Origin of the sequence: Streptomyces sp. NPDC091272 (assembly GCF_044757485.1) — a bacterium.
Lineage (GTDB): Bacteria > Actinomycetota > Actinomycetes > Streptomycetales > Streptomycetaceae > Streptomyces.
This window is the reverse complement of the sequence record NZ_JBIVVC010000001.1, coordinates 200,350-315,692: the sequence shown is the minus strand read 5'-3', so window position 1 is coordinate 315,692 and position 115,343 is coordinate 200,350. Positions and strand designations below refer to the sequence as shown.

The following is a 115,343-nucleotide window of genomic DNA, read 5'->3' as shown; positions in this document are numbered from 1 at the left end:
CCGGGCACCCTCGGCGAGCTTGCCGGGGTTGGCGACCAGTGCACCGGGGCGGCGGGCGTAGCCGGCGTATCCGCCGGCCTCAACGACGACCGGCACGGTGGCACCGACGGCGGCGAGCGACCCGGCGACCGCGAGCAGCAGCGGACCGCTCCCGGCGACGACGATCCGCCGACCGGGCAGCACGAGCCCGGCCTTCAGCATGGCCTGCGCGCCTCCCGCGCCGACCACGCCGGGCAAGGTCCAGCCAGAGAAGGGAAGTTGGCGTTCGTACGATCCGGTTGCGAGGAGGAGCCGGGCGGCGTGCACGGTACCGCGACTGCCGGCTCCGTCGGGCCCTCGGACCACCTGCACCGCCCACCCGCCCTGCGCCGGGGTGACGGCCCACACGTGGTGTTCGGCGAGGTGGCTCACCCGGCCGGAGGCGAGGTGGGCCTCCAACTGGGCGGCCCACCTGGCGTATGCGGACCAGGAGTGGTGCAGGGCCTGGGGCCGCCGGGCCCGGAGCCCGGGTGCGGGATGCCGGTAGAACTGCCCGCCGGTGCTGGCGGCCGAATCCACCAGGGCCACACGCAGGCCGAGACCGGCAGCGGTGACGGCGGCGGCGAGACCGGCGGGTCCGGCGCCGACGACGGCGAGATCGTACGGGCGGGGCGGGGGCGTGCCGTCGGGCTGCTCAGACGGTGAGGTCGGCACGTCCGTGTCCCTCCTGGGTGGTGACCCGGTCGCCCGGCCGGGCGGGTACGAGGCAAGCACGTTGGTTGGGAACGGAGTTGACCGTCGCGAGACAGTCAAAACAGGAACCGATCCCGCAGAACGCCCCTCGGGGACGTCCCTCCCGGCGGGTGGTCCGCCAGGAGAGGATCCCGCCGGCCCAAAGGACTGCGGCAATGGTCTGCCCCGGCAGAGCCGTGACGGGCCGACCGTCGAAGGTGATCTCGAAAGGGGGCTCAGGGGTGGCTCGGGCAAGTGAGAACGGGGTACGGGCAGGGCGCACGCGTGCTGTCCTTTCTTGGGGTGGGTGGGGAGGGGTGGGGCGGAAGGGGCCGGCGTGCCTGGCGGGCGGGAGGGCCTGGCGGGTGGGGCCCGCGGGCCTGGCCGTCGGGAGGACGGGCGGGCTGCCCGGCGGGCGGAAGAGGCTCGCGCGCCCGGTAGGCGGGGGGGGACGGCGTGCCCGGCCGCCGAGCGGAAGGAGCTGGCTTCCCGGCAGGCAGGCGGGGTCGACATGCCCCGTAGGTAGGCCTGACCGACGTACCCAGCCGCCGGGCGGGGCCGACTGCTACCGCGCCAGGGGCCTCCCGACCCCGGCAGCCGGTCCGGCATCGGTGGGCGGTGCTCACCCCGCACCCCTGAGCCCCCGAGCACCCCCGCCGCCCCCGCCGCCCCCGCCGCCCCCGCGTCATGTGGCACTCCCCGCGGCCCCTGCCCCCGCGTCATGCGGCACTCCCCGCGGCCCCTGCCCCCGCGCCATCTGGCACTCCCCGCGTCCTCCGGGCCCCCCGCGTCCTCCGGGCCCGCCGCGTCCTCCGGGCCCGCCCGACTGAGTCGCTGTCTGGTCCCCCGACCCAAAGTGGGCGTTGCTTGTGCCGGAGGCGTCGCACGACCGAACCGCTCCGGACGGAACGCGTGCCACCCGGCCGGACCCGACCGCGTCCCCAGGAGCGCCGCCGTGACCAGTGCTCCCGTTCCCGGTGCCAGCCCCACCCCCGCGCCCTCGTGCCCGCACGCGTGCACCAGGCCAGGCACCCGGGGGTCAGCACCGATCGCCGGCAGGTGGTCCGGCAGGTAGGGGCGGAACCCGTGGTAGGCCCGTATCACCCGCACCCCTCGAAGCACCGGGAACAACTCACCTGCCTGGGCAGCCAGCCGGCTCAGCGCCTCGGTCGACAGCGACCGGTCGAACCCGACCCGCTCGCGGCTCGCCCCGATCAGTACCGGCCCCGCAGCCGTTCCCTCCACCACGGCGGACGTCTGGAGCGCCGCCGACCCGCTCGCCACGTCGGCCACGTAGTCCGCCGCGTACACCTTGTGCCGTACGACGCGTGGCAACGGCTCGGTGACCAGCACGAATCCGCGCCGCGGCAGCACCGGCAGCTCGGTCCCGGCAAGCGCCGCGAGCTGCCCGCCCCAGGTGCCGGCGGCGTTGACCACGGCGGCCGCCAGGATCTCGCCGCGGCGCGTGCGCACTCCCCGTACCGAACCGCTCGGCGAGAGCAGCACACCGGTGACCTCCTCGCCCAGGCGCAGCTCCGCCCCCGAGGCCTTCAGGAGGTGTGCAGCGGCGAGGGCAGGTTGGACCTGCGCGTCCTGCGGGTAGTGGACGCCGCCCGCCAGACCCGGCGCCAGGTGCGGTTCCGCATCGGTGAGGCCGGAGCCGGGCACCACCTCGCAGTGGACGCCGGCGTCCGCCTGCGCGGCTGCGAAGGCGCGGAGCGCGGCGAAACCCGTCTCCCCTGCCGCCACCACGAGACCGCCCTTCGCCTCGTACTCGATCTCCCGCGGGAACTCCTCGGCGAGCTCACGCCAGAGCGTCGTGGACAGCAGCGCCAGTTCCAGCTCCGGCCCCGGCTCCTTGTCGGAGACGAGCAGATTGCCCTCCCCTGCCCCGGTCGTACCGCCTGCGACGGGACCGCGGTCGACGACGGCGACGGAGAGTCCGGACCGGGCGGCGTAGAAGGCGCAGGCGGCGCCGACCACCCCGGCCCCGACGACGACAACATCAACAGGACGTCTCGTGAACACGCCAGTAATATGTCACACAACACCGGTGCCAGCAATGGAGGTTGGAGCCGTTGCTCCCCAACTACCCGTCAGAGAACGGCAATTCCGTCCAGCTCCACGAGTGCCTGTTCGTCCCACAGACGGACCGCACCGATCACCGCCATCGCGGGATACTCGCGACCCGCCAGCCTCCGCCAGATCCGCCCGATCTCGGGGGCGTTCTCGCGGTAGTCGGCGACATCCGTGGCGTACACGGTGACCCGGACGAGGTCGCCGGGGCCGCCTCCGGCATCGGCGAGCGCAGCCAGCAGGTTGGTGAGCGCCGTCTCGAACTGCTCGACCAGCGTCCCGCCCACCACCGTGCCGGCGCTGTCGAGCGCGGTCTGCCCGGCCAGGAACACCAACCGGGAGCCGGACGCCGCGACGCTCACGGCGTGCGAGAAGCCGGTGGGAGGCGAGAGCGCGGCGGGATTGTGCCGCCGGAGACGGCCGGCGCGCGGAGCGGGACCGTCCCGGCGAGGGGCCCGCGAGGCGGCGTCGTCCCCTTGCGGGCCCAGCACGGTGGGCTCGTCCTCCTGCGGGCTCATGCGTACAGCTCCTTCGCGATGATCGTGCGCTGGACCTCGGTCGCGCCCTCGTAGATGCGGGGCGCGCGGACCTCGCGGTAGAGGTGTTCGAGGAGGTGACCGCGGCGGAGCGCTCGGGCGCCGTGCAGCTGGACCGCGGAGTCCACGACGAACTGGGCCGTCTCGGTGGCGAAGAGCTTGGCCATGGCGGAACTCTTCGGCACGTCCGGTTCGTTCCTGTCGTACGCGGACGCCGCCGCGTACACGAGCAGCCGGGCCGCCTCCGTGCGGGTGGCCATCTCGGCGACCAGGTGGGACACGGACTGGAGGTCTTTCAGCGGGCCGCCGAAGGCCGTGCGTCCCGCGGTGTGCGCGAGGGTCGCGTCGAGCGCGGCCTGCGCCATGCCGACCGCGAACGCGCCCACGCTCGGCCGGAAGAGGTTGAGGGTGTCCATGGCGACCCGAAATCCCCTGTCGGGTACGCCGATGACGTCCGCCCGGCCGACCCGTACGCCGTCGAGGACCAGCGTCCCGATGGGGTGCGGGGACAGCATGTCGAGCGCGGTCCCGGAGAGCCCGGCCCGGTCGGCGGGCACGAGGAAGGCGGTGATGCCGCGGGCGCCGGCGCCCGGGGTGGTACGGGCGAAGACGGTGTAGAAGTCGGCGTACGGGGCGTTGGAGATCCAGCACTTCTCACCGCTGAGCCGCCAGTCCCCCACGGCGGCGCCGTCGCTTCCGCCTGCGCCGCTCTCGCGAGCACTTCCGCTCCCGTACCGACGTTCCGGTTCGGCCGCGAGGGTGAGTGCCGCCGCGTCCGAGCCCGCTCCCGGCTCGCTCAGGGCGAAGCCCGCGACGGTCCGCCCCGCGCGTACGCCCGGCATCCAGCGGGCGCGCTGTTCGTCGGTGCCCGCGCGGGCGACCGGCGCCGCGCCGAGCCCTTGGAGCGCGAGGGCGGTCTCCGCCTCGGTGCAGCCCCGGGCCAGCGACTCGCGCATCAGGCACAGGTCGAGTGCTCCGGAGGTGAACAGCCGCTCCAGCAGGCCGAGTTCACCCAGGGCCTCGACGAGCGGACGGTTGAGGTGTCCGGCCTCGCCCTGCTCCGCCAGGGGACGCAACTTCTCCCGCGCCAGCGTGCGCAGCGTGTCGCACCACGTCTGTTGTTCCGGCTCCAGCGCGAATCCGGGCATCCGCGGCCCCTCTCAGCTCGCTCACCACGCGTGTTATCGCGGGGCATTGACTGTCGTCACCATCACGATACGCTCGGGAACACCAACGCACCGCAGGATCACCCACCCGTCAGATCGCCAGTCGCACCCCGGACTGCTCGCTGCAAGGGGGCCAATCCCATGGCCATGGAACTGCACCCCTCGGCCCACGCCGACACCTTCCCGCGTGACCATCTGCCGCCCCCCGAACAGTGGCCCGAGCTCCTCTTCGAGCTGCCGGAACTCCAGTACCCGGACCGCCTCAACTGCGGTGCGGAGCTGGTGGACCGCCCTCTTGAGGACTTCCGTTCCGACCGCCCCGCCCTGCGCGTCCCGTCCGGCGAGATCTGGTCGTACGGCGATCTGCGTGAGCACACCGACCAGATCGCGTGCGTCCTGACCGACGACCTGGGCGTCGTCCCCGGCAACCGGGTCCTGTTGCGCGGTCCGACCACCCCCTGGACGGTCGCGTGCTGGCTCGCCGTACTGAAGGCGGGCGCGGTCGTGGTGACCGTACTGGCACAGCAACGGGCCTCGGAGCTGGCCACGATCTGTGAGATCGCGCAGGTGAGCCACGCGCTGTGTGACGTGCGGGCGATGGACGAGCTGGTGAAGGCCGGGGTGCCGGGCCTTCGGATCACCGCGTTCGGCGGGGACGCGCCGGACGACCTGGTGCGGCAGGCGGCGATCAAACCGACGCGGTACGAGGCGGTGGACACCGCGTCGGACGATGTCGCGCTGATCGCGTTCACGTCAGGGACGACAGGCCGGCCCAAGGGCTGCATGCACTTCCACCGGGACGTGCTGGCCGTCGCCGACACCTTCTCGCGCCATGTGCTCAGGCCGGAGCCGGACGACGTGTTCACCGGCAGCCCGCCGCTCGGCTTCACCTTCGGGCTCGGCGGGCTGGTGATCTTTCCGCTGCGGGCCGGTGCCTCGACGCTGCTGCTGGAGCAGTCGGGCCCCGGACAGCTGCTGCCCGCGCTCGCCGAGCACCAGGTGTCGGTGCTGTTCACGGCGCCGACCGCCTACCGGCTGATGCTGGAGGAGCTTGCGTCGCCCGCTGCCGCCTCGGCCTCCACCGGCTACGACCTGAGCGCCCTGCGCCGCTGCGTGTCGGCGGGTGAGAACCTCCCGGCCGCCACCTGGCAGGCCTGGTACGACCGCACCGGGGTACGCATCATCAACGGCATCGGTGCGACCGAGCTGCTGCACATCTTCATCTCGGCTGCGGACGACGAGATCCGTCCGGGGTCCACCGGCCGCCCGGTGCCCGGCTGGCAGGCGCGCGTGCTGGCCGCGGACGGTTCCACGGCGCCGGACGGGGAGCCGGGGCTGCTGGCCGTCCGGGGCCCGGTGGGCTGCCGGTACCTGGCGGACGAGCGTCAGCGGGAGTACGTGCGGGACGGCTGGAACCTGACCGGCGACACCTATGTGCGCGACGCCCAGGGCTACTTCCACTACGTGGCGCGGGCCGACGACATGATCGTCTCGGCCGGGTACAACATCGCGGGGCCCGAGGTGGAGGACACCCTGCTGCGCCACCCCGACGTCACGGAGGCCGCGGTGGTCGGCCTCGCCGACGATCTGCGCGGGCAGGTCGTCACCGCCTACGTGGTGGTACGGGACACCGTGGCGCGCAGCGAGGCCACCGCGGCGCGCCTGCAGGACTTCGTGAAGGCGGAGCTCACGCCGTACAAGTGCCCTCGCGCAGTCGTCTTCCTGGAGGCACTGCCGCGCACGCCCACGGGAAAACTCCAGCGGTTCCGTCTGCGCAGCCCCGGGAACGTACAGTGATCACGTGGCTGACCTGCACACTCCCCGTTCTCTGATCATCACGCTGTACGGCGCGTACGGGCGCCGCGGTGCGTCCTGGCCGGGCGGCCCCAAGAACGGAGTCGGCGGTGGCGACCGGCCGATCCCCGTGTCGGCGCTCGTCCGGCTGCTCGCGGCCGTCGGCGTCGACGCGCCGTCCGTGCGCTCGGCGGTGTCGCGCCTCAAGCGGCGCGGGCTGCTGGTGTCCGCGCGCACGGCGGACGGCGCGGCCGGGTACGCGCTGTCCGACGACGCCCGCCAGCTCCTGGACGACGGCGACCGCCGTATCTACGGGCGTGCGCAACCGCGTCTGTCGGACGGCTGGGTGCTGGCCGTGTTCTCCGTGCCGGAGGCCGAGCGGGCCAAGCGGCACCTGTTGCGCTCACGGCTGTCCCGGCTCGGCTTCGGGACGGCGGCGCCCGGTGTGTGGATCGCGCCGGGTGGCCTGTACGAAGAGACCCGGCACACCCTGGACCGGCTCCAACTGGCTCCCTACGTCGATCTCTTCAGGGGCGACCACCTGGGGTTCGCGGCGACGGCCGAAGCGGTGGCGCGCTGGTGGGACCTGCCGGGGATCGCCGCGCAGCACGAGGACTTCCTGGCCAGGCACGAGCCGGTGCTGCGGGAGTGGGAGACACGGCCGGCGGCCGACGGTACGGCCGGCGAGCGGGCGTACCGGGACTATCTGCTGGCACTGGACTCCTGGCGCCGGCTGCCGTACGCGGACCCGGGGCTGCCCGTCGAGCTGCTGCCCGACGACTGGCCCGGCGGCCGCTCGGCGGAGGTCTTCGCGCAGTTGCACGCGCGCCTGCGGGACGCCGGCTCCGCGTTCGTACGGCCCGACGCCCTTGTGCGGCCGTAGGCACCGGGCTCCTCAGCGTGAACTGCCCAGGCGCAGGCGGGGTTTGGGGCCGTCGGTGCGGCCGGTAGGCGGCTTGCGGCTGCCGGCGGCGTACGGCAGCGGCCAGGGGGCGCCGGGGCCCGAATAGCTCTGTTCCGCGGCGGCGTGCAGTGTCCAGTGCGGGTCGTAGAGGTGCGGTCTGGCCAGGGCGCAGAGGTCGGCCCGCCCCGCCAGCAGAAGGGAGTTGACGTCGTCCCAGGAGGAGATCGCGCCGACGGTGATGACGGGGACGCCGAGGGCGTTACGGATCCGGTCGGCGTAGGGGGTCTGGTAGGAGCGGCCGTATTCGGGGGCCTCGTCGGGGACGACCTGGCCTGTGGAGACGTCGATGGCGTCGGCGCCGTGCGCGACGAAGGCACGGGCGATCTCGACGGCCTCCTCCTCGGAGGTGCCGCCCGGCGCCCAGTCGGTGGCGGAGATGCGGACGGTCATGGGTTTGTCGTCGGGCCAGATGCCCCGGACCGCGTCGAAGACTTCGAGGGGAAAGCGCAGGCGGCGGGCGAGGGTTCCGCCGTAGGAGTCGGTCCGGCGGTTGGTGAGGGGGGAGAGGAAGCCGGAGAGCAGATAGCCGTGGGCGCAGTGGAGTTCGAGGAGGTCGAAGCCGCAGCGGGCGGCGCGCCAGGCGGAGGCGGCGAACTGCTCGCGGACGTCGGTCAGCCCTGTCCGGTCGAGCTCGGCCGGGACCTGGTTGACGCCGGGCCGGTAGGGCAGCGGGGAGGCGGCGGCGAGGGGCCAGTTGCCGGCGTCGAGCGGCTGGTCGATGCCGTCCCACATCAGCCTGGTGGAACCCTTGCGGCCGGAGTGGCCGAGCTGCACCCCGATCGCGGTGCCCGGGGACTGCCGGTGCACGAAGTCGGTGATCCGCCGCCAGGCGGTGGCCTGTTCCGGGCTGTAGAGGCCGGTGCAGCCGGGCGTGATGCGGCCCTCGGGGCTGACACACACCATCTCGGTCATGACGAGTCCGGCGCCGCCCAGGGCGCGGGCGCCGAGGTGCACGAGGTGGAGGTCGGCGGGGAGGCCGTCCCGCGCGGAGTACATGTCCATCGGGGAGACGACGACGCGGTTGCGCAGTTCGAGGCCGCGCAGCCGGAAGGGGGTGAACATCGGGGGCGTGTCGGGGGGACAGCCGAAGTCGCGCTCGACGGACTCGGTGAAGACGCTGTCGCGCAGCCTCAGGTTGTCGTGGGTGACACGGCGGCTGCGGGTGAGGAGGTTGAAGGCGAACTGGTGCGGCGGCTGGTCGAGGTAGCCGGCCAGGTCCTCGAACCAGCGCAGGCTGGCGGCGGCGGCACGCTGGGTGGACTCGACGACCGGTCGGCGTTCGCGCTCGTACGCGTCGAGTGCGGATCGCAGGTCGGGCTGCTCCTCGATGCTGGCGGCGAGTGCGAGGGCGTCCTCGACGGCGAGCTTGGTGCCGGAGCCGATGGAGAAGTGCGCGGTGTGCGCGGCGTCCCCCAGCAGCACGGTGTTGCCGTGCGACCAACGGGCGTTGACGACGGTGCGAAAGGCCGTCCAGGAGGAGTTGTTGCCCTTGAGGGGGCGGCCTCCGAGGGCGTGGGTGAAGATCTTCGCGCAGCGTTCGACGGACTGCGCCTCGTCGCAGCTGTCGAAGCCGGCGGCCCGCCAGACCTCTTCGCGCATCTCGACGATGACGGTCGACGCGTCCTGGGCGTAGGGGTAGCCGTGGAGTTGCATGACGCCGTGCTCGGTCTCGGCGATCTCGAAGCGGAAGGAGTCGAAGGCGAAGTCAGCCGCCAGCCAGATGTAGCGGCAGCGGTGGGAGGTGACGCGGGGGGCGAAGACGTCCGCGTGGGCCTGCCGGGTGAGGCTGTGCACTCCGTCGGCGGCGATCACCAGGTCGTACGCGGCGGAGAGTTCGGCGGCGGGCGGGGCTTCGGTGCGGACCCGGAGGCCGACGCCCAGCGCGTGGCATCGGGCGTGCAGGATCTCCAGGAGCCTGCGGCGGCCGAGGGCGGCGAAGCCGTGGCCGCCGGAGGTGAGCCGGCTTCCCCGGTGCACGACGTCGATGTCGTCCCAGCGGACGAATTCGGCGGTCAGCGCCCGGTAGACCTCGGGATCGGCGTGCTCGATGCCGCCGAGGGTCTCGTCGGACAGGACGACGCCGAATCCGAAGGTGTCCTCGGGAGCGCCGCGCTCCCAGACGGTGACCTCGCGGTCCGGGCCGAGCCGCTTGAGCAGGGCAGCGGCATACAGCCCGCCGGGACCCCCGCCGACGACGGCGACACGTAGGGGCGTGGGCGGCACGTGGGGCTCGGGGGCCGCAGAAGGTACGGGTGGCGTGGGGGCCGCGGAAGGTATGGGGGGCTCGGGGGCCGCGGAAGGTATTGGGGGCTCGGGGGCCGTGGGCGGTATGGGGGGCGTGGCGGGCATGGTCACCGCCCCTGCCAGTTCGGTGGCCGTTTCTCGGTGAAGGCGGCGTGGAACTCCGCGTAGTCGTCGCCGTTCATCAGCAGTGCCTGGGTGGCTGCGTCCAGCTCCACGGCGGCGGCCAGCGGCATGTCGAGTTCGGCGGTCAGCAGCGCCTTCGTCTGGGCGTGGGCGAGGGCGGGGCCATCGGCCAGCCGGCGGGCGAGGGCGGCGGCCCGGCTGTCGGCCTCGCCCTCCTCGGTCAGCTCGCTGATCAGACCGATCCGTTCGGCCTCCGGGGCCCGGACCGCATCTCCCAGCATCAGCAGCCGGGTGGCGTGCCCGAGGCCGACGACCCGCGGCAGCAGGTACGCCGCCCCCATGTCGCCGCCGGACAGCCCGACCCGGGTGAAGAGGAAGGCGAACCGGGCGCTCGGGTCCGCGACCCGGAAGTCCGCCGCGAGCGCGAGTACGGCGCCCGCCCCCGCCGCCACCCCGTGCACCGCGGCGATCACCGGGAAGGGGCACTCGCGCAGTGCCCGTACCACCTGCCCGGTCATCCGGTTGAAGTCGAGCAGCTGCGCGGTGTCCATGCCCAGGGTGGCGCCGATGATGTCGTCGACGTCCCCGCCCGAACAGAACCCGCGCCCCTCACCGGCCAGCACCAGGGCGCGCACGGACCGCTCCCTGGCCAGCTCGGCCAGAAGATCACGCAGGTCTGCGTAGGCACCGAAGGTGAGCGCGTTGAGCTTCTCGGGCCGGGCGAGGGTGACGGTCGCGACCCCGTCGTCCAGGGTCAGCCGCAGGTGGTGCCACTTCTCGGTGCGCGGTGCGGAGCTGAGGAACGGGCTCATGGGACGCGGCCTCCCGATGCCGATGCCAGTCCCCCGAAGCTATCACCGGTCTGTGACTCCCGTCACGAGTACGCGATAGAGCGTCACGAAGACGCGACAGACCAGCACGAGCACGCGACAGACCGTCCCGAGCACGCGACAGCGCGCTCGGCCGCCCGGGGCCCGCCCGTCCGCACCGGGCCGTGTCCGGTGGCCGACAGACCGTAGGTCCCCGCGAAGTGTGGCGCAGGTCCCTCCGGAATCCGGCGAGGGACCCTCGTGCCGCGGCGTTTCGCTTCGTACCGTTGAAAGCAGGAACTCCGTCCCTCGATCGGACCCGCTTTGTCTCCTGAAGGACCCACCTCCTGGCGCATCGAACTGCCGCACTCACCGGCCGCGGTGCCGCTGGCGCGCGCACTGATCCGTACGGCACTGGCCGACCTGGACGCCCCGGCGGCTGACAGCGACACCGCCGAGCTGCTGACCGCGGAGCTGGTCGCGAACGCCGTGGAGCACACCGGCGGCTCCGCCCCCATAGAGCTGGTGGTGGAGCTGCTGCCGACCGGCTGCCAGGTCGAGGTGCACGACAGCGACCCGGGGCCGCCCGGCGACCTGGACTCCTCGGCGGCCGACCGGCACCCCGACCCCTGGCAGGAACACGGCCGCGGCCTGCTGCTGATCCGCACGCTCAGTTCGGACTGCGGGCACCGGCGGACCGACTCGGGCAAGGCGGTCTGGTTCAGGCTCCCGGCGTCGCGCTGACCTCGCGGTCGCCCAGCCGGGAGTGGCGGCGCCCGTAGAGCGCGTACACCACCGCCCCGACGGCGAGGAAGACGGCGAACTGGACCCAGGTCCGCCAGCCGGTCCCGTAGATCAGGTACAGGCAGAAGAGCACGCCCAGGGCCGGGAGCACGGGGAACAGCGGCACCCGGAAGGAGCGCTGGAGGTCCGGGTTGCGGCGGCGCAGTGCGATCACCGCGACGTTGACCACGGCCATCACGGCGAGAGTGCCGATGGTCGTCAGATTCATGACGACGTCGAGCGGGACGACGGCGGCCGGGACGGCGAACACGCAGGCGACGATCCAGGTGTTGGCAACCGGCGTCGACGTCTTGGGTGACACCCGCTCGAAGACGCGCGGGACGAGTCCGTCGCGGGACATCGACATCAGGATGCGGGTCTGGCCGTACATCACCGCGAGGACGACGGACGCGATGGCGACGACAGCCCCGAAGGCGATGATGCCGCCGCCGAGCGTGGAGTCCGTGACCTGGTTGACGATCAGGGAGAGCGCGGCGGGCTTGGCGGCGACGTCGTCGGCGGACATCGCGCCGATGGCGGCGATCGCGACCAGACAGTAGAGCAGGGTGACCACTCCGATGCAGATCATGATCGCGATGGGGATGTTCCTGCGCGGGTTCTTCACCTCTTCACCGGCCGTGGTGATCGCGTCGAAGCCGATGTACGAGAAGAAGGCGACCGACGCGCCGGACGTGACGCCCATCAGGCCGTGCGAGGCGAACGGCGACAGGTTGCCGGACTCGAAGGCGGTGAAGGCGATCGCGCAGAACAGGACCAGCACGGCGATCTTCACCACGGCCATCACCGCGGTGGCACGTGCGCTCTCCCGGATGCCCCGCACCAGCAGCAGCGCGGCCAGCATCGTCACGACCACGGCCGGGATGTTGACGATGCCCCCGTCGCCCGGCGGGTTGGAGAGCGCGGCGGGCAGCTGCCAGCCGATCAGGCTGTTCAGCAGCTCGTTGAGGTACTGCCCCCAGCCGACGGCCACCGCGGAGACCGAGATGCCGTACTCCAGCAGCAGGCACCAGCCCACCAGGAAGGCGACGCGCTCGCCGAGGGTGGCGTACGCGAAGGAGTACGAGCTGCCGGAGACCGGGATCGCACCGCCCAGCTCGGCGAAGGAGAACGCGGTGAAGACGCAGGTGATCGCGGCGAGCACGAACGAGACGACGACCGCGGGGCCCGCCTCGGCGACACTGTCGGACAGCCCCACGAAGATGCCGGTGCCCACGATGGCGCCGACCCCGAAACACACCAGCTGAAAGAGCCCCATGGTGCGCTTCAGGCCATGGCCCTCCAGGTCAGCGCCGGATTCGGCGACGAGCAGGTCGGGGGACTTGATGCGTTGCATGCGGGGTGGTTCTCATTCCTGATGCCTGTGTACACAGAGAGAATGGGGTCCGGGCAGTAGAGCCCGAACCCCATCAAGCACCGCGATGGTAACCAACGCATCGCATATTCACCCAATCGGGCGCATTGCTATTCCCCGCCCGCCTGTTCTCCGCCCGCCGGAGTGGCCAGCGTCGCCACCAGAACCGCCTTGATCGTGTGCAGCCGGTTCTCCGCCTCGTCGAAGACGATCGAGTGCGCGGACTCGAAGACCTCGTCGGTGACCTCCAGGGAAGTCAGCCCGTACTGCTCGTGGATCTCCTGGCCGATCTTGGTGCCGAGGTCGTGGAAGGCCGGCAGGCAGTGCATGAACTTCACGTCCGGGTTGCCGGTGGCTCGCAGTACGTCCATCGTCACGGCGTACGGACCCAGTGCCTTGATGCGCTCGGCCCACACCTCCTTGGGCTCCCCCATCGACACCCAGACGTCGGTGGCGACGAAATCGGCGCCGCGCACGCCCTCCTCGACCTCCTCGGTGAGCGAGATCCTCGCACCGCTCCCCTCGGCGAGCGCGCGCGCCTGCGCGACGACCTCCGCCGCCGGCCAGTAGGCGCGCGGAGCGACGATCCGCACGTCCATCCCGAGCAGCGCGCCGGTCACCAGGTAGGAGTTGCCCATGTTGAGGCGGGCGTCGCCGAGATAGGCGAAGGCGATCCGCTCCAGGGGCTTGTCGCTGTGCTCGGTCATGGTGAGCACGTCGGCGAGCATCTGGGTGGGGTGCCAGTCGTCGGTCAGCCCGTTGAAGACCGGCACCCCCGCCTGCGCCGCGAGCTCCTCGACCGTGGCCTGTGCGTCGCCCCGGTACTCGATCCCGTCGAACATCCGGCCGAGCACCCGCGCGGTGTCCTTCGGCGACTCCTTGTGCCCGATCTGCGAGCCGGTCGGGTCGAGGTAGGTGGTCGATGCACCTTGGTCGGCCGCCGCCACCTCGAACGCGCAGCGCGTCCGGGTCGACGTCTTCTCGAAGATCAGCGCGATGTTCCTGCCGCGCAGCCACTGCACCTCGGAACCGGCCTTCTTCGCGGCCTTGAGCTCCGCGGCGAGCTCGACCAGGCCGCGGAACTCGGCTGCGGAGAAGTCGCTCTCCTTGAGGAAGTGACGGCCCTTCAGGGAGTGACGGCCTTCGAGAAATGACGCCATGGGACGCTCCGGATGCGACTAGGTCACTGCGCGAACAGTGAAACTGTATGCGTAAGAGCGCATCACTATACGGCCTCGCGTTCGATCGGACAGCTCATGCACCGAGGCCCGCCCCGCCCCCGGCCCAGCTCGCTGCCCCTGATCTCGATCACCTCGATGCCCTCCTTGCGCAGATGGGTGTTGGTCGTCACATTTCTCTCGTACGCCACGACCACCCCGGGCTCGACCGCGAGAACGTTGCAGCCGTCGTCCCACTGCTCCCGCTGCGCCGCATGGACGTCCTGGGTGGCGGTCAGCACCCGGACGGAGTCGAGGCCGAGCGCGGCGGCGATCGCACGGTGCATGTGCTCGGGCGGGTGGTCGGTGACCTTGAGCTCGTTGCCGCCCACACCGGGTTCGATCGTGTACGAGCGGAGCATCCCGAGTCCCGCGTACTGGGTGAAGGTGTCGCCGTCGACCATCGTCATCACGGTGTCGAGGTGCATGAAGGCCCGCCGCTTCGGCATGTCGAGGGCGACGATGGTCCGCGCCGACCCCGCCGCGAACATGCCCCTGGCCAGCATTTCCACGGCCTGCGGGGTGGTGCGCTCGCTCATCCCGATCAGCACCGCCCCGTTGCCGATGACCAGGACGTCGCCGCCCTCGATGGTGGAGGGGTAGTCGCTCTGCCCCTGCGACCAGGTGTGGAACCCGCCCGCCTCCGGCCCCGTGAACAGCGGGTGGTGCTTGTAGATCGCCTCGAAGTGCACGGTCTCACGCTGTCTGGCCGGCCAGCGCATCGCGTTGATGGACACCCCGTCGTAGATCCACGCCGAGGTGTCCCGGGTGAAGAGGTGGTTGGGCAGCGGCCCGAGCAGGAAGTCGTCCAGGTCCATGGCGTGGAAGCGGACCGAGGTCGGCTCGGGGTGCCGCTCCAGGTACTCCCGCTTGGTCATGCCGCCCACCAGCGCCTCGCACAGCTCTGCCGCGGACAGCTCGTCGAAGGCGGCCCGCAGGTGGTCGGTGGCGAGCGGCCCGTACTCCTTCTCGTCGAAGACCCGGTCCAGCACGAGGCGTCTGGCGTCGAGGAGCTCCAGCGCCTCGGTCAGCAGGTCGCCGAAGAGGTGCACCTCCACGCCCCGGTCGCGCAGCACGTCCGCGAACCCGTCGTGCTCCTGGCGCGCCCTGCGCACCCACAGCACGTCGTCGAAGAGCAGCGCGTCCTTGTTGCTGGGCGTGAGCCGTTTCAGCTCCAGGTCGGGGCGGTGGAGGATGACGCGGCGCAGCCGCCCGGTCTCGGAGTCGACATGGAATCCCATGGCCCCCATCCTGGCCGAGACCGGCGGCCCACGCCCTGCTGATGACCGGGAGAGCGGCTTCAGAGGGCCACCGCGACCACCACGGCCAGCAGCAGGAGGAACAGCGCCACGAGGACGCCTGCCAGGAGGAGGACGTACCGGATGCGGCGTTCGTAGCCCTCCTCGTGGGGGGTGGGGGGCGGGTCGGTGCTCGGGGCGGCGGAGGGCGCGGCGGATGCGGCAGAGGCGTGCGTGGCGGGCGCGGGAGCCGGCCGTGCTGCTCCGTCCGGGCCTGGGCCTGGCCTTTCGGGTACGGAGGGCCGCGCCGCCGACGCGTGCGGAACGCCCTCCCGGGGTGGTCGGTCAGGACCCGAGGACCGGCGGCCACGGGGCTCTCGGCCCCTGGTCAACAGCGCCCGCCAGACCTCCTCGCGCAGGCCGGGCAGTTCGCCCTCCTCCAGGATCTGCCGCACCGCGGCCCTGGCGGCGGGGTCGGGGCCGGTACGCAGCTCGGGCAGCAGCGCCGTCAGCCGCGCGCTCGTCCCGTCCTGTGCCGCGAGCGGCCGGACCGCCCAGCGGTAGAGGGCGGCGGCGTTGGCGGCCCGCGTTTCCTCTCCCGGGAAGGTGCCGGCCCGGCCGTGCCAGCGCGGCAGGAACAGTTCCGCGTCCAGCACGGCCTCGCAGAGCCGACGGCGGGTGGACTCCTTCCAGTGCGGCCAGCGCCCGGCGGCCTCCGTCACCAGGAGCGTCGTCGCCGGGTAGCTGAGCTCCTCGCCCAGCGCGTCGACCAGGTCGGTGTCCGCGGCATCGGGCAGGTCGGCGGCCACCTGCTCGCGCGCCGAGTCGGGGGAGCGTTCGTCGAGCGAACCGAGCTTGGCGAGCAGGTCGCCGTAGGTCAGGGGCGACTTGCGGCGCCAGACCGGCCGGGCCCGCCGGACCCCGGAGGGGCCGGGCCAGTGGGCCCCTGTGCCGGGCGCGGCGGTGTCGGGGCCGGACGGGGGCTCGGACGGCCGGGCGGATTGCCGCGAGGGCTCGGGCGGCCGGGCGGGCGGGGGCGGAACCGCCGAGGGCGGGGCGGCCGAGGGCGGGGCGGCCGACGGCGGTGCGGAGGCTGTGGGCGCGGGAGCCGGGGGTGCGGAGCCGGTGGGTACGGGAGCCGTCGGCCCGGGGCCCGTTGGCGCGGGACCCCGCGGTGCAGGGGGCGTGGCCGCGGGAGCCGGCGGTGTGGAAGCCAGCTGCGTGGCCCGCTCGGGGGCGGCGGGCGGCGGGGCCGTCGGAAACGCGGCGGCCGGGCGGGCGGGGCGGTCCCGGCGCAGTTTGCGTTCCCGTTCGAGGTGGAGTTCGTGGTCCAGGCCGGCGGTCGGCGGGCGGTTCTGGCCGCGGGACTGTTGCCGTTCGCGCTCCCGGGCGCGCTCGCGTGCCCGGTCCTGTTCCTGCTGGAGTTGTTCCTGCTGGAGTTCTTGTTCCCGTTGGAGTGCCCGCTCCTGCCTGCGCCGGTCGTCCCGCTGCCGCTGGAACTCCTCGTGCGCCTGGTTCTGTTGGTGTTCCAGTTCGCCGAGGGCGCGTTCCGCGGTCCGGTGCATGAGCTCGGCGTCCAAGGGCGCCGAGCCGGACGGTTCGACGGCGTGTCCGAGCGCGTCCGCGACCTCGAACATGCGGGACTGCCTGCCGACCCGGGCCAGATAGTGCCGCACCAGGTGGACCGCGAGTTCCTCCGCCCGGTCGCCCCGCCGTTCGTCCGGGTCCACCCGGGTGCGCTGGATGTCCGGCGCCGCCGACCCCGGCCAGCGCCGTACGAAGGCGAACCGGATGAGCGTGGACTCGGCGGTGTCCCGGGTCGCGTAGGTCCAGCGGTCCGGGACGATGCCGCTGAAGATCCCGTACAGGCCCATCATGGTGCGGCAGGCGCTGCGCCCGCCGTCCCGGTCCAGCAGCATCTGCACCCGCCGGGGGTGCCGGATCAGTTCCGCCGTGGCGGCGATCAGGGGGCGGGCCGAGCCGGGTCCGCTGCCGTCGACCTCGTCGACCAGTTCGGCGTAACCCCGCAGCGCGGAGTCGCGCAGCGCCTGCCCGGGGACCAGCGGCAGCTCCCCTTGGACCTCCCCCCAGTCCACGTCGCCGAAGAAGTCGTCCGCCCAGGCCCAGCTGTCGAGACCGATGCAGGTGTCCGGGTCGAGGACCTGCGCGGGGCCGATGAGGGCGTGACAGAGCGTGCCGGGCCGTCCGCCGGGGTCGCGGTGCGGGGTGCGGCGCAGCAGCATGGCATCGCCCTGGCCGTGCTGCTCCAGCCGTACCAGACCTGAGGCGTCCGGGCCGTCGGAGGCCTGGAAGTTGCCCCGCAGCAGCGGGGCCACACTGCTGCGGAAGAGGTCCTGCACCTGGCTGCGCGCGCAGGACCAGGCGACCGGGCCGAAGCCGGTGTTGCCCGACCTGTTGGCCGCGTCCCAGCGGAAGACGATCTGCTCGACCGCGTCCTGGGGCCGCCCGTCGCGCCCTCTGCTCACCGTGCCCCCCATCAGACTCCCACCTCTTCCCGGTCGGCGCCGGGCAGCAGCCCGCACATCGCGAACACGGACAGCAGCGGGGTGAGGACCCGCTGGGGCCGCACCCCGTGCGGGAACGCCGCGTCCCGCTCCTGTCCCCCGGTCGCCGCCACGAAGTGCAGCGTGCACCGCCCGCAGTCGTCGAACGGCTTCAACCAGGCCCGGCTGCCGTGGTGCTGGACGAACGCGTACGCGTCCCTGCTCTCCTCGCGCACCCTGCCCACGTCGAAACGGCCGTCCTGCGGCCGGTTCAGCCAGCGGTCCACGGCCGGGTCGAACCGCACGAGGTCGCTCTTGTTGACCGCGACCGTCGCGGCGGCGTCCACGTAACGGCCGTTCCTGGGAATGCGGTTGAGGACGGTGGTGAACGCCTCGTCGCCCAGGTCGCGCTGGTGGATCCCGACCCGTTCGCGCACCGGGTCCAGCGAGGCCAGGCGAAGCGCCCGCAGCGGATCGAGTACGAAGATGAACGCGCCGACCTCGCCGAGGAAGCGGGTCACCTCGTTGTCCTGCGCCAGGTCCTCGCCGGCGAGGTCGAAGAAGAGGACGGGGCGGGTGGCGCCGTGCCCGGAGACCAGCAGTCCGTCCGCGAAGTCCGCGAACGGCTCCTGGTTGGTGCCGTCGAGCATCTCCCCCTGGTGCAGCCGCTGGACCTTCTCCTGGAGGAACTCCCGGTGCCAGTCGGGGTTCAACGGCAGGCAGGTCAGTCCGTACGGTTCCAGTCCGCCCTGCTCGATCTCGCCGAGCATCGCGGCCAGCAGATGGGTCTTGCCCGCGGCGGAGCTGCCGACCATTGCGACGGTGAGCGGCTCGCCGTGGGTGAGGTAGGGCACGGGCAGGTAGTGGGGCCGGTTGCCGGGGGCGTGCGGGCACTTCTGGAAGGCGTGCCGCAGGGCTTCCGTCCGGTGCATCGGGCGGCGCTCGGCGGCGAGGTCGAGGGGCTTGTACTCCTTCTTGGCGTTACGTGCGAAGAGCCGGCCCTCGTCGTAGAGGACGGGGAGCCGGCAGTGTGGGCAGAGCGGGGGGCGCGGGACGGCGGCCTGCCCGGGGGCGAGGTCCGGTCCCGGCCCGGCTCCCGCTCCGACGTCCGGCGCCGGCTGCGCCGCTGCTTCGGCCCCCGGCGCCGCGGAGGGGCGGCGGGGGGTGCCGGTGGCGAACCAGTCACGCAAGGACCGGCGGCCGGTCCGTGGCCTCTCGTACTCGTAACCGAGGGGCTGATCCCGCCCGTTGACACTGTCGAAGCCGAGATACTGATCCTCCCCGTTGAAGCCGCCGAAGCCGTCAGGACCGCCCGGTCCGTGCGGGCCGTCAGGACCGCCCGGTGCGCGGGGTCCGTTGGGGCCGCCGCTGCCGCCGTTCGCGCCGGACGCGCCGTGGTACGCGGGTTCGGCGACGCCTCTGGCCTGCCTCTTCGCCGCCGTACGGGAGTCGAAGTCGGAGCGGGCGCGCAGCAGCGGGTCGCTGTGCTTGGGGGCGGCGGCGAGTGGGTCTGGGGCGCCGAGCAGCCGCAACAGGCTTGCCGCGGGCGGCCGGTCGGCGGCCAGTGACGCGAAGGCGCCGCTGCTGGTGAGGGCGGCGAGCTGGCGGTAGTCGGCGAGGTCGGCGGGCGGGCCCGCGCCGTTTCCGGGCCGCCCCGAGAGCAGGGTGTACGAGAGCTGGGCGACGGACCACACGTCGTCGCGCTCGTCGGTCTCGCCCTGGCCCGCGCGCTGTTCGGGTGAGGCCCACGGCCCGGCGCCGAAGGCGTCCCGGGGGGCACCCGCGCGCGCCGCGCAGTACGGCTCGGTCAGCTGCACCCTGGCGCCGTCCCAGCGGACGGTGTGCGGGGTCAGCGACCGGTGCACCAGCCCGGCCGCCCCCAACAGCCTTATCGCCAGCACGAGTTGTCCGATGACATTGCGCTGGGCCTGGATGCCGAGCGTCCCCAGGAGACCTGCGAGCGGGCCACCGGCGGGTTGCCGGTAGAGGACGAAGGGCTCCGCGACCTCCAGGTTGAATCCGACCAGCCGGGTGAAGATCTCGCCGTACTCCTCCTCCCCGTAACTGCGCTCGACGGTCATCGCGGCGGCGATCTCGCGCTCCAGCGCGTCGTACGCGGACCGGCTGCCCCTCGCGGAGAGCGGCAGCCGGTGCTGGACCACCTGCCACCCCCGGCCCAGGCTCGCGTCACGGGTCAGCATGCCCGCCCTGCCCTGCGCCCTGCGGTCCGCTCCGAACCCGGCCGCGAAGCGGACGGAGTCCCCCTTGGGCAGGAAGAACTCCAGCTCTTCGACCGGCAGTACCCCTGTCATGCGAATTCGCCCTCCGCTTCCGGTTCCGGTCCGTCGTACGACCGCACCGTGCGGACGCCCCCTGCGCGCAGCGGCACCAGGCCGAGCACTCCCGCCCGCCGCCCGCCGGGCGTCCACACCACGTCGTCGGTGGCCCCCCGCCAGCCGTCCGGGTCCACCGCCTCCGCGCCCCGGCGGGCGGCCTCGGGCGCGAACCGCACCCGGCGTTCCGCCCCCGGGTCCTTGGACAGCATCCGCCGGTGTTCGGCGGCGCACAGCCGTACCGTCCGGTCGGCGAAGCCCTCGGTGCCGAGCGCTTCGGCCGTACGGTCGCCGGGCACGCCGAGCAGCAGCGCGACGGCCGGCCTGCTCCCGGAGGCGCCGGAAGCCCCGGTGGCGCGGACGAAGGAAGGCGGCGCCGCGGCGGCGTCCCGGCACAGGGCCGCGTGCTCCTGGCCGAGCAACTCGTGCACCCTCGGTTCGACCCGAAGTCGCGCAGCGGCTTCCGGGTCGCGCTCGACCGTCGCCCAGCAGGTGCCGAGCAGCTGGGTGATCCCGTCCGCGAGGTCCGACACCAGGGTGGGGACCAGCGCGGCGCCGCCCTCCCCGGTCTCGCGCGACAGCCAGGGAGGTACCACGGCTCCACCCAACGGCCCTTCGGGAATGGAGGGTTGATCGATATCGCCACCGAGGTGGTACGGCACGACAGTCTCGGCCTCCGGAGCCGCGGGCCGGGGCGGCGGGAGGAGGTCGTCGAAGGCGCCGTCGCCGGGCTCGGCCTCCACCGCGTCACTCCAGGTGTCCCAACTCCACGACGAGGCACCTGAGTTCGTGTCCTCGGAAACCCCGGCTCCGAGGTCGGGCGGCCTCGTGGTACCCCCCACGTCAGGGATGCGGACAGCGTGGTCCGCAGTCTCGTACTCGTAGCCGTGGCCGGAACCCCGCGGGGCGGGGGCCGGCACCTCGTACGTCTCCACGTTCACCGCCACCCGCCGCAGCAGCGCGGCAACCGCGCGTGCGCCGTCCGAGCAGTGGTAGCGGGCGTCGGCGAACAGCCAGTCGTGCACCGCGGTCTCGGCGACCAGGTCGTCGATCTCCCGCAAGCACCGCACGGCCTCGTCCACGCGCATCTCCGCCCACCACGCCTCCACCGCCCGCGTCCAGTCACGCACCGAGAGCGAAGCGGACAGGGCCATCGTCAGCACCAGCGCCGCCGGACCCAACCAGCTTGGTACGCCGACGAGTTGCCCCACAAGACCACCTGCCACGCCACCGGCCACCCCGGCGACGACCCGGCCGGCCCAGCCCGTGTCCCCGCCGCCGTCCAGTCGTCCGTCGGGCGAGCGGCTGGGCCTGCGCCTGAGCATCAGCAGGGCGGGCAGCGCCATCGCGACGCCCGCCGACGGGCCGACCAGCCAGCCGAGCGACGGCCACAGACCGGCGACGAAGGCCAGGAGGAAGGCGAGGGAGAAGTCCGTCGGACGCGGGCGCTCGGCGACCACGAAGAGCGCCGGGGTCGCGAGGCGCCGCAGGTGTTCCCCGGGGCAGATCCGCTTGAGCTCGGTCAGCCTGGCGGCGCTGCCCGCGGGCGCGGACAGGTCGCAGAGCGCGCCGAGCCTGGCCGCCACCGAACGCAGCGGGAGCCCTCTGCCGAGCAGCCGCTCGGTGTAGCCGCGCAGCCCCGGGGCGACGCTCTCCCTGGACACCTCGGTGATCTCGGGAAGCTCGATGCCGCGCCGGGCGAGGCGGCTGCGCTGTTCGGGCAGGAGGCGCAGTCCGTCGCCGTCGGTGAAGGCCCCGCCGACGGCCTCTCTGAAGTCGTGCAGCGCGTCGGCGAGTTCGCGCAGCGGGCCCGGAATGTCCGCCTGCTTGCGCGCGGAGGTGAACAGCCCCGCGGCGGGCCACGTCCTTTCGTAGGCCCCGGTGGCATCGCGCAGCGCGTGCTCGCAGCGGCGGTGCTTCGTCTCGGCGTCCCCGCCCTGCACCAGCCAGGCCCGCTCCCTGATGCTCCTGGGCACCCCGCCGCCGAGCAGCGGGGCCAGCTCGGCGGGTACTGCCTCCGGCGATCCGGTGCCCCCGGCCCCGCCCGTACCCTCAAGGTCCTCGTCGGCGTGGCCGGAGTGACCGGCGGGCGAGGCAGCGGCGACGAGCGCGGGAGCGGGGACCTCCTCGCCCGCCAGGGTGTCCAGCGCCTGCCGCCAGGCCCTGCGCCGCGCGGAGTCGGTGAGGTCGTGTTCGAGGATGCGCACGGAGGGTACGGCGACGCCGTCCCTGACCTGACCGAGCGCGTGCAGCACGGCGTCGAAGACCGCGGGCTCGCACAGCACCTCGGCCAGCGGGCGCAGTACGTCGTCCTCACCCGCGGGCTCTGCGGTGCCCACGGCCCCCGCCGGTGTCTGCGCCTGCCCCGCGAGCGCGTCGAGGACCCACAGCACTCCGGCGTCCGGGGGCCGCAGCGACAGCGGCCGGGCCAGCGGCCGGACCGCCGGCGCGGGGGTTCCGGGACCGTCCTGCGCCGCGCCCTCGGCGGCTCCGACGGCGAGACAGAGGATGCGGGCCGCACCGTGCGCGAAGAGCTGTTCGTAGAGCAGCTGGTTGCGATCGAGTTCGGCGGCGGCGTCCACGACGAGGAACCGCCGGCCGGCCTCCGGGGACCTGACGAGCGCGAGCGCGTCACGCACCGTGCGGGCGCCCTCCCCGGGCGGGGCGCCCGGACCGGTCACGGCCCGCAGATCGAGCCGTACCGCGTGGCCCGGCACCCCGAGGTCCACACTCACCACGACTCCCCCTCCGCCCATTCGTCGGCGGCCGCCTTACGGGACTGCCGGCCGTCGGGGCCGTCGGGGCCGTCGCCGTGCCGGGCCGAGCCGTCGGGGGCCTCCCGTCCGTCTGTCGTGTCCCACGTGCCGGAGTCGTCCGGCCACGCGCGTCCGCCGGTCCGGCCGGGGTCGCCCCGCCCGGTCGGCTCGTCGTCCGGCTCGTCGGGCTCCTCCCGGGACCACTGGGCCTCGTCCGGCGTCCACAGCGGGTCGTCGTCCCAGGCCCCGCCTGCCGTCCGGCGCCCCTGCCACGGACGGTCCGGTCCGGGGTCCCGGCCGTTCGCCCGCCCGTCCGGCTCCGTGGCGGACCACTCCTCGGCCGGCGGACGGCCGTTCGCGGGCCGGTCGCGGGCCGGTTCCCACGTGGCCTGGCCCTGCGCGGGCCGCCCCGACGGCACCCGGCCCGTCCCGTAACGCGCGTACAGCGCACGCAGGTTCGGCCGGGTCGGACGCAGTGCGCCGGGGAAGCGGAGGTCGAGCGCCCCCTGGAGGGTTCGCTCCCAGAAGCCGCGCAGGGGCACCATCCACTCCTCGTCCTGCGCCCCGTACTGCCCCGACAACTCCTCCAGATGTGCGATCTGCTGCGGCGCGACCTCCTCGACGAGGGTGCGGAAGAGTTCCGACGGCGGGACGGGGGTGGTGGTCAGGCCGTGCGGCTGGGCGGCCATCAGCTGGTCGCAGAAGTCCTCGATGATCTGGCCCTCGTCCAGCAGCGCCCACTGTTCGTACGCCCGCAGCAGTCCCGACCAGCTGGAGACCGACTCGTCGAACGCCTCCAGCCGCAGCGTCATGGTCGCCGAGTCACCGTCCTGGAGCCGGATCCGGATGGCGTCCGGGGAGGTGAGGGGGCCGCGCACCTCGACCCGGCCGTTCCACATCGCGCACAGAATGCGGTGCAGGATGCGCCGGCGGTCGTCCTCCGTGCTGGCGAGCCAGTCGTCGCGGTAGCCGAGCCGCTGGCGCCATTGCAGGAAGTCGTCGGTCCCGGCCGCGTCCCTGGACTCCGCCCAGAGCCGCAGCACGTGCCGCACCTCCGAGACGTCGGTCAGGCTCATCCCGCTGCGGAACAGCACCACGGTGATGGCCTGGGTGTCGACCGCCCGGCTCTCCGGCGCCGCCCCGAGGTCGCGGGGCAGGTTCAACTCCTGTCGCAGGAAATGGGAGTTGCGCTCGTTGGTCTCGCTCTGCGGATAGACGATCAGGACCTTCAACGGGCCGCTGCCGTCCGGGGTGAAGCCGACCGGCAGCAGGCTCGCGAGCTGGGAGCGGAACTGCTCCAGCCAGCGCGCGTCGACCGAGGCCTCCGCCTCCTCGTCCCCCGCCGCCGCCTGGAGCAGCACGCCGAGCGAGGGCAGCAGCGGTCGGTCGTTGAGCATGCCGGCCTCGCCGAAGAGGCCCTTGACCCGTCGTTCGACGACCTGCTTGACCTCCTTGACCGCGTCCTTCGGGGAGCGGCGTACGGCGTCCAGCGCGAGCTGCCAGTCGGAGGGCTGTACGAGCTTGTCGAGCAGGCCGGCGGCGTCCTGGTTCTCGGGCAGTCCCTCGTTCTGCCGCAGGCGGTCGAAGACGTCGTCGTAGAAGGCGCCCAGGGTGCCCTGCGGCGGCAGCAGATAGGAGACCCCGGTGCGGTCGTCGCGGTAGAGCTCCTTGCGACGGTCCCTGAAGGACTTGCGTTCGTCCTCCTCGTGCGCCTTCAACGCGCGTACCAGGGCGGTGACTTCCTTGAGCGTACGGGCGAGAGGGGCGCGCCAGCGCAGTTCGTGGTCCTTCCAGCCGCGGTGCCACAGCCGGTTGGCCCGCCACTGGTACCAGCGGTCCTGCTCCTCGATGGCCTCCTGGACGTCCGGGTCGCCCCAGCGGGCCGGGACGATGCCGCCCACGCTCCGTCTGATCCGGGGGACCTGAGGGGCGGAGGGGTTGACCCCGGCCGGTTTCTCGGGGTCGTTCTTGCGGTTGTCGAGCATTCCGGCGAAGCCTGCGGCGGCGGCGCGCTGCGGGTGGTCGGCCAGCCCGAGCAGTACCCGTTCCGCCCTGAACGGGCCGACAAGTCCGAGGAGTTCGCGTGCTCCGGTGCCCGGCTTGAAGTCCTCGACCATGCGCGGCACCTCGCGGTCCAGCTCCCGGTCGAGTCTGCTCAGGCCGTCGTCCATGTCGCCGATGCGGTCGCGCAGGGCCTGGCCGATGTCCTTGGTGCCCTTGGGCAGCGGGTCGGGGGCGGGCACCTCGGGGGCCTCCCGGGTCCAGAGCCTGCCGACGCCGGAGCGCTCGAACATGTCACGGACCCGCTCGGTGCCCTGCTCGTCGGGGCGGGCCGCGCGTTCGCCCATGTCCCGCACGGCCTGGGCGAGGAGCCTGCTGGCGACGATCTCCGCGAGGTCGTCCACCGGCACGGTCAGCGAAGCGGCCAGGCTGGTCGACATGCCGCGGTAGCCGATGCCGGAGCGGGACGGCGTGGAGCGCTCCACGCTCTTGTTGACGAAGCTCGCCGCGAACGACTGGTAGTCGCCCTCGCTGCGGCCGTTCGCGGAGTCGTCGCCGAGTTCGGTGCCGATCAGCGACATCACCATGGCGGTGGCGGATCTGCGCAGGTCCTCCGGTCTGATCCCCGACGGCTTGCTGAACAGGAACGCCGTCTGGACGGTCGAGGAGCGCAGCCGTATCAGCCCCTCCCTGGGGTAGCGCACCGCCATCGACCCGCCCTGTTCGACGTCGCCGAAGTCGGACTGCGCACTGGGCACGTTCTGGTCGTCGACCAGCCGCGAGAGGTCCACCAGGGCGCGCGCCGCGTTGAGTTCGGCGTCCCGGCCACCGCCCGCACCCGGCGGGAAGGCCGACGGCATGACGACGAGGGGGTAGATCTTCACCCCCGGCACCTTGGACTTGCGGAACTCGTGCCCGATCAGGTGGATGAAGTCGTAGAAGATTCCCGCCCCGGTGCCGCCCGCCACCGAGAACGCCACGAAGACGTCGCAGCCACGGATCTGCCGTCCGCCCACGTCCCGCAGGTCGCCCGCCGAGTTGCTGATCGCGCTGATGGCCGCGCGCAACTGGCCGAGCACGGGTTCCAGGCCGCCGCGCAGCGTCGCGAAGAGCGCGGACCTGCCGACGGTGGGCAGCTGCCCCGCCCCGTTGTGCAGCGGTGCGACCCGGGGCTCGCGCTCCTTGGGCGGCAGCCAGCCCTGCGTCTCCTCGTGCAGTGCCACCCGCAGCATCCTGGCAACGTCGGGGGAACTGTCGTGGTCGGCGGGCAGCAGGTCATGGACGACCCTGGAGGTACGGGCGTACGCGGCCGCCTCCGCGCCCTTGGCCTGAAGGTGCGGCAGCTGGTCGAGCTCGGACTCGCTGAAGTCCGCGTAGACGAACTGGAGGCAGTCGGGCAGCTGGAAGCGTTTGCGCCGGTCGTCGACGGCGAGCTTGGTCCCGTCGGGGCCGCACAGCTCGCGGCGCAGCCCGCGTTCCAGCTCGGCGCCGATGCGCCCGCCGGTGCCGCCCAGTCCGACGAAGAGCATGGGCTGGTAGATCTTCATGTCGTCTCTCGTCTCCCCTTGGTGCCTGCGCCCCGGCCCCGGGGCCCCCGGAGTTCGGGACCTCGCGGGCCGGGTTCAGAATGTGCCGGGCCCCGAAGTCGCGGGCCCGGAGATCGGCGGACTCAGAAGTTGGCGTCGTACTGACGGGAGCCGGGCCCCGCACCGGTGCCCGGGTCACCGCCCGCACCCCGACCGCCGCCCTGCGCGGTTCCGGGCGCCCCGTCCGAGGCCCCTGCGCCTGCCCCGCCGCCCGGCCTGCCCGGCCTGAAGGGCCTTCGTGGTGGCCTGCCGGAACCGGGGCCGCCGCCCCGGCCGCCGCGTCCGCCGCGTCCTTCGCCCCCGCCGCGACCATCGCGTCCGTCGCGTCCACCGCGCCCGCCGCTCCCGCCGCGCCCCCGGGAGGAGGCACCGGCAGGTGTGCGGCGGTTGTCGTGGACCAGCAGCTCGATGCCCTCGCCTAGCTCGACCGGCTCGCCGGCCGCCAGGGCGCGTTCACCGCCGCGGTAGGGCCTGACCATGATCACGCCGGCGGTGGTGCGCCGTACCCGGTGCGCGTCCCCACCGCCGCTCACCCGCTTGAGCTTGGGCGCGGCCCCGGCCGCGCTCTCCACGGTGAAGCGGAAGTCCCCGCTGCTCTGCCCCGCCCGTACGGTCAGTTCGTCGACGGACCGACCCTGCCGGAGCAGCTCCAGCCGTACGCCGGTCAGATTGCGCCGCCGCCCGGCCTCCCTGACCCGTACCAGCACGAAGGCGGCCACCGCCAGCACGAGCGCGGCGGCGGCGACCACGGCCCACCACCACCGCTCCCACCAGGTGGGCTCGGCCGCGACGAGGGCGTCGAGGAAGGTGGTGTCCAGGGTGCGCCCGCCGTCGTCCGCGTCGCTGAGCACGATGCCGCCCGCGAGTTCCCCGAGGGGGGCGCCCGCGCCGACGGACACGGTGAACGTGTGGTGCGAACTGCCCGGCTCCACCCGCACCTTGGCGGGCGTGACGGTCAGCCGGGAGCCGGCCGGCTGGTCGGCCAGTCCGAGGGCGAGGGTGTGCGCCACGGTGTCGTTGTTCGTCACGTCCAGGGTCCCTCGCAGGGCGCCCCCCGGGTACACGGTGCTGCGTTCGACCGTGATCCCGCCCTCGACCGGCGCGGCGCCCGAGGCGAGGGCGGTGTGCAGCGGCCGGTGGTCGCCGGTCACTCCCGGGGCCGACATCTCCCCGGTCAGCCGGATGTTGCCGACGGCGCCCGCGGGCACGGCGAGCGTGCCGGTGAAGCGGGCGTCCCCGGCTTTCGCGTCGGGCTTGCTCCCGTCGTCCTTGAGCGTGGTGGTCACCGGCGCGAAGCCCTGCCCGGTGACCTTCACGCCGACCCGGATGCCGGCGAGCTGGTCGCGGTCGGTGATGACGACACCGCGCCTGGTCTGCATCCGCATCTCCACGACGGTCTTCTCACCGGCGCGTGGCGACGACGGGTCGAGGGTGAGCGCGGAGCGGAGCTGTCCCTGCCAGATGGCGCGTACCGCGACGTCCTGGCCGCGGTGCCCCTCGGGGGCGTCGACCTTCACCTTCCACCGTCCCGGCAGCGGGTTCTTCACCCGCAGCGCCTCCACCGGTCCGTCCTGGCCGCTGGCCTCGAAGCTCGACCCGTCGGCCGAACCGCTGGTGGGGACCTTCTTCCCGGTGGGGTCGTAGTACGTGACGGTGACCTTGCGGTCGTGCTTGCTGACGGTGATCGAGCCGTCGGTGGCGATCGGCGGGATGACCACCGAGAGCTCGCCCGGCGGCTTGCCGCGGGTGCCCTCGACGACCTGGGCGCACCGCGCGGCGGCGAAGGTCTCCTGGAGTGCCTTGTCGATCTGCTCGGAATTGTCGACGACACGCATCCGGGGCTTGGCGTCGGGGAGGTCGGCGCAGCCGCCCCGGTAGCCTCCGTTCGCCATCGCGGCGAGCGACCCGCGGTCGATGCTGGCCCCGAAACCGAGCGGCCAGATCTGCACCGACTCCCGCCGTGCGCGGCCGAGTTCGTCGGTGAGCTGCTGGGTGGCGTTGTTCTGCCGGGACACCTTGTCGGCGCCGTACGCGGGGCTGTCACCGACGTCGAGCTTGCCGTCGGTGAGCAGGAACACCACTTTGGGGGTGCCCGGTCTGCCGTCCTCGGTGAGCCGGTTCACGGCCTGCCGGACGGCGGCCGGGAAGTCGGTTCCCGGGCCGGTGCCGTTCTTCTCCCGGTTCCCGAGCTGTTGGACGCAGTCGCTGAGCCTCTGCCGGCCCGCCGCGTCGGACACCGTCAGCCGGCACACCTCGCGCACGGCCGACTCGCCGGCCTTCTCGGAGCTGCCGAAGCCGATCACCGCGGCGCGCGACCGCTCGGATATCTCGCCCTGGACGAGCAGCGCGGCGGCCTCCACCTCCCGGGCCAGGTCCTGCGGGGAGAGGCTCTTGGAGAGGTCCACCACGACGGCGAAGTCGATGGGGTCGGGCCCTTCGACGGCCTGCTGCCCCTTCGGCTGTCCCTTCGACTGGCCCTCCGACTGCCCCTCCGACTGGCCCTTCGACTGCTGCTGCGCCGCCCGTGGCGCGGGTGCCTGGGCGTAGACGTGGGCGTGGGCCTGGTTCTGTGCCGGTGCCGGTGCCAGGGCCTGTGCGGGCAGGGCTGCTCCGCAGAGCGCCAGGAGCAGGAGCCCGAGCCCTGCCGCACGCCACGGCGTCCGGCTCCGTCCGCGCACCTGCCCCCACCGGCCCCCTCCGGGCCGCTGCGACCGCTGAGCCTGCCGGTTGCGCTGTATCCGCTGCGTCCGCTGTCTCTGCTGCGCTTGTTGCGACTGCTGATTCATCGTCCCGTCACCACACCTGGCCGATTACGGAAAGCACCACGCCGAGGGTCAGGAAGCAGACCCCCGCGCGCAGCCAGCGGTACTTGGCCGTGAGTACCGCTCCCAGGACGCTCGCCTCGGCGAGCATCCAGCGCACGACGTCCGCGCCGGACGCGGTCAGCCGCTCCCGCAGCACCTCCGGCGCCACTCCGGCGCTCAGATCACGCAGGAAGGTGACGTCCGCGCCGATGCGGGTACGCGGCAGGACCACGCCGATGAGCATCAGCAGCCCCACCAGCCAGAGCACACCACCGGCCACCACCAGCCCGAGCGCCGCCCCCGGGGGGACGACCGCCCCCTCCCCGGCCCACACCACCGCGAGGAACGCCAGCCCGCCGGACAGCAGCACCGCCGCCTTGGCGTCGGCCCGCCCGATGTCCTCCCGTACGGCATCCAGCAGCCGCTCGGCGACGAACCGGGTGTCCGCGACGGGGACGGACGTGGTGGGTACCGCCGGAGACGGCACGGTGGTCGCTGGGGCCGGCGCCGCCGGAGAAGTCACGGTGGTCGCCGGGGCTGTCGCCGTGCCGGTCTCTTCGCTGCTCATTCCTCGTCCCAGTCGTCGAAGCCGTCGCTCGGCCGGCGGGTCCCGCCGCCCTCGCGGTCGGGATCCCGGTCCCGGTCATGGTCGTAGCGGTCACGCTCCCGTCGTTCCCGTTCCTGCCGCTGTTCCGCCGACGAGGAGACCCGGGTGATTTGATGCACCCGCGGATCCTGGTCGCCCTGCTCCTCGTCGTCCGGGTAAGCGGCGTGACCCCCGTTCGAGCGAGCGTCCAACTCCCTCGGCCTGTGCGGATCTTCGAGAGAGTCCGCACTCGCCCCTTCCCTCAACCAGAACGGCTCCCGCCCCCGTTCGGCCGGTTCCCGCCGATTGCCCCGGCCTTCCAGGGCCCGGTCGTCCCGTCGGCCGCCCCGCTGCGACAGGATCGAGTCCGTCACACCGCCGAGCACCCCGTCCGAGTTCTCGCGCAGGTACTCCAGCACCTCGTACATGTGCTCGCCGATGTCGTGCCGTTCCAGGTTTCCGGTGTCCAGCAACTTGTGGAACAGACCGATGAAGTCGGCCTGGCCCTCACGCCTTTCACGGCGGATCGCCTCACGGATCTCCCACTGCTTGTCCGGATTGGCGGCCATCTGGTAGGCGATCTCGGCCACGTCGCCCTGGCGCAGGAACCGCTGGAGCTCGGCTGCCTGCTCCCGTATCGCCTCGCGCTTGCGCACCGCCTTGATCCGTTCCCGTTCGGCCTCGGCCGCATCGGTGTCCATTGTGAGGATGATGTCGTCCGTGGCCTGGACCCGCTTCTTGACCTCGTCGCTGAGGTCGATGAAGACATGCACGCGCGTCGTCAGCCCGAGGTCCCGGCCCAGGTTGATGCGCCCCGCCTCCACCTCGGCCTTGACCGCGTCGTCGGCGCGGTGCGAATCGGTGAGCCGGAAGCGACGCGAGACGTTGCGTAGCCCTGCCAAGAGCTCGTCCCGCACCAACTCGGCCACGTCCCAGACGTTCTGACGTACCACCAGAAGCGGGTCCTCCACCTCCCAGCGCACCCGCGCCTTCGCGTCGAAGAACGCGGAGTCACCGTTGGCGGGCAGCCTCAGGTCGAACTCGGTGACGTGCACGCCGAGCAGCACCTCGAACACGGTGTACGGGGAGGTGAGCCCGAGCCACGGCTTGCGGACGTCCTCGCGGTGGTCGGGCCATATGACGCTGTGGCCGCCGTTCTTGTAGAGCATGACCGCGGCGACCTGCCCGCTCCTGCGCTCGTACGGCGGTGCGTACTCGGCGACCAGCGGACCCTCGGGTTGCTGCCCCCGGCCCTGCCCCCGCACCTGCCCCCCGCCACGCTCCTGCTGCCCGCCCCGGCCCTGCCGCATCCCCTGCTCCTGACCGTCGCCCCGGCCCCGGGCCTGGCCCCGGTCCTGATCCGTCCGCTGCTGCCGACCCCGCTGATCCTCCGGGGCCCGATCCCCTTGCTCGTTTCCCCGGCCCCGCGCATCCTGCCGGTTCCGCTGATCCCGCTCGTTCCGCTTGTTCTGCTCGTCCCGCTGATCGCGTTCGTTCCGCTCCACCCGCTCCACCCGATCCACCCGCTCCACCCGCTCCGCACCGTCAGCCCGCCGGTCCGCGTCCTCGTCCCGCAGCCGGGGCTGCTCCTGCCGGTCCCACCGGCCCGGCTGCTCACCCGACGTCGTCATCCCCCGGCCCCTTCTCCGACCGCGTTCCACATCCGCTGGGCGGCCGGCTTGGCCAGCGGATCGCCGGGATCGCGTACGAGCCGGTCCAGCAGGTGCCGCAGCCGCTCACGGTCGCGGTGGTCGACGGCCAGCAACGGCAGGAACCGGCAGACCAGACGCAGCTGTTCGGCGTCCTTCGCCGCCCTGCGCAACCAGCTGGCCAGGGCTTCCAGTGCGGCGTCGCCCGACCGGGCGGTGACCAGCGTGTGCCGGATCAGGTCCGCCAGTCTGCGCGCCAGCTCCGGCCGGGTCACCAGCAACGCGGCGATCAGCGGTTTGGCCCCGTGCCGCTCCATCTCCTTGTCCTCGTGCAGCCCCCAGAGGTACGTCGCCTTGGTCTGCAACGCCCTGATCACCGCGAGCAGTACGAGGTTGGCGAGCTCGCGGCGGTCCTCCCGCAACCAGCCGCCGAGCCGGGCGACGACCAGGGCGGGTTCGGAACCGGCCAGCAGCCGGGTCACGCTGAAGGACGCGGTGACGAGTTCGTCCAGGTCCACGTCCTCCTGGCGCGCCACCTTGGCCAGCGCGTCGAGCGAGGCCCCGACGGAACCTGCCGCCATGCCGTACCCGTGCGTCAGCAGTGCGGTCGCCCGTTCGCACGCGTCCCCGCTCCTCGCCCACTCCTTGAGCATCGTGCGGGCGGCCGGGCGCACCGAGGGTTCACGGGACGCCTCGGCCAGGGCCGTCGCCGCGGACATCTGGAGGGTCGGGCTCTCCTGGGCCGCCATCGGGTGCAGCAGTTCCCCCGCTCCGTACACCCAGTCCCAGGAACACAGCACCCCGGCCGCGATGGACGCCCGTACCCACAGGTGCGGGCGCGGGTCATCGCACAGCGCGCGCAGCCAACGGGTCAGCGGGCCACGTACGTTGTGGTATCCGTGCCACACCTCCTGGAGCACGGCGGTGGCCAGGCCCCGGCCCTGGAAGCGGACCGCACGCATCGGCACCTTGGCGTCCCCGAGGTCGAACTCACCGTCCTCGACGACGGCCCGCGCAAGAGCCGGACGGTCCACGTCGTGCACCGCGAACAGCCGCCTGCCCACGGCCTGTTCGGGGTCGAGGGTCATTGCCAGCTCCCAGACCAGCTGCTCGCCCGCCTCGGCGGTGAGGCTGTACGAGGAGCCGTTGAACACCGCGACGGCGATCCGGAAGGCGGTGGCGTCGAGCACCGGCAGGGCCGCGGGGAGCGTGCCCGGCCGGTCGGCGTCGGCGAACCAGGCCCGTGCCTGTATTCGTACGAATTCCGCGCACCCGTACGCGAGTTGCTGGGCGGTCAGCCGATTGCTGACGCGGCCCGCGAGCTGCTCGGCGAGCCGGGCGGCCTCCCGCGGCCGTAACTCGTCGAGCCCCAGCGCTTCCTTGGTCTCGGGCCTCTCGAAGAGACGCCCGGCCTCCCCCATCGCCCCCTCGGGCGCATCCTTCAGCAGGACACGCAGGTGCCGCCGGAGGACCTCCCCAGTGGGCGGCGGCAGACAGGGCAGCCCGTACCTGCCACGCAGGAACTGTCCCGCCAGCTCACCGCCCCTGGCCAGCACGACGGCATACGCCTTCTTCTCAGCGAGCAGCCCGCTCAGCCGGTCGAGGTGCAGTCCGGTGGGGCGGCCGGGGCCCCACCCGTACGCCCCGGCCCACCGCTCACCGCCTCTGGACTCCCCGCGCGCCAACTCATCGATAAGGGAGGGGTGTTGCGGAGGTTCGTCCGGCGGGAGTTCGAGCAGGTACCCGTGCCCCTCCGTCAGGTCGGACGCCTTGATCCGGTGCAGCGGGTTGCCGGGGTCCAGCCGGTGCACACGGTTGTCGGGGTCCAGCCGTTGCTCCCGGTTGTCGGTGAGCTCGGAGAGCAGGGCGAGCGCGGTGGCAGTGCGGCCGCTGCCCGGCTCGCCGCAGAGCACCAGGAGGCCGCATCCCCGCAGCAGTTCCTTCATCTGCTGGTATCCGGCAGCCTCGCAGTAGACGTCCGCGAGGCGGTCCAGCTCTGTCTGGGGAACGGGCCCCGCGACCATGGTGCTGCCGACTGCGCCGGACCCGTAGGTGTCCCCGTGGTAGTGCTGGGTGAGGACGGTGCTGCCCTGAACCACCACGCTGTCGCCACCGGTCGCGAAGTGGTTGCCGGGCTGGGCGAAGTTCTGGCGCGCGGCGTGGGCGGGCCCCGAACCTCCGACACCGCCGCCGGACCCGCCGAGCGGCCCCTTGCCCGCCTGCTCGAACGGGCTGCTCTCGGCCTTCTGCCCGTCCCCCTCGGCGCCGCCCTCGCCATCGGCGCCGCCGCCCGCTCCCCCTGCCCGGCCCCCGGCCTGGCCTCTTGCGCCCCGCGCCCCATTGTCGCCGCCGCCCGCCGCGCCGTCACGTCCCGCGGGCCCGCCCCCCTGGCCCGCCCCGGCGTCCCCGCCGCCCGCGGGTTCTGCGGACGCTCCCTCGTCCGGCTCGCTCATGTGCCGCTCCGGGAGGTGTCGTCGGCGGGCCAGGTCTCTTCAAGATCGCGCTCGGGCCGCTGCTCAGGGGCCCGCCCCCGCTGTACGGGGGCCCGAGCGGGCTGTTCCGGTGCACGCGACGGTTGTTCAGCCGCCCGCTCGGGCTGCTCAGGAGCCCGCTCCCGCCTCTCCTCCTTGCGGAAGCCCGTGAAGCCTCCGTGGATCGTGCTGCCGGTCACACTCAGGTTGTCGCCGCCCACGTGGAACTCCTGCGCCGCCGGGCCTGCCCCCGCCCCGCTCACCCGGCGCGACGGTGAGCCGGCCCCCTCCCACGGCCCACCGTCACGCCCGAGCGCCGCGGCCTGTTTCGCCGCGGTCGGCCCCCGGGGCGCGGACACCGCTGCCAACGGCGGTGTCGCCAGCCCCGGGACATGGAACCAGGCGGTCTCGTCGGTCTCCTTCGCACGGACGCGACCGCTCAGATACTGCTGCGGCTCGATGTACCTGCCGCCGTCGAGGACCACGTTCTCGTAGAACCAGTCGGAGACGACGAGCATCAGCCCGGCATCGGGCGCCGCCTCCATGACCCGCTTCGCGGTGTCGCTGTCGCAGAGCCGGCACGCGAGGTCGACGGCCCTGCCCACCAGCCCCCGCCCGTCGTCGAGCACCGGCCCCGCGTGCATGCCCACCCGCATCCGCAACCGCTCCGACCTGCCGTGGTTGTACTCCCGCAGGCTCTCGTAGAGGTTGCTCAGCCAACGCCCTGCCATCAGCGCCGGCGGCATGTCGGGGGGCAGAGCTGCCAGGATCCCGTCCCCCCTGTCCTCCTGGTGGAGCCGGTCGGGCGGAACGCCGACGACCGCGAACGCCTCGCCGAACGCCGCGTACATCGCCGCCCGCATCCGCTTCTTCGTCTCCAGGCCCATCGACCCCGAGCCGCAGGCGTCGCCGAAGACCACGATCCGGTTGACCGCCGCCGGTTCGGTTCCCGGACCGCCCGGACCGCCTGGACCCGCCGCGCCTGTCGTTCCGTACACCGTCGCCTCCTGCGTCCTTGTCCGCCGGGTCCACTCTCGTGCCGTCCGTCACCGCGCGATGTAGCCGTTTACACATCCGGCCGGGCTTCCTCCGCCGGCTCGGCGCCGGGCCCTGCCCCGGAGCCGGGCCGCACCCCCGGGCCGCCGCGTGGGGGCGGTCCGGCCCTGCCCTCCGCCAGCAGCAGGAGCAGACCCATGTCGGTGACGCTGACCCGGCGGTTCCCGGTGTGCACGACGTCCTGTTCGCGCAGCAGCCGCAGCGCCTTGGCGACCGCCTCCCTGGTGGCTCCCACCGCGGACGCCAGATCGTGCTGCGGGAGCGGGAGCTCGACGACCACGGCGCCGTCCTTCCCGGCCCGCCCGGCGCGCTCCGCGAGCTCCACCAGCCGTACGGCCAGCCGGCGCAGGACCGTCTCGGAGGCGAGGGAACGCCGTTCGTTGTCCGCGCTGCGCAGCCGCGCGCTGAACTGCCGCATGATCAGCGCGGTGGCGTGCGGCCGGGCGGAGAGGAAGTGCCGGAACCGCTCCCCGCTGATGGAGGTCGCCTCGACCGGGCCGAGCGCGGTCACCGTCGCACTGCGCGGGCCCTGGTCCACCGCGGCGAGGTCCCCTATCACCTCGCCCGCCCCGCGCAGCGCCAGGATGAGACGGGCGCCGCGCTCGGTGGAGACGGAGACGACGGACCACCCGCTGCGTACGGCGAGCACGAAGGTTCCGGTGTCGCGCTCCTGAAGCATGACCTGCCCCGGGTCGTAACTGCGCGGCGCACCCAGGGAGAGCAGGCTCTCGCGGTCCTGGCGCGGAAGTGCGTCGAGGAAGGGGCGGCCCTGCCCGAACAGACTCATCACCTCGCCCCCGATGGCGCTTCGGACGCGACGTGGTGACGATGCGTCAAGCAGAGAGGAAAGGAAGACTAAGCACCCGCCCCACGCCAGTCAAGAACGATCAACTCCCCTTTTGGAAAGTCGAGTTGATGATCTATCAGGTGCAGAAAGGGACCGGGGCCGCGACCGTCATTCGGTCGCGGCCCCGGTCGGGCGGAGAGGGTTGTCAGAGCCGTGGGTCCACCGGTTCCGACTCCAGGGCGAGCACGGCGAACACGGCCTCGTGCACCCGCCACAGCGGTTCGCCGCCGGCCAGCCGCTCCAGGGCTTCCAGGCCGAGTGCGTACTCGCGCAGCGCCAGGGACCGCTTGTGCCCGAGGAACCGCTTGCGCAGCTTCGTCAGCTGTTCGGGGCGGGTGTACTCGGGTCCGTAGATGATCCGCAGGTACTCGCGGCCCCGCACCTTGACGCCGGGCTGCACGAGGCGGCCCTTGCCGTCCCGCGCCAGCGCCTGGAGCGGCTTGACGACCATGCCCTCACCGCCCCTGCTGGTCATCTCCGTCCACCAGTCGACACCCGCCCGCACCGACGACTCGTCGCCGGTGTCGACGACCAGCCTGCGGGTGGTACGCAGCAGCCCGGACGCGTCGTGCTCCACCAGCCGGTCCAGCCAGGCGAGTTGCCGGTCGTGCGGTTCGGCCGCGAGGACCCGGCCCTGCACGGCGAGCAGCTGGAAGGGAGCGAGCCGCACCCCGTCCAGGCCCTGGGTCGGCCAGCAGTACCGCCGGTAGGCCTCGGTGAACAGAGCCGCGTCCCCGGCCCGTTCGCGCTGGCGGACCAGCAGTTCGCCCGCGCCTTCCACACCGCGTGCCGCAGCCGTCTCCAGGGCGGTGAGCGCAGCCGGGAATGCGGCTCCCGAGGCCGCGCCGACGGCGGCGTACTGCTGCCTCAGCAGTCCGGAGGCCTTGAGTGACCAGGGCATCAGTTCGGCGTCGAGCAGCAGCCAGTCGCTGTCGAACTCGTCCCAGAGCCCGGCCTCGTCCATCGCCGCACGCAGCCTGGCCAGCACCAGCTCGCTCATGCTCTCGTCGTCGAAGAACGGACGTCCGGTACGGGTGTGCACGACCCCGGCCGGGCCCTCGACCCCGAACCGTTCACGCGCCACCCCCGCGTCCCGGCACACCAGCAGCACGGCGCGCGAGCCCATGTGCTTCTCCTGGCACACGACCTTCGCGACGCCGTCCGCCCGGTACTGCGCGAACGCCTCGGCCGGGTGCTCCAGGTATCCCGGCACGGCGGAGGTCGCCGTCGGCGCCATCGTGGGCGGCAGGTACATCAGCAGCCGCGGGTCCACGGCGAACCGGCTCATGACTTCGAGCGCGGCCGCCGCGTTCTCCTCGCGGACCACGACGCGCCCGTGCTCGCCGGTCTCCACCGCCCGCCGTCCGGAGACGTCGGCGAGGTCCAGCGGGCGCCCGTCGGGTCCGCCGGGTGCCTCGGTGAGCAACGGCCTGACCGGCTCGTACCAGACCTGCTCGGCGGGCACGTCGACGAGTTCGCGCTCGGGCCAGCGCAGCGCGGTCATCCTGCCGCCGAACACGGCACCTGTGTCGAGGCAGAGGGTGTTGTTGATCCACGAGGCCTGCGGGACGGGAGTGTGTCCGTACACGACGGCCGCGCTGCCGCGGTACTCCTCGGCCCACGGGTAGCGCACGGGCAGGCCGAACTCGTCGGTCTCGCCGGTGGTGTCGCCGTACAGCGCGTGCGAGCGGACGCGTCCCGAGGTGCGCCCGTGGTACTTCTCGGGCAGTCCCGCGTGGCAGACGACGAGCTTCCCGCCGTCGAGGACGTAGTGGCTGACGAGGCCGTCGATGAAGACCTTCACCTGCTCCCTGAAGCTCTCCTCCTCCTTCGCCAGCTGCTCGACGGTCTCGGCGAGTCCGTGCGTGTGCCGGACGTTCTTGCCGTGCAGCCAGCGTCCGAGCTTGTTCTCGTGGTTTCCCGGCACGCAGAGCGCGTCGCCGGACGCGACCATGCCCATCACCCGGCGCAGCACGCCGGGGCTGTCCGGGCCGCGGTCGACGAGGTCACCGACGAAGACAGCCGTCCGGCCCCCGGGGTGCGCCCCGTCGACGTAACCCAGCTTCACCAGCAGGGTCTCCAGCTCGGAGCTGCAGCCGTGGATGTCGCCGATGATGTCGAAGGGGCCGGTGAGATGGGTGAGGTCGTTGTAGCGCTTCTCCAGAACGACCTCGGCCGTCTCGACCTCCTGGACGCTGCGCAGGACGTGCACCTTGCGGAAGCCCTCGCGCTCCAGCCCGCGCAGCGAGCGGCGCAGTTCGCGCCGGTGCCGCTGGATCACGTGGCGCGGCATCCCCGCCCGGTCGGGGCGTTCGGCGTTGCGTGCCGCGCACACCTCCTCGGGCAGGTCGAGCACGATCGCGATCGGCAGGACGTCGTACTTCCTGGCCAGCTGGACGAGCGTCTTACGGCTCGCGGGCTGGACGCTGGTGGCGTCGACGACGGTCAGCCGGCCGGCTGCCAGGCGCTTGCCCGCGATGTGGTGCAGCACGTCGAAGGCGTCGCGGCTGGCGCTCTGATCGTTCTCGTCGTCGGCGACCAGGCCACGGCAGAAGTCCGAGGAAAGGACCTCGGTGGGCTTGAAGTGGGTGCGTGCGAAGGTGGACTTGCCGGAGCCGGTGGCCCCGATCAGGACCACGAGGGAGAGGTCGGTGACCGGCAGTCTGCGCGGTGCGGTGGTGCCTGCTGCTTCTTCCGTGGTGCTGCTCATGCGGCCTTCGCCTCCTTCTGCGTCTCGTCGCCCGCGTTGTTCGCCGGCTCGGTGTCCGGGTGGTGGGCCGCTTCGTTCCGCCCCTGGTTTCCCGCGGGCGTCCGGTGGGCGGACGGCTCCCTGGTGAAGACCGCCATCTGGGTGGGGGGACCGACCTCCGGGTCCTCCGGCCCCACGGGCGTGAACCCGACGCCGTAACCGTGCCGTTCCGCCACCTGCTCGGCCCAGTCCCGAAACTGAGAGCGGGTCCACTCGAAGCGGTGGTCGCCGTGCCGGACATGGCCGGCCGGCAGGGTTTCCCAGCGCACGTTGTACTCCACGTTCGGGGTCGTCACGAGCACCGTCGCGGGACGCGCGGCGCCGAACACCGCGTACTCCAGCGCGGGCAGCCGGGGCAGGTCCAGGTGCTCGATCACCTCGCTGAGCACCGCGGCGTCGTACCCGCGCAGCCGCTTGTCGGTGTACGTCAGCGAGCCCTGCAGCAGGGTGACGCGCTCGGCCTGCCGCTCGCCCATCCGCTCCAGCCCGAGCCGGCGCGCGGCGACGGTCAGTGCCCGCACGGACACGTCGACACCGACGATCTCGGTGAACCGCACGTCCTTCAGCAGTGCCTGCACCAGCTGCCCCTGTCCGCAGCCCAGGTCGAGCACCCTGCCCGCGCCCGCCGTGCGGAGCGCTGCCAGGATCGCCTCCCTGCGCTGCACGGAGAGCGGCGTCGGCGGCGCCTGCGTCAGCGTCTCCTCGGCCACCGCGTTGTCGATCTCCTCGACCTGGATGTCGTCGGCGTCTGCGAGCCGGGCCAGGCCCTGGGCGGACGCGGCCAGCCGCTCGGTGGCCTGCCGGGTCAGCCCCCAACGCCGGGACAGGTAGCGGCTGGTGATCAGCTTCTGTTCGGGGTGCTGCGGCAGCCAGCCCTCGCCTGCCCGCAGCAGCTTGTCGACCTCGTCGGGCGAGACCCAGTAGTGCTTGGCGTCGTCGAGCACCGGGAGCAGTACGTAGAGGTGCCGCAGGGCGTCGGCAAGCCGCAGCTCCCCTTCCAGCACCAGCTGTACGTAACGCGACTCGCCCCACTCGGGGAACTGCTCGTCCAGCGGTACGGGGACGGCCTCGACCGTGCTCCAACCCAGCGGCGCGAACAGCTTCCGCACCAGTTCCGCGCCTCCGCGAGCGGGCAGCGCGGGCACCTCGACGCGCAGCGGCATCGGCTCGGCAGCACGCTCGGGGCGGGCCTCGCACACCCCGTGCAGGGCGCTCCTGAAGACGGTGCTCAGCGCGACGGCGAGCAGCGAGGAGGCCGCGTACGGGCGGTCGTTGACATAACTGGCCAGGGCGGCGTCGGGTGAACCGCCCCGCCCCTTCCCCTTGCCGCGCCGGACCAGCGCGACCGGATCCACCTCAAGGAGGAGCGCGGCCGTGCAGCGCTCGGCGGTCGCCTCGGGGTAGAGGACGTGCGCCGTGCCGTACGAGGTGGAGAACGCCTGCCGCCGTCCGGGATGCTTGTGCAGCAGAAATCCGAGGTCGGTCGCCGGGCGTTCCTGGGTGCCGGTGGTACTGATCGTCATGAACACACGTCCGAGTATCGTCCGCCCCACCCACCCTGCCCACGGGTTTTCCCACACCCGCCCCGGCCCGGCCCGGCAGGCACACGCGCCCTCAACCCGGCCCGGCGGGCACGCGCGACCCTCACCCCGGCCTCGCACGCACGTGCGGTCCTCAGGCGACCTGGGCCACGTCCCTCGCCAGTGCGGCGATCTGCTCGGGTCCCACCCGGCAGCAGCCGCCGACCAACCGCGCGCCTGCGGTCTGCCATCCTCGCAACCGGTCCGGGTCGAAGGTGGCGCGCCCGGTCCAGCGGCGGGCCTCGGCGTCCCACTCCTCACCGCTGTTCGGGTAGACGACGACCGGCTTGCCGGTGGTCTGCGCCGCGATCTCCGCCGCCCGCCCGGCGTCGCCCGGCTCGCAGCAGTTCACCCCGACCGCGACGACCTGATCGTTGTCAGCGGCGATCGCGAACGCTTCGGCGAGCGGCTGTCCGGCCCTGGTCCGCTCCCCCGCGACGGTGTACGAGAGCCAGACGGGCACCCCGCACCCCTCGACCGCCCGCAGCAGCGCCTCGGCCTCGTCGGTGTCCGGCACCGTCTCCAGTGCGAGCACATCGGGCCCCGCGGCGGCCAGTGCCTGGATCCTCGGCCGGTGGAAGCGCTCCAGCTCCGTCACCGCCAGCCCGTACCTCCCCCGGTACTCGCTGCCGTCGGCGAGCATCGCCCCGTACGGCCCGACCGAGGCCGCCACCCACACCGGCCGCGGCTCGTCGGCGGCGGCCATGCGTGCCAGCTCCACGCTGCGGGCCAGCAGACCGGTCGCCTCCGCGCGCCCGGCGCCCCGTGCGCCGAACCCCTCGTACGTCGCCTGGTAGCTGGAGGTGATCAGCACCTGGGCACCCGCCCGCACGTACGCCGCGTGCGCAGCGCGGATCTGCTCCGGGTCGTCGGCGAGCAGCCGCGCGGACCACAGCGCGTCGGTCAAGTCGCACCCCTGCGCATTCAGTTGGTTGGAGAGCCCGCCGTCGAGGACGAGCGTCCCCTCGGCGAGTGCGGCGGCGAGCGGGCGGGTGGGCTGCACGAGAACTCCTGGGGAGGGGGATCAGTTCAGCTGGGACAGGACCTGCGAGGAGATCAGTTCCAGATGGTCCAGATCGTCCAGGTCCAGCATCTGGAGGTAGATCCGGCTCGATCCGATCGCCTCGAACTGTCCGATCCGGTCCACCACTTCGGCGGGCGAGCCCGCCAGCCCGTTCGCCTTGAGCTCGTCCACCTCCCGTCCGACGGCGGCCGCCCGGCGGGCCACCTCCGCGTCGTCCTTGCCGACGCACGCCACCAGCGCGTTGGAGTAGACGAGGTCTCCCGACTTCCGCCCCGCCTGCTCCGCGGCGGCCCTTACCCTGCCGAACTGCCGCGAGGTGTCCTCCAGCGAGGCGAACGGGATGTTGAACTCGTCCGCGTACTGGGCGGCGAGACGCGGGGTCCGGACCGCCCCGTGCCCTCCGACCAGCACCGGCACCTTGCGCTGGGCCGGCTTGGGCAGCGCGGGTGAGTCCGTCAACTGGTAGTGGGTCCCGTCATAGCTGAACTTCTTGCCGACCTCCGTCTCCCACAGACCCGTGACGATCGCCAGCTGCTCCTCCAGCCTGCCGAACTTCTCCTTGGGGAACGGGATTCCGTACGCCTTGTGCTCCTCCTCGAACCAGCCTGCGCCCAGGCCCAGTTCGACCCGTCCGCCGGACATCTGGTCGACCTGTGCGACCTGAATGGCCAGCACCCCGGGGAACCGGAAGGTGCCCGCCGTCATCAGCGTCCCCAGCCGGATCCGGCTGGTCTCCCTGGCGAGCCCGGCGAGGGTGATCCAGGCGTCGGTCGGGCCCGGCAGCCCGTCGGCGGTCCCCATGCGCAGATAGTGGTCGGACCGGAAGAAGGCGTCAAAGCCCAGGGCCTCGGTGGCCTTCGCGACGGTCAGCAGCTTGTCGTAGCTCGCACCCTGCTGGGGCTCGGTGAAAATTCGAAGATCCATGCCTCCATCCTGCACCGGGGATCCGTCGTCAATCCCGTCGGCCCCATCTGTCCCCCATCTGCCCGGTCGGGTGAAAAGCCGACACCGTGGGGGTCCTCGCACCGCCGTGCCGGTGACCGGCGCCCCAGCCACTCGTTTGGTCGGGCGGAGCCGGACCGCCCGGCCCGCGCGCCGACGCACGCTGCCGGGGCGTCGCCAGCGACACCGCCCTCCCCCGCCGGGAGGGCTCGGGCCGAGGAGGCCGCCATGTCCCAGGAAGCCGTACCTGAACAGAGCGCGTCGTCCGCACCACATCCGGTGCGGCAGTCCGTACCACTTCAGCAGGCCGCCCCCAAGGGCCTGTTGCAGCAGATGGAGGAGCTGATGGCGGCGCTGACCGCCGATCTTTCGCAGCTCGACGCCGACTTGCAGACCACGGGCGACCGCCCGCCGTCCGGCGGCACGGCCGGCTCCGGCAGCAGCACGCACGAGGGCAGCGGCGAGGGCCGGGGTACCGGCTGATCCGAATGCGGCGGTGACGCCCGCCGGCAGGGCGGCCGGGGCCGGTCCTACCGACCGGGGCGGGGTCATGACGAGCCCGCCGAGTCCGCGGCACCTTGCAGTCTGCCGTGCTCCCACACCGTGAGCCGGCGGAGCAGTCCGCGCACCCGGTCGTTCGACTCGTCGGCGGCGTCGATCGCCTCGATCGTCTGCCAGTAGAACCCTTCCTCGTCCGCCGCGCAGGCCACCGCGACGAGCGCGATCCCCACCTCTCCCAGCAGACCCCCGAGCCCCACCAACGCCCCTCGCGGGTCCACCACTTCGCCGAGCTGCGCCGCCCGGGGCCTGAGCTCGGGCGGGCGCGCCGCCGACAGGCCGGGCACGCTCACCCCGCTCGCGCACAGCGACGACCAGTCGATCGTCCCGCAGCCCCTGCCGCCGGCCTCGCAGAGCCCCTGTGCCTCTCCCCGGAGTTCCGGCGGGCCCTTCATGGCCAGCATCCCGCCGATGGCCTGGGTCAGCGCCTGCGCCTGCCAGGCCTCTGTCAGGATGTCCAACGGCTCCTGGCTCTGCGCCAGTGCGTGTCTGCCGACCCGAATGAGTCTCACCGCGTCCATCAGCGACCCCCGTTGCCCGTCCTTCTCTCTCCCTGTTCACTACCCAGAGTGAGTGGAAGGGACCCGGAAAACCAGGGCTATGCGGAAATCTGTGGACACAAATACGGTTGTGGATATTGCCATCACTCCGAAGAGTGACGAACCGCTCCTTCCGAGGCTTCCGGAACCTCTGCCCCCGGTACGGGAAAACGCCGTTCGTTCCGCTCGATCTTGGCGGCCAGCGCCGCCAGCGGATCGACTCCGAGCACCTCGCAGAACTGCAACAGGTAGGCCAGTACGTCCGCGACCTCGTCGGCCACCCGGTGCGCCGAGTCCGGCTCCTCCATCACCCGGGCGGACTGCTCGGGGGTCAGCCACTGGAAGATCTCGACCAGTTCGGACGCCTCCACGCTCAGCGCGGCCGCCAGGTTCTTGGGCGTGTGGTACTGCTCCCAGTCCCGGGCCGCGGCGAACGCAGCCAGCCTGCGCTGAAGCTCCACCACCTGACTCCCCGACGCCTCGTCCCCGGACACCGGGGCCGGCGACACCTGAGCCGGCGACACCTGATTCTCCGCCCCCCGGTCCCCGGACACCTTGCTCCCCGCCACAGCCTGCGTTTCGTCTCTCACGGCTACAGGTCTACCACCGCCGCCCCCGCCGTCTCACGCACGCCCGAGGTGTCCGTGACCGTACCGACCAGCCTGATGTGGCCCCGGCCGCACATCTGCGCGGCGAGCTCGCCGAGTGCCCGCGCCTGGCGCCGGTCGAGCCCCCGGTCGAAGCCGTCGGCCAGTACCGCGAGCGCCTGGTGCGCGTCGGGCACCTCGCCCAGGTACTCCATGTCCAGCACCCGCGGCCCCGTCAGCAGCACCAACGAGAGCGCCAGGTAGCGCAGCTCGCCGTCGCCGAGCCGCCCGAGCGGGGTCACGCCCCGGGCGCCCCGGCCGAGCACCGCCCCCACCGTGCCGTCGGGCAGGTCCTCCGCCGTGAGGTCCTCGACGGGGCCCGCGCACCCCTGCCGCGCCGCCGCGACGAGTGCCGTGTGCCGTCTGGCGCACTCGTCACCGGTGCGCCGCAGGACCGCCGCGAGGTTGTCGCAGCCCCGCCGCAGCAGTCCCTCGCCGACGGCCACCGGGGCGCGCATCCGCTGCGGCTGCGGATCGCAGACGTAGACCGACCGCAGCGCGACGAGCACCTGCTCGGCGGCGGCCAGCACCCGCAGCTCCCCGTCGGTCCTGCCCGCCACCCGTAACGGCAGCAGCGCCGTTCCCAGCCGGTCGTCCGGCAGCGGCGCACGCGTCACTCGCGAGGCGCCCGCCGTGTGCCAGGCCGCCTGGACGGTGCTCCCCCGCGGATCGCGCAGCGCGGTGGACAGCAGGTCCTGGCCCTCGCAGGACAGCCGTTCGCCGACGATTCTGAGGTCCGGCTCGGCCTGCACGGCGAGTTCGAGCCGTACGGGGCCCGCCGGGCCGTCGACCGTGCACCCGATCCGAAAGCCGCGGCGCCCCTGCTCGTCCGGGCCGTTCCCGTCCGGCACGCAGCCGACGGGGTCGGGGAACACCTCGGCGAGCACGTCGCCCACGGCAAGACGCGCCAGCGCTTCGTACCCCCGCAGCGCGGTCGACTTGCCACTGCCGCTCGCCCCGGCGAAGAAGGTCAGCGGGCCGAGCGGGAAGACCGCTCCGCGGTGCGGTCCGAAGGCGGACAGCCGTAGTTCGGTGACCTCGGGGCGGTGCGGGCGTACGGAGGGGGTGGGCGCGGGCTGGCCGGCGAGCGAGGACGCAGTCATGACGCGGACGCTATGCGCCCGCACCCCTGGCGAACCGTTACACCTGTTCTGCCTTCCTACGATCGGGGGACGGCCGCCTCCGCGGCGCCCTCGACCTCCATGCCGACCGGCGCGAGCAGGAACACGTTCCGGTCCACCCGGTGCATGCCGCTGCCGAGGCCGAAGACCACTCCACTGCTGAAGTCCAGGATTCGCTTGGCCACGTCGGACTCCACGCTCGTCAGGTCCAGCAGGACCGGGATCTGCGCGATCAGGTACTCCGCGACCTCTCTGGCGTCCGAGAAGACCTGCACCCGCAGGACGATCATCCGTCGCTGCTCCACCGCCTCGTACTCCTGCGGCATCGTGCGGTGATCGGTCCTGGAGGGCCATTCGTTGCGGCTGCGCAGCGGTACCACCTGGGCGAGCCCTTCCCACTGCTCGTCGGTGACGTCATACCTGCTCACCGGACCACCCCACCCACGTGCTGTATCTGCATCCGGCAATTCTGACGCCCCTCACCCGTACGGCCTACCAGCGACACGGTACGAACGGGGATCGGCCGCACATTCTCCGCCACAGCGGCAGACCCGGCGGCGCCACGGCGCGGCGTCCGGTGCCGCGGACCGCGGCACCGGACGTCGAGTCATGGCTCCTGCTGCCCCACATGGCCCGGGTCATGCACCGACGGCCGCCGGGACAGCGTGTGCGCCAGATGTCATACGCGCTGCCAGAGTGCGGGAACGTTCGGGGGCGTCCAGCCGGCCTGGGCCTGGTGGCCCTGGAGGCACCGGTAGGTGGCGCCCCCGTACGTCACCTGGGCGCCCGTCGCGTAGACGGTGCCCACCGCCCAGGTGCCGCCGGGCTCACCAGGGTCGCCCGGACCGGGACCCGGGTCGTCCGAGGTGGTCTTGAGGGTCAGGCCGTACGCCTGGAGGAGGGGGTTGATCGGCTGGTAGAAGGTCGTGCCGCCGGAGCTGCAGTTGCCGGACCCGCCCGAGGTGACGCCCTGCGCCTGGCTGCCGGAGATGAACGAGCCGCCGGAGTCCCCGGGTTCGGCGCAGACCGAGGTGCGGGTCACCCCGCTGATGGTCCCCTCGGGGTAGGTCACGCTGGTGTTGTGCTGCTGGACGGTGCCGCAGTGCCAGCCGGTGGTGGAGCCCGACCGGCAGACCGAGGCACCGACGGCGGCCTGCGTCGAGCCGGTGACCTGGACGTTTCCGCTGTTGCTCTTGACGTAGGGCGTCGAGGTCCAGTTGGCGTTGGTGGCTACCCACGCGGTGTCGCGACCGGGGAAGGTGGAGGCCTGGAAGGAGCCCTGCGCGACCTGGTTGAAGCCGGTGGTGGTGGTGCCGGGCCGTCCGCAGTGCCCCGCGGTGGCGAAGCCCTGCTGCGTGCCCTTGGTGATCGGGAAGCCGACCGAACAGCGTCCGCTGCCGTTCATGTAGTACGCGTCGCCGCCCCTGATGTCGTACAGCGGTCGCGGCTGGCGCGGCGACTGCTGCGTCCGTACGAGAGCGGGGTCGATGCCGGCCGCTGCGACGAGGGCGTCCGCGGCGGCGGGACGGACGGCCTGGAGGGTCAGCGAGTTCGTCCTGACGTCGACGAAGCGCACGGGCACGCTCTGCTCGGCTGCCGCGGTGGCGGTCCCGTCGAGCTTCGCCAGTGCCGCGTCCAGCTGCCGCAGGGAGTGCCGTACGACGAGGGCGCGTGCCCCCTTCGACTCGATGGAGGCGACGTCGGCGGCGTTCGTGGTGGCCACGGTCAGCGTCGCGGAGTCGGCGCCCTGGACCCAGGCCCCGGCGAAGTTCCCGCCGAGCGCGTTCTGCAGCCGGCCCGCGACGGCGCCCGCCTCCGCCTCGTTGCCCAGTCGCGCCGCTGCCTGCCGGGCGGTGACGCCGAGGTCGCGCTGCATGGCCTTCAGCAGTTCCGGGTCCGTCCGGCTCGCGCCCAGGGTGTCGGCGGCGGAGGGCGCCGCGGCCGGGGCGGGGTCCGCGGCCGCGGTGGCCGGCAGCCCTGCCAGCACGAGCGCGCCGACCGCGGCGAACGCGGCACAGGCGGCCTTGGCATGTCTGTGGAGCATGGCGGTGTCTCCTCGATCTCGGTGGGGGTACCGGTACCGTAGGAGCCGACAACCCCCCGGCGGGAGCTGCCAGTTGCCCCCTCGCTCGGTGTTATGCCCCCAGGGCGGTCGCACCTGTCAGTGGGCTGTCAGGGGTGGACCGGGATCATGACCGGTGCGGTACCGGACGCGCGTGCGCCGGCCAGGGACCTTGGGGGCAGCATGGTGTGGACGCAGTGCGTCGAGGCTCGGCCCTTCGCGGCGGAGCGGGTGGTGTGCTTCCCGCACGCCGGCGGCTCGCCCTACTTCTTCCGGAGCTGGGCCAAGGCGCTCGACAGGTTCGAGGTCCACGCGGTCTGCTACCCGGGCCGCGCGGAGCGCATCGCCGAGCCCCCGGCCACCGAACTCGTGGCCATGGCACGGCTCATCGCCGACGAGCTGCGCCCCTTCGTGGCGGAGCGGCCGACCGCCCTCTTCGGGCACAGCATGGGGGCCGCCGTCGCCTACGAGGTGGCACGGGCGCTGGAGGCGGACGGCGCCGCGGTGGGACACCTCTTCGCCTCAGGGGCCCGCGCACCGCAGCTGATGCGGGCGGACCCCGCGGCCGGGACCACCTGGTCCGACGAGTCCGTGGCCGCGACGCTGGTCGAACTGGGCCAGACCGACGCGGAGCTGCTGCAGAACCCGGCCTTCATGCAACTGGTGATGCCCTACATCGCGGCCGACTTCCGCATGCTCGCGGCGTACGGCGGCGATGTGGACAGACCGCTGAGCTGTCCCGTCACCGCGCTCGTCGGTGCGTCCGACCCCCGGGTGAGCGTCGAGCAGACCGCTGCCTGGCAGCGGTCCACCCGTGGCCCGTTCCGGCTGCGGACGCTTCCCGGGGACCACTTCTACCTGGCCGCCGACCCGCCCTTCGCCCTCATCGACGAGGCCGTGCGCGGGCGGTGACGCGCATCTGTTCGCGGTACATCTCGGCGAGCAGGAAGGCCAGGTCCAGGGATTGCGTGTGGTTGAGGCGAGGGTCGCAGGCCGTCTCGTACCGGTGGTGCAGGTCCTCGGCCAGTACCTCGTTGCCGCCTCCGGTGCACTCGGTGACGTCGTCGCCGGTGAGCTCGACGTGGATGCCGCCCGGGTGGGTGCCCAGCGCCTGGTGGACCTCCACGAAGCCGCGCACCTCGTCGAGCACCGTGTCGAAGCTGCGGGTCTTGTGCCCGCTGGCGGCGGTGGTGGTGTTGCCGTGCATCGGGTCGCTGACCCAGCAGACCAGCGCACCCTCCGCGTTGACCTTCTCCACGAGGGTCGGGAGCAGGTCACGGACGCGGTCGGCGCCGGCGCGCACCACGAAGGTCAGCCGGCCGGCCTCCCGGTCCGGGTCGAGGCGGTCGATGAGCCGCAGCACGGTGTCGGGGTCCGTGCCGGGACCGAGCTTGACCGCGATGGGGTTGTGGACCTTGGAGAAGTACTCGACGTGCGCGCCGTCCAGGTCCCGGGTCCGCTCACCGATCCACAACAGGTGGCCGCTGGTGGCGTAGGCCCGGCCGTTCTCCGGTTCGGTGCGGGTCAGTGCGGCTTCGTAGTCGAGCAGCAGCCCCTCGTGGCCCACGAAGAACTCGGCGGTGCCCAGCTCCCTGGTGTCGACCCCGCACGCCTGCATGAAGTCCAGGCTGCGGCCGATCTCGTCGGCCAGTTCCTCGTAGCGCTCGCCGGCACGCGAGTCGGCGACGAAGCCCCGGTTCCACGCGTGCACCTGGTGCAGGTCGGCGAATCCGCCGGTGGTCAGGGCCCGTACCAGGTTGAGCGTCCGGGCCGACGCCTCGTACATCATGCGCAGCCGCGCGGGGTCGTGCGCCCTGGCCTCGGCGGTGAAAGCCAGGCCGTTGACCGCGTCGCCGCGGTAGGAGGGCAGGGAGAGGCCGTCGCGGCTCTCGACGGGGCTGGAGCGCGGTTTGGCGTACTGCCCGGCCATCCGGCCGATCTTGACCACGGGCAGGGCGGTGGCGTGGGTGAGCACGACGGCCATCTGCAGCAGCGTCTTGAGGCCGCCGCGGATCGTGTCCGCGGTCACCCGGTCGAAGGTCTCGGCGCAGTCCCCGCCCTGGAGCAGGACGGCCTCGCCGCGGGCGACGGCCGCCATCCGGCGGCGTAGCTGGTCGCACTCGGCGGCGAAGACCAGCGGCGGGGCCCCGGCCAGCCAGCCGGTGACGGCGCCCAGCTCGTCGGTGCCCCGCCAGTCCGGCTGCTGCCCGGCGGGAAACGCACGCCAGGAGTCGGCGGCCGTGTTCCCCCGCCGGCCCTCTTCCGTGCCTGCGGGGTCTTCCGGGGCGGCTCCCGGGGTTTCCCGGATACTTACCGGGGTTTTCCCGATGCTTCCCGGGGTTTTCCCGATGCTTCCCGGAATGTCTTCCATGCTTCTTTTCATTACTGCCTTCCGATGGGGAGGCCCATAAAGAACGTGGCACAACTCAATCCGCGGCCGCCGCCCGGGTCAAGTGATTGCACAATGGCCCGCATCGGGTGCGGGAAATTGGTCTGGCCGCCTTCTCCCGTCCGCTGGTTCACTCACCGTCAGTCGAGTCCGACGGGACCAGAGGGAGTTCACCTTGCCGGAAACAACAACGATCGGTGTGCGGGTCACCGAGGCGGTTCTGCCGCAGCACGACCCCCTCGATCTCTACGTACGTCTGCGGGACGTCCTCCCCGAGCAGGACGTGTTCCTCTTCGAGAGCAGGGCGGGGGCCGAGGAGGACCGCCGTTCGGCGGTCGTCGGCTTCGGCAGGCTGGCCGAGATCCGCGTGTTCGACGGCCACATCGAGGTCGACGGGGCGCCGGCCGTCGTCCGGGCGCTCGCCGAGGCGGCCGAGGGCGCGGGACTCACCGCCGACCGTACGGCGGGGGAAGGGGCGCGGCGGCTGCGCTTCGCCGCCCCTGACCAGCTGTGGCAGGCTCTGGCCGCGACCCGGTCGGTGTTCACGGTGGAGAGCTCGGTGCCCACCACGGCCTACGCGTTCGGCTTCCTGACCTCGCTGGCGTACGAATCCGCCTGGCTCATGGAGTCGTTGCCCGCCAGGACGGCGGAGCTCCAGGTTCCGGACATGACGCTCACGCTCTTCCAGGAGACGGTCCGGTACGACCTCGCGGTGGGCAGCGCGCACAGGCTGCGGGCCGAGAGCCCGGCGTTCCCCGACACGGCGGCGGGGGTCGACGTCGTCATGCTGGCGGCGGAGGCGGCCCGTCCGGTGCCCTCGGGGGTACGGCCCGCGGTGCCGCGGGCGCCCGAGCCGGTCTCGGTGCACGACAGCGTGAGCCGCGAGACGTTCCTGGGCTGGGCCGAGCAGTGCCTGGAGCACATCGGCGTCGGCGACATCTACCAGATCCAGATCGGTCACCGCATCGACGTGCGGTCCGCGCTGACGCCTCTGGAGGTCTACCGGCGGCTTCGCCATCGCAATCCCTCCCCCTATATGTTCCTGATGCCGCGCGCGGGCAGCACCCTGATCGGCGCCAGCCCCGAGCTGTTCTTCCGGATCGAGGGCGACGAGATCGTGATGCGCCCCATCGCGGGCACCGCCAGGCGGGGCCCGGACGAGGAGGAGAACCAGCGGCGCATCAAGGAGATGCAGGAGAGCACCAAGGAGCGGGCCGAGCACATCATGCTCGTCGACCTCTGCCGCAACGACATCGGCAGGCTGGCCAGGCCCAGCACCCAGCCGGTGGACAGGCTGATGGCCGTGGAGGGCTTCTCGCACGTCTTCCACCTGGTGTCGACGGTCTCCGGCCGGCTGGAGGAGGGCGTGGACCCCTGGCAGGCGATGCGCGCGACGTTCCCCGCGGGCACCATGACGGGCGCCCCGAAGGTACGCGCCATGGAGATCATCGACGAGCTGGAGGTGGAGCGGCGGGGCAGTTACGCGGGCGCGGTCGGGCTCGTGGACGTCCGCGGCTGGAGTGAACTGGCGCTGTGCATCCGCACCGTGGAGTACGACGGCCAGAAGTACTCCACGCAGAGCTCGGCGGGCATCGTCGCCCAGTCCGAACCGGAGGCCGAATGGCGCGAGACGCTCGCGAAGATGGGGGCGGCCTACTGGGCGCTCACCGGTGAGGAGTTGCAGCCGTGAAGGAAATCCAGGACATGAAGGTCCTGCTGATCGATGCCTACGACAGCTTCGTGCACATCATCGACCAGTACCTGCGCACGCTCGGCGCGCAGACCGAGGTGGTGCGTTCGCTCTCCCGTACCCCCGGCCAACTGGCCGGGTCCGAGCCGGACGCCGTGGTGCTGGGCCCAGGTCCTGGCCATCCGGCCGACTCCGGTCACGTCGAGCTGGTGCACGAGTTCGCCGGCCGGGTGCCGCTGCTCGGTGTCTGCCTGGGCCACCAGGCGATCGCGCTGGCGCACGGCGGGCGGGTCGAGGTGGCGGGTGAACTCATGCACGGGCGGACCAGCACGGTGCGGCACGACGGCGCCGGGGTGTTCCAGGGGCTCGGCAACACCCTGGAGGCGACCCGCTACCACTCGCTGATCGTCGCCGACCCGCTCCCGGACCAGCTGGTCTCCACGGCCTTCGCCACCGACCACGGGTATGTGATGGGCCTTCGGCACCGCACGCTGCCGATCGAGGGCGTGCAGTTCCACCCCGAGAGCATCACGACCAACGGCGGACTGGTGATGCTGGAGAACTTCCTTCGGACGAACGGCTGACCGCCGCCAGCTCGCGGACCGCCTCGGCCACCCCGGAGCGCGGAAGGTGGGCGTGGCCGACGACCAGCGCGGGCGCTGCGCCCCCCGGTCCGGCGTGGAAGGCCGCGGCGCCGCGCACCAGCACGGAGCGGCGCAGCGCCCCTGCCACCAGCGCGGCCTCGTCGGTGTGCCGGGGCAGCCGTACGTAGGCGTGCAGGCCGGCCGCCCGCCCGACGACCTCGGCCCCCGGGAGGTGTCGGCGCACCGCCTCGTCGAGCGTCTCCCTGCGGCTGCGGCACAGCGCGTTCAGCCGGCGCAGATGGCGGTCGAACAGTCCGCTGCGCAGGAACTCCGCGAAGGCCAGCTGGGTGAGTGTCTCGCTACCCAGGTCGTGGCGGGCGCGGGCCCTCAGCAACTGGTCGAGCATCGGCCGCGGCGCGGCGAGCCAGCCGAGCCGCAGGCCGGGGGCGAGCGACTTGCTCGCCGTGCCCGCGTGGACGACACGGTCGGGGGCCAGCCGCTGGAGCGCGAGCGGGCGGGTGGTGCCGCGTTCGTACCAGAGCCCGCCGTCGTAGTCGTCCTCGATCACCCAGCCGTCGTGCTCGCGTGCCCAGCGCACCAGCGCCTCGCGGCGCCGCGCGGAGAGGGTGACACCGGTGGGGTACTGATGGGCGGGGGTGACGAGGACGGCGCGCACCCCGGACGCGGCGAGTGCGTCGACGTCGATGCCCTCGTCGTCCACCGGCAGCGGCACGGTGCGCAGTCCGCTGCCGTGCACGAACTGGCGCTGGCCGGGGTGGCCCGGGTTCTCGATGCCGAGCTCGGTGACGCCCAGTCCGGGCAGGACCGCGCAGAGCAGGCCGAGCGCCTGGGCGAAGCCCGACACCACCATCACCTGGTCGGCAGTGGTGCGCACCCCGCGCAACCGGCCGAGGTAGTGGCCGAGTTCGACACGCAGCGCCGGTGTACCGGCCAGCGGCGGGTAGTCGTGGTCAGCGGTGTCGGCCGCGTACAGCGCCCGCTGGTAGCAGCTGAGCCACTCGCGGCGGGGGAAGGCGGGGAAGTTGCGGCCGCCGGGGCGCAGGTCCCAGCGGACGGCGGGCACCCGGCCCTCGTCCAGCAGGGCCGGCACCACGGCCGGTCCGGCGTCCAGATGGCCCACCACCCGGGTGCCCGCGCCCTGGACCGCTTCCAGATACCCCTCGGCGACCAGCTGTCCGTACGCCTCCACCACCACGCTCCGCGACACGTCGAGGTCGTCGGCGAGCCGCCGGCTGGACGGCAGCCGGGTGCCCGGGTGGAGGATTCCCTCGGATATCTCCCTCTTGAGGTAATGCTGGATCTGCGAGGTGAGCGACGTCTCGGATTCTCTGACGACCTCGACCGCCACATGCAGGGCCACCGGCCCTCCCCCTTTTTCTGATTGGACCGTACGGCTGCCCGGTCAGTGGTCTGGAAAGTGTTCGCGGGAATTCACAGAATCGAAGGCGAAGACTCTTTCTGGCGCCGCTCAAGGAGAATCCCCGTGACTGCCGAGCCGCAGGGCCGTACCTGGCCGGAATTGATGAACGCGGTGCTGAGCCGCGAGGACCTGTCCGCGCGGGACACGGCGTGGGCCATGGACGAGGTGATGGCCGGCGACGTCTCCCCCGCCCGGCTGGCCGGGCTGCTGGTGGGCCTGCGCGCCAAGGGCGAGACCGTCGAGGAGATCGATGGCCTGGTACGGGCGATGCTGCGGCACGCCGTGCCGCTGGAGGTACCGGGGCCGGCGCTGGACATCGTCGGCACCGGCGGCGACGGGTCGAACAGTGTCAACATCTCCACGATGTCGGCGATCGTGGCGGCCGGGGCCGGGGCGCGGGTGGTCAAGCACGGCAACCGCTCCGCCTCCTCGTCCTGCGGGTCGGCGGACGTGCTGGAGGAGTTGGGGGTGGCGCTGGAGCTGCCGCCCGCCGAGATCGCGGCGGTGGCGGAGGAGACCGGCATCACGTTCTGCTTCGCCCCGGTGTTCCATCCGGCCATGCGGCACGCCGCCGCGACGCGCCGGGAGCTCGGCATCCGCACCGTGTTCAACATGCTGGGGCCGCTGGCCAATCCCGCTTCGCCGGCCGCGCAGGCGGTGGGCGTCGCCGACCTGCGGCAGGCTCCGCTGCTGGCCGGGGTGCTGGCCGGGCGCGGGGTGTCGGCGCTGGTGTTCCGGGGTGACGACGGGATGGACGAACTGACGGTCACCACTACCTCCACGGTCTGGTCGGTCACCGGCGGCGAGGTGCGCGAGGAGTCCTTCGACCCGCGCGACATCGGTATCGGGTACGCCGACGCGGGTGCGCTGCGCGGCGGCGACCGGGCTCACAACGCCCGGGTGGCCCGCGAGGTGCTCGCCGGGGCGCGGGGGCCGGTCAGGGATGCGGTGCTGCTGTCGGCCGCCGCAGGTCTCGCGGCGCTGGAGCCCAGCGGCCGGCCGGTCACGGAACGGCTGGCGGCCGGGACGGAGCGGGCCGCCGAGGCCGTCGACTCGGGTGCGGCGGCGGCCGTGCTGGAGCGCTGGGCGACGGTCACCGCGAAGCTGGCGCAGCAGGGCTGACGGGCCGTCGGCCGGCGGACACCAGGGCGGCGACGGCCTGCACCGCACTGCCACCGGTCACCACGGACTCGCCGACCAGGACCGCGTCCGCGCCGTGGGCGGCGTAGTGCGCCGCGTCGGCGGGGCCGCGGACGCCCGACTCGGCGATCGTCACGACGTCCGGCGGGACCGCGGGCGCGAGGCGCTCGAAGGTTCCCCGGTCGACCTCCAGGGTCCGCAGGTCACGGGCGTTGACGCCGATCAGCCGGGCGCCGGCCGCCAGTGCCCGGTCCGTCTCCCCCTCGTCGTGGACCTCCACCAGCGGGGTCAGCCCGATCTCGGCCGCGAGCGCGACGAGTTCGGCAAGGAGCGATTGCTCCAGCGCGGCCACGACCAGCAGGGCCAGGTCGGCGCCGTGCGCCCGCGCCTCCCAGAGCTGGTAGGGCCCGACGGTGAAGTCCTTGCGGAGCACCGGGGCCGCGACCCTGGAGCGGACCGCGTCCAGGTCCGCCAGCGAGCCGCCGAACCTGCGGCCCTCGGTGAGGACACTGATCGCGGTGGCACCGCCGCTCTCGTACTCGGCCGCCAGCGCCGCCGGATCGGCGATCTCCGCCAGCGGCCCCTTGGACGGGCTTGCGCGCTTCACCTCGGCGATCACACACAGGCCGTCCGGACGGCGCAGCAGTGCGGCGCCGTCCACACCGGGCCCGGCATCGGCGGCCCGGTCCTGCAACTCGCCCAACGGCACCCGGCGCTGCCGCTCCGCCAGGTCGGCGCGTACTCCTTCGACGATCGAGTCGAGCACGTTCATCGCTGCGTCCTTCCGCTTCCACGCGCCGGCCGGCCCGGCCGGTCGACGGCCGGGCCACGACCAGGCGCCACGGGTCGGAATTCTAGGGACGCGGGGCGGCCGGGAACCATGTCATTCAGCGTTCGGTAAAACTCGCTGGTGGGCCTCGCGATTCGACCGTCCGGAACCGGCCCACTTCGGCCACGGTGTTTTCTCGTGGCATGCACATGTGTTCACCTGGGTAGCGAGACGTGGATTCCCCCCATGCCCGGCCACTTCAGGAGAACGAGTGTCTGTCGATCCCGCCCGACTCGAATACATCAACGCACACGAGACGGAATATCTCTATGAAGAGATATTTGTCCAGCAGGCCTACCTGCCCGAGGGGATGACGCTCCCGGAGGGGGCGACCGTCATCGACGTCGGGGCCAACATCGGGATGTACTCCCTGTTCGTGCACACGATGTTCCCCACGGCGAAGGTGTACGCCTTCGAGCCGATGCCGCCCGTCCTCGAAAAACTCAGCGCCAACCTGGCCGCCCACGAGGTCTGTGCGGAGGTCTTTCCGTACGCACTGTCCGACGCCGAGGGCGAAGTCGAATTCACCTACTATCCAGGTTATTCCACCATGTCGGCCGACTCCTCCCACGCGGCCTCGGAATTCGACCGGGAATTTGTCAGGAAGCAGGTGCTGGAGAATTCCCGGCAAGAGGTCGGTGACGCCCACGACATGCTGGACGAGTTGCTGGAGTACCAATTCAGGGAGGTGCCCTACCGCTGCCGGACCCGGCGGCTCTCGGACGTGGTCCGCGAGCTGGGGATCACGCACATCGACATGCTCAAGATCGACGTCCAGCGGGCGGAGGCGGATGTGCTGCGCGGGGTGGACGACGACCACTGGCCGCTGATCGACCGCATCGCACTGGAGGTGCACGACGAGGCCGGCACGCCGACGGAGGGACGGCTTGCCCTTCTCGGCGGTCTGTTGCGTGAGCGCGGGTTCACCGTCGGCCCCCACCGTAACGACGGGGTGGCGGATTCCGGCCGGTACTCGGTGTTCGCCTCGCGGCCGGACGCCGGGCACCGGGGTTCTTCGCCAGGGCCGGGCCTGCGTGCTTCCGGGGAGAGGCCCTGAGCTCTCGGAAAGCGCCGCCGGGTACGGTCGGCGCCCGGCAGACCTGCTCGTGGCACCGAGCGGGCCTGCCGGGCGGCGTCGGAGGTCAGGCGGCCCACGTCACGGAGACGACCACCCGGCAGACGTCCGGCGGCCCACGTCATCAAGACGACCACCCGGCGGACGTCCGGCGGCCCACGTCATCAAGACGACCACCCGGCGGACGTCCGGCGGCTCACGTCATCGAGACGACCACCCGGCGCGAGCCGGTGAATGCCTCGCGGCCGTGCAGCACGGACATGTTGTCGACCACGAGGATGTCGCCCGCCAGCCAGGGCTCCACCACCTTGTTGTCCCGTGCGGAGGCGCGCACCTCGGCCAGGTCCTCCTCCGGGATCGCGGTGCCGTCGCCGTAGGTCACCCAGTGCGGCAGGTCCTCGACGCTGTCGATCAGGGAGAGCAGCGTCTCGCCCTCGTCACCCGGGAGGTTCGACGGGTGCCACTGGTCGGCCTGGTTGAACCAGGTGTCCTCCCCCGTACGCGGATTCTTCCTCACCCCCGGGCGGTGCTGGCTCAACCGCAGGCCGCCCTCCGCGGTCCACTCGAACTCGGCCTGCGAGGTCTTCAGGAAGTCCTCGACGACCTCCCGGTCCTGCGTCTCGAAGGTGTCCTGCCAGGACTTGCCGAGGCCGAAGCCGCCGTGCAGATGCTGGTGGTAGACGACGCCGGACTCGAACCGCGCCCTGACCTCGGGCGAGAGGCCGCGCAGCAGCGCCTGCCCGTCGCAGACCGGGGTGGCGCCGCCGGTCTCCGGGGCGACGAGGCAGCAGAAGAACAGCCGGTTGGGCCAACTGTGCGCGTACGACAGCTCGTTGTGCAGGGAGATGTCAAACCTGGCCGGGTACTCGGTGGAGGTGAAGACCCCGTCCGAGACCGTGGAGCGCGGGGTGTTGCCGCCGCGGTAACTGTCGATCAGCGAGTCGCCGAACCGGCTGACGGTGCGGTGGAACTCGTCGGCGTCGGCCGTGCCGAGACCTCGGACCATGACCGCCCCGCACTCGGCGAGCAGACCCTCGACGCGCAGCCTCACCGCGTCCAGGCTGTCGGCGTCCCAGGAGTCCGGCCGGCCCTCGGTGTGCAGGACCGCCAGGGTGGTGCCACCGGTGGTGCGCCTCTCGTCGCGCATGTCAGCGCCTCCCCGTCCCGGCCGCCTGCGCCGTGTCCGCTTGCGATTGCGTGGCTGTTGCGGTTGCGGTTGCGGTTGCCGGTGCCGCGACCGGCGTCCCCGGTTCCGCGGTCAGCTGCACCGGGAGCCCGCTGTAGCCGTGCACGAAGTTGGAGTAGAGCTGCTGCGGGGGGCCCGTCAGCTCCACCTCGGCCACCGTGGCGCGCAACGCCTCGACCATGGCGCCCACATGGACCCTGCCGAGGAAGGCGCCCAGGCAGAAGTGCGGGCCGTGTCCGAACACCACGTGCTTGTTGGGCGTACGGCCCACGTCGAACGCGTACGGGTCGTCGAAGACGTCCTCGTCGAAGTTGGCGGAGGTGTTCCACAGGGTGACCACGTCACCCGCCTTGATCACCTGGTCCCGCAGCGGGACGTCCACCATGGCCCGGCGTCCGAAGTGCATCGCGGGGGTGGTCCACCGCAGCACCTCCTCGGTGGCGCTCTCGACCGTCACCTCCCCTGCCTTGATCCGGCGCCACTGCTCGGGGTGTTCGGCGAGGGCGATGAGGCCGCCGACCGTGGACATCCGGGTGGACTCGTCGCCGCCGAGTATCAGGCTGTAGCAGTTGAAGACGATCTCGTCCTCGGTCAGCGGCTTGCCGTCCACGACGGCGGTGGCCAGGGTGCTGATGACGTCGTCGCCCGGGTTCCTGCGCCGTTCGGACGCCAGGTCCGAGAGGTAGAGCAGGATCTCGTTGCGGGCCATCAGCGATTCCATCTCGCTGTCGTCGGAGCTCTGCCGGGACAGCGTCAGGGAGTTCCACTCCACCAGCTGTTCACGGTCGGCCTCCGGGATGGCCATCAGGTCGCCCATGGTGTTGATCGGGATGTGGTCCGCGACGTCGGTGACGAAGTCCACCCGGCCGCCGGCCGCCAGGGCACGGGCGACCAGCTCCCGGGTGTGCCGGTGGATGCCGTCCACGATCGGGGCGAGCACCCGGGGCGAGAAGGACTTGAGCATCAGGTTGCGGATCTCGCGGTGCCTGGCCCCGTCGGTGACGGCGAGCATCTTGCGCGACGCCGAGTCCTCGCCCTGGAGGAGGGTCGCCAGTACGTTGCCCCGCTCGGAGGTGAACCGCTTGTTGTCGCGGTAGACGGCGACGCTGTCGGCGTACTTGGAGACCACCCAGAAGCCGGGGGTACGGGCGCCCGCCGGGTGCCAGTGGACCGGGCTCTCGTCGCGGAACCTGCGCCACAGGGCGGAGAGGTCGTTCCCGACGAAGGTCCGTGGGTCGGTGAGGTCGATGGCAGCCAGGTCCGCTGGCGCCAACAGTTGCTGCTCGGTCATGAATTGACTTCCTCCAGGTACGGACTCAGACGCCCGCGGTGCGGTAGCGGCGAAGGCTCACGAAGGAGCAGGACACGAACAACACGGTCAGCGTCACGGCCACCACGGCGAGCGGGTGCTCCCCGGGGAGGCTGCCGCCGGTCGTGGCCGGGTTGCCCCACAGGTCACGGCAGGTGGCGATCACGGCGCTCACCGGGTTCCACTCGGCGACCGGCCGGATCAGTGCCGGCATGGACTGCGGGGAGAGGAAGGCGCTGGACAGGAAGGGCAGCACGATGACGATGAAGGGGGTGACCACGCTGATGGTCTCCACGCTGCGCATCGTCAGGGCGAAGAGCACCCCGAGCCACAGCATGACGTAGATGAAGACCGCGATCAGGGCGAACCCGGCGAGCGTGGGCAGCAGTCCGGTGTGCGAGCGCCAGCCGAGGAACAGCCCGGCGGCGGTGGCGATGCCCAGGCCGAGCAGTCCCACCGCGAAGTCCGCGAGGGTGTGTCCGAAGGGCACCGCCGACCTGCTGATCGGCAGTGACCTGAACCGGTCCACCAGCCCGCCCTTGAGGTCCATCGCCATCGAGATCGCCGTCGGGCCGACGCAGGCCAGGCCGACCTGGACCGCGCCGCCCGCGAAGACGTACTCCGCGTAGTCCCCGCCCGCGGGCAGGGTGATGGCGTCCCGGAAGAGGTAGCCGAGCATGAGCATCGACACGAGCGGGTTCAGCACCACGCCGATCACCCGGCCCGGGGAGCGGCGCAGGTGCCGCAGCCGGCGGCCCGCGACGGCGAGCACTTCGGTGAGCGCGGTCCTGGGGCCGCTCGACGCGCCGATGTCGAGCAGGGTCGCCGTCATGACCGGGCCTGCCGGTCCTGCTGGGCGCGGCCGTCCTGCGGGAGCTGGGGGATCTGCGGGGACTTGGCGGCCGAGGGGGCCTGGGGGGCCGAGCGGGCCTGTGCGAGCCGGCCGGTGTGTTCCTCGTGGAGCCGGTCCAGTTCGGCGGCGACCAGCGGACCGATCTCGGAGAGGGGGCCCGGGTTGAGGATGTCGTCGTGGTTGCAGGCGATCCGGTGCACGTCCAGGGTGCCGCTGAACCACGGCTTCCACACCTGCTCCATGTCCGTCCCCTCCCAGGCCGAGTGCTCGGCGAGGAAGAGCTGCATGGTGCCGTCGAAGTCCCCCGGTGTGTAGTGCGGGATGAGCCGCTGATGGTGGGTCATCAGGTCGATCATCCGGGCCATCCGCTCCTCCCCCATCTGCGCCAGCGGACTGTTGTCGCGGCGGAGCGCGTCGATGATGTCGTCCGACACCAGGTCCCGGCCGCCGTACTCGGAGCGGTGGTGTCCGACGCCCTCCAGGAGCCAGGCGAGCATTCCCTGCTCGTCGCGCTCGTCGGGCGTCCCGGTCCTCGGGTAGGAGTCCAGGTTGGCCACCAGACCGACCTCGTCGCCCGCCGCGCGCAGCTGGACGGCGATCTCGTAGGCGAGCAGCCCGCCGAACGACCAGCCGAACAGGTGGTACGGACCCTGCGGCCTGACCTCCTTCATCAGCTGGATGTACTCGGCGGCGGTCTCCTCGATGCTGGTCGGCAACGGGGCGCCGGCCACCACGCTGGGCGCCTGGATCCCGTAGAGCGGGTACTCGGCGCCGAGGTGGCGGGTGAGGGGCATGTACGAGAGGGCGAAGCCGACTCCGCTGTGCAGGCAGAAGACAGGCGGACGGCTGCCGGTCGGCTTGATGCAGAGCATCGTGCCGAAGGGGTCCGCGTAATCCAGCCCGCCGGCCTCGGCGATCGCGTCGGCCATGATCTGCGTGCTGTGGCGCCGCGCGGGGCCGGGCTCCTGACCGTCACCGGCGGTCGCTGCCCCCGAGGCGGTCTCCTGACCATCACCGGCGGCGGCCACCGCTTCCGGTTCGACCGCGACAGGCTCCGGCTCCGGCTCCGGCTCCGGACGCAAGGTCGCAGCCAGCGACCTGACGCTCTGGTGGACGAAGACGTCCGCGATGCTGATCGGCAGGCCGGCCTTGCGCGCCATGCTCACCAGCCGCAGCGACTTCATGCTGTCCATCCCGGCCGGCACCTCGAAGAAGTTCTCCTGTGCCCCGAATCCGTCCGTTCCGAGGATCTCGGCGACGATCGCACACAGCGTCTCCTCGGCGGGATCCGCCTGCGCCGCCTCCTCGGCCTCCGGCGCGGGCGCGCTCGCGGCCACGGCCGGGGGCGTCAGATGCGTGTCGGGGTCGAGCAGAGCGCCTTCGGCGCCCCACTTCCTGCGCAGTCCCGTCCGGTACAGCCGGGACCCGGCCGGCCCGAACGGGTCGGCGACGAAGCGTTCGGCGGTCGCTCCCGGCCGGCCCGCGAATCCGCGGGCCAGGCCGGCTCCGGCGACGTACAGCTCACCGACCACGCCCGGGGGCACCGGGGTGAGCCACTCGTCGAGGACGTACCTCCGGCTGTTCCAGGCCGCCTCGTCGGGCGAGAAGGTCCGCGGGGTGGCCCAGTCCTGGGCCGGCGGCTCGGTGCCGCCGACCCCGCCACCGGTGAGCAGCGGCTCGAACAGTCCTGCCGCCGCGCCGTTCCCCCGCTCCCGTACCCAGGCGAGGTGGTTGACGGCCGCGCGGTGCTCGACGACCGTGCCGCCGGGCCGGCCTGCCACCGCGTCGGTGCGGATCACGTAGGCGGCGTGCTCGGGCCGCAGCGGCGCCGTCCGGTCCGCGTCGGTCAGCGGCTCCGCCGAACCTGCCTGCACCTCGGGTGCGTCGAGCACCACGACGGTGACCCCGGTGTTACGGAGCCTGCTCGCCAGGCCCGCGGTGGTGAGCACGCACAGCGGGTCCGCGTCGGCGAACAGCGCCTTGACCCGGGCGGTCGGTTCGTCGGCCGCGACCGGCAGGTACGCCGCCCCGGACTTGAGTACCGCGAGAGCGGCGACGGTGCGGTCGGCGGCGCGGGGCGCCGCGAGCGCCACGACCCGCTCCGGGCCCGCCCCGAGCTGGACGAGCCTGCGCGCCAGCCGGTTGGAGCGTGCCTCGATCTCCTCGTACGTCACGACGTGCTTTGCGGCGGCGTCCGGCGCCGCGGTGTCCGACGCCCTCTGCCCGGCCGGTGCGCGGAGCAGCTCGGGCAGGGTCGTCGCGGGCAGTTCGTGCGCGGTGTCGTTCCAGTCGCGCAGCACCTGCTCGCGGGCGTCGCCGCTCAGCAGCTCCAGGGCGCTCAGCCGTACGTCGGGGTCGGCGGCGACCGAGCGCAGCACCTGCTGGAACTGCTCCACCATGCGTTCCACGGTGGCCTTGGTGAACAGGTCCGTGCTGAAGGTGAGCAGCCCGCGCAGCCCCTCCTGGCCCGGCCACGGCAGCAGTTCGAGCAGCAGGTCGAGCTTGGCCTGGTCGGAGCCCACGTACTCGGGCGTGACGGTCAGGCCGGTCAGGACGAGCGGCTGCACGCGGTCGCTGCGCACCCCGAGCCCGATCTGGAAGAGCGGGTTGCGGCTCAGCGAACGGGTCGGCTTGAGGGTGTCCACGACCTGGTCGAAGGACACGTCCTGGTGCGCGTAGGCCGCCAGGTCCGTCTCCCGCAGCCGGTCGAGCAGTTCGCGGAAGGTCGGGTCGCCACTCGTGTCGCTGCGCAGCACGAGCGAGTTGATGAACATGCCGACCAGGTCGTTGAGCGCCTCGTCGGCGCGCCCGGCGACCGACACGCCCAGCGGGATGTCGGTGCCGGCGCCCAGCCTGGTCAGCAGGGCCGACAGCGCGGCCTGGAAGACGATGAACTCGGTGGTGCCGGTCGTCCTCGCGATCTCGACGAGTGCTCCGTGCAGGGCGGGGTCGAGGTCGAACATCACCACGTCGCCGTCCGAGCCGCTCACCTCGGGGCGGGCGAAGTCGGTGGCCAGGGGCAGTTCGTCGGGCAGGCCCGCGAGGGCGTCCCGCCAGAAGGACAGCTGCCGGGACGCCACGCTGTCCGGGTCGTCCTCGGAGCCGAGCGTCTCGTGCTGCCAGGCGGCGTAGTCCGCGTACTGCACCGGCAGCGGGGTCCACCGCGGGGCCTGTCCCGCGCTCCTGGCGCGGTAGGCGGCGGCCAGGTCGGCGAGCACCGGCTCCATCGACCAGCCGTCGAAGGCGATGTGGTGCAGGACGAGCAGCAGTACGCACTCGTCGGGGCGGACCGGGTAAAGGAGGGCGCGCAGCGGGGTCTCCGTGGTGAGGTCGAAGCCGCGGTCGGCCTCGGCCCCCAGCGCGGACTCCAGTGCGTCCTGCGCCACCGTCACGACCTTGAGCGTGGGGCCGCCCGACGCGGCGTCGAGCACCCGCAGCGACGGCACGCCGTCGGTCTCCGGTATGACCGTGCGCAGCACCTCGTGGCGGGCGGCCACGTCGTGCAGCGCGGCCTGGAGTGCGCTCGTGTCCAGGCGGCCGGTGAGCCGGAAGGCCATCAGGGTGTTGTACGAGCCGTCACTCACGCCCTGGCGCCTGTTGAGGAACCACTGGCGCTGCTGGCTGAAGGACAGCGGCCGTTCGGTGCCCTGCGGGGCGGGGGTGAGCGGCGGCCTGGCGCCGGCCGCCGCGGCGACGTGCCCGGCGAGGGCCGCGACCGTGCGGGCCTCGAAGAGGGCGCGGATCGGCAGTTCGACGCCGAGTGCGCTGCGGGCCCTGCTGACCAGCCGGGTGGCGAGCAGCGAGTGGCCGCCGATCTCGAAGAAGTCGTCGTCGACGGAGACCTCTTCGAGGCCCAGGACGTCGGCGAACAGGCCGCAGAGAATGCCTTCCGCCGGGGTGCGCGGTGCCCGGCCGCGGGAGACGGCGCCCAGGTCGGGCTCGGGCAGCGCCTTGCGGTCCAGCTTGCCCTGCGCGGTGAGCGGCAGCGCGTCAAGGACGACCACCGCGGAGGGGACCATGTACTCGGGCAGCGACCGGGTGAGCCGTTCGCGCAGCGCGCCGCCGGTGGCCGGGGCAGCGGGGGTCCGGCCGGCGGTGACGACGTACGCCACCAGCCTGCGGTCGCCCGCCCCGTCCTCGCGGACGACCACTGCGGCCTGCTCGACCTCCGGCTGGGTGAGCAGCGCGGAGGAGATCTCGCCGAGCTCGATGCGGATGCCGCGCAGCTGCACCTGGTCGTCGGCGCGGCCCAGGTAGTCGAGTTCGCCGTCCGGCAGCCAGCGCACCAGGTCGCCGGTGCGGTACATCCGGGCTCCCGAGGGGCCGTACGGGTCGGCCAGGAAGCGCTGTGCGGTGAGCGAGGGGCGGGCCAGGTAGCCGCGGGCCAGCCCGCCGCTGACGTACAGCTCGCCGACGACGCCGACCGGTGCGGGCCGCAGGTGGCCGTCCAGGACGTACACCCGGTGTGCGCTGGTGGGCCTGCCGATCGGGGGCCGGCCGCCGCCGGTGAGCGGGCCGCTGACGGTGCAGCCGACGACGGCCTCGGTGGGTCCGTAGCCGTTGTAGAGCTTGACCGATCCCGCCCAGCGGTCGACGACCTCGGCGGGCACGGCCTCGCCGGTCACCACCAGGCGCAGGTCGGCGGGGAGGGTGCTGTCCCGGGGCAGTCCGCCCAGGACGACGGGCGGCAGTGCGACGAGGTTGATGCGCTCCCGGCGGAGGAGGTCGACCAGGGGCTGTCCCGGCGCCCGGCTGTCCTCGTCCGCGATGACCAGGGTGCCGCCGGTGAGCAGGGCGAGCATGATGCCCCACACGGAGGCGTCGAAGCTGAACGAGGCGAACTGCAGCACCCGGGTGTCGGTGTCGAGCTCGAACCGCTCGCCGAGGCTCTCGACCATGGCGAGCAGCCCGGTGTGTGCCACGACGACGCCCTTGGGGCGGCCGGTGGAGCCGGAGGTGTAGATGATGTACGCGGGGTTCTCCGGCCGGAGCGCCGTGGTGCGGTCGGCGTCGGTGAGGTCGCCGTCCGGGAGGGCGGCGAGCCGCTCGGTGGTGTCGGGCGCGTCGAGGAGCAGCAGGCCGGCGTCCGTGGTGGGCAGGCCCGCGGGCCTTGCGGAGGTCGCGGTGTCGGTCAGGAAGACCGCCGGCCTGGCGTCGGCCAGCATGTACGCCATGCGGTCGACCGGGTAGTCGGAGTCGACCGGCAGGTACGCCGCGCCCGCCTTGATCACCGCGAGGGCCGCGACGACCAGTTGGGGGGTACGGGGCAGCATCACGGCGACGGTCTGCTCGGGGCCCACGCCCTGGGCGACGAGGAGGCGGGCCAGCCGGTTGGCGCGGGCGTTCAGTTCGGCGTAGCTCAGCCGGTCGGCGCCGAGGACGACGGCCTCCTTCTCCGGCGTCCGGCCGGCCCACGCCTCGAAGGTCCGTGTGGTGAGCTCGGCGGGGACCGGCTGGGCCGCGCCGGTGCCCGACCAGTCCTGCAGGAGCAGCCGGCGCTCGTCGGCGCCGAGGGTGTCCAGCCTGCCCAGCCGGGTGCCCGGGGACGCCGCGAGCCGTTCGGTGACCCGGACGAACCGCTGGAGGATCGCGTCGACCTGGCCGGCGTCGAAGATGTCCGGCCGGTACTGCGCCTCCAGGCGCATCCGCTCGCCGGGGAAGACGTTGAGCGCCACCGGGTACTCGGCGATCACCCTGGCCTGCCAGTCCAGCATCCGCAGTTGCGGGAGGTGTTCGGCGATGCCGTCGAGGGCGCCGGCCGGGTAGTTGTGGTAGCTGACGACGCTGTCGAAGAGTTCACCGACGCCGGCCCCCTGCTGCACCTCGGCGAGGCCCAGGTGCTGGTGGGGCTCCAGGTCGAGCTGGCGGGCCTGGAGGTCGGCGAGCATCGCGTCGAAGGGCAGCGAGGGCTCCAGGCTCACCCGTACCGGAAGGGTGTGCAGGAAGGCGCCCACCATCCGCTCCACGCCCGGCAGTTCCTCGGGGCGGCCGGAGACGACCGCGCCGAAGGTGACGTCCTGGCGGCCGGTGAGCCGGCCGAGTGCGACCGCCCAGCAGCCCTGGACGACGGTGTTCATCGTCAGGCCGCGGGCGTGCGCCACCGCGGTCACGGCCGCGGTGAGGTCGGCGGGCAGTTCCCCGGACAGGGTGGCGGGCAGCGCCGATGCGCGCTCACGGTCGGCCGGGCCGAGCCGGGTGGCCTCGTCGATCCCGGCGAGTTCCTTCTGCCAGGCCTCGCGGGCGGCGTTCTTGTCCTGGGCGGCCGACCACTCCAGGTAGGCGCGTACGGGCACGACCTGCGGCAGCTGCGAGGCGTCCGCCCCGTTGGCCCACAGGGTGACCAGCTCGCTGGCCAGTACCGCGGACAGCGACCAGCCGTCGACCAGCATGTGGTGCACGGTCCACACCACGCGGTGCCGCTCGGGTCCCGCCCGGTAGACGGTGAAGCGGGTCAGCGGCCCCCGGGTGACGTCGAAGCGGTGCAGCCACTCCTCCTCGGTGCGGCGCCTGAGCTCGGCGTCGAGGTCCTCCTCGGCGACGTCGCCGAGGTCGATCTCCTGCCAGGGCAGTTCCACTGCGGCGGAGATCAGCTGGACGGGGTCGCCCGCGTCGCGCTCGCGGAAGCGGGCGCGCAGCTGCGGGTTGCGGTCGAGGAGCGCGGTCGCCGCGTCGCGCAGCGCCGAGCGGTCCAGCGGGCCGCCGATGTCCATGACCACCTGCAGGGTGTAGGCGTCCATGCCGCTGCGGTCGAACTCGGCCTGGAACAGCAGTCCTTGCTGGAGCGGGGAGAGCGGCAGGATGTCCTCAAGCTCCTCGACCTCGCGCTCGAAGGTCTCGATCTCCTGCTGGTCGACGCGCACCAGCGGGAACTCGGAGGGGGTACGGCCACCGGCCCCGGGCCGGCCGGCGTGCGCGGCGAGCGCGCCGAGGGCGCGGAACCAGCCCTCGGCGAGGTGGCGGACCTCCTCCTCGGAGAGCAGTTCGCCCGCCCAGGTCCACTCGGCCACGAGCACGGGTCCCTCGGGCCGCTCCTGGGTCATCGACACGACCTCCAGGGCGTGCCGCAGCGGGGTCTCGGGCGCCGTGGTGAGACCGGACGCGCCGGCCTCCATCGTCCAGTCGCCGCCCTGGCCGACGGTGAACCGGCCGAGGTAGTTGAAGCCGATCCGCGGGACGGCCCCGCGGGCGAGGACTGCCGCGGTCTGCGGGTTGAGGTGGCGCAGCAGGCCGTGCCCGATGCCGTGGTCGGGCAGGGCGCGCAGGGTCTCCTTGACCCGCTTGAGCGCGGCGCCGCAGGAGGCTCCGCCGTCCCAGACCTCGGCCCAGTCCACCTCACCGATGTCGAGGCCGACGGGGTAGACGCTGGTGAACCAGCCGACGGTACGGGAGAGGTCCTGGTCGTCGAGGAGTTGCTCGCGGCCGTGTCCCTCCAGTTCGACCAGCGCGCGCGAACCCGTTCTGCCGAGCCGGCGGGCACGGTCGGCGAGGGCGAGGGCGAGACCGGTCAGGAGGATCTCGTTGACCTCGGCGTGGAAGACCTCGGGCAGCTGGGCGAGTACGGCCCGGGTGCGCTCCGCGGGGAGTTCGACGCGCAGGGTGCCCGCGCCGGCGTGCACGTCGCGGGCGGGGTCCAGCGGGCGCTGACCCAGATGTACCTCGTCGGCCGCCGACTGCTGTGTCCACAGCGGGAGTTCGGCGACCCGGGCGGCGGTCCTGGCCTGCTCGGAGAGGGTCTTGGTCCAGCGCCGGTAGGAGGTGCCGACCGGGTCGAGCTGTACGTCACGGCCCTCGGACACCGCGTTCCAGGCGTCCCGGAGGTCGGGCAGCAGGATCCGCCAGGACACCCCGTCCACGGCGAGGTGGTGGATGACCAGGAGCAGCCTGCCGGCCCGCCCGTCGCCCTCGTCGAGGAGCACCGCCTGCACCATCAGGCCGTCCTCGGGGCGCAGCCGCGCCCGGGCGGCCTGCACCTGCGCGGCGAGTGCCTCGTCACGGCCCTCGCCGGGCGCCGTCTGCACCCTGCTGACCACGTCGGACGCGCGGACGGCGCCCTGCGGCAGCGTCTGCGGGGACCACAGCCCGGCGACCGGCACCGTGAGCCGCAGGCGCAGTGCGTCGTGCCGGTCCAGGACCGCCTGCACCGCACGCTCCAGGCGTCCGGTGTCCACCCCGGCGGGCACGGAGACGGTGGCGTACTGGGCGAATTCCCTTCCGGCGACCGGCAGTTGTGCGAGGTCCTCGCGGAGCTGGTCGGCTACGGGGATCAGTTCGATGTCGCCCACCCCGTCCTCGTTCACGGTGGCCGCGGCGGGTCCCGTGCGCCGGGCGACCGCGGCGACGGCGGCCGGGGTGCGGTGCTGGAAGACGTCGCGGGAGGAGACGGTCAGCCCGGCGGCGCGGGCCTTGCCGACCACCTGGATGGAGCTGATGCTGTCGCCGCCGAGAGCGAAGAAGCTCTCGTCGACGCCGACCCGGGGCACCCCAAGGACCTCGGCGAAGACCGCGGCGATGATCTCTTCCTCCGGGGAGCGCGGTGCTCCCGCGGGGAGCGCCGCCGCCGTCGCCACGGCCGGGACGGGCAGCGCCTTGCGGTCCACCTTGCCGTGGGCGGTCAGCGGCAGCTCGTCGAGGAACAGCAGCACGGAGGGGACGAGGGCCTCGGGCAGCGTGCGGGCCAGCAGCTCCCGCGCGGCGGCGGGATCCGCCGCCGCGTCCTGGGACACCAGGTAGCCTGCCAGCCGCTGGTGGCCGGCCGGGTCGGTGAAGGCGGTGGCCACGGCGTCCGTGACGCCGGGCAGGGTGCGAAGGGCCGTCTCGACCTCGCCCAGCTCGATGCGCTGACCACGGATCTTTACCTGGTGGTCGCGCCGGCCGGTGAAGACGAGCTGTCCGTCGGGGAGCAGAACCACGTGATCTCCTGTGCGGTACATGCGGGAGCCGTCACCCGTGAAGGGGTTCGGCACGAAGGTGGTGGCCGTACGGCCGGGGTCGCCGAGGTAGCCGCGGCCGACCCCGGCCCCGGCGACGAAGAGTTCGCCCGGCACCCCGCGGGGCACCGGGCGCAGGTCGTCGCCCAGGACGTGCAGCACGGTGTTGCGCAGCGGGCGCCCGATCGGCATGGACGTACCCAGGGCGCCGTCCACGTCGGTGTGCGAGTGCGCGTACGCGTGGGTGACGTCGTCGGAGCACTCGGTCGGGCCGTAGACATTGGCGAGCGGGACCTCGGGGCGGCGCGCGAACCAGCGTTCGCACAGCTCGGCAGGCAGGGCCTCGCCGTTGGAGATCATCCAGCGCAGGCCGGGCAGGGCGGGGGCGCCGCCCTGCGCGTCCCACATGTCCAGGGTCGCGCGCAGCAGCGAGGGGACGACTTCGAGCACGGTCAGCCGCTCGGCCGCGATGATGCCGAACAGTGCTTCCGGGTCGGCCGCCTCCGCACGCGCCACGGCGCGCACCCGGCCGCCGACGATCAGGGTGGCCAGACTCTGCCAGACGGTGACGTCGAAGGTCACCGGAGCGTTGTGCACCAGGGCGTCGTCGCGCCCCAGGGAGAGTTCCTCGGCCTTGGCGAGCAGGTGGTTGACCATGCCGGAGCGCTGCACCATCGCACCCTTGGGCCTGCCCGTGGAGCCGGACGTGTAGATCACGTACGCCAGGTCCAGCGGACCGCCGACGACGGGCGCCAGGTCGTCCGCGGGATCCTGCGCACCGTCCAGCAGGTGTACGGGCAGGGGCGCCCCGGGCGCCGCCTCGGCCGCGGCCTGTCCGGCGAGCGCGTGGTGGGAGGAGTCCGCGAGCACGGCGCTCGCGCCGCTGTCCCGCAGGAGCATCGCCAGCCGCGCGGCGGGGGCGCCGGGGTCCAGCGGCAGGAAGGCGCGGCCGGCGCCGAGCACTCCGAGCTCCGCGGTGACGAAGTCCCGGCCGGGCTCGGACAGTACGGCCACCGGGCCGCTGCCCCGCAGCCGTCGGGAGACGGCGGCTGCCCGCCGGACGAGTTCGCCGTAGCCGACGGTGCCGCCGTCGTCGGTGACGGCGGGGGCGTCGGGCCGCTCGGCCGCGTGCGCCCGTATCCGCTCGACGACGCCGAGGTAGGGCTCTTCGCGGACCGGACCCGTCAGTGCGGCGGCCAGGCCGGCCGCCTCCTCCGGTGCGAGGAGGCCGAGCGTGCTCAGCGGGACGTCGGGGCCCGCGGCGGTGAAACGGTCCAGGAAACCGACGAACCGGGCCAGGTGGGCGGCCACTTCGGCGGTGGTGTAGCGGGCCTCGTTGCCGCTCAGGTCGATGCCGATGCCGGCCCCGCCCTTGTCCGCGACGGTGAATTCGAGGTCGTCGACCAGTCCGGTGGACGGACTGTAGATGGTGGCCTCGCACGGACCGATGCCCAGCTTCTCGACCTGCGGCATCATGTTGATGAACGGGCCGAACGGCCTGCGGTCGTCGCTGGTCAGGCCCATCGCGCGGCGGATCCTGCTCACCCGGTGGCGCTGGTGCTTGAGGCCCTGCGCGAAGGTCCGGTAGGTCTCCGCGAGGAGTTCGGCACGGGTCGTGGTGCCCCGGACGGTCAGCCGCAGCGGCAGGTAGTTGACCACCATGCCGGGAATGTCCTGCATGGTGCCGCCGACCCGGGCGGTGACCGGGAGGGACAGCAGCACGTCCTCGGTGCCGGCCGTCCGCCCGGTGTACGCGCCGAGCGCCGCGACCAGCAGCGTCTGCCAGGTCACCCTGGCCTCCCAGGCGACGGCCCGCAGCCGCTGCGCGAGGTCGTCGGGCAGTACGGTCGCCTCCCGGTGGAACGTCTGGGCGGGGGCCGCGTCGCGGGTGGCCAGGCTGATCGGCTCGGGCCGGTCGGCGAACTGCTGCTCCCAGTAGGCCCGGTCACGCTCGGCCCGCGGCGAGGCGCCGTAGGCCGCCTCCGCGTCGACCAGTTCGCGCAGCGGCGGGAAGCGCCCCTCGTCCAGGGAGGTGCGGGCGAGCAGCGACTCGTAGATGGCGGCGAGGCGCTGCCAGTAGATGACGTAGCTGAAGCCGTCGGAGACCAGGTGGTGGTTGAGGAGGCAGAAGAAGGTGCGGTCCTCGGCGAGGGTGAAGATGCTCAGCCGGAACAGCGGGACGTGCGGGGTGGCGAGGATCGGCAGCGGCTCCCGCAGATCGGCGCGGATCGCCTCCTGGGCCGCCGCCGCGGGGTCCTGCGCGCCGCTGACGTCGCTCACGCTCAGCGGCAGGTCCGTGACGGGCTCGATGAACTGCCGCGGCTCGCCGTCCACCTCGGTGAACCTGGCGCGCAGGCACTCCGACTCCTCCACGAGCCGTTCCAGCGCGGCCCTGAAGAGGCCCTGGTCGAGCGGTCCGCGAATGTCCCAGTAGATCGCGGTGTTGTACGTGGCACCGCCGCCGGAGAGCTTTTCGTCGAACCAAATGTCCTTCTGGCCAGCGGTGAGCGGGAGGCCGGCCGTTAGAACGCGAGTCATAGCAATCCCCTAGCGAAGGTCACCGAATTCACACCTCTCATCGTTGACCGGCGCGCTGACAGCGGGCTGACTCCGGTCTGACGGACCGGGCGTGCACACCGGGCACGAACGCGCGAACGGGAGCACATGCCGAAGCGGCCCCCGTCCCTCCGCCGCGCGGGGGCGCTCCGGCAGGAGGGACGAGGGCCGTTCAGGGGTACGGGTGCTGGGGAGCGGTACGGGAAGTACGGGCGGCGCGGGTGGAGTGGGGCGCGGTCAGCCGCAGCCGCCCGCGTGCCCGTCGTCCGCCGACCTGCCCAGGCCCACGGCGGCCAGCGGCTGCGGCACCGAACCGGCCGACGGCTGCTGGGTGCGCAGGTGTTCCACGAACGCGTCGAGCCGGTCGAGCCCCCAGAACCTGGTGTAGCCGTGCACCAGGAAGGGAACGCCGAAGACGCCGTCCTTGCAGACGTCGAGCAGCATGGCGACCCCCTCGGCGCGCAGTTCGGGCCGTTGCGAGGCCCCGGCGAGCGACTGCGGGTCCAGGCCGAGCCGGGCGCCGATCTCCGCGACGGTCGCGGGGTCGCAGATGTTGCGGCCCTCGCCGAACCGGGCACGGTAGACCGCCGCGATGTAGTCCTGGCCGCGGCCGTGCGCGGCTGCCACCAGGTAGGCCAGGTGCGGGACCTCCCAGACCGGGTCCCGGTCGACGGGCCAGGTCACCTCGATCCCACGGGCCTTGGTGAGCCGGCCGACGTCCTGCAGGACGTATCTGTTCTTCTCCCGGGACATCTCCGAGTACGGGAACCGGCCTCCCGCTTCCGCGAGTTGGCGGGCACTGCTCTCGTCCGGCTCGTAGAAGGGCACCCATTCCAGGCGCTCGACCAGTTCGGGATGGCGCGCGGTCAGTTCCTGGTGGGCCAGCCACGAGTACGGGCTGCGCAGCGAGAAGTAGAAGCGCGGTGTCTTGTTCTTGGGCACGGTGACGGCCCTTTCCGTCTCTCTGGGACTGTTCGGACGCTCAGACGACGAGGCCGCCGTCGACCCCGAAGACCTGTCCTGTGATGTACGAAGCACGGTCGGAGGCGAGGAAGGACACCAGGTCGGCGACCTCCTCGGGGCGGCCGAACCGGCCGAGCGGGATCCGCTCGGTCATCTTCGCGACGTGTTCGCCGGACAGCCCGGAGAGCATGTCGGTCTCGATGAATCCGGGGGCGACGGCGTTGGCACGTATGCCGTAGCGGCCGGACTCCTTGGCGAGCGCCTTGGTGAAGCCGATGATCCCGGCCTTGGTCGCCGAGTAGTTGGTCTGGGTGGCGTTCCCGTACACCCCGGCGACGGACGAGAGGGTGACCACCGAGCCGGCCCTGCGCTTCATCATCGCGAAGACCGCCGCCTTGCAGAGGTGGTAGGTGCCGTCCAGGTTGACCCGGAGCACCGCGTCCCAGTCCGCCTCCGAGAGCATCACCAGCGGGTTGTCGCGGACGATTCCGGCGCAGGAGACCACTGTGTGCAGCGGTCCGAGCGTCTTCTCGCTGTCGCGCACGAAGGTACGTACCGCGTCGTGCGAGGCCACGTCGGTCTGGGCGGTGTACACCCGGGCCCCGGCCGCCGCCGCCTCCTCGGCCACGGCGTCCGCGGCCTCCTTGTTGGACTGGTAGCAGAAGGCCACGTCGTAGCCGTCCCGGGCCAGCCGGCTCACCACGTGGCGGCCGATGCCCCGGGAGCCTCCGGTCACCAGGGCGACGCGTCGGTCGGTTGCGGGCATGTCTGTCTCTCCTCGGTCGTGTGGTGGGTGCCCCGTGCGCACGTGGCGGGGGCCCGGTCGCGCGGTGGGGTCGCCGCGGCCGGGCCGCTCCGTGCGGTCAGTTGCCGCCGAGCACCGCGCAGCCGACCGTGCCGTCGCGTTCGATGCCGGTGATCAGAGCCGCCTCGCCGGGGGCGAGGCCCTTCTCGCCCGCGGTCGCGAGCACCGCCGCCACCTGGAGGCTGCCTGCGGCCGCCGAGGTGTCGCCGAGCAGCGGTCCGAGCCTGACCCGCCGCGGGCCGTCCGGCCCGAGCACGTCGGTGAGGGCGGCCTCCTCCAGTTCCGCGAGCCGGCCCCCGGCGCCCAGCGGGGACACCAGAGTGACGTCCTGGGCGCCCAGCCCCGACGCCTTCAACGCCTCGCCGACGCAGACGGCGAGCGCCTCACGGGCGTCCTCGCGGTCGTGGTAGGCGCGGAAGCGGGTGGCCAGCACGGCGGCCAGTGGCTCGCGTCCGGCTCCCCGTGCGTCCTCGGCGCTCTCCAGCAGGAAGACCGCGCTGCCCTCGCCGAGCGGCGTCGAACGTTCCTCCTCGCCGCGGCCGTGCCACTCCAGCCAGGCGCGCTGCGTGGAGTACTCCTCGGCGGCGCCGCAGAGCACCCGGGTGCAGTGGCCGCCCTTGTGCAGGCGCAGCGCGTAGCTCAGGGCGAGCAGTCCGGTCAGGGCGCCGCCCGCCACGGTGGTGTTCGGGCCCTTGATGCCGTGCCAGATGGCGCTCTGCCCGGCCGCCCTGTTCATCACGGTGTTCGGGAAGCGGGACGGGTCGACGTGGTAGGGCCGCTCGCCCTCCAGGGAGTCCTTGGTGAAGTCCATGATGCTCTGGACGCTGCCCGACCCGGTGCCGAGAACCAGTGCCAACTGCTCGGGGTGGGCGGTGAGTTCGTCGTCACAGTCGGCCAGCAGCCGGCCGACGGTGGTGACGGCGATCGCGGTCACCCGGTCCATCGTCCGGGTGCCCTTCTTGCCCACGTACCGGGCGGCCGTGAAGTCGGGCACCAGGCCGCCGCTCTCGAAGGGGCCCGGGTGCGCCTCGCGGTCCAGCGGGGCGACGGCACTGTCTCCTGCGTTGATCCCCGCGCGGAACGGGGCGCTCCCCACGCCGTAGGGGGAGACCGCCGACCAGGCGGAGAGGACCAGTGGGGACATTACTCAGCCTCCCGGAGCCGGCCGAGTATCAGCACGGCGTTGTTGCCCGCGAACGCGAGCGCGTTGTTCTGGACCACGTTCAGTTCGGCGGGCCGCGCCTCGTTGGGCACACAGTCCAGGCCGCACTCGGGGTCGGTCTCCCGGTGGTTGATCGTGGGCGGGATGAAGCCCTCGGTGATGGCCAGGGCGCAGGCGGCCGAGGCGAGCGCGCTGGCCGCGCCCATGGAGTGCCCGATCATGGACTTGATGGAGACCGTCGGCGGGGGTGAGTCGAAGACCTGCCGGATCGCCCCGGCCTCGGTCACGTCGTTGGCGCGGGTGCCGGTGCCGTGCGCGGAGATGAAGTCGATGTCCTGGGGTTTGACGCCTGCGTTGCGGTGCGCCACCTCGATGCAGCGCGCGAGGCTGCCCTGGTCGGGGGCGACCGGGTGGTGCGCGTCGCAGTTGAGGCCGTAGCCGAAGACCTCGGCGTAGATCCGCGCGCCGCGGGCCCGTGCGGAGTCCAGGCTCTCCATCATCAGGATGCCCGCGCCCTCGCCGGTGAGGATGCCCTTGCGGTCCTTGTCGAAGGGCTGGCAGACCTCGGGGGCGATGGTGCCGAGCCGGTAGAACCCGGCGAAGGTCTTGCGGCACACCGCGTCCGCGCCGCCGCACAGCGCGACCTCGACGTCACCGTCGCGGATCGCGTCGAAGCCGCTGCCGATGGCGTAGTTGCCGGCCGCGCACGCGGTGGGGATGGTGAGTGCCTCGACGTCGACGAGCCCCAGCTCCCTGACGATGCCGGTGGAAAGCCGTCCGGCCTGCGCACGGCGTACGACACCGGGGTCCAGCTTCTCCGCGCCGTCGGCGAGCTGGGCTCCGGCGAGCACGTCGAGGTCGCGGGACTCCGCGTCGGTCGTACCGACGGAGACCAGCGCCCTGCGCTGTCTGAGGTCGTCCTCGGACAGCCCCGCGTCCGTGACGGCCATCCGGGCCGCGGCGACCGCGAACTGGGTCGCCCGGCCGAGCTCCGCCGGCTCCACCCGGTGGATCCAGTCCGCGGGCTCGAAGTCGTCGACCTCGCAGCCGTTGGCGTGGGCGAAGCCGGAGGTGTCGAAGGCCGTGATCGGTTTGACCCCGCTGCGCCCGGCGCGCAGCCCGTCGAGAAAGGCCTGTACGCCGAGACCGATGCTGCTGACCGTCCCCAGACCGGTGATCACCACTCGGCGTGGTTGCTGCTCGTTGTCGTACACCATGCGCTCCAGTCGTCCGGGGCCGAGGCCTAGCCGGCCTGCGCCGACTTGGCGGCGACGGCTTCCGAGACCACGGTGACGACACCGTCGAGGTTGACCATCCGGGCCAGCTCGGCCTGGTCGATGTCGGCCCCGAAGGCCCGCTCCAGCTGCGAGAGGATCTCGATGGCGCCCATCGAGTCGGCCTCGTGGTCCTCCTTGAAGCGACTGGTGTCGGTCATCTCCTCCGGTTCGATCTCCAGGATGTCGCAGATGATCGTCTTGATCTGAGCACGGCTGTCGGTGTCCAGCTGATTCGCGGTTGTCATGCCGACGATGCTGGCGAAGAGCCCTGACAGCGGGCTGATGCGGAACTGACTACGAGCTGACAGGCACCCGCCGGGGCAGCCCGAGCTCGGTGAAGTCCTGCGGATGCGCCGTGATCCAGGGCCAGTACAGGGGTACGGTGCGGGCGTACTCGCAGTAGTACTGGCGCACCGCTTCCACCAGTTTGCGCAGGGTGCCCCCGGCGACCGTGCCGCCGCGCCAGACCAGCAGGAGATCGACGGACTCCGACCAGTCGACCGGTACCAGCCGTACGTCGGGGGTGACCCCCGAGGGGGTGGTGAGCGCGGCCACGCCCATGTCCCGCACCCAGCTCATCGCCTCGCGGTGGCCGTCGACGTGGTGCAGGACGTCGAGCGGCCTGTGGTCGAGCATGGCGAACAGCCGCTTCTCCACGGCCTGGAACCAGTGGTCCTTGGAGTAGTGCACCCAGGACAGTTCGCCGAGGTCGCGGACGCCCACCCGGTCGCGGCCGGCCAGCGGGTGGTCGTGCGCGAGCGCCAGCCAGACCGGCTCCCGCACGATCACCGCCCTGCCCAGGGAGGGTTCGTCGAGCTCGGCGCGCAGGCCGGAGATCAGCGCGGCGGTGAGGTTGCCGCGCTGCAGCGCGTCCACGGCGGCGGCCGGGCCGAGCGTCTCGGTCTGCACCTCGACGGACGGCAGCGAGGCCTGGAGCGCACCGCGCAGCGTCGGCGGGGTCCACTCGGTGTTGCCGAAGCGCAGCGTGGCCGAGGTGGCCGCCGCCGCTTCGGCGATGACCTCGTCCGCGCGCCGCACCAGGTCGGCCAGCATGGGAATCAGCCGCTGCCCCAGCCCGGTCGGGGTCACGCCCGAGTGGGACCGGACGAACAGGGCGCCACCGACCGCTTTCTCAATGCGGCGCAACTGCGCGGTGAGGCTGGGCTGCGGCAGGTTGAGCGCGATCGCGCCCCGGGAAATGCTTCCGGCGGTGTCGATTGCAACCACTGTGCGAGCATGACGTAATTCGATGTCCATTACACCGGCCCCCCGTGATGGAAATCTCTGAAACGTACCGATGAACCTTACCCAGGGCACGCCGAATCCGTCCACCGACTACCTCTTGACGAGGAGTCAGGCGGACGGAGGGACAGGGGGCTCACAGTTTCAGGTAGCGGGGGTCCGATTCCGTTTGGCGGCTTTTCAGTAGGAAACCCGGCCGGCTTGAACGAGGGTCTGGCGGGGCTCGCCGAGCGCCTCGTCCTGCTTCAGGATGGCCTCGTAGACCCGGTGCAGGGCGCGCCCAGGCTCAAGGCCGAGGTCACTGGCGAGACGCCGGCGCGCGCCGTGGAACACCTCCAGGGCCTCGGACTGGCGCCCGTCGCGGTAGAGCGCGAGCATCAGCAGTTCACTGAGCCGCTCCCGCTCCGAATGCTCGTCGGCCAGCTGCCGCAGTTCGGAGACCGACACCCGGTGCGCCTCGGCCGCGAGTCTCGCCGTGGTCAGGTCTTCGTACGCGGTGATCCGCCGCTCTTCGAGGTGGGCGGCGCTGATCCGGCCGCGCAGCCCCTCGCAGGCGTCCGTCAGGGCCGGGCCCCGCCACAGGGCGAGTGCCTGCTCCAGCCTGCCGACGGCCTGCGCCGGGTCCCGGTGGACGAGTGCGGCGCCGGCTTCCGCCAGCTTGAGGAAGCGGTGGGCGTCGACCGTCTCGGGCGGTACGTCGAGGAGGTAACCACTGCCGACGGTACGGATCAGCGCACCTCCTTTGATTCCTGTGATCGATTCCAGATACTTGCGCAGCCTGCTGACATTCGCCTGCAGTGCATTTCGCGCATTCGCCATCTTCTTGTCCGCCCACAGTTCGTCCACAAGAAGGTCGGACGGGACAGTTTCACGTGGAGACAGTGCAAGTAGCGTAAGAACGGTGCTTTCCCGCTTCGAGGCCAGGACGTACTGCCTGTCGCCGAACGAGAGGAAAACTGAACCAAGAATTTGAATTTCCATTGTGTGCATCCCCCGTCATCGTCTGCCGGTGGCTCACATCCTGCCCAGCCCATCCGGACGAGGGAAATACCATCCGGGGCCGGGCGGGCCTGCCGGATGGTATGGCGGACGAAGGAGGGCGCCGAACCGGCGGGGGTTCCGGTCCGGCGCCCGTCTGTGGGCCGGTGGGTCAGCGGAGCTGGGCCACCGGGGCTTCGGGGACGGTCACAGGGGCTTCGGGGGCGCCGCTCTGGGCGCGCCGCATCCGGGTCGAGGGCCACCAACTGGCGTTGCCCAGCAGGATCATGGCCGAGGGAAGAATCATCACGCGGATGATGAAGGCGTCCAGGAGTACCGCGACCGCGAGGCTGAATCCGATCTGCTTCATCTCGGCGAGGTGCAGCAGGATGAAGCTGGAGAACACCGTCACCATGACGACCGCGGCACTGGTGACCACCTTCGCGGAACTCTCGATACCGTCCAGTACCGCCTTGCGGGTGGGTACTCCGCCCAGCGCCGCCTCCCTGATCCGGCTGACCACGAAGACCTGGTAGTCCATCGAGAGGCCGAAGAGGATCACGAAGAGGAACAGCGGTACCCGCGATCCGATCGCGCTGGTGGCGCTTTCGTCGAATCCGAAGAGGGTCGAGGCCAGTCCCCACTGGAAGAAGACGACCAGCAGGCCGAACGCGGCAGCCACGGAAAGCAGGTTGAGCAGCACACCGATCAGTCCGAGCACCACCGAGCCGAAGACCAGGGCGGTCAGCAGGAAGGTGAGCAGCAGCAGGAACCCGACGACCACCGGCAGCTTCGCGTTCTGGTGGTCGAGGTAGTCGGCGTCCTGCGCCGAGGTCCCGTCGACTCCGTACTCGGCGCCGGCGATCTTGCCGACCGTGGCCGGGATGTAGTCCTCCCGCAGGTGTTTCAGGGAGTCCTTGGTCTCGGCGGAGCTCAGCCGGTGCGGCACGCTCAGGTTCAGCACGCTCACCCGGCCGTCCGCCGATGTGCGCAGTTCGGGCTTCTTATTGGAGAAGGCGGGGTCCGCCTGGACCCGCTCGGTCAGCGCCCCGAGGGCGGCGCGCATCTCGTCCTGCTGGTCGGCCCCGACGCGTACGACCACCCAGTGCTCGGCGAGCATGTCGGGGAAGGCCTCGTTCAGCCGGTCGTACGTCTTCATCTCGGGGATCTCGCGGGAGTGGGTGTCCTTGTTCAGGACGCGCAGTTCCATGCCGAGCGCGGGGAGGGCGAGTCCGGCCATCACCAGCACCGACACCACGAGCGTGGCCACCGGGTGGTTGCGGGCGGGGCTCAGCAGGGCGGTCCAGAGCTTGCCGGTCTCCCGGGTGGACCTGCGCCGCTTGGGCGTCTTGCCCTGGGCCGCCGCACGGGCGGCCCGGCGGTCCTGCCGGTGTCCGATCTTGACCAGCAGGGCGGGCAGCACGGTGACGGAGCTGATCATCGCGGCGAACACCACCACGATGGTGCCGACGGCGAGCGAGGAGAAGATGACGTCGGTGGCCAGGAACAGCGTCGCGGTGGAGATGATCACCGCGAGTGCGGAGACCACGATCGCCCGGCCCGAGGTCGCGGCGGCGATGCCCACCACGGCTTCCGGGCTGAGCCGCCCGGCCGCCTTCTCCCGCTCCTCGCGTTCCCGCTTGAGGTAGAAGAGGGTGTAGTCGACGCCGACCGCCATGCCGATCAGCAGGATGACGTTCATTCCCACGCCGGTGTCGGGCAGCAGGTGCGAGGCGGCCATGTAGAGGCCGAAGGCGCCGGCGATCGAGGTGAGGGCGAGCAGCAGCGGCACGCCGATCATGATCAGCGAGCCGAACACGAGGAACAGCGTGATCAGGGTGACCGGGAAGGAGATCAGTTCGGAGGTCGCGAGGTCGGCGCTGCGCTGACTGTCGAGCCCCTTGCTGACGGAGGCGTCACCCGTCTCCTCCACGACCAGGTCGGGATGGGCGGCCTGCACCTGGGCGGTCTGCTCCAGCAGCGGGTCGACGAACTCCTTGACCTCCCGCTTGACGCCCTTCATGGTCACTTCGACCATGAGCATCTTTCCGTTCGCGGCCCGTGCGGGGGCGGCGACGTCCAGCACCTCGGGCAGCTTCTTCATCCGGGCCGTGAGGTCCTGGGCCGCGGTCTCGGCCTGCGCCTCGTCCAGCGGGCCGGACTTCGAGGTGATCATGATCTGCTCGGAGGGCCTCTCCAGGACCTTCGCCTCGGTCGCGATGGCCTCGGCGCGCCCCGACTCACCCACCTGGAAGTCCTGGGCGGTCGCGCTGTTGGTGCCGAGACCGATTCCCACAGCCAGGCACAGGGCGACGAACACGAACCATCCCGCGATGGCCCGGCCGGGGTGTAAGGCGCTCCAGCTCGCCACCCGGACGGTGATCGGCTGCTTCTCCACTGTGCCCAGCTCCTTGTGGTCGTCATGACTTCCCGACGTGTGTAAGAAAAGAATTACAGGTGCAGGCTCGGGCCGTCAACCGTAAGTCGGTACAAGGTGTGGGCGGATTCTGACCTTCCGGGGTGCGGACTGGCTTACGGGCAGGTGCGGACGGGCTTACGAGGGCCGGTGCGGGAGGGCGGCTCGGGAGGGCCGGCGCGCGCACCGGGAGGAGAAACAGCGCGGCTCCCCCCGCCGGGTCGGCGGGAGGAGCCGGATCAGGCCCTGGTGGCACCGGGTCGCGAAGGGCCGCCGCCGGCCGTCAGGCCGAGCCGACCGGGTCGAGGTCCAGGGCGTGGGCGCCGTAGATGTCACGGACCCAGTTGCTCTGGTACACGGAGTCGAGGTAGCGCTCGCCCAGGTCCGGGGAGATCCCCACGGCCGTGGCCGTCCCGTCGGGGCGGTTCGCCGCCAGCCAGCTCAGCGCCCCCGCGACGACGGTGCCGGTGGAGCCGCCGAGCAGGAATCCGCCCGCCGCCAGCCGGTGCAGGGCGCGCACCGACTCCACCTCGGGCACATGCACCACGTCGTCCACGAAGGACGGGTCGAGCAACTGCGAGCGCACACCGGAGCCGAGGCCGGGAATCATCCTGGGCCCCGGCGGGCCGCCGAAGTTGACGGAACCGACGGAGTCGACGGCGACCACGGTGACCGGGCGCCCCGACTCCTTGAAGTACCGCGCGCAGCCCATCAGGGTCCCGGTGGTGCCCGCTCCGACGAACAGCACGTCGAGCTCGGGGAAGTGCTCGGCGATGGAGGGCGCGGTGGTGCGGTGGTGGGCGATCCAGCTGTACGGGTTGGCGTACTGGTTGAGCCACAGGTACCGCTCGTCGGACGCGCACACCTTCCGTACGTAGTCGAGTCGCGCGCCGAGGAACCCCTCCTCGGGGTCCGGCTCGGTGACGATGTGCACCTCCGCGCCCACCGCCTCCATCAGCCGTCGGGTGGCGAGGTTGCAGCGGGTGTCCGTGACGCACAGGAACCGGTAGCCCTTGTTCGCCGCGATCATGCTCAGCGCCACCCCGAGGTTCCCCGACGAGGACTCCACGATGACCGAGTCGGGGGTGAGCACCCCTCTGCGCTCGGCGTCGGCGACCATGGCCGCCGCCGCCTTCAGCTTGACCGAACCCGCGAAGTTGAAGCCTTCGCACTTCAGGTAGAGCGAGCGGCCGAGTACGGACCTGAGGTCCAGATAGAGGTCGTCCAGGAGGAAGTCCTGGGGCGCCGAGATCACGGACACGGGAATCCCCTCGTTTCAGGAACGGGCACGGGGCGTACCGCCTCGTCCGTACCGGTCGACCTCGTGGAAGAAGCCGTCGACGACGTTCAGCTCGCCACGCGCCACCACCTCGTCGTACACGTGCTTGCCGACGGCCAGGTCCAGCACGCCAAGTCCGAACGGCGAGAAGATAACGGGCCGGTCGACGGGGACCTCGACCTTGCCGGTCAGCACGTCATGGAGCGTTCCGTCGATGAAGTCCCGGTTGCCGGTGAGCTGTTCGGTCAGGTGCGGCGAGGTGTCCGCCTTGAGGCAGTGCTCCACGTCGTCGACCACGTTCGCCGAGGCCAGCAGCACCTCGGGCGCCAGGTCGCGCAGCGAGACGTTGAGCACCACCGGGTTGTGGGCGAACCAGGCGGGCTCGCTGACGTGCGGAGCCGGCGCGACGGTCGCGAAGACGATCAGGTCGGACGCGCGGATCAGGTCCTCGGCCCGGTCGTGCAGGGTGATCCGCCCGCTCTCCCCGGAGTCCTCCAGGTACGAGCGGAAGCCGCCCGCGTACTCCGCCGACAGGTCGTGCACGCCCACCTCGTCGAAGGACCAGCCGGAGCCCGCCAGGTAGGAGTGGACATGGCGGGCGATGAGCCCGGTGCCCACGAAGCCGATCCGCCTCGGCCGGCCCCGGCCCTGCGAGAGCCGGTCGGCCGCCAGCGCGGCCGACGCCGCGGTGCGGGCGGCGCTGATGATGGAGCTCTCCAGACAGGCGAGCGGGTACCCCGTCGTGTGGTCGTTGAGGATCAGCACCGCGGAGGCCCGCGGTATGCCCGTGGCGACGTTCTCCGGAAAGCTGGAGATCCACTTCAGTCCGTCGACCCTGCTCGCGCCACCGAGGGAGGCGGGCAACGCGATGATGCGGGAGGAGGGACGGTCCGGAAAGCGGAGGAAGTACGACGGTGGGTTCACCGTGTCGCCCTCGCCGTGCACCCGGTAGGCCGCCTCCACCAGGTCGATGGTGCGCTTCTCCTGACCTGACAGGACGCGGTGCACCTGAATGCCAGGAATCACGGCGAACGGCGGAACCTGTGCGTGCTGCGTCATCCACAACTCCCTTGCGCCGGGCGGGCGGACCGTTGCCGCCCAGTGACCCGACCGACATGCTGCCGACTCCCCCTGACACAGTGCTGACGCATCACGGCGCCAAACATCCCCACCTGCAAGTTTCGTCGGCCGCTTAAGGACCTGGCCGGGGCTTTGCACGGCTTCTAGTCTCGGAAACTCGTGCAGCCACCGAACGGGAGTCAGCATGCTCAACAAAGTTGTGATTGTGGGCGGCGGAACAGCCGGATGGATGACCGCCTCCTACTTCAAGGCCGCATTCGGGGAACGAATAGACATCACCCTGGTGGAGTCCGGTCATATCGGCGCCGTCGGCGTCGGCGAGGCCACGTTCAGCGATATCCGTCACTTCTTCGAGTTTCTCGGACTCAAGGAGAAGGACTGGATGCCGGCCTGCAATGCCACGTACAAGCTCGCCGTCCGGTTCGAGAACTGGCGGGAGAAGGGCCACTACTTCTACCACCCCTTCGAGCAGATGCGCTCGGTCAACGGCTTCCCGCTGACCGACTGGTGGCTGCAGAACGGTCCTTCCGACCGGTTCGACAAGGACTGCTTCGTCATGCCCTCGATCATCGACGCCGGGCTCAGCCCCCGGCACCTCGACGGCAGCCTCATCGACCAGCCCTTCGTCGAGGGCGCGGACGAGATGCAGGGCCTGACGATGTCCGAGCACCAGGGCAAGACGCAGTTCCCGTACGCCTACCAGTTCGAGGCGGCGCTGCTGGCCAAGTACCTGACGCAGTACTCGGTGGAGCGGGGCGTCAAGCACATCACCGACGACGTGCTGGACGTCTCCCTCGACGACCGCGGCTGGATCTCCGGGGTCACCACCAAGGAGCACGGCGAGGTCACCGGTGACCTGTACATCGACTGCACCGGATTCCGCGGGCTGCTGCTGAACAAGGCCCTGGAAGTGCCTTTCATCTCCTACCAGGACACCCTGCCCAACGACAGCGCGGTCGCCCTCCAGGTGCCGATGGACATGGAGCGCCGCGGAATTCTGCCGTGCACCACCGCCACCGCCCAGGACGCCGGATGGATCTGGACGATTCCGCTGATGGGCCGCGTCGGTACGGGTTACGTGTACGCCAAGGACTATCTCTCCCCCGAGGACGCCGAGCGCACCCTGCGTGAATTCGTCGGCCCCGCCGCCGCGGACGTCTCGGCCAATCACATCAAGATGCGCATCGGGCGCAGCGAGAATTCCTGGGCGAACAACTGCGTGGCCATCGGCCTCGCCAGTGGATTCGTGGAGCCGCTGGAATCCACCGGAATTTTCTTCATCCACCACGCGATAGAGCAGCTCGCCAAGAACTTCCCCAACGAGGACTGGAACCCCACCCAGCGCGACCTCTACAACGACTCCATCGCCCATGTGATGGACGGCGTGCGGGAATTCCTGGTGCTGCACTACGTCGCGGCGAAGCGCTCGGACACCCAGTACTGGCGCGACACCAAGACCCGGCAGATCCCGGACTCGCTGGCCGAGCGCCTGGAGCGGTGGAAGACCCAGCTGCCCGACTCCGAGACGGTCTACCCGTACTACCACGGTCTGCCGCCGTACTCGTACATGTGCATCCTGCTCGGGATGGGCGGCATCGACCTCAAGCCGTCGCCGGCCCTCGCGCTCTCCGACCCCGGCGCGGCCCAAAGGGAGTTCGAGGAGATCCGCGAGAAGACGCGTCACCTCAGCGGGACGCTGCCGAAGGCGTACGACTACTTCGCCCAGATGCACTGACCGGGCCGCAGGCCGGGAAAGGTACTTCGCCATGGATGTGCCGCACCTCCTGACCACCGCCGCGCACGTGGCGGGAGCACTGACCGTGGTGCTGCTCACCGCCTGGGCCGGACGCAGGGCCGCCCGGCTGCTGCGCCAGCCGGAGGTCATCGGGGAGATCGTGATCGGGCTGCTGCTCGGGCCCGCGCTGATCGCCCTGCTCGGACCCGACGTGTTCGACCGCGTGCTGCCGGGGCCGGTGTTCGCCACCCTGCGGCTGCTCGCCGAGGCGGGCCTGGTGCTCTTCCTGGTCGGTCTGGCCCACAAACTGCAGCCGGGCGCCGACGGACCGCCGCGCCGCGCCACCTTCTGGGTGGCGGCCGGTTCCCTCGTCCCGCCGTTGCTGACCGGCGCGCTGATGACCGGCATCATCCTGCTCACCGACGACACCGCGGCGCGCGGCGGCGCACCGCTGCCCGCCTTCTTCCTGATGGTGGCGGTGTCGATGTCCATCACCGCGGTGCCGGTGATGGCCAGGATCCTGGCCGACCGCGGGATGAGCGGGTCGGCGGCCGGCCGGCTGGCACTGACCGCGGCGATCACCATCGACGGGGTGGGCTGGCTGCTCCTGACGCTCGCGATCAGTCTGGGCGCCGGCGACCTCGACGGTACCCTGCACTCGCTGCGGGCCCTGCTGGTCGGCGCGGTGTGCGCACTGGCGGTCAGGTTCGCGCTGCGTACCAGGACCGCCCAGCTCGCCTGCGTACGGCTGCCGCGGACCGTCGCGGTGCTGCTCGGTGCGGCGGCGCTCGCCGTGGCGCTGACCGTGGAACACCTCGGCATGACGGCGATACTCGGCGCCGCCATGGTGGGCCTGGCGATACCCGCGGACGAGAAGGCCCCCTGGGCGGGCGCGGTGACCACCCTCTCCAGGGCGGGCGGCGCGCTGGCTCCCGCGTTCTTCGTCGTCGCCGGCATCACCGTGCTCAACGGCGCCTTCGGCCAGGCCTCCTGGACGCTGATCGTCTCGGCGATCGTGCTGGCCTGCCTCGGCAAGGGTGTCGGCGGCTACCTCGGGGCGCGACTGGGCGGTCAGTCACTGGGCACGTCCCGCCGGATCGCCGTACTGATGAACACCCGGGGCCTGACCGAACTCATCGTGCTCCAGGCCGGCTTCAGCGCCGGGATCCTGACGGCGCCCCTGGTACTGGCCCTGGTCGTGATGGCACTGGTGACCACGGCCATGACCGGGCCGCTCCTCGGCCTCCTCGATCGCAGGGGGACCGCCCCCGCGGCCGGCAAGGCCGCCGTAGCGACGGAAGGCAGTGTCCGATGACCGAACCCACCACGAGGACGCCCCAGCCCACCACGGAACCGACCACGCGGGACGCCGGGCCGGCCGACCGGGCCACCACCGCGGTGGCAGCGACCGACCCGGCCACCGCGGTGGTGGCAGCGGCGACCGAACTGACCGAGCGCGCCTTGGAGGTGGCCGCCGAACTGACCGAGCGCGCGTCGGACCTGCCCGCCGACGCGACGCCCAGCAGCTTCCGGACGATGATGAGCGGCTTCCCCACCGGCGTCTGCGTGGTCACCGCTTTCGACGGCACGGGGGCACCGCGCGGCATGACGTGCTCCTCGGTGTGCAGCGTCTCGCTGGAGCCCCCCACGCTGCTGGTCTGCCTGCGCCGTGGCAGCCCCACCCTCGACGCCGTCCTGGAGGCAGGCAGGTTCACGGTGAACCTGCTGCACGAGGGCGCCCAGGACACGGCGGAGCTGTTCGCCTCGGGCAACCCGGACCGGTTCCTGATGACCTCCTGGGAAGGGGAGCCGCGCACGGGCGGCCCCCAACTGGTGAAGGACGCGCACACGGTGGCCGACTGCGACGTCGTACTGACCCAGCGGATGGGCGACCACGTCACCGTCTTCGGCGCGGCCCGCCGGATCTCCACGGGGCAGGCCCAGCCGCCGCTGCTCTACGGTCTGCGCCAGTTCCGCGCCTGGTCCGCGGTCTGAGGGCGGCCCCCACCGCGCCCACCCTCAACTCCCGCGATCCACGGCCCCTTTACCTACAGTGCTGCCGGGTCCGGCCCCACCCCGTGGGGCCGGACCCGTCGCGCGTGTCCCGCCCAAAACGCCACCCACGACTTACGGTTGACAGGTTTTCAGTGCATGTGTAAGTCTCAACTTACACACTCCGACCTGCTGATGAGGATGTCCCATGACGAGCGAGGACCTGCTGGCAGTTCTCGCCGCCGTGGGGCACGCACAGCGCCTGCGCGTCATCGCCGAACTCGCCACGGGACAGCTGTACGTGAGCGAGCTGGCCCGCCGGCTCAAGATCTCCCGGCCCCTGCTCTACATGCACCTGGAACGCCTGGAGCAGGCCGGGATAGTCGTCGGCCACCTGGAACTCTCCGACTCAGGCAAGGCGCTGAAGTATTTCGAACTGGCAGAGTTCCACTTGCACTTGACCATAGAAACCGTCGTTGCGGCTGTCGCGGCAGACACACAAGAGCGCAGTGACGCGAAGGGAACCCCCACATGACCGGCGCCGTCATCACCATCGCCATCATCCTCATCCTCGTCGGTGGCAGCACAGCGGGCGTGATCTCGTACTTCAGGCTGCAGCGCCATCGCGCCGACGCGGTCGCCATGGCCCACTACCGCAAGCTGGCCGAGCAGTCGACCGCCCAACTCGACGTCCTGCAGGACCGGCTGTCCCTGATCGACGGCCGCCTCAAGGAGATCGAGAGCCTGCTGCGGAGCGTCGGATGAACCGGCAGCCCGCGACGGAGCACCGGCCGGGCCGGGTGCTCAGGACGGCTCGACTGCTGCCGCTGCCCGCGAACCCCCGGCGGACGCTGCTCTCCGCCGCCCCCTGGCGGGCGACCGGCTACCTCGCGAGCCACCTGGTGGTGGGATCGCTGCTGTTCGTGGTGACGGCCGCCGCCCTGGTCGCGGCCTTCGCGTTCAGCCAGCTCACCATCACGGTGGCGCTCACCATCGGCTCGGCCTGGGTGGTGCGCTGCTGCGCCCAGGTCGAGCGGGGCCGGGCGGTGCTGGTGGACGAGCCGATTCCCTACGTGTACCGACTGGCCGCGGAACCGGGCCTCTCCGGGCACATCAACGCCCGCTGGACCGACCCGGTGATCTTCCGGGACCTCACCTATCTGCTGCTGGCGTTCCCGTTCCTGCTGTTGGTGGACGTGATCGTGCTGGCGCTCTGGCTGCCCGTCCTCGCGGGTGTGGCGCTGCCGCTGTGGTTCTGGACGGTCGACAACCTCCAGGCGGACGGGAGTTACCACACCGGTGTACGCCTCGGCCCGTCCGACGGCACCCGCATCGGGTGGTGGATCGACTCCTGGCCCGCCGCGCTGATCGCCTCGGCCGTCTTCCTGGCCGTCGCCCTGTACGCCTCCCGCGCGGTGGTGGCAGCCGCCCGGCTGAACCTGACCATCGCCCACGCCCTCCTGCGGCCTCCCCCCGACCCGCTCGCACACGCCAAGCGGGTGCTCGCCGAGCCGGGCCCGCTGAACCTCACTCTCCCGGCCTACGGGCCCACGCATCCGAAGGACTTGACCCATGAACGGGATCGCAGCCCCACCGGCAGCTCAGGAAGTCGTACGGCTTGACGCCGTACGCAAGGTGTACGGCGGACCGAAGAACGAGGTGGCCGCTCTCAACGGGGTGAGCATCGGGCTCGGCCAGGGCACCTTCACCGCGGTGATGGGCCCCTCGGGATCGGGCAAGAGCACCTTTCTGCACTGCGCGGCCGGCCTCGACCGGCCGACGTCGGGGACGGTCATGCTCGACGGCGTCGACCTCTCGCCGCTCAAGGAACGCCAGTTGACCAAGTTGCGCCGCGAGCGGATCGGCTTCATCTTCCAGGCGTTCAACCTGCTGCCCGCCCTGACCGTGCTGGACAACGTCACCCTGCCCCTGCGGCTGGCGGGCACCAGGCCCAAGAAGGCCGCGGTCAACGAGGTGCTCGAACGGGTCGGCCTGGCCGGCAAGCGCACCAGCAGGCCCGGCGAGCTCTCCGGCGGACAGCAGCAACGCGTGGCCATCGCACGGGCGTTGATCACCCAGCCCGCGGTGATATTCGGTGACGAGCCGACCGGCGCACTGGACACCTACACCGCGCGCGAGGTCCTGACCCTGCTGCGCGAGGCCGTGCAGTGGGGCGGCCAGACCATCGTGATGGTCACCCACGACCCGGTGGCCGCGTCACACGCCGACCGGGTGCTCTTCCTCGCCGACGGCCAGCTGGTCAGCGCCCTGGAGCGGCCGACCGCCGACCAGGTCGCCGAGCAGATGACGCACCTCGGCGCCTGGGGCAACCGGACCGCCGCCACCGCACCGCAGGCCGGGCACGGGGTGCACCGGTGATCAGGATCGCGCTGCGCACCCTGCGCTTCCACAAGGGCGGCTTCCTCGCGTCGTTCATCGCGCTGTTCTTCGGCGCCGCGATCGTGATCGGCTCCGGCGGCCTGCTGGAGACCGGCCTGCACAACGCCGCCCCGCCCAAGCGGCTGGCCGGCGCCCCGATCGTGGTCACCGGTGACCAGCTGTACCCCGGTAGCCAGAGCGGCGAGCTGTTCGCCGAGCGCATCCGGCTGGACGCGAAGCTGGCCGGCACCATCGCGGCGGTGCCCGGCGTCGGCGAGACGGTACCCGACGTGTCGTTCCAGGCCGCCCTCACGGACGGCAGCGGCAAGCAGGCCGGCCAGAAGGTGACCGGGCACGGCTGGGCCTCCGCCCGCCTCACCCCGTACAAGCTCACCGAGGGCTCCCCGCCGGCCGGCGCCCGCCAGGCGGTCGTCGGCGCGGGTCTGGCCGAGCAGGCCGGCCTGAGCGTCGGCGACAAGCTCCCGCTGCTGGTGCACGGCGCAGCCGAGAGCTACGAGATCTCCGGTCTGAGCACCGGCCCCGACGGGGCGAGCAGCGTCTTCCTCGCCGACGCGGAGGCCGCCCGGGTCACCGGACGCCCCGGCGCCGTCGACTCCTTCGGCGTCTTCCCCGCCGCGGGCGCCGACCTCGGCGCGGTCCGCGAGAGCCTGGCGAAGGCCGTCGTCGGCAAGCAGGCCACCGTGACCACCGGCGACGACCGCGGCCGGGCGGAGAACCCCGACGTCATCGCCGACGGCGGCGACCTGGTCAGCCTCGCCGCCGCCTTCGGCGGGCTGTCCGCGATGGTCACCGTGTTCGTCGTCTCCAGCACCCTGGGACTGTCCATCCAGCAGCGGCAGCGCGAGATGGCGCTGCTCCGCGCGATCGGCACCACCCCCGGCCAGCTCCGCCGGCTGATCCTCGGCGAGACCGTGTTCGTCGCGGCCATCGCCACCGCGCTGGCCTGCTGGCCGGGGCCCTCGGTCGGCAGCTGGCTGCTCAGCGCGTTCGCCGACGCCGGTGTGGTGCCGGAGGCGATCGAGTACCGGGCAGGCTGGGTACCGCTCGCCGTCGGCGCGGGCACCGCGATGCTCACCGCGGTGGGCGCCGCCTTCATCGCCGCCCGCCGCGCGGCCCGTACCCGCCCCACCGAGGCGCTCTCCGAAGCAGCCCTGCAACACCGCTGGTTCAGCGGTGTCCGGCTGGTCTTCGCACTGCTCTGCCTGGGCGGCGGAACCGCGCTCGCCATGGTCACCGCCAACATGGACGGCCCCGAGGCGGGCAGTACGGCCACTCCGGCGGCGATGCTGTGGACGGCGGGCGTGGGCCTGCTCGGGCCCGGCCTCGCCAAGGGCATCGCGGCCGCGCTGCACGGACCGGTGCGTGCCGTGTCCGGGCTGGCCGGCCGGCTCGCCATGCTGAACACGAAGGTACGCACCCCCCAGTTGGCCGGTGCGGTGATGCCGGTCATGCTCGCCACCGGTCTGGCCATCGCCCTGATCTATCTGCAGACCACCCAGGCCAGCGGTTCGGAACGGGCCTTCGACGAGAGTCTGCGCGCCGACCTGGTCGTCACCTCCGACTCCGGCGGGCTGCCGCTCGACGCGGTGGACACCATCCGTGCGCAGCCCGGGGTGGCCGCGGCGTCCGCCCAGATCCCCAGCCTCGGATACATCGAGCCCAAGGGCGCCCCCGCGGTGCCCCCGCCGGTCGACGAGAACGCGGACGGCGAAGAGGTGGAACGGCCGGAGCCGGTCGCGGTGTCGATGCAGGGCATCACCCCAGAAGGCCTCACCCGCACCACCGCCTTCCGGGCGTCCCAGGGCAGTCTCGACGCCCTCCGGGGCAACACCGTCGCGCTGCCGACCCGCTACACCGACGGACGCAAGATCGGCGACAAGGTGCCGATGCGGCTCGGCGACGGCAGCCGGGTCGTCCTGGAACTGGTCGCCACGGTCGAGGGGAAGCGCGGTTACGAGACCGCGCTGCTGCCGGCCTCGGTACTGGTCGCGCACACGGACACCGGGCTGGTCCCGCAGATCATGGTGAGCGCCGAACCGGGCACCGACCAGGCGAAGCTCGCGGGCACGCTGTCCGCACTCGCCGCCTCCCAGCCGGGGCTGCGGGTGGCCGACCGGGAGGCGCTCACCCTGGTGCGCGCGGACCAGGACGACACCCAGAGCTGGATGGCGTACCTGCTGCTCGGTGTGGTCGTCGGATACGCGACGATCGCGCTGGTCAACACCCAGGTGCTGTCGACGACCGAGCGCCGTCGGGAGTTCATGCTGCAGCGGCTGATCGGCTCCACCCGCCGTCAGGTGATGCAGATGATGACGGTCGAGGCGGTACTGGTCGCGGTGGCCGGTATCGTGCTGGGCGTGCTGGTCGCCCTGCTGACGCTGGTGCCGCTGAGCATGAGCGTGCTGGGGTCGGCGGTGCCCGACGGTTCACCGTGGATCTTCGTCACGGTGGTCGTCGCCGCACTCGGCCTGACCCTGGGCACGACCCTCCTGGCCTCCGCAGCCGTCCTGCGAAGCCGCCCCGGCGACGTGGTGGGCGCCCGGGAGTAACCCCCGCGACGCACCACCCAACTCACCCACGAAGAACCCCCGGCGGGGCCCGCCGGGGGTTCTTCGTGGGAGGGTGGCCTTCGCGAGGTGGGGGAACCGCCCGTAACAACCGCTACGCGGGGGAAGGCGTTCAGCAGCGCCGTCGCAAATGCCGCCGCACCGGGCCGATGTGGCCCGGTGCGGCGGCGATGTGGTCCGGTGCGGCGCCGGCGTGTGGCTGGGGTCAGGCCGACTTGCCGGTGAGCGTGACGAACACGTCGTCGAGCGTCGGTCTGCGCAGTGCGAAGTCGGCGACCTCGATGTTGTCCTCCTGCAGGGCGAGTGCCGCGCTCGCGAGGCCTCCCGTCCCGTCCCCCAGGGCGACGCTGATGAGTCCCTTGTCGAGCTCCACGGACGGCTCGTCGCCCGTGGCCCTGCGCAGCGCGCGCACCGCGGCGGGAACGCTCTCCCGCTGCACCACCGACACCTCCAGGCGCTCCTCGCCGACCTTCCGCTTGAGCGCGTCCGGAGTGCCGTCGGCGATCACGCGGCCGGAGTCGATGACCGTGATCCGGTCCGCGAGGAAGTCCGCCTCCTCCAGGTACTGCGTGGTGAGCAGCACGGTCACCCCGTCGGTGACCAGTTCCCTGACCACCGTCCACAGACCCATCCTGCTCACCGGGTCGAGGCCGGTGGTGGGTTCGTCCAGGAAGAGCACCGAGGGCGTCGCGACCAGGCAGGCCGCCAGGTCCAGGCGCCGTCGCATGCCGCCCGAGTAGGTGTGTGCCGGGCGGTCGCCGGCCGCGGACAGGTCGAACCTCTCCAGCAGCCGCGCCGCACGTTCCCGGGCGGCGCGCCTGCCCAGGTGCAGCAGGGTGCCGATGAGCACGAGGTTCTCGCGGCCGGTGAGCATCTCGTCCACGGCCGCGTACTGGCCGGCGAGTCCGATCCGGCGTCGTACCTCATGTGGTTGGCGCACCACGTCGTACCCGGCCACCTCGGCGCGCCCGCCGTCCGGCTGGAGCAGCGTCGCCAGCATCCGCACCGTCGTCGTCTTGCCGGCGCCGTTCGGGCCGAGCAGGCCGAGCACCGTGCCGGCCGGGACCTCCAGGTCCACCCCGCCAAGTGCTTCGGTCTGCTGGTAACTCTTGCGCAGGCCCTCTGCCTGAATCGCCATTCCCACAGCTGTTCCTCCGGCTCCCGGGCTGTCCGACCGGACCGTCAAGCGACCTGAGCGCCGGTGGCTTCGCGCAGACTGCGCGGCCGCATGTCCGTCCAGTTCTCCTCGACGTAGGCGAGCGCGGCCTCGCGCGGGCCCTCGCCGAGGACGACCGTCCAGCCCTCGGGCTGCTGGGCGAAGGCAGGCCAGAGGGAGTGCTGGCCCTCGTCGTTCACCAGCACGAGGAACGTTCCGTCCTGGTCGTCAAAGGGGTTCGACACGTCACACACTCCGTATCCAAGTCGTTGGGTGCGGGCGCCCCGACGGTCCGCGGTCCGGCGTCGGGGCCCTGGGCCCGCCCCCTCATGATCCTGGCCGGCGCTGACAGGGCGCTGACCGTCTTCTGACAGCCGGGCCAGGGCCTCGTACGGCGCACCGCGCCTCAGCCGGGGCCTCGTACGGCGCACCGTACTCACTCCTCGGCCTGCCGCCGGGTCGCCGCGACGTCGCACTTGCCGTTGGCGTTGACCACGATCTCCCTGACCACCCGCACGGACTGCGGTACCAGTGCCGAAGGAAGCGCCGCTGCAAGGGACTTGCGCACCACCTCCGCGAACTGGGCGCCGTCGGTGCGCGGTCCCGAGGGGCGGACGAACAGCTCCAGGCTGTCCACCGGGCCGCGGGTGATGTCGAAGGCGGCGTCGGCGACACCGGGTACGGCCAGTACGTGGTGGCGCAGCTCGCCGAGTTCGACCCGGTGGCCGTTGACCTTCAACTGGTCGTCGCCGCGGCCGAGGTACAACAGGGCTCCCTCCGGCAGGAGTTCCACCATGTCGCCGGTGCGGTACGCCCGCCCCGGTTCGCCGCCGAGGTCGCGCTCGTCGATGAACTTGGCGCCGAAGCCCTGGTCGCCGAGGTACCCCGCGGCCACCGCACGGCCCGCCACGACCAGTTCGCCGGGGCTGCCGGGCGGCACCGGCCGCAGCTGCTCGTCCACCACGTAGGCCCTGGTGTTCCAGGCGGGCGTGCCGATCGGCACCGTCGGGGTCGCGGGCACACGGGTGTTGTCGAAGCGGTACGCGCAGCAGCCGATGGTGGTCTCGGTGGGGCCGTAGTGGTTGACCAGGCGCACGCCGTCGACGCGCGGGCCCAGCGCGGTGATCAGCGCCGGGTCGAGGCCCTCGCCGCCGAACATGAGCAGCCGGGTCGCCAGGTCGTAGCGCGGCGGCTCGGCCAGCACGTCGAAGAAGCGGGCGTGCGACGGCGTCATCTTGATGAAGGTGTACGGCTCGTCCCGCGCGCCGAAGAGGGCGCCCTGGTCGTGCAGTCCCGCGACGGTGACCACGCGGCGGCCCTGGGAGAGCGGCACCCACAGCGAGGTCATCGCCAGGTCGAAGCCGAGGCTGCCGAAGAGCGGGCTGCCGCTGCCCGCGCCGCCCACGAGCTCCCCGCACCAGGACACGTAGTTGGCCAGCGAACCGTGTGCGACCATGACGCCCTTGGGGGTGCCGGTCGACCCGGAGGTGAAGACCACGTACGCGATGTCCTCGGCGGCCGGCAGCGAACGTTGCGGAGGTGCGGCGGCGTCGGCGAGCGCCCGTACGTCGACGACCGGCACGTCCACGGCGGGCAGCAGGCCCGTGGCCGCCGCACCGTCGTGGACCAGTGCGGCCGGCGCCGATCCGGCGAGCACGGCGGCGGTCCGCTCCCCCGGGTGCGCCGGGTCGATCGGCACGTAGGCCGCGCCGAGAGCCATCACGGCGAGCGCGGCGGCCGTCGTTCCGGCGGTCCGGTCGGCCCACAGGGCGACCCGGTCACCGGGCGCCACGCCTGCCTCCGCGAGGGCCGCGGCGACCACGAGCGCGCGGTGCCACAACTGCCCGTAGGTCACGTAGGATCCGGCGCTCTCCACAGCAACGGCGTCCGGCCGCAGCACGGCGTGCTCCCGCACCATCCGGACCACTGAGTCCGCTTCGACGCGGCGGACCGCACCGGAGATAAAGCTGGTGTGTGCCACTGACGAGGCCTTCCTACTCCTGGTGCCCGGCTGCGGACCGGCCGGCCATCAGTGGCCCGGCCGACGGCTGTTCGGATGCGGATACGGATGCGGATACGGAAGCGGTTGCTCCGGCCGGATGGCCGGCGGCCACCTCGTCGCGCGAGACCATGTCGCCCATCGCGACGATGATCTTGCGTTCGCCCTCGAAGGGGTCCCGGCCGTGCGAGACGAGCATGTTGTCGATGACCACGACGTCTCCCCGCTCCCAGGCGAAACGCTGCGCCAACGAGTCGTAGAGGGAACGCAGTTGAGTGATCGTGGCGCTGTCGATCGGCGAGCCGTCGCCGAACGTCGCGCTGCGCGGATAGGCGCTCTCGTCGTCCCCGAACAGGGAGCTCATCACGTCCCGCACCGAGGGCTCCAGGCAGGCCGTGTGGTGCAGGAAGAGCTGGTTGAAGAAGACCGTCTCCCCGGTGCCGGGGTGCCGGATCACGGCGGGCGCCGTCTGCCGGGTGCGCAGCGTGCCGTCGGGCCGCCACTCGCACTCCACGCCCTGGGCCAGGCAGCGCCGCTCCACCTCGGCCCGGTCGGTGGTGGAGAACATCTGTTCCCAGCCGACGTCGAGCCCCGGGATGAAGTTGCGTACGTAGCGGATGCCGAGCTTCTCGAAGCGGGTGCGGAGCTCGTCGGGCAGTGCGGCCCACACCTTGCGGCCGTCCACGATCGGGGTCGCGCCGCCCTGGGCCGCGGGCTGTACGCAGCAGAAGAACTGCCGGTTCGGCCACTGCGGCATGTGCGAGCTCTCGTGGTGGAAGAGGATCGACTGCTGCGCCGGGTACGGGGTCGACTTGTAGACGCGGTCGGCGTCCTTCTCGTGCGGCAGGTCGCCGTAGTCGCCGTAGAGGGTGCTCACCAGCGAGGCCGCCAGCACCTCGAACGCGTCCGCGTCCTCGACGCCGAAGCCGCGCAGCAGTACGGCCCCGTGCTCCCGCAGCAGCCCGTCGACGGCCGGGCGGTGCTCCGCCGCCCAGGCCACGGCGTCCGGGGCCGGTGCCTCGCACCGGAGCAGTGGTGGGTGGGTGGTGTCGTTCAGGTAGACGCCAGGACCGAACATCCCTGATCATCCCTTCCTCTCGTGGGTCGCAGACACGCCGCTGCCTCGCCCGAGGCCGCTTCGCTACCGACGGAGTGGTGCGCGCCGGGAACGCGGCGGCACCGTGGGACGTAATGGGGCTTCCAGTCGTACATCAACAGGCGTGGCCCGGTGCTCAGCAGGAACGGGCACCACCCTAGGTTCGGCGCAACGCTCGGGCCACGCCCTTAAGCACTCGACGAAAGTCGCAGGCCGGCGCCGGTGCGCGGCCGGTCAGTCGACGCTGCGCAGCAGCCCTTCCACGGCCTCCACCCGGTTCCCCAGCCCGGCCAGCTGGTCGTGCAGGGCCCGCTGGCCCGCCACCGCCTCCTCCGCCAGCCGGCGGTACTCGGCCAGGGCGACGGCGTCGGCGCGGTGGCGCTGCAGCCGGAAGTAGGCGACCGCGCTCACCGTGATGCCTCCCACGACGATCAGGACGATGGCAATGGTGATCACGGCACCGGTCATGTGCTGCTCTCTTTCAGTTCTCTGAGGTCTTCGGGTCCGCCGGCCCCGCGACGGCGCCCGCCTCCCCGGCCTCCGCCGCGGCCTCGTCCGCCAGGACCGCCGCAAGGATCGTATCGACGTTCAGCTGCAGCTCGAACGGGGCCAGCTCGAAGTACTTGAGTGCCTTGCCGTCCTCCGAGAGCTCCAGGTTGCCGACCACGATCCCGGCCTTCTCCAGCCGCTCCAGATGCATGTAGAGGAGCGGCCGGGACACCTTGAGCCGGCGGGCCAGCTCGCTGACGTACATCCGGCCCTCGGAGAGCTCGACGATGACCCGGAGGCGCTGTGCGTGGCCAACGGCGGCGAGGACAGCCAGAAGCTCCTCACTGGTCATGATCCACCTCTGGCATTCGGGCTCCGGCGTTCGGTCTCCGCGTTCAGACCCTGGCGTTCGGGCTGCGGTGTTCGGCCCTGGCGTTCGGATGTACTGAAAACTTCAAGCCGAGTTTAGGCCGAGACCTTGCCCTGGCACGAACGGCTGTCTCAGGCCGCCCCGCGGCGCACCACCACGGCGGTGAGCAGGAGATCCGCACCGGCCGTCCAGCGGCCGGTGTAGGACGCGGGAGCGTCCTGCGCGCCCCTGGCAACCTCGTCGCGCACCTCGGCGGCGAACCGGCCCGCGGCCGGGTCGAAGGTGACGCGGACGTCGGAGAAATCCAGCCAGGTACGGGTGAGGGGGAACCACGCCTTGTAGACCGCTTCCTTGGCGCAGAACAGCAGCCGGTCCCAGCACACCGCAGGGTGCAGGCGGGCGAGTGCCGCGTGCCGCTCCCGCTCCCCGGGGACCGACACGGTCTCCAGCACGCCGTCCCGCAGCGGGCGGTGCGGCTCGGCGTCGATGCCGAGCGAGCGCACCTCGCCGCGCCGGGCCACCGCGGCGGCCCGGTAACCGCGGCAGTGCGTCATGCTGCCCACCACCCCGTCCGGCCAGCGCGGCGCACCGTGGGCGTCGGGAAGCAGGGGCACGGGCGGCAGCCCGAGGCCGCCGAGGGCGGCGCGGGCGCAGTGGCGGACGGTGGTGAACTCGCGGCGGCGCCCCGCACCGGCCGTGGCCACCGCGGCCCGCTCCTCGGGGAAGAGTTCGTCGTCCCCGGTGTCGGTGAAGGAGTCGAGGGCGACGACCGGGCCGGACAGCAACTGTTCGATCACCCGGCCGGATTCTGCCCCAGGTCTCCCGGCTCGCGCTGACATTCCGCTGACACCGCCCGGCCGTCAACTCGGGCCCCCGGTACGGCAAAGCGCGCCCGAACGCGTCCGCGCGCCCGCGTGCGCACCGCGTGCGACGTGCACTTTTAAGCCAGCGCTTGACCTTGGTGCCCCGGGCGCGAATCGGCAGCACAATGGCCACCGAGTAGATCGAGGCGATTTCGCCGACTGCCAATCCATAAGGAGGCCGCATGAACGGCCAGACCGCCGCTCCGTCGTACGGACAGGTACTCAGGCTCGACGAACTGCTGCAGGCCGCCCGGGTCCGGGACGACGACGTGGACCTGGTCCTGTTCCTGGCCACCCACCAGTCCTGCGAGATCTACTTCGCCGTCATCCTGCGCCACCTGGAGGCGACGAGGGCGGCCCTCGACGCGGGCGACGGCCGGCTGGCGGCCGCCCGGATCAAGCCGCTGCCCGTCGTCGTGTCCACGCTGGTACGGCAGTTCGACGCCCTGGCGACGCTGTCGCTGGACGCGTTCAACACCATCAGGACCGACCTCGGGGACGCCAGCGGCTTCCAGTCCGTGCAGTTCCGTGAGATCGAGTACTTCTGCGGGGTGCGCGACACCCGCTTCATGAACACCGCCGGGTTCTCCCCCGCCGACCGGGCCAGGCTGCAGCGACGGCTGGACGAGCGCTCGCTGCAGGAGGCGTACCGCGACTTCGCGGCGGGCTGCGGCGACCGGGAGACCACCGACGCCGTCCGCGCGGCGCTGCTCGACTTCGACGAGGCCTTCGCCCTGTGGCGCGCGCGGCACGCCGTGCTCGCCGAGCGGTTCCTGGGCGGCGCCACGGGCACGGCGGGCTCCGAAGGCGCGTCCTACCTGTGGAACGCGGCCAGGCGCCGCCTGGTGCCCGACGTGTGGGCCGTGGGAATGACAGCCGTCTCATGACGACGGACCACGCCCGGGGCGTGCCGGGCCCCGGGACGTACGAGGAGAGCCCGGCCGGCTGGCGTACGTACGGCCAGGAGGAGCTCGACCGGCAGTACTCGCCCAGCTCCCGGGTGGACGACCTCGGCGTCCACCTCGCCCGGTACGCGACGGACAGCGCACTCGCCCGCTCGGCTCCCGCGGCCCGCACCGCACTGCGCTGCGGGCCGCTCCCCGAGCAGACCTTCGACCTGTTTCCCGCGGCGCGCGCGGGCGCCCCGCTGCTCGTGTTCGTCCACGGCGGCTACTGGCAGGAACAGAGCAGGAACGAGGCGGCGTTCGCCGCCCGGGACTTCGTCGCTGCGGGCATCTCCTTCGCCGCCCTCGGCTACGGTCTGGCGCCCCGCCACAGCATGCGGCAGGTCACCGCCGCCGCGGGCGACTCGCTGCGGTGGATCTGCACCTCCCTCGCCCAGCTGCCAGGTGCGCCGCGGACGGTGCACCTGGCCGGCCACTCAGCGGGCGCGCACCTCGTGGTGTCCGCGCTGCTCGACCCCGAGGGCTGGCGGCGGGCCGGGACGACCGCCTCCGACGCGGTCTCCTCGGCGGTCCTGCTCAGCGGCGTGTACGACCTGGAACCCCTGCGGCACACCTACGTCAACGACCTGCTGGGCATGGACGAGGACGAGGCCCGCGACTGCAGCCCGCAGCTACGGCTGCCGGCCGCGCTCCCGCCGCTGATCGTGGCCCGCGGCGAGAACGAGACGGACGAGTTCGCCCGCCAGCAGGAACGGTTCGTCCGCTCGGCACGACTCGGCGGAACACGTGTCACCCCGCTCGTCGTGGACGGCCGGCACCACTTCGACCTTCCCTTCGACCTCGGTGATCCGGCCACCTCCCTGGGCAACGAGGTTCTCCGCCGGGTTGTCGCACGGTGAACCCCACCCCAAAGGACCGGTGAATTATCCATACCGATCGTGTGACTCCGTGACTGTTCTCTGCTGAGCCGATGGCCCCACACTCGGCGTGATCATCATGCCGAGCCGAGGAAGCGCCATGGGATGTGCGGACATGAACGAGACAGTGCAGCTCTGGTCGTTACGCGAGGACGTGGTCGTCGAGCCGGAGACCGCCGACGGTGAGTGCGTCCTCACCGGCCCCTGGGGCTGGGACCGCATCGAGGGGGCACCTGCCGTCGTCCGCGAGGCGCTGCGCAGGATGGAGCTCGGGCCGGTGCTGCTGAAGAACCTGGAGCCCTGTCCGGACGGTCCCGCGTCCCAGTCCGAGGTACTGCCCCTGCTGCTGCGCACCTTCGAGCAGCTTTCCCACCTGGTGATCCGCACCCTGGGCCCGGTCGGCCTCGGGGGCCCGCTGCTCTCCGTGTGCCCGGTGTCCCGGGAGGCGCAGTTCGCCCCGGTGCGGGTGTCCCGGTGCAGACCGGTGCGGCTTCCGCGGGGGGTGACGTGCACGCTGGAGAGCCAGGGGTTCGCGCTGGAGCGCCCCGGCGGCGCGTTCCGTGTGGTGCTGCACCGTCCGGAGGCGATGTGGGTGGTGGGCACGCTGGTGCGGCCCACCGCACCGGAGGAACTGGCACGGATGCTGCCGTTGCCGGTGGCCCTCGTCGAGAACATCGTGGGCTATCTGGCCTCGGCCGGAATGCTCCTGACGGACGGCCCCGACCCCCGCAGCCCCGGCCCCGATCCCGGCAGCACCGATCCCGGCAGCACCGACCCCGATCCCAGCGGCCCCGGCCCCGAACCGCGGAACGGCTGACTCCCTCAGTGCAGCCAGCCCGCGTCCCGCGCGATCCTGAGCGCGTCCACCCTGTTCCTGGCGTGCAGCTTCGTGACGATGCTGGTCAGGTAGTTCCGCACGGTCCCCTGGGTGATCTTCAACCGCTTGGCTATCTCGCTGGGTTCAAGTCCCTCCGCGGCGTGTTGCAGGACCTCCGTCTCCCGCTCGGTGAGCGGGGTCTCCACGCTGTTCCAGGCGGAGAGCGCGAGTTGGGGGTCTATCACCCGTTGCCCCGCCACCACGCTCCGTACGGCGGAGGCGAGTTCACGCGGCGGGGCGTCCTTGAGCAGATAACCGCTGACCTGCGCCGCCAGGGCGCGTCTGAGCGTCCCCGGTCTGCCGAGGCTGGTGAGGATCAGGGTCCGGCACTCCGGCAGCCGCTTGCGCAGTCGCGCGGCGGCGGTCAGCCCGTCGAGGCCGGGCAGGTCGATGTCGATGATGGCCACGTCCGGCCGGTGCTCCAGGGCTGCCGCCACGATCTCGTCGCCCCGCTCCAGCTCGCTGACGACCTCCAGGTCGTCCTCCAGGCTCAGCAGGGCCACCAGGGCGCCACGCACCATGTTCATGTCTTCGGCCAGCAGGATGCGGGTGGTCACGACGGAATGCTCCTTCTCACGACGGACGGTGGACTCGACGGCGCTCAGGCGGCGGACCCCCGGGGGAAGACCTCGGCCCCGGGGTCGGCGACGCCCCGCACGGGGCACGCCGGGACCTCGGCCACCAGCCGGAAGGTGTCGCCGGGGCCGTGCTCCGCGGTCAGCTTCCCGTGGGCGGACCGCAGCCTCTCCTGCAGGTTGCCCAGCCCGCTGCCGCTGTGCGGGGACACGTCGCGGTACGAGGGGTGCGCGCCGTCGTTGACCACGCACAGCCGTACCTGGCCCGCCTCCTGGACCGCCTCGATGCTGCAGAAGCCCGCCTGTGAGTGACGCAGCAGATTGGTGATCGCCTCCCGGAGCACGGCGGCCAGCACGGTGTCGACCTGTTCGCGGAGCAGCCCGATCCGCGCCTCGACCCGTACTTCGAGGTCGGCGGCCTCCAACAGGGACTGTGCGGAGCCCAGTTCCTGTTCCAGGGACATGCTGCGCAGGCCGCTGGAGACGGCGCGGACGTCCGCGAGCGACTGGCGGGAGACCGTGAGGACCTCACTGATCTCCTCCATCGCACGCCGCGGGTGGGTGGGGATCAGCCGGTGGATCAGCTCGCTCTTGAGCGTGATGGCGGAGAGGCTGTAGCCGAGCAGGTCGTGCAGGTCCCTGGCGAAGCGCAGCCGTTCGTTGGCGACGGCACTGCCCGCCAGTTCGCCCCTGGTGTCGTGCAGCACCCGCACGAGGGTGGCCAGCCGGGACAACCCGTACACCACCAGCCCGGTCAACAGGGTGGACTGGCAGAGGTAGATGGTCTCCACCACGGAGAGGCCGTCCAGCGTGGGCGGGATCAGCATGGACAGTCCCACCACGCCGTAGGCGGGCCAGGCCGCCCTGGCCGGCAGGAGCAGCAGCAGCGAGCCCGCCAGGAACCCGGCCATGGCCCCCCACTGGGCGTGGAAGAGCACGATCGGCAGATAGGTGAGCAGCGCCTGGGCGCCCAGGGTCGCCGCCGTCTGCCACGGCGGCGCCGCGGCGGCGTGTGCGGCGGAGTGCCGCAGTTGCAGGACGAAGATGAGGCCGAGGCACAGCAGCGCGAACAAGAAGACCCAGGTGTCGAAATGCTCCCCCACGAGGTTGAGGACGGTGACGCCGAGGTAGCTGATCAGCGCCAGGGTGAGGATGGTGCGGGCCAGTCGGGGCGCCAGGAGATCCGATACCTCAAGAGTCTTCTGACGGGGTGCTCGCTCTTCGTGAAGTGGCATGGCCGTTCTCTGCGTGACCTTGTCTGTGCTTGTCCCTGCACATCGAACTTCGGCTCGTCGAAACTCTGTACTAGGCGAAGATCGTAGTTGGCCGGTGCCACGAGCGAGTGTCCAACGAGCATTTAGACGAAGAGTGGTATGGGGTTCAACTCATGCCTGGGAGTGGGAAGTTCCAGCCTGCCGAGGGACACCGGCGTGCTGAACAGCCGACCGGGGCCCAATCGCGGCCAGAAGTGCCGCAGTCCGGGAACAATCACCTTCAGTACCGGAAGCCCGAGGTCCGGTCTGCTCTGGTCGAGCACCAGGAGCTCCATACCACGTTCCCTGACCATGTCGGCGATCAGCGTCACGTCGTCCAGCAGGTCGGTGTGGGCCACGTAGGACCAGTCGTGCGGTCCGCGCGGGCGCGCGGCCGGATCGGGCGACAGGTAGGACTGGTTGGCCGTGGTGGCCCGGCGCCACCAGTCGAGCGGCTCCGCCTCGGAGATGCGATATCCGGTGCCCTCGGGGGTCACCTCACTGACCAGCGGCAGCAGCTGGCCCATCTCGGTGAGCGCCCTGCGCAGGGCCAGCCGGGGGTCGAAGTGCGCACCGAAGCCGAAGAGGATGTCCTGCGCCGGGGTGTCGGTGCGCCGCGAGAGCGCCACCACCACGGGGACACCGAAGTCCGAGGTGAGGTCCAGTGCCCAGATCTCCCGGTTCAGTGTCCGGTAGCCCTCGCGCAGTGTGCCGATGTACGGCTCGGCGAAGGCGTCCAGGTCGATGCCCGGCTGCCGGGTGCGGTTGTACCACCACAGGGCCACCGCGTCGCGCTCCACCAGTTCCAGGAAACCCTGGACCAGGGCGTCCTCCGGGCTGCTGCCCGCGGCGTTGCCGTTGGAGTCGGCGAACAGGCCGTCCGGCGACTCCTGTTCGCTGTAGTACAGCATCGAGGTGGGCAGCAGCCGCTGCGTCTGTGCGGTGAGCGACCACACCGGCGTCCAGTCGGTGGGCCGGCGCTCGTCGAACCTCGGCGGTACGTGACTCATCCGCGAGCCGCGCGCGTTCCAGTCCTCGCGCTCCCGGAACTGGCTCTCGTCGTACAGCTGGCAGGAGTTGGGGTGCACTGCCGCGGGCCCCAGACCCAGGTAGGAGTCGCGCACCACGGGTTCGTCGCCGTGCCGGGTCCCGCTGTAGCGCTCGACCGCCTCGCCCAGGGCGCTGGTGCGCGCCTCGTCCTCGGTGAGGCCCTTGCCGCCGCTGAGTGCCCGCAGCCCGGCGCGCAGGCCGGCCAGGGTCGGGCTGCGCATGGCGAGGTTCTCCCCGGACAGGAAGGCGTTGACGAAGCCGGGGCTGCCGGGCGCCCGGCGGATCTCCTTGATGATGCCGGTGACCGGGTCGACGAGGTGCGCGTGCCGCTCCAGCATCTGGGCGGGTGTCAGGGCCCGGTGGCCGTTCAGGTCCTGGGCGGCCTTGGGCCGGGACCGCGGTACGAACGGGGCCCGCACCCGGCGGGCGACGGCCCCGGGGTCCCCGCAGTCGGCGCACTGCGGCAGCCGGCTCACCGGGTGCGCGGTGCTGTCCAGGGCGAACGTGTCCAGCGCGACCACGGCGTTCTGGGCGTCGTTGCGGACGCCTGCCAGCCACTTGGCCGCCTCCAGCACGGCGAGCTGCACGGTGAGGGAGCGGCCCGCCGCGAGGGTGGCGTGCGGGCGGGCGGGAGGTCCCGCGAGGTTGAGCGCGCGGCGCAGCGGCCACTCGGAGAGCCGGTGGCCGCGCAGCCGGGTGGCCAGGCAGTTCCAGCACGGCCCGTCGCCGGGCCGCAGCAGCGGGCCCACCCAGGAAGCCGTGGAACCGACCCGGGCGAGCAGCCAGGGGGTGCCGGACGCGCGGTGTTCCGCGTCGATCTCCCGCAGGCCGGGGGCGAGGTAGTCGTCGCACAGGACGAGCGAGAGGTCGGCGTGCTCGCCGGGGGCGGCGAGGCTGAGGCCGGAGGCCCGGCAGGCCTCGTGCACCTGGTCCGTGCCGACGCCCCCGAGGGCGACGACACGCACCCGGCGCTCGGCGAGCGTGCCCGGAACCTGGCTGCCGTCGAGGCCGGCCAGGTCCCAGTAGGCCTCGGCGGCCGGATCGGGGCAGGGGGTGGCGCGCGTGCCGTCCGTCGCGGCGGGCCGCAGTCGCAGCAGCCCGGCGGTGTCGAGGGCGACCAGCGAGTGCCGCGCCTCCTCCTCGGTGAGTGAGGGCACCGCGTCCCTGACGACGGCGGCCGGGCTCCGGCTGCCGTCCAGGAGCGGTACCAGCACCGCGGCGGGCTCTCCGTGCAGCGCGACGACACCGCGCTGGGAGAGCAGGTACGCCGCTTCGCCGGGGACGACGGTCGCGCGGATGTGCCGCTTGAACCCGAGGCGCTCCCCGGTGTCGTCGGTGACGGTCGCGCGGCCCCCCGCCCCGCTCATCCCTCGTTCCGCAGGGGGCCGGCGAACGCCGTGGTGTCCGGCGTGGCGACCACGCAGATGCTGAGCAGGGCGATGCCGTGGTCCGACTTGTCGAACTCCTCGATCACGAGGGACCGGCCGTCGAAACGGTGTGAGGCGGCCGTCGGGGGGGCAAACGAGTGTGATCCGAGCACGTTCGTCACAGTGATCATTCCTTCGCGAGTGGCCGGGGTTACGGAGTGATTCTGCGCGGCGGGCGCACAGCGGTGACAGTGTCGGACTCACGCCGCAGATGTGAAGTCCTCATGGACCGGCACACAGGTCGGGCACACACTCTCACCGCTCAAGCGCATCCTACGAGGCCTGTGTTGACGCTGAAGTGAAGTTCGAGCGGTTGCCGGCCGAAGTCCGAAGGACGGTCTGCGGGTGTACCGAAGGCCCCCGGCGGCTGCCCCCCTGGCCCCCGGGCGGCCCCCGGCGGCCGGCTCCCTCGTTCAGCTCGCGGCGGACGAGGCACCGAGCCGGCTCCCCGCGCGCACCGCCTCGCGCAGCCGGCCGCCCAGCAGTTCGCGGCCGAGCGGGGTGACCGAGTGCAGCACGCTGTTGCGCACCCGCCGGGAGGTGACGAGCCCGGAGTCCCGCAGCACGGAGGCGTGCTGGCTCGCGGCACTTGGCGACACGTCCAGCAGGGCGGCGAGCTGGCTGGTGGTGCACGCGTCGGTCAGGGCCCGCAGGGCGGCGGCCCTGGTCCGGCCGACGAGACCGGTGAGTGCCCGCCCGCAGTCGGGCTCCACCCGCTCCGCGACACGGAACAGGTCGGCGATCCCGGGCGGCACGGCGAACACCAGCGCGGCCGAGTCGCTCTCCCGGTCGGCCTCGACGACCCGTCCGACCCCGCCCGCCATGAACACCGAGGGGGTGAGCAGCAGCCCCCTGCCGTTGAGCCGGATGTCGAGGGCCGGGCCGTCGTGGATCTCCAGGACCGGCGCGTTCCAGACGATCCGCGGGTGCAGCGTCGTGAGCAGCTGCTCGACACCGCCGGACATCGCGATCCGCCCGTGCGCGTCGCACTCGGTGCTGAGCCGGTCCAGGATGCGGTCGCGGTACGGCACGACACCGATCCGCCACATGTCCATCGCCAGTCGGGTCGCCTCGGACCGGGTCAGCGAGGACCCTGACCCCGAAGTGTCACGCTCTGCACGGGAGTTCAGCAGGAACAGCAGGTCGTCCGCGGACTTCAGCGAGCGCAGCCGGGGGTCCCACTGCTTGTACAGCTGAGGGTCCTCGCGCAGGCGGCGCAGCACGTCGCTGCGCCACCGGGTGTACTCCACGTTGCGCGACCCGGTGAGCGCGCCGATCGCGAAGGCTCCTTCGGCGACCGGCCCGAGCGATCTCCGCAGCCGGATGCGGGCGAGATCGGCCGCGGTGAAAACGATTCTCTGCATGTGTTGCCCCCGTGGGTGAAGTGTGGGGCGGCGGCACGTGCCCCCGGGACCCAGACGTCAATCGGGGCAGACGATGCCACGGCCGAACCCACCCGCACAGTTGCCTGCTACCAGCGCGGACGTGGCCGATTCACGCGCGGAACCATGAATTCCTCACCGCTGCGCCCCACCGGCCGTCAAGCACGCCCCGAGCCCCGTCACCTCCCCCTTCCGGCGCGGCCCGGTGCGATCCACAGGGCGATCCCGGGGGCGGCACCCGCACCCCGTGGGACGGCGCCCCCGAAGTGCCGTGGTAGGACGGCCCGGACGGCATCCGCCGCGGCCCGGACGCGGACGGGCGCCCCGACCCGTCCGCTCCTCCCCCTACAGGACAGGCACCCGCATGACCCTCAACCAGCTGAGAGCCTTCGTCGAGGCGGAACGGCTCGGGTCGTTCACCGCCGCGGCGCTGGCCATGGACATCGCGCAGGCGTCCGCGTCCGAACTGGTGCGCCGGCTGGAGGCCGAGCTGGACTCCGAGCTGTTCGCGCGCGGCAGCCGCACCCTGACCCTCACCTCGGCGGGCCACGAGCTCCTGCCGTACGCCCGGCAGGCGGTGGAGGCCGCCGAGAGCGGGACCCGGGCGGTGCGTTCGCTCGGCTCACTGGGCGGCGGAACCGCCACGTTCGGCGTGCTCCGCAACGCGGACTACTACCTGCTGTCCAATCTGGTGCAGCTGTTCCACGCCAGGTACCCGTCCGTCCGGGTCCGGCTCGTGGGCCAGAACTCCGCGGAGACCGCCGCGGCGGTGGCCGCGGGACGCATCGAGGCAGGCCTGGTCGTCCTGCCGATCGACGACGAAGGACTGTCGGTCACCCCGCTGCTGCGCGACGAGGTGTTCTACGTCAGCGCGAGCGAGGAGCGGACCCGCGCCCCGCTGTCGATCGAGGACTTCGCGCGGGCGCCCCTGGTCCTCTACGACGCTCATTACGGCTGGCAGGACCCCACCAGGCGCCAGCTCGCCGAGCGGGCCCAGCTCGCCGGGGTGAGCATCGACCCACTGATCGAACTGGAGCACGTGGAGGCCGCGTTGGGCCTGGTGGCGGCCGGGGTGGGCGACACGATCGCCAGCCGCGCGGTGGTCGCGGGCGCCGCGTTCCCCGCCGGGCTGCGCACCGTCCCGTTCGCCGATCCGCTCCACGACACGATCGCCCTGGTCAAACGGCGGGGGTACCCGTTGTCCCGGGCCACGCGGGAACTGGCCCGGATCGCGGAGGACACCCTGCGCGAGCTCCGCGACGACCTCGGCCTGTGATCCGCCCGGCGGGTCCGCACGACGATCACCCCTGCACAGGAAAACCCTGTGGTTGAGACAGGAACTGCCCCTCTGGTCCCGTGGCGGCATGACGTCTAGCGTCCGTGCCATGCAGATCACGCACGACGAAGCCCAGTCCCTCCCGCCGTTCCGGTGGCTAAAGAAGCCGGCCGTGGACGGTCCCCCCGCCCAGCGCGACCCCGCAGTGGTCGAGCGGGTCTCGCAGATGCTGAAGGAGATCGAACGCAAGGGCATGGACGCGGTGCGCGGCTACGCCCAGGAGCTGGACGGCTGGTCCGGCCCCCTGGAGATCGAGGCCGCCGAGCTGAAGAAGTCGGGGGATGCGCTGCCCCCGGACGTCCGTACCGCACTGGAGATGGGTTACGAGCGCACCCACAGGTTCGCCGCCGCGCAGCGCGAGCACCTGGTGGACTTCGAGACCGAGGTCGCACCCGGTGTCCTCGGCGGCCAGCGCTACGTACCCGTGTCCCGCGTCGGCGCGTACCTGCCGGCCGGCCGGTTCCCGCTGCTGGCGAGCGCGTTCATGACGGTGAACGTGGCGAAGGCCGCCGGGGTGCCGACCGTCCTGGCGTGCACCCCGCCGTCGGGTGAGCACGGCGCGCACCCCGCGGTGCTGTACGGCGCCTATCTGTCGCGCGCCGACCGGGTGTTCGCGCTCGGCGGTGTCCAGGCGCTCGGCGCGATGGCCTTCGGTCTGCTCGGCGAGGCCCCGGTGGACATGCTGGTAGGAGCGGGCAACGCGTACGTCACCGAGGCGAAGCGGCAGCTGTTCGGCCGGGTCGGCATCGACCTGCTCGCCGGCCCCTCCGAGGTCGCGGTCATCGCCGACGACAGCGCCGACCCGGTGTGGGTCGCGGCGGACCTGCTCGGCCAGGCCGAACACGGCCCCAACTCCCCGGCCGCCCTGATCACCACCTCGGAGAGGCAGGGGCGTGCGGTGCTGGCGGAGATGGAGCGCCAGCTGGCGTCGCTGCCCACCCGGGACATCGCGGGCCCGGCGTGGCGCGACTTCGGCTCCGTCATCCTGGTGGAGGACCGCGCGGGCGCCGTCGCCGTCGCCGACGTGATCGCCCCCGAACACCTGGAGATCCAGACCGAGGACGACGACCACTACCTGGCGAACCTCACCAACTACGGTTCGCTGTTCATCGGTTCCTGGTCGACGGTCGCCTACTCGGACAAGGGCATCGCCGGTACCAACCACGTGCTGCCCACGGGCAAGACCGCGCGCTACAACGCGGGGCTCTCCGTCTCCAGGTTCCTTAAGCCGCTCACGTACCAGCGCGCGTCGAAGGAGGGGACGGCGTCCCTGGCACCCGCCGTCGAGCGCATCTCGGCGTTCGAGGGGCTGGCGGCGCACGGCGCCACGGCGACGCTGCGCATCGACCGGGTGGGCCGGTCGTCCGGCGCGTTCCGCGACGTGCCGGCCGCTCTGCGCGAGCAGCTCTGACACCGGCGCGGGGCGCAGGTCACGGGCGGTGCCGCGCGGTACCCGCCACGGGGGTTCCGCGGGGCGCACGCCACGGGGCTCCGCGCGGTACGCCACGGGGGTTCCGCGCGGCGCACGCCACCTGCGGCAAGGCGGCATGGCGGCAAGGCGGCAAGGCGGTGCATCGACCGTGGAACGCCTGCGCCGCCCGCCATGGCGTTCGCGTGCGGGGCGCCCCGGGCCGCGCCGGGTCAGCGGGCCCGAGCGTGCGTGGCGCGGGGTACGAACTCGGTTGCCAGGACGAGGCGTTCCCCGGCCGGATCCACGTCCTTGGTGATCCGCCGGACCAGCAGCCGGGCGGCCTGCCGCGACAGTTCCTGCAGGTCGTGCCGGACGGTGGTGAGCCGGAAGACCTCCCAGGCCGCCATCGGGAGGTCGTCGAAGCCGATCACGGTGAGGTCGTCGGGGACCTTCACCCCTGCCGCGATGGCCGCGTTCAGAACCCCGATGGCGACGACGTCGTTGCCGCAGAACACCGCGGTCGGCGGTTCGTCCGCCGCCAGCAGGGCGGGCAGGGCCCGGTAGCCGGTCTCGTACTCGAACGCACCGCGCACCACCCGGTCCTCGCGCAGGCCCACGCCCGCGTCGGCGAGAGCCAGCCGGAAGCCCATCTCGCGTTCGCGTCCGGTGGTGGTGTTGGCCGCGCCGAAGACACCGGCGATGCGGCGGTGCCCGAGGGCCACCAGCTCCTGGGCCACAAGCCGTCCGCCGCCCTCGTTGTCCACGACGGAGGCGAAGTCGCCGGCCCGGCCGGTGTCGCGGTTGAGGAAGACGTAGGGCATGCCGCGCCGCTCCAGCTGGGCGGGCAGCCGGGAGTCAGTGGTGGCGGTGGCGAGCACGACGCCGTCCATCGACTGGTCCAGCAGCTTCTCCTCGGCGACCGCCTCGTCGGACCGCTCGGTGATCAGCATCATGCGGTAGCCCAGGCTGCTCAGCTCGTCGTGCAGCGGGGCGATGACGTGCGGGTAGAACGGGTTGGTCAGGTCGGTGACGATGACGCCGACCCGGCGGGTGGCACGCGTCGAGAGGGTACGTCCGGCCTCGCTCGGCACGTAGTTCAGCGCCAGGGCCGCGCGCTTGACCTTCTCGCGCGTGGCCTGGGAGACCCGGAGGTCGTCGCGCAGCGCGCGGGAGACCGTCGGCTGCGAGACACCGGCCAGCCTCGCCACATCGTGACTGGTGATCCCCATCGGCCCTCTCCTCGTCGCCTCCCGGCGCCACCCGGCGGGCACCCCGGCCCAGTATACGTATGCCGCTACCGGGACCGGCGGTCCGTACGCAAGTCGACCCGTCCACCTACCTCGGCCCAACTCACTTGCAGCGAAGTGACCAACCCCCTTGACATCCCCGCACCCGAGGCCTGTCATGGAATACATACGTATTCACAAGCAAGGAGCGATCATGTCCGATGCCGTTGTCACCCCCAGCGAACTGGACCGCCGCACGGTGCGCCGCAGCGACTTCGTCTCCTGCAACCAGGCGTTCATCGACTGCCGCACCCCGGGTTCGGACCGCAAGGAGAACTACGCGATGATCGGGCCCGGCGTCTCGCAGGCGGCCGGCCAGCACGTCAACCTCCGCCTTCCGCACGGCTACAACATCGGCGCCGCCGCCATGCCGCACGGCATCACCAACAACCTGCACCTGCACTACACGGCCGAGGTGTTCATCTGCACCCAGGGCGAGTACCTGCTGCGCTGGGGCGCCGACGGCACCGAGGGCGAACTCACGCTCAGGGCCGGCGACATCGCGTCCGTCCCGACCTGGATCTTCCGCGGCTTCACCAACACGGGCCCCGACGACGGCTGGATGTTCACCGTGCTGGGCATGGACCGCACCGGTGGGATCATCTGGGGCCCCTCGGTCCTGCGCGAGGCGCAGCACCACGGGCTGTACCTCACCGCTGACAACGAACTCGTCGACACCGTCGCCGGAGACACCGTGCCGCCGGAGTCCGAACTTGTCGGCCCGCTGGCCCAGGAGCACATCGACCGGCTTCGGCACTACACCCCGCAGGAGATGAGCCGACGGGTCGCGGCGGCGGACGACCTGGTCTTCTCCGAGCACCCCTTCGTCGACAGCACCCTGCCCGGCGGCGGCGCCCGGCTGAGCTGTGTCATCGGCTACGGCATGACCGAGGACCCGCACCAGGAGCCCCGCGTCTTCAACCCGCACGGGCACAACCTCGCCTGGCTCAGGGCCGACCCCGGGCAGGGCGTCTCGCAGCACCGCCAGCACGAGACCCAGACCCTGATCGTGAAGGACGGCCTGTGGGAGGTCACCCTCAACCGGATCGACCCGGTCACGGTGCGGCTGGGCCCCCGCGACATGCTCTCCGTCCCGCAGGACGCATGGCGCACCGTGCGCAACGTCGGTACGGAGCAGGCCGATCTCCTGGTCGTCAACTCCGGCGACGGACGGGTCCGGCTGGAGTGGGACGACGAGGTCCTCAAGGCCGCGGCGGACGCGGGCCTGGGCATCGACCACAACGGCTACGTCGCCCCGTACGCGCTGCTGCCCCGCTCCGCGCGCCCCTGGTGACGGGCGTGCGGTACGAGGAAGTGGCGGGCGGGCCGTACGGGGACGCAGCGGGCGGGCCGTACGTGGAGGTGGCCGGCGTGCCGTACGAGGAAGTGGCGGATGTGCCCTACGTAGAAACAGCGGGTGTGCCTTACGAGAAGGCCACGGGTCCGCTCCCGACGGCGAGCCACGCACCGAACGGGACGGCGGCCGGACCGTTGCCCTTCGTGGCCGTGCCCGGGATGCTCTGTGACGCGGACCTGTGGCGTGACGTCCGCTTCCCCGAAGGACACGAGGTCCGGCACGTCCCGCTACGCCGCACGGACATCGGGGCGCTCGCCGACGACGTGCTCGCCGCGGTGGCGGGACGGTTCGTGCTCGTCGGGCTCAGCCTGGGCGCCATCGTCTCCTTCGAGGTGCTGCGCCGGGCACCAGGACGTGTCGCCGGGCTGTGTGTGATGGCGACCAACGCGCACGCTCCGCGCCCCGAGCAGTACGCGGCCTGGCGGGCGATGGACGACCGGATCGCGGCCGGCCGGTTCACCGATGTCGTCGAGGAGACACTGCCCGGCATGTTCCCCGGCCGGAACCCGACACCCTGGGCCGCGCGCCGCTACCGGGCCATGGCGCACCGGGTGGGCGCCACCGCCGCCCGGGCGCAGCTCGCCGCGCAGGCGACCCGTACGGACGCGGTCGAGGTACTGCGTACGGTCGGCTGCCCCACCGTGGTGCTGGCCGGGGCGCGGGACGCCTTGTGCCCGCCCGCGTTCCACCACGCGATCGCCGACCCCGTCCCGGGGGCCCGCCTGACGGTGCTGCCCGACGCGGGACACCTGCTGCCGTGGCAGCGGCCGGAGGAGGTCACCGCGGCACTGCACGCCCTGGCCACGCCCACCACCACTACCACCACCCCCTGACCGAGCCTTCCCCCCACATATCTGTCCCCTTCACCCGCAGTGGAAGAGAGCCGTCATGCCCCGACACCTCAAGTCCCCCGTGCCCGCCGCGCAAGTCAGTGCGGCGCGGGTGGATGTCGCCGAACGCGTCCACGACATCCTCGGCGCCATCCGTCTGCGCGGCGACGAGGCGGTCCGCCAGTACTCCGAGAAGTTCGACAACTGGAGTCCCGAGTCGTTCCGCCTGTCCCCCGACGAGATCCGCCGCATCGTCTCCGGTGTGCCGGACACGGTCCTCGACGACATCCGCTTCGTACAGCGGCAGGTCCGTACGTTCGCCCAGGCGCAGCGTGACGCGCTGCTCGACGTCGAGATCGAGACGCTGCCCGGCGTCCGCCTCGGTCACCGGCACGTCCCCGTCTCCGGCGCGGGGGCCTATGTGCCCGGCGGCCGTTACCCGTTGACCGCTTCGGCCCACATGACGATCGTGACCGCCAAGGTGGCGGGCGTGCCCCGGGTCGCCGCCTGCACCCCGCCCATCCGGGGGGAGATCCCCGCGGCGACGGTCGCGGCGATGCACCTCGCGGGCGCCGACGAGATCTACCTGCTGGGCGGCGTCCAGGCCGTCGCCGCGCTGGCGGTGGGAACCGAGACCGTCCGCAGCGTCCCGATGCTCGCGGGCCCCGGCAACGCATACGTGGCGGAGGCCAAGCGGCAGCTGTTCGGCGAGGTCGGGATCGACCTGTTCGCCGGGCCGACCGAGATCCTGGTGATCGCCGACGAGCACGCGGACCCGTTCGTGGTGGCCGTCGACCTGCTGTCGCAGGCGGAGCACGGGCCCGACTCCCCGGCCGTGCTGATCACCACGTCCGAGGAGCTGGGACGCGAGGTCGAGCGGCACGTCGAGCGGCTGCTGCCCGGCATGCCCACCCGGGACTTCGCCGGGCCGGCCTGGCGCGACCACGGTGAGATCGTGGTGGCCGGCTCCCTCGACGAGGCCTTCGAGATCGCCGACTCGTACGCCAGTGAGCACGTCGAGGTGCTGACCGAGAACCCGCGCCAGGCACTGGAGAAGATGCGGGACTACGGCGCGCTGTTCCTGGGCGAGGGCACCTGCGTCTCCTACGGCGACAAGGTCATCGGCACCAACCACGTCCTGCCCACCCGTGGCGCCGCCCGCTACACCGGGGGCCTGTGGGTCGGGAAGTACCTGAAGACGGTGACGTACCAGGAGGTCACGGACACGGCGTCCTCCGCGCTGCTCGGCGAGGTGTGCGGCCGGGCCGCGCGCGTCGAGCTGTTCGAGGGCCACGCCCGCTCGGGCGACGTCCGGGCCGCCAAGTACGGCAAGGGCACCCTGCCGTGGAACGAGGAGGCCGGCGCATGAGCGAGCGCACCGGGCGTTCCGGGGAGCACACCGGGCGTTCCGGGGAGCACACCGGACCTTCCGCGGCGCACACCGGGCCTTCCGGGGGGCCCACCGCGCCACGGGCTGGCGGTCCCGCGGAATTGCCCGCCGACCGCAGTGCCCCGCCCACCGATCGCGTCGCGCCGCCCCTCGACCGCAGCGCACCGCTGGCCGGGCGCACCGCGCTCGTCACCGGGGGCGGCAGTGGCCTCGGCCGGGCTGTCGCCCGGTCCCTGCTGGCCGACGGGGCGCGGGTCGTGATCACGGGCCGCAACGGGACCGCGCTCAAGGAGACCGCCGCGCAGCTCGGCCCGCACGTCTCGTACCGCGTCTGCGACGTCTCCCGCCCGGACGACATCGAGGAACTCGCCCGGAGTCTGGCCGACGAGGAGATCTCGGTCCTGGTCAACAACGCCGGGATCGCGGGCCCGGTGGCACCGCTGACCGAGATCGCCCCGCAGGAGTGGGACGAGGTCTTCGACGTGAACGTGCGGGGTGTGTTCCTGATGTGCCGCGCCTTCCTGCCCGCGATGACCGGCCGGGGCGCGGGTGACGTCGTGAACATCGCCTCGGTGTCGGGCAAGCGCCCGCTGCTGCGGCGTACGCCGTACTGCGCGTCGAAGATGGCGGTCATCGGGCTCACGACGACGCTGGCCGGTGAGGTCGGACCGCTGGGCGTCTCGGTCAACTCCCTCTCGCCCGGGCCCGTTTCCGGCCCCCGCATGGAACGCAACTTCCGACTGGAGGCGGAGCGGACGGGCAGCACCTACGCCGAGGCCGAGGAGGCGTTCGTGGCGCGCGCGGCCCTGGGGCGGATGGTCACCGAGGAGGAGGTAGGCGAGGCGGTCAGCGCGATGCTCCGCATGCGCGGACTGTGCGGGGCGGACATCGACCTCTCCGCCGGGATGGTGGCACGGTGACGGCGCGCAGCACCGCGCGCCGCAGCCTCAAACAGCGCCTGGCGGACGGCGAGCAATTGCGCGGCGCACTGCTGCGGCTTCCCTCCGAGACGCTGGTGGAGATGGCGGGGGTCGCGGGACTCGACTTCGTCGTCGTCGACTGTGAGCACGGGCCGGCCGACACGGCCCTGCTCCAGCAACACCTCACGGCCGCGGCCGCCCGGGGCCTCGACGTCCTGGTCCGCGTGGGCCAGGACGAGCCGGCGCTCGCGCTGCGCTGCCTCGACCTGGGGGCCGCGGGGCTGATCCACCCGCACGTGGACGACGCGGCGGACGCCCGGCGGGCGGTGGCCGCGAGCCACTACCCGCCGCTGGGGGAACGGGGGTTCGCGACCTACAGCAGGGCGGGCCTGTTCGGTACGGTCACGGCGGCCGACCACGTGGCCGCGGCCCGGGAGACCCTCGTCGTGGCCATGGTCGAGACCAGGCGGGCCTGCGCGGGTGCGGACGGGATCGCCGCCACGGAGGGGGTGGACGCGGTCCTGGTGGGCCCGGCCGACCTGGCCGCGGACTGTGGTTTCCCCGAGCCGGGCGTGGTGACCGGGCTGACCGCACGGACGCACCAGGCGACGCGGGCCAACGGACGCGCGGTGATGACGATCGTGCCGCACCTGGAGGCGGCACAGGCCGCCAAGGCACAGGGCGCCCAACTGATCGTCTACAACCTCGCCCAGGTCCTCATGGACACCTTGCGCTCCCTGGCCACACCGACAACCCCCCTGGCCACGGCGAACCCAACACACTCGACCGCGGCCCCACCCTCGGGCACACCGGGAACGACGGACACGACCACTGCTCTGCACGTACCGGTCACGCAGCCGCCCTCGGCAGAGCCGGCAGCACCGGCCACACCGCCTCCCTCGGCACAACCGGCCACACCGCCTCCCTCGGCACAACCGGCCACACCGCCTCCCTCGGCACAACCGGCTGCACCGGCCACACCGAGCGCACCGGACGCGACCGTTCCCCCGGCCTCACCGGACGCACCGCACGCACCGGACGCACCGGACGCACCGGACGCACCGGACGCACCGAGCGCGACCTTTCCCCCGGCCGCACCGCATGCACTGGACGCACCGGACGCGACATTTCCTCCGACCGCGCCGGGCACGTCCCCTCCCCCGGCCGCACAGGGCGCGACGATTCCCCCGGACGCATCGGGCACGCCCCCTGCCCCGGCCTGACAACCCCCGGGGTGGGCCCTCCATCCGACCCGACCATCCTCGGGGCGGGTCCTCCATCCGACCCAACCACCCCCGAGGTGGGCCCTCCATCTGCCCCATCTGCCCTCGGGGATGGGCCCCGACCCGGCCCAGCCACCCTCCCGGGCTGGACTCCCTCCCCGGCTTACTCACCCCGGGGGTGAGCCCGCCCCGGCTTCATCACGCCGAGTTGGGCCCGTCTGGCGCCCTGACGACCCTCGGGAGTCGGCCCCACCCCAGGGCCGCCCCGGGGGGGTGGGCCCTTTCTCCGGCCTAACCAACCACAGGAATGGGAGCCTTCCCGGCCCGACCAAGCAGGGGTGGGCCCTCCTCACGCACCGACCACCCGCAGGACCGGCCCCCTCTCCGGTCAAACCACCCGCAGAAGTGGGCCCCTTCCCGGCCCGACCAAGCAGGGGTGGGCCCTCCTCACGCACCGACCACCCGCAGGACCGGCCCCCTCTCCGGTCAAACCACCCGCAGAAGTGGG

At 72.3% G+C, this 115,343-nt stretch carries 85 protein-coding genes and 1 pseudogene (1 of these 86 running past the window's edge); 27 read left to right on the top strand and 59 right to left on the bottom strand.

The window, feature by feature from the left end; translation table 11 throughout:
• From ACIQM4_RS01175 to ACIQM4_RS01155, 5 genes and pseudogenes are all read right to left on the bottom strand, one after another.
• Positions 1–693 carry the start of an NAD(P)/FAD-dependent oxidoreductase gene (locus ACIQM4_RS01175; RefSeq protein WP_401585999.1) on the bottom strand. It extends 792 nt beyond the left edge of the window, so the window shows 693 of its 1,485 coding nt (coding positions 1–693); the start codon lies at positions 691–693; the stop codon falls past the left edge of the window.
• On the bottom strand, positions 674–994 hold the full coding sequence (locus ACIQM4_RS01170) for a (2Fe-2S)-binding protein (protein WP_401585996.1): 321 nt from the start codon (positions 992–994) through the stop codon (positions 674–676). The genes ACIQM4_RS01175 and ACIQM4_RS01170 overlap by 20 nt, the downstream gene beginning before the upstream one ends.
• A gap of 599 nt (positions 995–1,593) precedes the next feature.
• Positions 1,594–2,739, bottom strand: a pseudogene (locus ACIQM4_RS01165) (NAD(P)/FAD-dependent oxidoreductase); the annotation flags it as partial.
• A 68-nt stretch (positions 2,740–2,807) separates the two neighbouring features.
• Positions 2,808–3,305, bottom strand: coding sequence for a RidA family protein (locus ACIQM4_RS01160; protein ID WP_401584259.1), 498 nt, complete (start codon positions 3,303–3,305; stop codon positions 2,808–2,810).
• Positions 3,302–4,471 (bottom strand): acyl-CoA dehydrogenase family protein, encoded by a 1,170-nt coding sequence (locus ACIQM4_RS01155; RefSeq protein ID WP_401584256.1) that lies wholly within the window; start codon positions 4,469–4,471, stop codon positions 3,302–3,304. Before ACIQM4_RS01155 ends, ACIQM4_RS01160 begins: the two co-directional genes overlap by 4 nt.
• Before the next feature lie 165 nt (positions 4,472–4,636).
• On the opposite strand from ACIQM4_RS01155, the gene ACIQM4_RS01150 reads away from it, so the two are divergent.
• Together ACIQM4_RS01150 and ACIQM4_RS01145 are read left to right on the top strand one after the other, a co-directional pair.
• The gene (locus ACIQM4_RS01150; protein WP_401585993.1) at positions 4,637–6,286 is read left to right on the top strand and encodes an AMP-binding protein; all 1,650 of its coding nucleotides are present in this window, start codon (positions 4,637–4,639) and stop codon (positions 6,284–6,286) included.
• A gap of 4 nt (positions 6,287–6,290) precedes the next feature.
• Positions 6,291–7,166 (top strand): PaaX family transcriptional regulator C-terminal domain-containing protein, encoded by an 876-nt coding sequence (locus tag ACIQM4_RS01145; protein WP_401584254.1) that lies wholly within the window; start codon positions 6,291–6,293, stop codon positions 7,164–7,166.
• 12 nt (positions 7,167–7,178) lie between these two features.
• On the opposite strand, the gene ACIQM4_RS01140 is transcribed toward ACIQM4_RS01145, so the two are convergent.
• Together ACIQM4_RS01140 and ACIQM4_RS01135 are read right to left on the bottom strand one after the other, a co-directional pair.
• Complete coding sequence (locus ACIQM4_RS01140; RefSeq protein WP_401584252.1) at positions 7,179–9,596, bottom strand: bifunctional salicylyl-CoA 5-hydroxylase/oxidoreductase; 2,418 nt, start codon at positions 9,594–9,596, stop codon at positions 7,179–7,181.
• Between the two features lie 2 nt (positions 9,597–9,598).
• Complete coding sequence (locus ACIQM4_RS01135) at positions 9,599–10,426, bottom strand: enoyl-CoA hydratase family protein (RefSeq protein ID WP_401584249.1); 828 nt, start codon at positions 10,424–10,426, stop codon at positions 9,599–9,601.
• A 321-nt stretch (positions 10,427–10,747) separates the two neighbouring features.
• Here ACIQM4_RS01135 and ACIQM4_RS01130 point away from each other — a divergent pair, with 321 nt between their 5' ends.
• Complete coding sequence (locus tag ACIQM4_RS01130) at positions 10,748–11,167, top strand: ATP-binding protein (RefSeq protein ID WP_401584247.1); 420 nt, start codon at positions 10,748–10,750, stop codon at positions 11,165–11,167.
• On the opposite strand, the gene ACIQM4_RS01125 is transcribed toward ACIQM4_RS01130, so the two are convergent.
• From ACIQM4_RS01125 to ACIQM4_RS01045, 17 genes are all read right to left on the bottom strand, one after another.
• Positions 11,145–12,560 carry an amino acid permease gene (locus tag ACIQM4_RS01125; protein ID WP_401584244.1) on the bottom strand — a complete coding sequence of 472 codons (1,416 nt, stop codon included), beginning with the start codon at positions 12,558–12,560 and terminating at the stop codon, positions 11,145–11,147. The genes ACIQM4_RS01130 and ACIQM4_RS01125 overlap by 23 nt on opposite strands.
• A 128-nt stretch (positions 12,561–12,688) precedes the next feature.
• A complete protein-coding gene (gene argF / locus ACIQM4_RS01120; RefSeq protein ID WP_401584243.1) occupies positions 12,689–13,738 on the bottom strand; it encodes an ornithine carbamoyltransferase in 1,050 nt (349 codons plus the stop codon).
• Positions 13,739–13,803: 65 nt separating this feature from the next.
• Entirely contained in the window at positions 13,804–15,036 is a 1,233-nt protein-coding gene (locus ACIQM4_RS01115; protein WP_401584240.1) for an arginine deiminase, read from the bottom strand.
• A 59-nt stretch (positions 15,037–15,095) separates the two neighbouring features.
• Positions 15,096–17,519, bottom strand: coding sequence for a hypothetical protein (locus tag ACIQM4_RS01110; protein WP_401584238.1), 2,424 nt, complete (start codon positions 17,517–17,519; stop codon positions 15,096–15,098).
• Positions 17,520–17,530: 11 nt separating this feature from the next.
• A complete protein-coding gene (locus tag ACIQM4_RS01105) occupies positions 17,531–19,849 on the bottom strand; it encodes a hypothetical protein (RefSeq protein ID WP_401584236.1) in 2,319 nt (772 codons plus the stop codon).
• The gene (locus ACIQM4_RS01100; protein ID WP_401584233.1) at positions 19,846–22,605 is read right to left on the bottom strand and encodes a hypothetical protein; all 2,760 of its coding nucleotides are present in this window, start codon (positions 22,603–22,605) and stop codon (positions 19,846–19,848) included. Before ACIQM4_RS01100 ends, ACIQM4_RS01105 begins: the two co-directional genes overlap by 4 nt.
• Complete coding sequence (locus ACIQM4_RS01095; RefSeq protein ID WP_401584230.1) at positions 22,602–26,174, bottom strand: tubulin-like doman-containing protein; 3,573 nt, start codon at positions 26,172–26,174, stop codon at positions 22,602–22,604. The genes ACIQM4_RS01100 and ACIQM4_RS01095 overlap by 4 nt, the downstream gene beginning before the upstream one ends.
• A gap of 122 nt (positions 26,175–26,296) precedes the next feature.
• Positions 26,297–28,891 carry a VWA domain-containing protein gene (locus ACIQM4_RS01090; protein WP_401584228.1) on the bottom strand — a complete coding sequence of 865 codons (2,595 nt, stop codon included), beginning with the start codon at positions 28,889–28,891 and terminating at the stop codon, positions 26,297–26,299.
• Positions 28,892–29,006: 115 nt separating this feature from the next.
• On the bottom strand, positions 29,007–29,585 hold the full coding sequence (locus tag ACIQM4_RS01085) for a Pycsar system effector family protein (protein WP_401584225.1): 579 nt from the start codon (positions 29,583–29,585) through the stop codon (positions 29,007–29,009).
• Complete coding sequence (locus tag ACIQM4_RS01080) at positions 29,582–31,234, bottom strand: hypothetical protein (protein ID WP_401584222.1); 1,653 nt, start codon at positions 31,232–31,234, stop codon at positions 29,582–29,584. Before ACIQM4_RS01080 ends, ACIQM4_RS01085 begins: the two co-directional genes overlap by 4 nt.
• Positions 31,231–33,705, bottom strand: a complete 2,475-nt coding sequence (locus ACIQM4_RS01075) for a hypothetical protein (RefSeq protein WP_401584220.1) — start codon at positions 33,703–33,705, stop codon at positions 31,231–31,233. Before ACIQM4_RS01075 ends, ACIQM4_RS01080 begins: the two co-directional genes overlap by 4 nt.
• Positions 33,702–34,721 (bottom strand): hypothetical protein, encoded by a 1,020-nt coding sequence (locus tag ACIQM4_RS01070; RefSeq protein ID WP_401584217.1) that lies wholly within the window; start codon positions 34,719–34,721, stop codon positions 33,702–33,704. The genes ACIQM4_RS01075 and ACIQM4_RS01070 overlap by 4 nt, the downstream gene beginning before the upstream one ends.
• Positions 34,722–34,789: 68 nt before the next feature.
• Positions 34,790–35,566, bottom strand: a complete 777-nt coding sequence (locus tag ACIQM4_RS01065) for a Crp/Fnr family transcriptional regulator (protein WP_401584214.1) — start codon at positions 35,564–35,566, stop codon at positions 34,790–34,792.
• Positions 35,567–35,771: 205 nt separating this feature from the next.
• On the bottom strand, positions 35,772–38,336 hold the full coding sequence (locus ACIQM4_RS01060; protein ID WP_401584212.1) for a polynucleotide kinase-phosphatase: 2,565 nt from the start codon (positions 38,334–38,336) through the stop codon (positions 35,772–35,774).
• Complete coding sequence (locus ACIQM4_RS01055; RefSeq protein ID WP_401584209.1) at positions 38,333–39,904, bottom strand: 3' terminal RNA ribose 2'-O-methyltransferase Hen1; 1,572 nt, start codon at positions 39,902–39,904, stop codon at positions 38,333–38,335. Before ACIQM4_RS01055 ends, ACIQM4_RS01060 begins: the two co-directional genes overlap by 4 nt.
• Positions 39,905–40,049: 145 nt before the next feature.
• Positions 40,050–40,958: a homocysteine S-methyltransferase gene (mmuM, locus tag ACIQM4_RS01050; RefSeq protein WP_401584206.1), complete on the bottom strand. Its 909-nt coding sequence runs from the start codon at positions 40,956–40,958 to the stop codon at positions 40,050–40,052.
• A gap of 21 nt (positions 40,959–40,979) precedes the next feature.
• Complete coding sequence (locus tag ACIQM4_RS01045; protein WP_401584204.1) at positions 40,980–41,903, bottom strand: LLM class F420-dependent oxidoreductase; 924 nt, start codon at positions 41,901–41,903, stop codon at positions 40,980–40,982.
• Between the two features lie 246 nt (positions 41,904–42,149).
• Here ACIQM4_RS01045 and ACIQM4_RS01040 point away from each other — a divergent pair, with 246 nt between their 5' ends.
• Positions 42,150–42,404, top strand: a complete 255-nt coding sequence (locus ACIQM4_RS01040; RefSeq protein WP_401584200.1) for a hypothetical protein — start codon at positions 42,150–42,152, stop codon at positions 42,402–42,404.
• 65 nt (positions 42,405–42,469) lie between these two features.
• Here the strand turns inward: ACIQM4_RS01040 and ACIQM4_RS01035 are convergent, their stop codons facing one another.
• The 5 genes from ACIQM4_RS01035 to ACIQM4_RS01015 form a co-directional block, all read right to left on the bottom strand.
• The gene (locus ACIQM4_RS01035) at positions 42,470–43,000 is read right to left on the bottom strand and encodes a DUF6099 family protein (protein WP_401584198.1); all 531 of its coding nucleotides are present in this window, start codon (positions 42,998–43,000) and stop codon (positions 42,470–42,472) included.
• A gap of 122 nt (positions 43,001–43,122) precedes the next feature.
• On the bottom strand, positions 43,123–43,482 hold the full coding sequence (locus tag ACIQM4_RS01030) for a nucleotide pyrophosphohydrolase (RefSeq protein ID WP_401585991.1): 360 nt from the start codon (positions 43,480–43,482) through the stop codon (positions 43,123–43,125).
• A 128-nt stretch (positions 43,483–43,610) separates the two neighbouring features.
• Positions 43,611–44,768: an AAA family ATPase gene (locus tag ACIQM4_RS01025; protein WP_401584195.1), complete on the bottom strand. Its 1,158-nt coding sequence runs from the start codon at positions 44,766–44,768 to the stop codon at positions 43,611–43,613.
• A 56-nt stretch (positions 44,769–44,824) separates the two neighbouring features.
• The gene (locus ACIQM4_RS01020; RefSeq protein WP_401584193.1) at positions 44,825–45,214 is read right to left on the bottom strand and encodes a cell division protein SepF; all 390 of its coding nucleotides are present in this window, start codon (positions 45,212–45,214) and stop codon (positions 44,825–44,827) included.
• A 251-nt stretch (positions 45,215–45,465) separates the two neighbouring features.
• Complete coding sequence (locus ACIQM4_RS01015) at positions 45,466–46,830, bottom strand: carbohydrate-binding protein (protein WP_401584190.1); 1,365 nt, start codon at positions 46,828–46,830, stop codon at positions 45,466–45,468.
• Between the two features lie 147 nt (positions 46,831–46,977).
• Here ACIQM4_RS01015 and ACIQM4_RS01010 point away from each other — a divergent pair, with 147 nt between their 5' ends.
• Entirely contained in the window at positions 46,978–47,760 is a 783-nt protein-coding gene (locus ACIQM4_RS01010) for a thioesterase II family protein (RefSeq protein ID WP_401584187.1), read from the top strand.
• Here ACIQM4_RS01010 and ACIQM4_RS01005 read toward each other — a convergent pair.
• Positions 47,732–49,219 carry a class II 3-deoxy-7-phosphoheptulonate synthase gene (locus ACIQM4_RS01005; protein WP_401584185.1) on the bottom strand — a complete coding sequence of 496 codons (1,488 nt, stop codon included), beginning with the start codon at positions 49,217–49,219 and terminating at the stop codon, positions 47,732–47,734. The genes ACIQM4_RS01010 and ACIQM4_RS01005 overlap by 29 nt on opposite strands.
• A 193-nt stretch (positions 49,220–49,412) precedes the next feature.
• Here ACIQM4_RS01005 and ACIQM4_RS01000 point away from each other — a divergent pair, with 193 nt between their 5' ends.
• Positions 49,413–50,927, top strand: a complete 1,515-nt coding sequence (locus ACIQM4_RS01000; RefSeq protein WP_401584182.1) for an anthranilate synthase component I family protein — start codon at positions 49,413–49,415, stop codon at positions 50,925–50,927.
• Positions 50,928–50,941: 14 nt separating this feature from the next.
• The gene (locus tag ACIQM4_RS00995) at positions 50,942–51,511 is read left to right on the top strand and encodes an anthranilate synthase component II (protein ID WP_401585989.1); all 570 of its coding nucleotides are present in this window, start codon (positions 50,942–50,944) and stop codon (positions 51,509–51,511) included.
• Here the strand turns inward: ACIQM4_RS00995 and ACIQM4_RS00990 are convergent.
• Positions 51,456–52,892 (bottom strand): PLP-dependent aminotransferase family protein, encoded by a 1,437-nt coding sequence (locus ACIQM4_RS00990; RefSeq protein ID WP_401584180.1) that lies wholly within the window; start codon positions 52,890–52,892, stop codon positions 51,456–51,458. The genes ACIQM4_RS00995 and ACIQM4_RS00990 overlap by 56 nt on opposite strands.
• Before the next feature lie 162 nt (positions 52,893–53,054).
• Between ACIQM4_RS00990 and trpD the strand changes: the two genes are divergently transcribed.
• Positions 53,055–54,074, top strand: a complete 1,020-nt coding sequence (gene trpD / locus ACIQM4_RS00985; protein ID WP_401585986.1) for an anthranilate phosphoribosyltransferase — start codon at positions 53,055–53,057, stop codon at positions 54,072–54,074.
• Here trpD and trpC read toward each other — a convergent pair.
• The gene (gene trpC, locus ACIQM4_RS00980) at positions 54,046–54,864 is read right to left on the bottom strand and encodes an indole-3-glycerol phosphate synthase TrpC (RefSeq protein ID WP_401584177.1); all 819 of its coding nucleotides are present in this window, start codon (positions 54,862–54,864) and stop codon (positions 54,046–54,048) included. The genes trpD and trpC overlap by 29 nt on opposite strands.
• A 268-nt stretch (positions 54,865–55,132) precedes the next feature.
• On the opposite strand from trpC, the gene ACIQM4_RS00975 reads away from it, so the two are divergent.
• Entirely contained in the window at positions 55,133–55,978 is an 846-nt protein-coding gene (locus ACIQM4_RS00975; protein WP_401584175.1) for an FkbM family methyltransferase, read from the top strand.
• 214 nt (positions 55,979–56,192) lie between these two features.
• Here the strand turns inward: ACIQM4_RS00975 and ACIQM4_RS00970 are convergent, their stop codons facing one another.
• The 14 genes from ACIQM4_RS00970 to sbnB all read right to left on the bottom strand — a co-directional run bounded on the left by ACIQM4_RS00970 (position 56,193) and on the right by sbnB (position 82,008).
• Positions 56,193–57,143: a TauD/TfdA family dioxygenase gene (locus tag ACIQM4_RS00970; RefSeq protein WP_401584173.1), complete on the bottom strand. Its 951-nt coding sequence runs from the start codon at positions 57,141–57,143 to the stop codon at positions 56,193–56,195.
• A 1-nt stretch (position 57,144) separates the two neighbouring features.
• Positions 57,145–58,473 (bottom strand): cytochrome P450, encoded by a 1,329-nt coding sequence (locus ACIQM4_RS00965; RefSeq protein ID WP_401584171.1) that lies wholly within the window; start codon positions 58,471–58,473, stop codon positions 57,145–57,147.
• Positions 58,474–58,498: 25 nt separating this feature from the next.
• Entirely contained in the window at positions 58,499–59,323 is an 825-nt protein-coding gene (locus ACIQM4_RS00960) for an ABC transporter permease (protein ID WP_401584169.1), read from the bottom strand.
• Positions 59,320–70,809, bottom strand: a complete 11,490-nt coding sequence (locus ACIQM4_RS00955) for an amino acid adenylation domain-containing protein (RefSeq protein WP_401584166.1) — start codon at positions 70,807–70,809, stop codon at positions 59,320–59,322. The genes ACIQM4_RS00960 and ACIQM4_RS00955 overlap by 4 nt, the downstream gene beginning before the upstream one ends.
• A 255-nt stretch (positions 70,810–71,064) precedes the next feature.
• A complete protein-coding gene (locus ACIQM4_RS00950; protein WP_401584164.1) occupies positions 71,065–71,769 on the bottom strand; it encodes a 2-hydroxychromene-2-carboxylate isomerase in 705 nt (234 codons plus the stop codon).
• A gap of 40 nt (positions 71,770–71,809) precedes the next feature.
• Positions 71,810–72,556, bottom strand: coding sequence for a 3-oxoacyl-[acyl-carrier-protein] reductase (fabG, locus tag ACIQM4_RS00945; protein ID WP_401584161.1), 747 nt, complete (start codon positions 72,554–72,556; stop codon positions 71,810–71,812).
• 97 nt (positions 72,557–72,653) lie between these two features.
• Positions 72,654–73,739, bottom strand: a complete 1,086-nt coding sequence (locus ACIQM4_RS00940; RefSeq protein ID WP_401584158.1) for a beta-ketoacyl synthase N-terminal-like domain-containing protein — start codon at positions 73,737–73,739, stop codon at positions 72,654–72,656.
• Positions 73,739–74,974 (bottom strand): beta-ketoacyl-[acyl-carrier-protein] synthase family protein, encoded by a 1,236-nt coding sequence (locus ACIQM4_RS00935; protein WP_401584156.1) that lies wholly within the window; start codon positions 74,972–74,974, stop codon positions 73,739–73,741. The genes ACIQM4_RS00940 and ACIQM4_RS00935 overlap by 1 nt, the downstream gene beginning before the upstream one ends.
• A 26-nt stretch (positions 74,975–75,000) precedes the next feature.
• Positions 75,001–75,279, bottom strand: a complete 279-nt coding sequence (locus ACIQM4_RS00930; protein ID WP_401584154.1) for an acyl carrier protein — start codon at positions 75,277–75,279, stop codon at positions 75,001–75,003.
• Between the two features lie 49 nt (positions 75,280–75,328).
• The gene (locus ACIQM4_RS00925) at positions 75,329–76,291 is read right to left on the bottom strand and encodes a LysR family transcriptional regulator (RefSeq protein WP_401584151.1); all 963 of its coding nucleotides are present in this window, start codon (positions 76,289–76,291) and stop codon (positions 75,329–75,331) included.
• A 165-nt stretch (positions 76,292–76,456) separates the two neighbouring features.
• Positions 76,457–77,257, bottom strand: a complete 801-nt coding sequence (locus ACIQM4_RS00920) for a BTAD domain-containing putative transcriptional regulator (RefSeq protein ID WP_401584149.1) — start codon at positions 77,255–77,257, stop codon at positions 76,457–76,459.
• A 169-nt stretch (positions 77,258–77,426) separates the two neighbouring features.
• Positions 77,427–79,652 carry an MMPL family transporter gene (locus tag ACIQM4_RS00915; RefSeq protein WP_401584146.1) on the bottom strand — a complete coding sequence of 742 codons (2,226 nt, stop codon included), beginning with the start codon at positions 79,650–79,652 and terminating at the stop codon, positions 77,427–77,429.
• Between the two features lie 301 nt (positions 79,653–79,953).
• A complete protein-coding gene (gene sbnA / locus ACIQM4_RS00910; protein WP_401584143.1) occupies positions 79,954–80,931 on the bottom strand; it encodes a 2,3-diaminopropionate biosynthesis protein SbnA in 978 nt (325 codons plus the stop codon).
• A gap of 15 nt (positions 80,932–80,946) precedes the next feature.
• Complete coding sequence (gene sbnB / locus ACIQM4_RS00905; protein WP_401584140.1) at positions 80,947–82,008, bottom strand: 2,3-diaminopropionate biosynthesis protein SbnB; 1,062 nt, start codon at positions 82,006–82,008, stop codon at positions 80,947–80,949.
• 205 nt (positions 82,009–82,213) lie between these two features.
• Between sbnB and ACIQM4_RS00900 the strand changes: the two genes are divergently transcribed.
• From ACIQM4_RS00900 to ACIQM4_RS00865, 8 genes are all read left to right on the top strand, one after another.
• Complete coding sequence (locus ACIQM4_RS00900) at positions 82,214–83,764, top strand: tryptophan halogenase family protein (protein ID WP_401584138.1); 1,551 nt, start codon at positions 82,214–82,216, stop codon at positions 83,762–83,764.
• A 31-nt stretch (positions 83,765–83,795) separates the two neighbouring features.
• Positions 83,796–85,079 carry a cation:proton antiporter gene (locus ACIQM4_RS00895; RefSeq protein ID WP_401584136.1) on the top strand — a complete coding sequence of 428 codons (1,284 nt, stop codon included), beginning with the start codon at positions 83,796–83,798 and terminating at the stop codon, positions 85,077–85,079.
• A complete protein-coding gene (locus ACIQM4_RS00890; protein ID WP_401584133.1) occupies positions 85,076–85,759 on the top strand; it encodes a flavin reductase family protein in 684 nt (227 codons plus the stop codon). Before ACIQM4_RS00895 ends, ACIQM4_RS00890 begins: the two co-directional genes overlap by 4 nt.
• A gap of 205 nt (positions 85,760–85,964) precedes the next feature.
• On the top strand, positions 85,965–86,291 hold the full coding sequence (locus ACIQM4_RS00885) for an ArsR/SmtB family transcription factor (RefSeq protein ID WP_401584130.1): 327 nt from the start codon (positions 85,965–85,967) through the stop codon (positions 86,289–86,291).
• Entirely contained in the window at positions 86,288–86,521 is a 234-nt protein-coding gene (locus ACIQM4_RS00880; RefSeq protein WP_401584127.1) for a hypothetical protein, read from the top strand. The genes ACIQM4_RS00885 and ACIQM4_RS00880 overlap by 4 nt, the downstream gene beginning before the upstream one ends.
• On the top strand, positions 86,518–87,378 hold the full coding sequence (locus tag ACIQM4_RS00875) for a sensor domain-containing protein (RefSeq protein WP_401584124.1): 861 nt from the start codon (positions 86,518–86,520) through the stop codon (positions 87,376–87,378). The genes ACIQM4_RS00880 and ACIQM4_RS00875 overlap by 4 nt, the downstream gene beginning before the upstream one ends.
• Positions 87,329–88,135: an ABC transporter ATP-binding protein gene (locus ACIQM4_RS00870; protein WP_401584121.1), complete on the top strand. Its 807-nt coding sequence runs from the start codon at positions 87,329–87,331 to the stop codon at positions 88,133–88,135. Before ACIQM4_RS00875 ends, ACIQM4_RS00870 begins: the two co-directional genes overlap by 50 nt.
• A complete protein-coding gene (locus ACIQM4_RS00865; protein ID WP_401584119.1) occupies positions 88,132–90,705 on the top strand; it encodes an FtsX-like permease family protein in 2,574 nt (857 codons plus the stop codon). Before ACIQM4_RS00870 ends, ACIQM4_RS00865 begins: the two co-directional genes overlap by 4 nt.
• 223 nt (positions 90,706–90,928) lie before the next feature.
• Here ACIQM4_RS00865 and ACIQM4_RS00860 read toward each other — a convergent pair whose 3' ends face one another.
• From ACIQM4_RS00860 to ACIQM4_RS00830, 7 genes are all read right to left on the bottom strand, one after another.
• Positions 90,929–91,867, bottom strand: coding sequence for an ATP-binding cassette domain-containing protein (locus ACIQM4_RS00860; protein WP_401584116.1), 939 nt, complete (start codon positions 91,865–91,867; stop codon positions 90,929–90,931).
• Between the two features lie 38 nt (positions 91,868–91,905).
• On the bottom strand, positions 91,906–92,124 hold the full coding sequence (locus tag ACIQM4_RS00855) for an MbtH family protein (protein WP_401584113.1): 219 nt from the start codon (positions 92,122–92,124) through the stop codon (positions 91,906–91,908).
• Positions 92,125–92,315: 191 nt separating this feature from the next.
• Positions 92,316–93,860, bottom strand: coding sequence for an amino acid adenylation domain-containing protein (locus ACIQM4_RS00850; RefSeq protein WP_401584110.1), 1,545 nt, complete (start codon positions 93,858–93,860; stop codon positions 92,316–92,318).
• A 13-nt stretch (positions 93,861–93,873) separates the two neighbouring features.
• A complete protein-coding gene (locus tag ACIQM4_RS00845) occupies positions 93,874–94,956 on the bottom strand; it encodes a TauD/TfdA family dioxygenase (protein WP_401584107.1) in 1,083 nt (360 codons plus the stop codon).
• 252 nt (positions 94,957–95,208) lie between these two features.
• Positions 95,209–95,442 carry a hypothetical protein gene (locus ACIQM4_RS00840; RefSeq protein ID WP_401584105.1) on the bottom strand — a complete coding sequence of 78 codons (234 nt, stop codon included), beginning with the start codon at positions 95,440–95,442 and terminating at the stop codon, positions 95,209–95,211.
• A 13-nt stretch (positions 95,443–95,455) separates the two neighbouring features.
• Positions 95,456–95,815, bottom strand: a complete 360-nt coding sequence (locus ACIQM4_RS00835) for an ArsR/SmtB family transcription factor (protein WP_401584103.1) — start codon at positions 95,813–95,815, stop codon at positions 95,456–95,458.
• A 149-nt stretch (positions 95,816–95,964) separates the two neighbouring features.
• Positions 95,965–96,630 carry a 4'-phosphopantetheinyl transferase gene (locus tag ACIQM4_RS00830; protein WP_401584100.1) on the bottom strand — a complete coding sequence of 222 codons (666 nt, stop codon included), beginning with the start codon at positions 96,628–96,630 and terminating at the stop codon, positions 95,965–95,967.
• A gap of 248 nt (positions 96,631–96,878) precedes the next feature.
• On the opposite strand from ACIQM4_RS00830, the gene ACIQM4_RS00825 reads away from it, so the two are divergent.
• The 3 genes from ACIQM4_RS00825 (at position 96,879) to ACIQM4_RS00815 (ending at position 99,335) form a co-directional block, all read left to right on the top strand.
• A complete protein-coding gene (locus ACIQM4_RS00825) occupies positions 96,879–97,583 on the top strand; it encodes a tryptophan 2,3-dioxygenase family protein (protein ID WP_401584097.1) in 705 nt (234 codons plus the stop codon).
• Complete coding sequence (locus ACIQM4_RS00820) at positions 97,580–98,500, top strand: alpha/beta hydrolase (protein ID WP_401584095.1); 921 nt, start codon at positions 97,580–97,582, stop codon at positions 98,498–98,500. Before ACIQM4_RS00825 ends, ACIQM4_RS00820 begins: the two co-directional genes overlap by 4 nt.
• Positions 98,501–98,633: 133 nt before the next feature.
• Complete coding sequence (locus ACIQM4_RS00815; protein WP_401584093.1) at positions 98,634–99,335, top strand: NADH oxidase; 702 nt, start codon at positions 98,634–98,636, stop codon at positions 99,333–99,335.
• Between the two features lie 5 nt (positions 99,336–99,340).
• Here ACIQM4_RS00815 and ACIQM4_RS00810 read toward each other — a convergent pair whose 3' ends face one another.
• From ACIQM4_RS00810 to ACIQM4_RS00790, 5 genes are all read right to left on the bottom strand, one after another.
• Positions 99,341–99,952, bottom strand: coding sequence for a response regulator transcription factor (locus ACIQM4_RS00810; RefSeq protein WP_401584091.1), 612 nt, complete (start codon positions 99,950–99,952; stop codon positions 99,341–99,343).
• A 44-nt stretch (positions 99,953–99,996) separates the two neighbouring features.
• The gene (locus tag ACIQM4_RS00805) at positions 99,997–101,205 is read right to left on the bottom strand and encodes a sensor histidine kinase (protein ID WP_401584088.1); all 1,209 of its coding nucleotides are present in this window, start codon (positions 101,203–101,205) and stop codon (positions 99,997–99,999) included.
• A gap of 122 nt (positions 101,206–101,327) precedes the next feature.
• Positions 101,328–103,640 (bottom strand): TOMM precursor leader peptide-binding protein, encoded by a 2,313-nt coding sequence (locus ACIQM4_RS00800; RefSeq protein ID WP_401584085.1) that lies wholly within the window; start codon positions 103,638–103,640, stop codon positions 101,328–101,330.
• Positions 103,637–103,813: a hypothetical protein gene (locus ACIQM4_RS00795; protein WP_401584083.1), complete on the bottom strand. Its 177-nt coding sequence runs from the start codon at positions 103,811–103,813 to the stop codon at positions 103,637–103,639. Before ACIQM4_RS00795 ends, ACIQM4_RS00800 begins: the two co-directional genes overlap by 4 nt.
• A gap of 300 nt (positions 103,814–104,113) precedes the next feature.
• Positions 104,114–105,064 carry an ArsR/SmtB family transcription factor gene (locus tag ACIQM4_RS00790; protein ID WP_401584081.1) on the bottom strand — a complete coding sequence of 317 codons (951 nt, stop codon included), beginning with the start codon at positions 105,062–105,064 and terminating at the stop codon, positions 104,114–104,116.
• A 382-nt stretch (positions 105,065–105,446) separates the two neighbouring features.
• On the opposite strand from ACIQM4_RS00790, the gene ACIQM4_RS00785 reads away from it, so the two are divergent.
• Both ACIQM4_RS00785 and hisD (ACIQM4_RS00780) read left to right on the top strand, forming a co-directional pair.
• The gene (locus tag ACIQM4_RS00785) at positions 105,447–106,358 is read left to right on the top strand and encodes a LysR family transcriptional regulator (RefSeq protein WP_401584078.1); all 912 of its coding nucleotides are present in this window, start codon (positions 105,447–105,449) and stop codon (positions 106,356–106,358) included.
• 109 nt (positions 106,359–106,467) lie between these two features.
• Positions 106,468–107,829 (top strand): histidinol dehydrogenase, encoded by a 1,362-nt coding sequence (gene hisD / locus ACIQM4_RS00780; RefSeq protein WP_401584076.1) that lies wholly within the window; start codon positions 106,468–106,470, stop codon positions 107,827–107,829.
• A gap of 230 nt (positions 107,830–108,059) precedes the next feature.
• Here the strand turns inward: hisD (ACIQM4_RS00780) and ACIQM4_RS00775 are convergent, their stop codons facing one another.
• The gene (locus ACIQM4_RS00775) at positions 108,060–109,058 is read right to left on the bottom strand and encodes a LacI family DNA-binding transcriptional regulator (protein WP_401584073.1); all 999 of its coding nucleotides are present in this window, start codon (positions 109,056–109,058) and stop codon (positions 108,060–108,062) included.
• Positions 109,059–109,269: 211 nt separating this feature from the next.
• Here ACIQM4_RS00775 and ACIQM4_RS00770 point away from each other — a divergent pair, with 211 nt between their 5' ends.
• The 5 genes from ACIQM4_RS00770 to ACIQM4_RS00750 are packed head-to-tail and all read left to right on the top strand — an operon-like array spanning position 109,270 to position 114,835.
• Complete coding sequence (locus tag ACIQM4_RS00770) at positions 109,270–110,409, top strand: cupin domain-containing protein (RefSeq protein WP_401584071.1); 1,140 nt, start codon at positions 109,270–109,272, stop codon at positions 110,407–110,409.
• Between the two features lie 5 nt (positions 110,410–110,414).
• A complete protein-coding gene (locus tag ACIQM4_RS00765; RefSeq protein WP_401584068.1) occupies positions 110,415–111,305 on the top strand; it encodes an alpha/beta fold hydrolase in 891 nt (296 codons plus the stop codon).
• Between the two features lie 55 nt (positions 111,306–111,360).
• On the top strand, positions 111,361–112,671 hold the full coding sequence (hisD, locus tag ACIQM4_RS00760) for a histidinol dehydrogenase (protein WP_401584066.1): 1,311 nt from the start codon (positions 111,361–111,363) through the stop codon (positions 112,669–112,671).
• Positions 112,668–113,612 carry an SDR family NAD(P)-dependent oxidoreductase gene (locus ACIQM4_RS00755; protein ID WP_401584063.1) on the top strand — a complete coding sequence of 315 codons (945 nt, stop codon included), beginning with the start codon at positions 112,668–112,670 and terminating at the stop codon, positions 113,610–113,612. The genes hisD (ACIQM4_RS00760) and ACIQM4_RS00755 overlap by 4 nt, the downstream gene beginning before the upstream one ends.
• The gene (locus ACIQM4_RS00750) at positions 113,609–114,835 is read left to right on the top strand and encodes an HpcH/HpaI aldolase/citrate lyase family protein (RefSeq protein WP_401584061.1); all 1,227 of its coding nucleotides are present in this window, start codon (positions 113,609–113,611) and stop codon (positions 114,833–114,835) included. Before ACIQM4_RS00755 ends, ACIQM4_RS00750 begins: the two co-directional genes overlap by 4 nt.
• Positions 114,836–115,343: the final 508 nt, after the last annotated feature.

Bases quoted from the DNA above. Each gene is read 5' to 3' on its own strand.
- ACIQM4_RS01160 (WP_401584259.1), bottom strand. From the start codon at position 3,305: ATGAGCCCGCAGGAGGACGAGCCCACCGTGCTGGGCCCGCAAGGGGAC.
- ACIQM4_RS01155 (WP_401584256.1), bottom strand. From the start codon at position 4,471: ATGCCCGGATTCGCGCTGGAGCCGGAACAACAGACGTGGTGCGACACG.
- ACIQM4_RS01150 (WP_401585993.1), top strand. From the start codon at position 4,637: ATGGAACTGCACCCCTCGGCCCACGCCGACACCTTCCCGCGTGACCAT.
- ACIQM4_RS01140 (WP_401584252.1), bottom strand. From the start codon at position 9,596: ATGCCCGCCACGCCCCCCATACCGCCCACGGCCCCCGAGCCCCCAATA.
- ACIQM4_RS01135 (WP_401584249.1), bottom strand. From the start codon at position 10,426: ATGAGCCCGTTCCTCAGCTCCGCACCGCGCACCGAGAAGTGGCACCAC.
- ACIQM4_RS01125 (WP_401584244.1), bottom strand. From the start codon at position 12,560: ATGCAACGCATCAAGTCCCCCGACCTGCTCGTCGCCGAATCCGGCGCT.
- argF (WP_401584243.1), bottom strand. From the start codon at position 13,738: ATGGCGTCATTTCTCGAAGGCCGTCACTCCCTGAAGGGCCGTCACTTC.
- ACIQM4_RS01115 (WP_401584240.1), bottom strand. From the start codon at position 15,036: ATGGGATTCCATGTCGACTCCGAGACCGGGCGGCTGCGCCGCGTCATC.
- ACIQM4_RS01105 (WP_401584236.1), bottom strand. From the start codon at position 19,849: ATGACAGGGGTACTGCCGGTCGAAGAGCTGGAGTTCTTCCTGCCCAAG.
- ACIQM4_RS01095 (WP_401584230.1), bottom strand. From the start codon at position 26,174: ATGAAGATCTACCAGCCCATGCTCTTCGTCGGACTGGGCGGCACCGGC.
- ACIQM4_RS01085 (WP_401584225.1), bottom strand. From the start codon at position 29,585: ATGAGCAGCGAAGAGACCGGCACGGCGACAGCCCCGGCGACCACCGTG.
- ACIQM4_RS01080 (WP_401584222.1), bottom strand. From the start codon at position 31,234: ATGACGACGTCGGGTGAGCAGCCGGGCCGGTGGGACCGGCAGGAGCAG.
- ACIQM4_RS01075 (WP_401584220.1), bottom strand. From the start codon at position 33,705: ATGAGCGAGCCGGACGAGGGAGCGTCCGCAGAACCCGCGGGCGGCGGG.
- ACIQM4_RS01065 (WP_401584214.1), bottom strand. From the start codon at position 35,566: ATGAGTCTGTTCGGGCAGGGCCGCCCCTTCCTCGACGCACTTCCGCGC.
- ACIQM4_RS01060 (WP_401584212.1), bottom strand. From the start codon at position 38,336: ATGAGCAGCACCACGGAAGAAGCAGCAGGCACCACCGCACCGCGCAGA.
- ACIQM4_RS01045 (WP_401584204.1), bottom strand. From the start codon at position 41,903: ATGGATCTTCGAATTTTCACCGAGCCCCAGCAGGGTGCGAGCTACGAC.
- ACIQM4_RS01040 (WP_401584200.1), top strand. From the start codon at position 42,150: ATGTCCCAGGAAGCCGTACCTGAACAGAGCGCGTCGTCCGCACCACAT.
- ACIQM4_RS01035 (WP_401584198.1), bottom strand. From the start codon at position 43,000: ATGGACGCGGTGAGACTCATTCGGGTCGGCAGACACGCACTGGCGCAG.
- ACIQM4_RS01025 (WP_401584195.1), bottom strand. From the start codon at position 44,768: ATGACTGCGTCCTCGCTCGCCGGCCAGCCCGCGCCCACCCCCTCCGTA.
- ACIQM4_RS01015 (WP_401584190.1), bottom strand. From the start codon at position 46,830: ATGCTCCACAGACATGCCAAGGCCGCCTGTGCCGCGTTCGCCGCGGTC.
- ACIQM4_RS01010 (WP_401584187.1), top strand. From the start codon at position 46,978: ATGACCGGTGCGGTACCGGACGCGCGTGCGCCGGCCAGGGACCTTGGG.
- ACIQM4_RS01005 (WP_401584185.1), bottom strand. From the start codon at position 49,219: ATGGAAGACATTCCGGGAAGCATCGGGAAAACCCCGGGAAGCATCGGG.
- ACIQM4_RS00995 (WP_401585989.1), top strand. From the start codon at position 50,942: ATGAAGGTCCTGCTGATCGATGCCTACGACAGCTTCGTGCACATCATC.
- trpD (WP_401585986.1), top strand. From the start codon at position 53,055: ATGAACGCGGTGCTGAGCCGCGAGGACCTGTCCGCGCGGGACACGGCG.
- trpC (WP_401584177.1), bottom strand. From the start codon at position 54,864: ATGAACGTGCTCGACTCGATCGTCGAAGGAGTACGCGCCGACCTGGCG.
- ACIQM4_RS00970 (WP_401584173.1), bottom strand. From the start codon at position 57,143: ATGCGCGACGAGAGGCGCACCACCGGTGGCACCACCCTGGCGGTCCTG.
- ACIQM4_RS00965 (WP_401584171.1), bottom strand. From the start codon at position 58,473: ATGACCGAGCAGCAACTGTTGGCGCCAGCGGACCTGGCTGCCATCGAC.
- ACIQM4_RS00960 (WP_401584169.1), bottom strand. From the start codon at position 59,323: ATGACGGCGACCCTGCTCGACATCGGCGCGTCGAGCGGCCCCAGGACC.
- ACIQM4_RS00955 (WP_401584166.1), bottom strand. From the start codon at position 70,809: ATGACTCGCGTTCTAACGGCCGGCCTCCCGCTCACCGCTGGCCAGAAG.
- fabG (WP_401584161.1), bottom strand. From the start codon at position 72,556: ATGCCCGCAACCGACCGACGCGTCGCCCTGGTGACCGGAGGCTCCCGG.
- ACIQM4_RS00940 (WP_401584158.1), bottom strand. From the start codon at position 73,739: ATGTCCCCACTGGTCCTCTCCGCCTGGTCGGCGGTCTCCCCCTACGGC.
- ACIQM4_RS00935 (WP_401584156.1), bottom strand. From the start codon at position 74,974: ATGGTGTACGACAACGAGCAGCAACCACGCCGAGTGGTGATCACCGGT.
- ACIQM4_RS00930 (WP_401584154.1), bottom strand. From the start codon at position 75,279: ATGACAACCGCGAATCAGCTGGACACCGACAGCCGTGCTCAGATCAAG.
- ACIQM4_RS00925 (WP_401584151.1), bottom strand. From the start codon at position 76,291: ATGGACATCGAATTACGTCATGCTCGCACAGTGGTTGCAATCGACACC.
- ACIQM4_RS00920 (WP_401584149.1), bottom strand. From the start codon at position 77,257: ATGGAAATTCAAATTCTTGGTTCAGTTTTCCTCTCGTTCGGCGACAGG.
- sbnB (WP_401584140.1), bottom strand. From the start codon at position 82,008: ATGACGCAGCACGCACAGGTTCCGCCGTTCGCCGTGATTCCTGGCATT.
- ACIQM4_RS00900 (WP_401584138.1), top strand. From the start codon at position 82,214: ATGCTCAACAAAGTTGTGATTGTGGGCGGCGGAACAGCCGGATGGATG.
- ACIQM4_RS00895 (WP_401584136.1), top strand. From the start codon at position 83,796: ATGGATGTGCCGCACCTCCTGACCACCGCCGCGCACGTGGCGGGAGCA.
- ACIQM4_RS00890 (WP_401584133.1), top strand. From the start codon at position 85,076: ATGACCGAACCCACCACGAGGACGCCCCAGCCCACCACGGAACCGACC.
- ACIQM4_RS00885 (WP_401584130.1), top strand. From the start codon at position 85,965: ATGACGAGCGAGGACCTGCTGGCAGTTCTCGCCGCCGTGGGGCACGCA.
- ACIQM4_RS00880 (WP_401584127.1), top strand. From the start codon at position 86,288: ATGACCGGCGCCGTCATCACCATCGCCATCATCCTCATCCTCGTCGGT.
- ACIQM4_RS00875 (WP_401584124.1), top strand. From the start codon at position 86,518: ATGAACCGGCAGCCCGCGACGGAGCACCGGCCGGGCCGGGTGCTCAGG.
- ACIQM4_RS00870 (WP_401584121.1), top strand. From the start codon at position 87,329: ATGAACGGGATCGCAGCCCCACCGGCAGCTCAGGAAGTCGTACGGCTT.
- ACIQM4_RS00845 (WP_401584107.1), bottom strand. From the start codon at position 94,956: ATGTTCGGTCCTGGCGTCTACCTGAACGACACCACCCACCCACCACTG.
- ACIQM4_RS00840 (WP_401584105.1), bottom strand. From the start codon at position 95,442: ATGACCGGTGCCGTGATCACCATTGCCATCGTCCTGATCGTCGTGGGA.
- ACIQM4_RS00835 (WP_401584103.1), bottom strand. From the start codon at position 95,815: ATGACCAGTGAGGAGCTTCTGGCTGTCCTCGCCGCCGTTGGCCACGCA.
- ACIQM4_RS00825 (WP_401584097.1), top strand. From the start codon at position 96,879: ATGAACGGCCAGACCGCCGCTCCGTCGTACGGACAGGTACTCAGGCTC.
- ACIQM4_RS00820 (WP_401584095.1), top strand. From the start codon at position 97,580: ATGACGACGGACCACGCCCGGGGCGTGCCGGGCCCCGGGACGTACGAG.
- ACIQM4_RS00815 (WP_401584093.1), top strand. From the start codon at position 98,634: ATGAACGAGACAGTGCAGCTCTGGTCGTTACGCGAGGACGTGGTCGTC.
- ACIQM4_RS00805 (WP_401584088.1), bottom strand. From the start codon at position 101,205: ATGCCACTTCACGAAGAGCGAGCACCCCGTCAGAAGACTCTTGAGGTA.
- ACIQM4_RS00800 (WP_401584085.1), bottom strand. From the start codon at position 103,640: ATGAGCGGGGCGGGGGGCCGCGCGACCGTCACCGACGACACCGGGGAG.
- ACIQM4_RS00790 (WP_401584081.1), bottom strand. From the start codon at position 105,064: ATGCAGAGAATCGTTTTCACCGCGGCCGATCTCGCCCGCATCCGGCTG.
- ACIQM4_RS00785 (WP_401584078.1), top strand. From the start codon at position 105,447: ATGACCCTCAACCAGCTGAGAGCCTTCGTCGAGGCGGAACGGCTCGGG.
- hisD (WP_401584076.1), top strand. From the start codon at position 106,468: ATGCAGATCACGCACGACGAAGCCCAGTCCCTCCCGCCGTTCCGGTGG.
- ACIQM4_RS00775 (WP_401584073.1), bottom strand. From the start codon at position 109,058: ATGGGGATCACCAGTCACGATGTGGCGAGGCTGGCCGGTGTCTCGCAG.
- ACIQM4_RS00770 (WP_401584071.1), top strand. From the start codon at position 109,270: ATGTCCGATGCCGTTGTCACCCCCAGCGAACTGGACCGCCGCACGGTG.
- hisD (WP_401584066.1), top strand. From the start codon at position 111,361: ATGCCCCGACACCTCAAGTCCCCCGTGCCCGCCGCGCAAGTCAGTGCG.
- ACIQM4_RS00755 (WP_401584063.1), top strand. From the start codon at position 112,668: ATGAGCGAGCGCACCGGGCGTTCCGGGGAGCACACCGGGCGTTCCGGG.